This window comes from Bradyrhizobium sp. NP1, assembly GCF_030378205.1.
In the GTDB taxonomy this organism is placed as follows: domain Bacteria; phylum Pseudomonadota; class Alphaproteobacteria; order Rhizobiales; family Xanthobacteraceae; genus Bradyrhizobium.
The window spans coordinates 169,569-281,267 of record NZ_CP127385.1; the positions used below are offsets into that span (position 1 = coordinate 169,569).

Here is a 111,699-nt window from a genome sequence, read left to right on the forward strand (position 1 = left end):
GGCGCGGCTCTGTCGAAGGATCTCTCGATCCCGCAGGCGGAGCTGATCATCCGCAAGGGCTTTCACAAGGACGTCGACAGCTATTCGGCCTTCACCGAGGCCGACGGCAAGACCACGACGGGGCTCGCCGCCTATCTGAAGGCGCGCCAGGTGAAGCGGGTTTTCGTGGCCGGCCTCGCCACCGATTTCTGCGTCGCCTGGACCGCGCTCGATGCCCGCAAGGCGGACTTTGAAACCTATGTGGTGGAGGACGCCTGTCGCGGCATCGACACCCAGGGCTCGCTCGCCAAGGCCTGGACCGACATGGCCAAGGCCGGCGTCAAGCGCATCCAGTCGAGCGACCTCGCGGCCTGAAGGCGCGCCGCCGGCGAGCGCCGGATCAGTTTGCGGTATCGACCGCCGGCGCCGCTTTCGCGCCGCCCTTGGCGACGCCGACCATTGCCGGCCGGAGCACCCGGTCGCCGATCATGTAGCCGGCCTGCACGACGTGAACCACGGTGCCCGCGGGGACCGACGGATCGGGAACCTCGTACATGGCCTGCTGGAAGTTCGGGTCGAACTTTTCGCCCATGGGATCGAACTTCTTCACGCCGTGTTTCTCGAGCGCATTGAGCAGCGAGCGCTCGGTCAATTCGACGCCTTCGATCAGCGCCTTCAGCCCGGGATCGGCGGCCGCCTTGGCCTCGGCGGGAACCGCATCGAGCGCGCGCTGCAGATTGTCGGCGATATCGAGCACATCGCGCGCAAAACCGGTAATGCCGTAGGTCCGCGCATCGGCTACCTCGCGGCTGGTGCGCTTGCGCAGGTTCTCCATCTCCGCCAGCGTCCGCAGCATCCTGTCGCGCGCGTCGGCCGCTTCCTTGGCGAGCGCTTCGACCGACGCCGGCTCGGGATCGTCAGGCATCACATAGGGCTTGGAAACCCTGGGCTCGTTGGCCTGCGCCGGATTGTCCGGATCATTCTTCTGCAGGTCGGGATCGGTCATGACTGGCCCTTTTGAAAATCGCCTGGATCAAGCTCATCGTGAATGGATGTCGGCCGGGATATCGTGCTTTAGCCGAAGAAAATCAAGCGCCATGGGTCCCGATCCGGGGACCTCAGCCGCCGAGCAGCCGGCTGACGATGCGCGCAGCATAGTCCACGGTCGGGATCACCCTGGCATAATTGAGACGCGTGGGCCCGATCACGCCGAGCACGCCGACGATGCGGCCGGCGCCGTCGCTATAGGGCGCCACGATGGTGGAAGATCCCGACAGCGAGAACAGCTTGTTCTCCGACCCGATGAAGATCCGCACGCCATCGGCATGTTCGGCGCGCCCCAGAAGGTCGACCACGCCGCGCTTGGTCTCGAGATCGTCGAACAGCGATTTGATCCGCTCGAGATCGTCAAGTGCGTGCAGATCCTCCAGGAGGTTGGCGTGGCCGCGCACGATCAACTGGCGGTCCTCGCTCTCGCCGCCGGACCAGCCTGCAACGCCGGCCGCGATCACCTTTTGCGTCAGTTGGTCGAGCTCGGCGCGGTCCTGCGCCAGCGCGGTTTCAAGCTCCAGCCGCGCCTCTGCCAGCGTGCGTCCGCGAATCCGCGCATTGAGGAAATTGGTCGCTTCCGTCAGGGCCGAGGAGGGAACGCCGGGCGGCAGCGCCAGCACCCGGTTTTCGACCTGGCCGTCTTCGGCCACCAAGACCGCCAGCGCACGCGCAGGTTCCAGCCGCACGAACTCGATGTGCTTGAGCCTTGCATTCGATTTCGCGGTCAGCACCACGGCGGCGGCCCGGGTCAGGCCGGACAGCCGGGTCAGCGCCTCGTCGAGCGCCGCCTCCACCGATTGCGCCCGGCCGACGGAGGCCAATTGCCCCTCGATCGACTGCCGCTCGGCTTCGCTGAGATCGCCGAGCTGCATCAGGGCATCGACGAAGAAACGCAAGCCGAGCTCGGTCGGCAGCCGGCCGGCCGAGGTGTGCGGCGCATAGATCAGGCCGAGCTGCTCGAGGTCGGCCATCACGTTGCGCACCGAGGCCGGCGACAGCGGCACGGTGATCAGGCGTGAAATATTGCGCGAGCCGACCGGTTCGCCGGTCGCGAGGTAGCTTTCGACGATTTGACGAAAAATGTCGCGCGACCGCTCATTGAGCTGGGCGAGCCCAGCGCGCGGTGTGATCAGACCAATCGGATCGTGTTGGGCCACTGAACAACTTGCTCCCTCGCAAACACCCTCGGAGCGCGATGGGCAGGGACGATATCGCCGTCGCGCTTGGGCGCCTCGCCTCGGTTCCGGAAACCGACCCGCAGCGTCCGGATCAGGCTGTAATTTGTCGATCCTCCGGCCCGCTGACAAGCAGGCATCGGGCTTAACGGTCTTGCCGCTGGCCGTTCTCCCACCTACAAGCACCGCAGGCAAAGCGCCCTTTGCCGCACTTTCTGGAGGATTCCCATGCGGCCAAGCCGCCGTGCACCCGATGAACTGCGCGCCGTGTCGCTGGAGCGGGGCGTCGTCAAATATGCGGAGGGTTCCTGCCTCGTCAAATTCGGCGACACGCATGTGCTGGTCACCGCGACGCTGGAGGAACGCCTGCCGCCCTGGCTGAGGGGCCAGGGCCGGGGCTGGGTCACGGCCGAATACGGCATGCTGCCGCGCGCGACCCTGGAACGCACGCGCCGGGAGGCCACCGCCGGCAAGCAGGGCGGGCGCACCGTCGAGATCCAGCGCCTGATCGGCCGATCGCTGCGCGCCGCCATCGACCTCGAGGCCCTGGGCGAGCGCCAGATCACCATCGATTGCGACGTGCTGCAGGCCGACGGCGGCACCCGCACCGCCTCGATCACCGGCGGCTGGGTCGCACTCGCCGACTGCATCGGCTGGATGAAGGCGCGCAATATGATCAAGGCCGAGGTGCTGCGCGCCAATGTCGCAGCGATCTCCTGCGGCATCTACGACGGCACGCCCGTGCTCGACCTCGACTATGCCGAGGACTCGGACGCCGACACCGACGCCAATTTCGTGATGACCGGCGACGGCCGCATCATCGAGGTGCAGGGCACCGCGGAGAAGACCCCGTTCACGCAGGAGGAGTTCCTGGCGCTGATGGCGCTGGCCAAGAAGGGCGTGACGCGGCTGGTCGACCTGCAGAAGCTCGCGGTCGCATAATCTTTCCAACCATGCACCGCAAAATCACAGGCAGGCTCGTCATCGCGACCCACAATCCCGGCAAGCTCGCCGAGATGCAGGAGCTGCTGGCGCCGCACGGGGTCGAAGCGGTCTCCGCCGGCGAGGTCGGCCTGACCGAGCCGGAGGAGACCGGCGACAGTTTCCGCGCCAATGCAATGATCAAGGCGGTGGCGGCGGCGAACGCGGCGCGGCTTCCCGCCTTTGCCGACGATTCGGGGATCGTGGTCGAGGCGCTCGATGGCGCGCCCGGCATCTTCTCGGCGCGCTGGGCCGGGCCGGACAAGGATTTTGGCGCCGCCATGACACGGATCGAGCGGCTGCTGCAGGAGCGCGGCGCCTCCACGCCGGACAAGCGCAGGGCGCATTTCGTGTCCGCGCTGTGCGTCGCCTGGCCCGACGGGCACCTCGAAGAGGTCGAGGCCCGCGTCGACGGAACGCTGGTGTGGCCGCCGCGCGGAACGGCCGGATTCGGCTACGATCCGATGTTCATGCCGGACGGTTTTGCGCGTACCTTCGGCGAGATGACCAGCATCGAGAAACACGGCCTGCCGCCGCTGGGGCTCGGCCTCTCGCACCGTGCCCGCGCTTTCGTCAAGCTTGCGGAGATCTGCCTTGAGCCGCGCTGACCAGGAAGCCTTTGGCGTCTACGTGCATTGGCCGTTCTGCCTGTCGAAGTGTCCGTACTGCGATTTCAACAGCCATGTCCGCCATGCCGCGATCGACGAGGACCGCTTCGCGCGGGCTTTTGCCGCGGAGATCGAAACCATGGCCGCGCGCACGGGTGCGCGCACGGTGACCTCGATCTTCCTCGGCGGCGGCACTCCGTCTCTGATGCAACCGAAGACGGTCGGCGCGATCCTCGATGCGATCGGCAGGCATTGGCAGGTCGCAAGCGACGCCGAGGTGACGCTGGAGGCCAACCCGACCAGCGTCGAGGCGACGCGCTTTGCCGGCTATCGCGCGGCCGGCGTCAACCGTGTCTCGCTCGGCGTGCAGGCCCTCGACGATGCCTCGCTGAAGGAGCTGGGACGGCTGCACAGCGCGCGCGAGGCGCTGGACGCGGTTGCGATCGCGCGGAAAGCCTTCGATCGCTACTCGTTCGACCTGATCTATGCCCGGCCCGGCCAGACGCCGGCAATGTGGGCCAGTGAGCTGAAGCGCGCGATCGACGAGGCGGCCGAACATCTGTCGCTCTATCAGCTGACGATCGAGGAAGGCACGCCGTTCTTCGGCCTGCATGCCGCAGGCAAATTGCGAACGCCGGACGAGGCGGCCGCCCGCGCACTCTATGACGTGACGCAGGAGATTTGCGCGCAGCTTGGACTCCCCGCCTACGAGATCTCCAATCACGCCCGGCCAGGCGCCGAATGCCGACACAATTTGGTCTATTGGCGTGGTCAGGAATACGCCGGCATCGGCCCGGGCGCCCATGGCCGCCTGGATATCGACGGCGTCAGGCACGCGATCGCGACCGAGAAGCGCCCCGAGAGCTGGCTGATGCGCGTCGAAGCGAACGGCCATGGCGTGGTGGTCGATGACGACCTCAGCAGCGAGGAGCGTGCCGACGAGTTCCTGCTGATGGGGTTGCGCCTCGCCGAAGGCATCGACCCCCGGCGTTACGCGGCCTTGGCGGGACGCCGGCTTGATGCGGACCGGATCGCGTCGCTGCGCGAGCAGGGCGCGATCGCCGTCGATAGTGACGGCCGGCTGCGCGTGACGCAGGCCGGCTTCCCCGTGCTCGACGCGGTCGTGGCGGATCTCGCAGCCTAGAATTTCGAGCTATAGCGTTTTCGAGCGAAGTGGGTGCCGGTTCGCGTGAAGAAAACGCGTCAAAACAGGAACCTGGAACATCGGCTCTGATTGAATTCAGAACCGATGCTCTAAGCGCCAAAGCTTTTCGGCGAACCGGCGACCGCCGTGCCGCCGCCCGTTGCGACGCGCATCACGGCAAGTCCCCGTTCATTGGTGCCGTCGGAGCGGAAGCGGAACAGGCCGTCAATGCCGGCAAAGCCGGACGGATTGGTCAGCGTTTCCGACGCGAAGCGCTGCCCTCCTTGCGTCCGCGCCAGCGCCGCGACCAGCGCCACGGCATCATAGGCGAGCGTCGCGGTGCGCACCGGCTCGCCGCCATATTTGGTGCGGTAGCGGCTGGAGAACGCGCGGAAGCCGGAAGGGTCCGGCGCCGCGTAGAGGCCGCCTTGCAGCGCCGGGCTCGCATAGACCCGCGGATTGTCCCACAGCCCTGTGCCGAGCAACTGGATGTTGCGCAGGTTCGCACCGGCGGCGGTCAGCGCATCGGCGGTGGCGACAACCGAATCGCCGTCATCGGCAAGCAGCAGCGCGTCCGCCGAGCCGAGCGCGGAGGCCACCGTTCGCGCCGGGGCCGCGCGGTCGGCGCCATATTTCTCGAACGCGACGATGCGGCCGCCCTTGCGGCCGACCGCCTGCTTGAACGCGGCCTCGACCACGCCGCCATAGGCGTTGTCGGGCAACAGCGCCGCGAAGGATCGCTTTCCGATGCTGACAGAATATTCGACGATGCGGTTGACGTCGGACTCCGGCAGGAAGCTGAGGAGGTAGACGCCGCGGCCGGCGACGCTCGAATCGGTGGAGAAAGCGATCACCGAAACGCCGCGCGTCCGCGTCAGTTGCGCGGTCGCCGGAACCGACAGGGCGAACAGCGGCCCGAGGATGATCTCGGCGCCCTCGTCGAGCGCCTGCTGGGTGCCCTGCTGGGCGCCTTGCGGGCTGCCGCCATCGTCCTTGATCAGGAGCTGGATGTTGGGGTTCTGGAATTCGGCGAGCGCCATCTCGGCGGCATTCCGCATCGACTGCGCCGCGACACCCGCGTTGCCGGCGGCCGACAGCGGCAGCACCAGCCCGACCTTGACCTGGCCGTTGCCCGCGACAACGGGCTGCTGCGTCGGCCCGGCCGGCGCAGACGCCGACGAATCGAATGGGTTGGAAAACTGGCTGAGGCCCTGTTGCACCCCCGCGCAGGCCGAAAGCAGGGGTGCGCCGAGCAGCAAGCCAACCACCGCCCGCCGGGTCGTACCCGAGGGCTGTGACTCCGATACCGGAGTCGTGGGATCGTGCGGGGCTACCATCTCATCTCTTCTCTTGACCGACCGAAATCGGCCAGGACACCCTCCTTCACTGATAGGGAAGGCGGATTCAGGCATATTGTCGGCGAATAGTTAAGCAGACAAAAGGTTTATCATCTCCTCGCGCCGCTGTCGGTTGCCAAATCCGCTCCTTTGCCGCGTTGTCCCGTTGCATGCCACGAGGCCTGAGCGACCCCGCCGTAGCGCGAGCGCCATTGTCCCCCTAAGATTGGCATTATGCGCGCAAAAACCACCACCGTACATGGAACCGAGAGCGAGAGCGGAACCGCCAACAGGACATTTTCGGTCGCGGGTCACCTCCTGCGCGCGCCACGACCCGCGGCTGGTCTCTACCTCGTGGCGACCCCGATCGGCAATCTCGGCGACGTCACGCTGCGCGCGCTCGAGACGCTGGCGGGCGTCGACATGATCGCCTGCGAGGACACCCGTATCACCCGCCGCCTGACCGAGCGCTACGCGATCGCGGCGGAGCTCTCGCCCTATCATGAGCACAACGCCGAAGCCGCGCGGCCGAAGATTCTGGCGCGGCTCGCGCAAGGCGCAGCGATCGCGCTGGTCTCCGATGCCGGCACGCCGCTGATTTCCGATCCCGGCTTCAAGCTGGTGCGCGAGGCGAGCGCGGGCGGCCATGCCGTGATTGCGGTACCCGGTGCCTCTTCGGTGCTCGCCGCGCTTTCCGTCGCAGCGCTTCCGACCGACCGCTTCTTCTTCGAGGGTTTTCTGCCGCCGAAGGAAAGCGGACGCCGCGCCAGGCTCACCGAGCTCGCGCGCATCGAGGCGACGCTGGTGCTGTTCGAATCCGGCAGCCGCATCCAGGACACGCTTGCCGCACTCGCCGAGATCATGGGCGAACGGGACGCCGCGATCTGCCGCGAGCTGACCAAGCTGCATGAAGAGATCACGCGGGCGCCGCTCGCCGCGCTCGCGCGCCGTGCCGCCGAGCTGGAGACGCGCGGCGAATTCGTGGTCGTGATCGGTCCGCCGGCCGCGCATGCCCATGCCATGACGACGGACGCGCTCGACGCGCTCTTGCGCGACGAGCTCGCGCGCGGCAGCGTCAAGGACGCGGTCGCCCATGCGGTCGAATTGTCGGGACGTCCACGGCGCGAAATCTATGCCCGTGCCCTCGAGCTCGACCGCCAGATCAGGGGCAGCGATGACGAAGCCTGACGACGGCCCGGCGCAGCACAGTGCGGCCAGGCCCGCTTCGCCGGAGCGGCTGGCGGCGTTTCGCACCGGCCTGTCCGCGGAAGCCCGCGCCTGCGCCTATTTGATGGCCAAGGGCTACCGCATCCTGGCGCGACGCTTCCGCACCCCGCATGGCGAGATCGACATCGTCGCGAAACGGCGCGACCTGCTCGCCTTCGTCGAGGTCAAGGCCCGTGCGTCGCTGGATGACGCCGCCTTTGCGGTGACGCCGCGCCAGCAGATGCGCATCGTCAATGCCGCCCAGATCTGGCTCGCCGCACATCCCGACCATGCTAATTTCGAGCTGCGTTTCGACGCAATCCTGATTGCGCCGCGGCGCCTGCCGCGCCATGTGTTGGCGGCATTCGACGCCAGCAGTTGAGAGTTTCCTCCAGACCCCGGGCCGCCCATGAAATTGAATGTCGCCGTCCAGATGGACCCCATTGCCCGCATCAACGTCCGCGGCGATTCCACCTTCGCGCTGCTCCTCGAAGCGCAGAAACGCGGACACGGGCTGTCCTATTACACCCCCGACAAGCTCTCGCTGCGCGGCGATGAGCTGGCGGCGCCGGTGCAAGTGCTCACGGTGCGCGACGAGGCGGGCGATCACTTTACCCTCGGCGAGCCCCGGCGCGAGCCCCTGTCGAATTTCGACGTGATCCTGCTGCGGCAGGATCCGCCCTTCGACCTCGCCTACATCACCTCGACGCATTTCCTGGAGCGGCTCCACCCGAAGACGCTGGTCGTGAACAACCCGGTGAGCGTCCGCAACGCGCCGGAAAAACTGTTCGTGATGAATTTTCCGCAATTGATGCCGCCGACCTTGATCTCGCGCGACCTCGACGAGATCAATTCGTTCCGCGACCAGCACGGCGCCGTCGTCATGAAGCCGCTGCACGGCCATGGCGGCGCCGCGGTATTCCGCGTATTGCCGCAGGACATGAACTTCGGCTCGCTCTACGACATGTTCTCGGTGACCTTCAAGGAACCCTGGGTGATCCAGCGCTTCCTTCCCGAGGTCAAGGACGGCGACAAGCGCATCATCCTGGTCGACGGCGAGTTCGCGGGCGCCGTCAATCGCGTGCCGGCGGCGGACGATCTGCGCTCCAACATGGTGCGCGGCGGCGCCGCACAGGCGACAGAGCTGAGCGAGCGCGAGCGCGAGATCTGCACGACCATCGGGCCCGAGCTGAAGCGGCAGGGCCTGCTGTTCGTCGGCATCGACGTCATCGACGGCTACCTGACCGAAATCAACGTGACATCGCCGACCGGCATTCGCGCCATCGCCCGCCTCGGTGGGCCCGACATCGCGGCAAGAATCTGGGATTCGATCGAGGCGAAGCGGAAATCCGGCACTTGAGGCGGGCGCGCCGGGCTCGCATGACGATCGCGTCTTAGCTTTTTGTTCAGCATGATGCGCAAGGACGCGAATGCGCGCGCCCGCATGGCGGCTCGAGCGACGACCGGCATTGTTTTGCCGCTTCATGGCGCCGGCACCCTCACGTTGCACATCGCGCCGATGCGCAACTGTCGCCCTTGAACGATAACGTCTCGTTCACCATGCGGATGAATCCCTGAGCCGATCGTCCGATCTGTTCCCGGCCTCAAGCCGGCTTATACCTTTGGTGCTTAGTTCTGCTCTGGGTGGAACCTCAAGGTTCCGCCGCGTTCGCGTAAGAGCAGATAGTAAAGCGTATGGTCACCGCCAGCACTGTTGAACTGGTCACCCCTCGTGGCGCCGGCGGCGTCATCCTGCCGAACGGCTCCTTCGACGTTCCGGCCCGCTACCTCACCAAACCGAACCCACAAGAGGTCCCGATGCTGGCGATCGCGCGCCGGCATGGCCGGCCGCCGCTTCGCCGCACCGTCGATGCCGACGCGCCCGCCAACATTCGCAGACAGCCCCGCCCCGGCGTGAGCTCCCGTGCCAGCAGGCACGGCCTCACCGACCAGTCGACCGCACAGAAGTGACGATAGGAAACCCACATGAAATGCTGGGAAAACAACCCGACGCGGGCATCTCTGGTCCATGCGCTGCCGTTTGCGGCCATTTTCGCTTTGACGTTCTTGTCCATGCAGTTACCGGCCTCGGCGGCGGACGACGAGATTGCTGCGGCTCCGGTCGTTACTCCGAGCGTGTCCGCTAAGACGCGCTTTCTGCCGCTCGGCATCGGCAAATCCGTCGTCGTCGACATGCCGCGGGAGGTCAAGGACGTGCTCGTCGCGGACCCGAAGATCGCCAACGCCGTGATCCGGTCGCGCCAGCGCGCCTACATCATCGGTGCGGGCGTCGGCCAGACCAACGTCGTGTTCTTCGATGCCGACGGACAGCAGGTCGCCTCCTACGACATCGCGGTCAAGCGCGATCTCAACGGCGTTCGCGCGGCGCTGCAACAATCGCTGCCCGGAGTTCAGATCGAGGGCGTCGGCGACGCCGTGGTGCTGACCGGTTCGGTTTCGAGCCCGGTCGAGGCCCAGCAAGCCGGCGACGTCGCCGCGCGGCTGGTTGGCGGCGCCGAGAAGGTCGTCAACTCGATCGTCGTGCGCGGCCGCGACCAGGTGATGCTCAAGGTGCATGTGGCGGAAGTCCGCCGCGACATCATCAAGCAGCTCGGCGTCGATCTCGGCGCCAGCATGAACTACGGCACCGCGGTCGTGAACTTCAACAACACCAACCCGTTCACCGCGCTGGGCAGCCCGCTTGTGCCGAGTAACGGGCTTTCTGCTTCTTCCGTCCTCAAGGGACTGCCCACGGTCAACGCGACCATCCGCGCGATGGAGCAGGCGGGCGTGATCCGGACGCTGGCCGAGCCAAACCTCACGGCGATCTCGGGCGAGGCGGCGACCTTCATTGCCGGCGGCGAGTTTCCGATTCCGGCCGGCTATTCCTGCGATCCCACCACGCATGTCTGCACCACCCAGATCACCTACAAGAAATTCGGCATTTCGCTGAACTTCACGCCGGTCGTGCTGAGCGAGGGACGGATCAGCCTGCGGGTCATGACCGAGGTGTCCGAACTGTCGAACGACAACGCGATTACGGTAACGCAGGCATTTTCCGCCGGCTCGGGCAACTCGATCACGATTCCCGCGATCCGGACCCGCCGCGCCGAAACCACGCTGGAAATTCCCTCCGGCGGCTCGATGGCGATGGCCGGCCTGATCCAGCAGCAGACCAAGCAGGCCGTCAACGGCTTGCCGGGCCTCGATCAATTGCCTGTGCTGGGACAACTCTTCAGGAGCCAGGACTACGTCAACAACCAGACCGAGCTCATGGTCCTGGTGACGCCCTATGTCGTGCGCGCGGTTGCCCAGAAGGAGCTGTCGCGGCCTGACGACGGGTTTGCACCTGCAAACGACGCCCAATCGGCCCTGCTCGGCCGCATCAACCGGATTTACGGGCTTGCGACGAATATCGGACCGGTCGGCAGCTATCAGGGCCACTTCGGGTTCATCATTGACTGAGATCGCACGGCGTGAGGAACGCAGGCACAGGGGCATGACAATGACAAACGGACAGAAGGTCGGTCGCTCTCGAACACTGCGCGCCATCGGCATGCTCGCCGGCCTGTCAGCCGTGCTCGGCGGGTGCGTCTGGGGACCTCAAGCAAGCGTGACGGCGGCTGTTCCCGAAGACTACCGCCTGCGCCATCCGATCGCGATCACGGAAGGCAACCGTTCGATCGTCGTTTTCATCGGCCATGGCCGCACCGGCCTTACCGTCGCGCAGCGCTCCGACGTGATGGGCCTGGCGCGCACCTGGGTTCAGGAAGGGACCGGCGCTGTCGTGGCCGAGGTGCCGGTGGCAACGCCGAACGCAAGAGCCGCGGAGGCCACGCTGCAGGAAATTCGCGGCTTGCTGATCGCCGGCGGCGTGCCCTCGCGCGGCATCACGCTGCGTCGCTATCACCCCGACGACCCCCGGCTGCTTGCGGCGATCAGGCTGAGCTATACGCGGATCGAGGCGGTCGCGGGACCGTGCGGCCTGTGGCCGGAGGATCTCGGTCCCTCGATCAACGATCCCAGCTACGGCGACAACAAGCCGTACTACAATTTCGGCTGCGCGACCCAGCGCAACCTCGCCGCGATGATCGACAACCCATCGGATCTGGTGCAGCCGCGCGCGGAGACGCCGCCCTACACGGCGCGCCGGACCATCGCGTTCGATCACTATCGCAAGGGTGAGTCGACCACCACCAGCTATCCGGAAGCCGACAAGGCCAAACTCAGCGACGCTGCCAAATGACCCGCCCGCCCCGTCAGGATATCGAAGAATCATCGGCCGCCGCGCCGCCGGCGGCGAACGATCATATCGCCCCCGCGCCCCGCATCTCGGTGCAGGCCTTCTGCGAGACCGAGGAGAACGCGGCCGCCGTGCGATCGGCCGGCGAGGATCGCCGCCTGGCCAAGGCGCATCTCACGGTCAAGCTCGGCGGCATGGCCGCCGCCATCGAAACCTATGGCGACGCGCCCACACCGAACGTGATCGTGCTGGAGAGCCAGGGCAGCGGCGACATCCTCGCCAATCTCGACGACCTTGCGGGCGTGTGCGATCCGGGCACGCGCGTCATCGTCATCGGCAACGAAAACGACGATGTGCCTTACCGCGAACTGGTGCGGCGCGGTGTCAATGATTACGTGGTCGGACCGGTCGGGCCGCTCGACGTGGTGCGCTCGATCTGCAGCCTGTTCTCGGCATCGGAAGCGGTGACCGTCGGACGGGTCATCGCGGTGGTCGGCGCCAAGGGCGGCGTCGGCGCATCCACGGTCGCGCACAATGTCGCCTGGTCGATCGCGCGCAACCTCAAGCTCGATTCCGTCGTCGTCGACCTCGACCTCGCCTTCGGCACCGCGGGCCTCGACTACAATCAGGATCCGTTGCAGGGCATCGCCAACGCGGTGTTCCAGCCCGACCGGCCGGACAGCGCGTTCATCGATCGCCTGCTCGCGAAATGCACCGACCATCTCAGCCTGCTCGCGGCACCGGCGACGCTCGACCGCGTCTACGACTTCGGCCTCAACGCGTTCGACGCGATCTTCGACACCCTGCGCATGACGACGCCGTGCATCGTGCTCGACGTTCCCCACCAATGGTCGGGATGGACCAAGCGCGTGCTGGAAGGCGCGGACGATATTTTGATCGTCGCCGAGCCTGATCTCGCCAACCTGCGCAACACCAAGAACATCCTGAACATTCTGAAGGCGTCGCGGCCCAACGACCGGGTCCCGCTCTACTGCCTCAATCAGGTCGGCATGCCGAAGCGGCCGGAAATCGACACGCGCAGTTTCGCCAAGACGCTCGAAAGCCAGCCGGTTGCGGCGATCCCGTTCGACTGTCGCCTGTTCGGCACCGCCGCCAACAACGGGCAGATGATTCCGGAAATCGCGGCCAGTCACCGCGCCAGCAGGATGTTTCACGAGCTCGCCCAGCGGCTGACCGGCCTCGGCGAAACCAGGAAGAAGGCGCGCGGCTCGTTGTTCGCGCCGATCATCAACAGGTTGCGGACGCGATCAGCGCGCGGCTGACCGCCGGCTGCTGGTCAGGGATCAGTCGGAGCCCGCTGCGGCCGCAACCGACTTTTTCGCCGCCGGACCGCGCGCAGCCTCTTTTCGGGACAACAGCCGCTTCAGCTCGGCGACATTGGCGGTCGCCTCCTCGACCGGCAGATCAGCCTTCGCGATCTGCTCGGCCTCGGCGGCGCGGCCCTGCAACCCAACCGCCACCGCGAGATTCATCCGCACCCGCGGGTCCTTGTCCGTGTGGTTGTAGGCGCGACGCAACACCTCTTCGGCCTTCGCGAGATCCTTTGACAGGATGTAGGACAGGCCGAGATTGGACAGCACGGACGGCTCGTCCGGCACGATTCGCAGGGCGCTGGCATAGTATTGCCGCGCCTCCTCATAGCGGCCGAGCTGATCGAGCACAGCTCCCTGCACCGAGAGCAGCCGCCAGTCCGGATCTTCCGGCGAGTGGGCCTGGCCCAGCACGTCGAAGGCCTGCTGGAAATTTCCGTTGTCCGCCAGCGCCCGCCCGTAGCCGGCGCGAAGCGCCTTGTCGCCGGGATTGGCCAGCGTGGCCTGTTCGAGCACGGCGACAGCCTGTGACCGCTCGCCATTGGCCCGCAGCGCCTTGGCGTATTGCAGCGCGAGGTTCGGGTCGTTCGGATTGGCGCGGTAGCGCTCGCGATAGGCGTCGACTTCCCGCCGCGGATCGGCTGGGCGGCTCGCCGGAGCCGCATCACCCAGCGACCCCGTGACATCGGGCGGCGCCGTTGTCTGGCAACCGCAGAGGCAGAGCAGGAGGATCGCGGACGACAGCGGGGTTGCAACCAGTCGCGGGTAGCGACCTCGTCTGGGAAATTGCCGGAACATGTACTTCTTGGCCTGTGGGTCGCCGACTGGCCAATAAATGGTTGCAGCTTAACCCTAAGTTCCGGTTAACCGGGCCGCATTCCGCGCCTTGCGGACGCGGTGCGCATCAGGCGAAGCGTGCCGTGTCGCCCGGCCCATCGATATCGCTACGTCGGTGAATTCAGCGGTTTCTCTTCGCGCTAGGCGACGAATTCGGCGCCGAACTCGCAACCGATCCGCCAGACCAGGCGGCAGTGGCGCGGCAGGCCTTCCGAGAAGATGAGGGTAAACTCCGGCGGCACTTCGAGATGTTCGGCAACGACCTTCACGCCGCCGACCGAGATGTCAGTGATCACGCAATCGCGCGGCAACGACCCCGTCCCGAATTGAATCTTTGCAAGCCTTCTGCAAACAACACGCTCGCTTCTACGACGGTTCGCCAACATCTTCGATTTCACCCCGTACGATCCCGAAACATCCGGCATCAGTGTGGGAATACAGGAGAACCCTTGCGATAGGCCTAGCGGGACTCCCGCAATCTATCGTTTGTTTTCGCGCTCATTTTACCGGTTGGCTCAAGGCGTGAGAAACCGTGACATGACGATCATGCTCGAGAGCCGCAGCGAACGCGCCCCGAGCAAGGGCGGCCAGGAGTTTTTACCCTGCGCGCAGGCGCTCGTTGCACCCGGGAGCACAGCGATCGCCGAGTGATGCGGATGGTGCTTCAAAAGACGACAGGGCCGCCGCAAAGGCCGCCCCCTTTCCTGCCGTTGGCACAATTCGTGCGGCGATCAGTCTTCGTCGGCCGTCTTCAGCATTCGCGACGCAGCGTTCTGCTCGCCCGAAGCCGTACGCGGCACCGCCGGCAGCTCGCCGATCGCATCAAGCCCGATCAGGAAATCCATGCCGGCGCGCATCACATGTTCCGCCGCGAGCGAGGCGGCTGATCGCTCGTCGCCTTCGATGATGGCGCGCAGGATCGCGGCATGCTCGTTCCAGGAACGCGACTGCCGCGCCGGATCGGTCGGCGCGAACAGCATCGCGGTGCGGTCGCGCAGCCGCTGCAGCAGCTCGCCCAGCACGCGGTTCTGGCCGGCGGCTGCAAGCTCGCTGTGGAATTGCTGGTTGAGCTCGAACAGCTGATCGAAATGCCCGGCCGCCACCGCCGCGGTGCCCTTGTCGAGCACGGCCTGGATGCGGTGGATGATCCGCTGGTCGTGGCGCCGCGCCGCGAGCCTTGCATTCTGCCCTTCGAGCAGCGCGCGCACCTCGATGGTTTCGCGCGCTTCCTGTTCCGACATCACCGCAACGGACGCGCCGCGGCGCGCGGCAACCTCGATCAGGCCTTCGGAGGCGAGCGCGCGGATTGCCTCGCGCACCGGATTGCGCGAGACGCCGAGCTCGTCCGCAAGCCGTTCCTCGACCAGGCGCTCACCGGGCTTCAGCCGTCCCGACAGGATCGCCTGTCGCAACTCGTTGATGACCTGGCCGTGCAGCGACGAATGCTCCTCGCCGAGCCGGCGCTTGGATGATCCGGTGCCCAAAGCCATGATGCCTAACCTGTCCAGAAAACAGCGCGGGGTCTGTGTTTCACACTGCGCAAAGCCTGCAAATCCAGATGGCGATCCTTCCACAGTTTACAAGGATTCGCGGCGCTTGGCATTTGACTTGCCACTCGCTCGCCGCACAGCCGTCAGGTGCCGACCACCAGCGGTGCGCCGAGCTTGCGCAACGCCGCGATAACCGAGAGCGCCGTGATGCGGCCGGTCCGCGGGTTTTCCGAAGGAATGTTTTCGATGGTCATCGAAAAGCGCGCGGAATCCGCGTCCACCTCGATGTGATGGCAGTTCCGCGTCACCGCGGGGTCCGCCCAAACTTCGATGACGGTGCGGTCCGGTCCGATGCCGGCGAGCGACAACGCGGCGACCACGTTGACATTGGCCGGGAACGCGGCCGCAGCTTCGCGCGCGGAGCCCTTGAACACGCGTTTGGCGTCAGCGAGGCCGTCGACCGAGATCGCGTGCTCGACCAGATAGGGCGCGCCGGCAAGGCCCTGCGGCGGCTTGCGGGTCACGACCTGGACGCTGTGAATGGTGCCTTCGGCCGCGGCGACCACGGCGTCGAGCCCGATCAGCGCACCGGTCGGCAGGATCAACTGGCCGCCATGGACGCGCGCCAGCTCGACGAGCTCGGGCCGCGGCAACAGCGCGCTCGCGCTCAGCACCATGACTCGCTTGCCGGCTTTGAGCATCGGCGTGCAGATCTGGCCGAGGATCGCCGCCGGCGCACATTCCACGGCAAGGTCCGCGACCGAAGGCAGCGCGTCGAGCGGCACGACCGGACAGGCGATGCGCTCGCCTTCAAGCCACGCGCGCGCCTTGTCGCGGTCGCGCGCCGCAACGGCGGAAAGTGAAAGGCCGGGAAGGCCGTCGGCGAGCTTGCGGGCAACGGTACGGCCGATCGCGCCGAGACCGGCAATGGCGACACGAATGGACAACGATCAATGCTCCTGACAACGACGCAGGCAGTGGAGCATTTTTTCGTCGGCATGAACATCCACGCGTCGTGCAGGGTTGTCCCCACTTTGTTGCCCGGCGCTACTCGCCGCTCCGGCCTTCGGACACCGCCTCGCTGGAAGCGGCCGGTTCGGTGGGACGCGCGGCCTGCGCGCGGCGCTCGGCCAGCGGCACCCATGACACGCTGACATCGCCGGTCATGAAGGTCTGGCAGGCCATCCGGTAGCCCTGGCGAAACTCCTCCTCGGTGAGGTGCTTGCGCTCCTTCGGCTTGATCGCGTCGGTGTTCTCGAGGCCCTGCTCGATGCGGCAGCGGCAGGTGCCGCACAGCCCGCCGCCGCATTTGAAGGGGATGCCGCCCTGCTCGCGCAGCGAGACGCGCAACAGGTTGCTGTTCTCGGGTGCGCTGACCGTCTTGCCGCCGTTGGTGATGAAGGTGACCTGGATCATCGTGCGCCGAGCCGATCCGTCAGCCCGCGACCGCGGTCTTGCGCAGCGCGGTCTGCATGTGCCCGAATGTGGTGAGGTGCTCGAGCTCCTTGTAGGCGCGCTCGCTGGTCTCGAACTTTTCCAGGAATTTGCACGGCACGTCGTTGACGATCTCGGTCTCGTCCTCGACCACGCGGATCTTGGTGGAATCCTTGACGAGCTCGGCGATGACGAAATGCGCCTTCTTCTGTCCGTAGAACAGGTAGTCGTAGGCTTCGAGCGCGCGCAGCCCGTCGCCGATCTCGGTCCTGAACTGTCCGGGCTTGCTGGTCAGGATGACATACATGACGGACTCCTGTGGGATCGCTTCACCGTTCGGCCGGCGCGGCCTGCTGCGCGGCGGCTTGCGCAACATCGGGCTTGAGCGGCTCGAGCGGAACCTTGTCCTGCTCGAGCTCGATGTCATGACTGAGCCAGAGCTGGCAGATCAGGCGATAGCCTTGCTCGAGCCGCGGGCCCAGCCGCTGCTTTTCCTTCCAGTTGGGCTCCGGCAGATGCTCGGCGCCCTTGAGCACGCGGCACGCGCATTTGGCGCATTTCCCCATGCCGCAGCCGTAACGCAGGTTGGGATGGGGAAACTGGCGGATGCCGGCCTTCACGACGAGATTGGTATTTTCCGCAATCTCGCCCTGATAGGTGTTGCCGTCGCGATGCAGGGTGACGGTCGGCACTGATCAGGCCTGCAGCAGCTGGCGTTCGTCGGCAGGAACCTTCTGGCCCACGTTCTCGATCTCGCTCATCGGGATGTCCTTGGCGACATAGTCCCAATAAAGCGCGGTGGTGTAGAGCAGCCGCATCTGGGCGCCGACCTCGCAGATCTTCAGGCAGCGCTGCTGCAGGTCGACGGTGTTGGCGTGCTCCAGCACGATCTGGTAGCCGCGCTCGCCGTGGATCTCGTCGGAGACGATATGCAGGTCGAAGAACTCGACCTCCTCGTCGGTGAACTTGTATTTTTCGCGCAGCGTCGGCGTCTGCCGGCGATAGATCGACGGCACCTGCGATTCCAGTCCGACCACGAGGCCGGCGACCGCGACGATCGGGTCCTCGCGCATGGCAACCGCATAGCACCAGCTCTGCAGGCCGCGGGTGGTCGGCGTCATGTTGTCGGGGTCGATCACCCGCTCGCGTGTGGTGCCGCAGGCTTCGGCGAAACGGATCAGGAGATCGGTATGGCGGTCGCCGCCGATCTCTTCCTCGTACATGTTGGCGAGCAGGAAATCCTTGGCCTCGGTGAAGCGCTCGGGCATCCGCGCATAGATGCAGGCGAGGTAATCGGCGAACGGGCCGACATAATGGTAGTGATTCTCGGCCCAGCTCGCGAGATGCGCGCGGCTGAGCTTGCCGCTGGCCCAGGCGATGCTGAACGGCGCCTTGTTGGCGCTTTTGCCCTTGATGGCGTTTTCGAGCGCGGTGCGGAATTCCACGTGATTCATCAGCTCAGGCATCGGTTCGCTCCCTGTGGTGGCCACCCGCTCGTGCAGGCAGGAAATCTTCCATCAGCTATTGTATACTGCATACAATTGATGTAAGTCAATGACAGAAAATGAGACGCTCGACGGCCGCAAAGTTGCGGAACTAGCCACGATAGAAGCCCAAGCGAGCGCAAAACCAGATTCGATGCATTGTATACAATATCGGGTCAATCATCGTCAACCGGTCTCGGGGGGAGAGCCATGACAGGACAGATTTCGATCACCGCCGCCCATTGGGCCTATCTCGCCGGCGTCGCGGCCGTGGTGCTGACCATGATCCTGCGCGCCAATGTCGTGGTGCCCTCGATCGCCGCGACCTTCCTGGTCGCGCTTGCCTGGACCGCAAGCCCGGTGGCCGCGCTGTCCAGCATCTTCAATGCGAGCTTCGTGGCGGCCAAGGAGCTGTTCAACATCTTCCTGGTGATCGCGCTGATCACCGCGCTGCTGAATGCGCTGAAGACGCTGCGCTCCGACGTGCGCATGGTGCAGCCGTTCCGGCTGATCATGACCAACGGCCATTCGGCCTTCTTCATTCTCGCGGCCGTCACCTACGTGATCTCGCTCTTCTTCTGGCCGACGCCGGCGGTGCCGCTGGTTTCCGCGGTGCTGCTGCCGGCTGCGATCGCGGCGGGGCTGTCGCCGCTCGCCGGCGCCATGGCGATCGCGATCGCCGGCCAGGGCATGGCGCTGTCGTCGGATTATGTGATCGGGGTGGCGCCCGGCATCAGCGCCAAGGCGGCAGGGGCTGCGATCAGCGCGGCGGCGGTTGCCGATCGCGCGCTGGCGCTGTCGCTGATCACGGGCGGCGTCGCGCTGGTGCTCGCCTATTTCTCGATCCGCAAGTCGATCAAGCCCGGCAGCGAGGCGCTGCTCGACGCCTGGCAGCGGCAATCCGGCAATGGCGAGGCCGCGCGGCTGGAGACGGCCGGCAGTTTCGACAAGGCCGAGATCGCCCGCGGCACCAGCTATGACGAACCGCTCGCGATCGACGCCAGGCTGCGCCAGCATCTGCCGCTGAACGAAAAGCGCCGGGCGTTCAGGTCAAAGCTGTTTGCGATTCTCACGCCGCTCGGCTTTGCCGTGGTGATTGCGCTGATGGTGCTGCCGAAGCTCGGCGTGCGCGGCTTGCCGGAACTCAAGGGCGGCGATGCGGCCGCGCTGGTCGGCGGCATGGGCACGGCGCTGATGATCCTGGCCACGATCGCCGCCGAAGGCGCGCGCAAGAGCCTCGATGTCTGCGCCGACCACATCACCGACGGCTTCGTGTTCGCCTTCAAGGCCATGGGCTCGGTGCTGCCGATCGCCGGCTTCTTCTTCCTCGGCGCCGGCGGCGAGCTTGCTTCCGGCATTCTCAACGTGCCCGCCGCGCAGGCGCCGCCGCTCTTGTTCGACCTGATCCAGACCGCGCAGGCCTTCATTCCGCACAACCACTACCTGGTCGCCTTCGGCGTGCTGATCGTCGGCATGATCACCGGCATCGACGGCTCCGGCTTTGCCGGGCTGCCGCTGACCGGCTCGCTTTCGGGCGCGCTCGGCCCGACTGTCGGCCTCGATGTCACGACGCTCTGCGCGGTGGGTCAGATGGGATCGGTATGGACCGGCGGCGGCACCTTGATCGCCTGGTCATCCCTGATCGCGGTGGCCGGATTTGCCCGTGTCCCGGTGCTCGACACCGTGCGGGTCCTGTTGGGGCCGGTGCTGGCGGGCCTGTTCGTCGCCACCACCTGCGCCGTTCTGTTCTGGAGCTAGAAACAATGGCAGAGATGATGGCAACGCGTGCGGCGGCGATCGCCGCGGACAAGATCGAGGCATTCAGGAATTACATCGACGGAGAATGGGTCGACGGCGGAAGCGGCGAGTGGCTCGACAACGTCAATCCCGCCGATACGAGCGATATCGTCGGCCGCTTTCCCGCCTCGACTGCTGAGGACGCGGAGCGCGCCGTCCGCGCCGCCGCCGCAGCCTTTGCTGCCTGGCGCAAGACGCCGGTCACCGCGCGCGCGAAAATCCTCAACCAGGCGGCCGGCTATCTCGAAGCCAACGCCGAGCGCTTTGCCGCCGAGTTGACGCGCGAGCAGGGCAAGGCGCTCAACCTTGCCAAGGACGAGATCCTGCGCTCGGCGCAGACGCTGCGCTTCTATGCGGTCGAAGGCCAGTCCTTCACCGGCGAGATCTTCCCCCAGGACGACGCCAACATGACCGTCTACACCGAGCGCGAACCGCTCGGCGTGGTCTCGATCATCACGCCCTGGAATTTTCCGGTCTCGATCCCCGCGCGCAAGATCGCGCCGGCGCTGATCACCGGCAATACGGTGGTGTTCAAGCCGTCGTCGGATGCTCCGCTGTCGGGCTACCGCCTCACCGAGGCATTCGTGCAGGCCGGCATCCCGAAGGGCGTGCTCAACTTCATCAGCGGCCGCGCCGGCGATGTCGGCGCTGCGATCACCACACCGCCTGTGGTGCGGGCGATCTCGTTCACCGGCTCGACCGCGGCGGGCGAGCAGATCCATCGCTCGGTCGGCATCACCACCCGCACGCAGATGGAGCTTGGCGGCAAGAACCCGCTGATCGTCATGGACGACGCTGATCTCGACCAGGCAGTCGACCTCGCGGTGAAGGGCGGGCTGTCGCTGACGGGCCAGGCCTGCACCGGCACCAGCCGCGTGCTTGTCATGCGCGAGGTCAAGGCGGCGTTCACGGACAAGCTGATCGCCCGGGTCAAGGCGCTCAAGATCGGCAGCGGCATGGCTGCCGGCACCGACATCACCCCGCTGGCGACCGCGCGCCAGCTCGAAACCGTGCTGCGCTATATCGAGATCGGCAAGCGCGAGGCGCGCCTGCTCTATGGCGGCGAGCACCTGCGCGGGCCCGGCTATGACAGCGGGTACTATGTATCGCCGGCGATCTTCAGCGACGTGACGCAGGAGATGCGCATTGCGCGCGAGGAGATCTTCGGCCCGGTGCTCGCGCTGATCGAGGTGACGAGCTATGAGGATGCGATCCGGAAAGCCAACGACAGCGAGTATGGCCTGTCCGCGGCGATCGCCACCCGCAACCCGAAGCTGATGCACGCCTTTGCGCGCGACATCGAATCCGGCACGGTGAAGATCAACCGCACGACGACGGGCAACCTGATCAACGCGCCGTTCGGCGGCCTCAAGCGCTCCAGCACCTCGACCTTCCGGGAATCCGGCCGCGCCGGGCTCGAGTTCTACACCCAGATCAAGACGATCTATCGCGGCGTTTGACGCCGCCAACAAACGGAAACAACGACATGCGATCCTTTCTCAAGCTCGAACGCACCGAAGCTCGCCTGATGGCGGAGGCCGCCTTGCGCAAGGCCGCAGACATCAAGGTGCTGGAGACGGTGTGCATCACCGACGATGGCGGCTTCCCGCTTCTGCTCGAACGCATGGACGGCGCGCGGGTGACGGGTCCTCAGATCGCCTGGAACAAGGCGTTCACCGCGGCAGGACACAAGCGCTCGACCCATCTGTTCAACCAGGCGCCGAACGGCCCGGCGCTGCCGGGCAACGAGGCGTTCGGAATTCAATGGAGTTTTGAAGGAAAATTCGCAGTGTTCGTCGGCGGCTTTCCCATCGTGGTCGATGGCGAGGTGATCGGCGGCGTAGGCCTCAGCGGCGGCAATGGCGAGCAGGACACGGCCTGTGGACTTGCCGCGCTCGCCGCACTTCAGGAGCATCTCGGCACCAGCCATAAGGTGCTGGTTCAGGCCGACCTCAAGCTTTGAAGTTTCGCAAGTAAATCGAGAGGGTTAGATAGGCGAATCAGCGCCGGCGCCTGGCAGTCCGCCCGGCCTCCGCCCTCGATGTTCTCGCAATGTTCTTGTCCTCTTCCATGCTTTCCGCTACCGTGGATTGCGGAAGAAGGGGCAGCATGGTCCAGCGCGTTTCCACCGTCGCCTTTGAGGGGATCGAGGCCCGCGCGGTCGACGTGCAGGTGCAGGTGTCGCCTGGCCTGCCGGCGTTTCACGTCGTCGGGCTTGCCGACAAGGCGGTCTCGGAGGCGCGCGAGCGGGTGCGCTCGGCCCTGATCGCCTCGGGGCTGGCGCTGCCGGCGCGGCGAATCACCGTCAACCTCGCGCCCGCCGACCTGCCCAAGGAAGGCAGCCATTATGATCTGCCGATCGCGCTTGGCCTGATGGCGGCGATCGGCGCGATTCCTTCCGACGCGCTTTCCGGCTTCACCGTGCTCGGCGAGCTCGGGCTCGACGGCTCCATCGCAGCAGTCGCAGGCGTCTTGCCGGCGGCGATCGGCGCCAATGCGCGCGAGGAGGGCCTGATCTGCCCGGCGGCCTGCGGCAGCGAGGCGGCCTGGGCGAGCCCGGACATCGAGATCATTGCCGCCAGCTCGCTGATCCAGATCGCCAACCACTTCAAGGGCACGCAGGTGCTGTCGCGGCCGACGCCGCGGGTGCACGAGGCGGCCTCCGAGACGCTCGACCTGCGCGACATCAAGGGCCAGGAAAGCGCCAAGCGCGCGCTCGAGATCGCGGCTGCCGGCGGCCACCACCTGCTCATGATCGGCGCACCCGGCGCCGGCAAGTCGATGCTGGCGGCGCGGCTGCCCTCGATCCTGCCGCCGCTGTCGCCGTCGGAGCTCTTGGACGTCTCGATGATCGCCTCCGTGGCCGGCGAGATCGAAGGCGGAGCGCTGACCGCGCGGCGGCCGTTCCGCAGCCCGCATCATTCCGCGAGCATGGCCGCGCTGACCGGCGGCGGCATCCGCGCCAAGCCAGGCGAAATCTCGCTTGCCCATCACGGCGTGCTGTTCCTCGACGAGCTGCCGGAGTTCGATCCGCGTGTGCTGGATTCGCTGCGCCAGCCGCTGGAGAACGGCGAGGTCGCGGTCTCCCGCGCCAATCATCGCGTCACTTACCCTGCGCGCTTCATGCTGGTCGCGGCGATGAACCCGTGCCGCTGCGGCAACGCCTTCGAGCCGGGCTATTCCTGCAAGCGCGCACCGATCGAGCGCTGCACCTCCGACTACCAGATGCGGATCTCCGGCCCGCTGATGGACCGTATCGACCTGCGCATCGAGGTGCCGGCTGTCACCGCCGCCGACCTGATTCTGCCGCCGCCGGCGGAAGGATCAGCGGAGGTCGCCGCGCGCGTGGCCGCGGCACGCGATGTTCAGACGGCGCGCTTTGCGGCGGCCGGCCTGCCGCATGTCCGCACCAATGCAGAAGCGCCCGCGGCGCTGTTGGAACAGATCGCGCAGCCCGACGCGCAAGGCGCCAAGCTGCTGCGCGAGGCCGCCGAGACCATGCGGCTGTCGGCGCGCGGCTATCATCGCGTGCTGCGCGTGGCGCGCACCCTCGCCGACCTCGACGGCGCCGAGAAGGTCGGTCGCCTCCATCTTGCCGAAGCGCTGTCCTACCGCGCGCTCGCCGAGGACGCGCGGCGGGCGGCATAAGCACGCGCCGACGCAGGCGCCATCAACGAGGCGGTAACGAGTTTTCTTTACCCTCCGCAAACCATAAGCGCGGGCCTGTCGCCGGCGCCGGTTTTGCGAGTGGCGTATCATGTTGCGTTTCAAGGTCCTGGTCTCGGCGGTTCCCTTGCTTGCTGCAGCGATCCTGGCCCGGATTGAGTTTTTTCCAAGCCGGCAACCCTGCATCGCGGTCGGGCAGGATACGCTCCAGATCGCCACGGCTCCCTGGCACGCTGACCTGCGCGTCAGCTTCACCGATGATCCCGCGCTTGCCACCGTGCGGGTGGCGCTCGCCGACAGCGCGGACACCGCCGACTTCGCCGTGGTCGACGACATCGCCGACCCCAACGACAGCGCCTGCGAAGCCACGCCGGCGACCCAGTTCGTGGCCATGACCGCCGTCCCGTCCACCGCGGCACCGGTCATCTATCTTGCGTCGACGGGTCCGGCCGACTTCCGCATCTTCGTCCGCTCCAGCAGGTTCACCCCCCGCGAGGCGGCGGCGCTGATCGTCGGCGCCCGCGGCGAGCGGCTGCATCTCGCCCAAGCCTCGCTCTGAAGCAGCGGATTAACCGTTCATCAACCCTGTTCGCAGCGGTTGCGCGAAACAGGACAGGCTTCAAGCACTTCGCAAGATCGGCCGCGCATCGTCGTCGCGGCCAGCGAACCGCAAACAGAAAAACAATCCCGAGGTAATCAGCGATGAATCGCCTGTTCCGGGTCAAACGACGCTTGCGCCGCTTCGCACGACGCCATCCCTCGATCGCCTTCGCCGTCCGCTGCCTGGCCGTCTTCTCCGCCGTGTTCGGCAGCGCCGCCGGTTTCGTCATCGGCGCCCGCGACAGCCAGTCCGGCTACAACCCGCAGGCCTTTGCGTTTGGCGTGAGCTTCCTGTTTGCGATCGCCTGTGTCGCGATCGCCGTCATGAGCATGCGGCTGCGCTGGGTCGGCCGGCGCTTGCGAAAGCTCGCAGCTCACAACGAGGCGCTGGTCGACCGCAACTGGGAACTGAAGGAAGCCGAGGAGCGCGCGCGCAGCCTGTTCGAATCGCAGGGCGATCTGATCGTGCTGCGCGACGAAGCGGGCGACATCACCTTCGTCAACGACGCCTATTGCGAGCTCGCCGACCGACCGCGCAGCGCGCTGATCGGCACGCGCTTCACCTTCAAGCTGCTGGAGCAGGGCGACGCTGCGCTCGAGCCGAACGGCACCCGCGTCCACGACCAGCGAATCGAGACCGCGCTCGGGCCGCGCTGGATCGCCTGGCGCGAGGGCCTGGTGCGGTCCGACGCCGGCCAGCCGGCGGAGCTGCGATGCGTCGGGCGCGACGTCACCGACCGCACCGAGGCCGAGCACGCGCTGAGCGACGCGCGGGACCAGGCCGATGCCGCAAACCGCGCCAAGTCGCGCTTCCTCGCGATGACCAGCCACGAGATCCGCACCCCGCTCAACGGCATCATCGGCATGAGCTCGCTGCTGCTCGATACCGCGCTGACCGCCGAGCAGACCACCTATGCCAAGGCGGTGAAGACATCGGGCGAGGCGCTGCTGTCGCTGATCGAGGAGCTGCTCGACTATTCCAAGATCGAGGCCGGCAAGATCGACCTGGAGCACCGCCCGTTCGCGCTGGCCGGGCTGATCGAGGAGATCACCGAGCTGCTCGCGCCGCGCGCGCAGGCCCGCCAGATCGAGATCGCGTCCTATGTCGACGAGCGGCTGCCGGCGCAGGTGATCGGCGACGCGGCGCGGCTGCGCCAGGTGCTGCTCAACCTCGCGGGCAACGCCATCAAGTTCACGGCAACCGGCGGCGTGGCGCTGATCGTCGAGCCCGGCATCTGGCCGAACGAGATCAGCTTCCTGGTGCGCGACACCGGCATCGGCATCGCGCCCGAAGCGCAGGCGCGCATCTTCCGCGAGTTCGAGCAGGCGGACGAGCGGATCGGCCGCAACTATGGCGGCACCGGCCTTGGCTTGAGCATTTCCGAACGCATCGTCAAGCGGATGGGCGGCCGCATCACGCTTGAGAGCAAGCCGGGCGAAGGCTCGACCTTCGAGGTTGCGATTCCGCTTGCAGCTTCGGACGCGGGTGGCGATGCAAAACTCTTCGCCGCCCCCGATCTGGGCGGCCGGTCGATCATGCTGGTCGCGCCGCAGAGCATCGAGGCGTCGCTGGTCGCGCGGCGGCTGCAGCGCTGGGGAGGCCAGACCTGCGTGGTTTCCGATGCCGCCGTGGCGCTGGCGCTCTTGCCCGAGCGCGACTGGCACGCCGTGCTGATCGACCGCGCGCTGGGCGCGGCCGAAGTCGACGCACTCGGCGCCGCGGCCCGCGCCCACGCCGCCCAGCGCATCGTCATGCTGACGCCCGCGACGCGGCACGAGCTGCCAACGTCGGCCGCCTTCACCGGCTATCTGATCAAGCCGCTCCGAGCCGCCTCGCTCGCAGCACGGCTCGCGGCAACACCGGATGTTGCCGCACCCAGCCTCGCGAGCGAGCTGCCGCCCGAGCCGGCCGAGCCCAAACAGGCATCGGCGGCCGAGCTGAATCAGGGGTTGTCGGTGCTGGTCGCCGAGGACAACGAGATCAACGCGCTGTTGATGCGCTCGCTGCTCACCAAGCTCGGGCATCAGGCCGTGATCACGACCGACGGCGAGATGGCGCTGGAATCCTGGCTCGCGGCGAAATCCGCCGGCAGCCCCTACGACCTGATCCTGATGGACGTGCAGATGCCCAAGCTCGACGGCATCGAGACCGCCAAGCGTCTCCGCGCCGCGGAGGCCGGCCAGGCCGGCCGGCGCACGCCGATCCTGGCGCTGACGGCAAACACCCTGATCGAAGACCGCTATGCCTGTTTCGAGGCCGGCATGGACGGCTTCCTGATCAAGCCGCTCGATCGGGAGAAGCTCGTCGAAGCGCTCGCCGGCCTTGCCGCCGCGCGGCACCTTGCGGCCTGAGCCGATAGATCGTCGTTTCCGTCCTGGCGAGGAGCCCAACCCAGACGGCATCTCACGTTGAAATCGACGACCCCGCGAGACACTATCGCGCAGTGGGATCCAATCCTGGCGTGCGAGCCATTTCATTGGGAGAAGAGAGATGAGAGCGCTCTGCCTCGCTTGTGCGGCCGTCCTCCTTCTTGCCAGCGGCGTTCAGGCCGCCGGGGCCGATCCACGAGAACTCTTTTCGTCGCTGGAGCAAGGAGGGTACGTCCTTGTGTTTCGTCATGTCGCGACCGACGACAGCCAGAAGGATGTCTATCCCTTCAGATTCGACGACATGACGGCGCAGCGCCAGTTGAGCGACAAAGGTCGAGAGATGGCCCGCCAGATGGGAGCTGCGATCAAGAAACTCGAAATCCCCATCGGCGAGGTCTACACCAGCAGGCTCAATCGGGCGATCGAGACCGGCAAGCTGCTCTCGGGTCAGGATGTGAAACCCGTCGATGCCCTGACCGACAGCAGCGCCGCGAGCACCTCGGGGATGGCCAACCCTTCCGGGGCGAACGCAAAAGCCGGAGCCGCGCTGCGCCAGCTCGTCGATACGGCGCCCCGCCCCGGCACGAACACGCTGATCATCACTCACAAGACGAACATGGCCGATGCCTTCGGCAAGCAGGCGGGCGACGTGCAGGAGGGCGAAGCCTTCGTCTACAAATCCGCCGGGTCAGGACCTTCGACGTTTGCCGCACGCATCAAGGCGGAAGACTGGCCCACGCAAGCCGCCAATTGAAGGATAGCGGGCGGCTGTAGCCTACAGCCGGCGCAGCGCAACCGTCTCCACCACATGGTCGGCGCCCTTCTTCAGGATCAGCGTCGCACGCGGCCGCGTCGGCAGGATGTTGTCCTCGAGATTGGCGCGGTTGGTGCGCTCCCAGATCGCTATCGCGGTCGCGGTCGCTTCTTCATCTGACAGCAACGCATAGCGATGGAAATAGGAGCGCGGATCGTGGAAAGCCGTGTCCCGCAGCGCCAGGAAGCGTCTCACATACCACTCCCGCAATACCGGCTCTTCGGCATCGATGTAGACCGAGAAATCGAAGAAGTCCGATACCACCGGCACCGCCTTGCCGTCGCGCGGCAAGCGCCCGGTCTGCAGCACGTTGACGCCCTCGACCACGAGGATGTCCGGCTGGTTGATCTCGACCCACTGGTTCGGAACGATGTCGTAGGTCAGATGCGAATAGACCGGCGCGCGCACCGGACGGCGGCCGGACTTGATGTCGCTGAGGAAGGCGAGCAGGCGTTGGGTGTCGTAGCTTTCCGGAAAGCCCTTTTTCTGCATCAGTCCCTGCCGCTCCAGCACGGCATTGGGGGACAGGAAGCCGTCGGTGGTGATCAGCTCGACCTTCGGCCGCGGCGACCAGCGGGCCAGCAGGGCCTGCAGCACGCGCGCGGTGGTCGACTTGCCGACCGCGACCGAGCCTGCGACCCCGATGATGTAGGGCATCTTGCGGTCGCGAATCCCCAGGAACTGGCGCTGCGCATAATAGAGCCGTTGCATGGCGTCGACATAGATCGACAACAGCCGCGACAGCGGCAGATAGATGTCCTCGACCTCCTTCAAGTCGAGGCGATCATGCATCGAACGCAACCGATCGAACTCGCCGGGCTCCAGCGTCATCGGCGTGTCGTCGCGCAGCCGGGACCACTGCTCGCGCGAAAAGAGCCGGTAGGGATTATATTGCTGATCTGCGGCCTGGATATCCATGAGGCATTCCCCTAGGCCATCTCATCGTGGCGCATGATCATAGCTCCCTCGCCCGCGATCACACCTGGTCGCGCTTGCGCGACGCCTTCTCTTCCAGTCCGGACATGCCCGTGCGCTGCGCCAGCACCGCCTCGACCTCCTCGAGCCGGATGCCGCGCGCCTTCAACAGCACCAGCAGGTGAAACAGGAGATCGGCGGTCTCGGCGACAAGATGGTCGCGACTGTTCTCGACCGCGGCGATCACGGTTTCCACCGCCTCCTCGCCGAGCTTCTTTGCGCAATGCTCGGCGCCCTTGTCGAGCAACTTGCGGGTATACGACCCCTCTCCGCCCGACGCCGCGCGGGCGTCGATGATGGAAGCAAGATCATGGATCGTGAAACGCGACATTGACACTACTCGACAGGGCGGCGACACGGCCCACCGCACCGCCGATGTAGCATTTTTGTGACCCTGAGTCGTCAAGGATCGAGCCGCATCGGCAGACCGGCCCGCGCCATGTGGTCCTTGGCTTGTCGTATGGTAAATTCGCCGAAATGGAAGATCGAGGCGGCCAGCACGGCGGTGGCGTGGCCCTCCCGAATGCCGTCCACCAGGTGGTCCAGATTGCCGACCCCGCCGGAGGCGATGACGGGGACCCGGACGCTGTCCGCGACCGCCCGGGTCAGCGGCAGGTCGAAGCCCTGCCGGGTGCCGTCGCGGTCCATCGAGGTCAACAGGATTTCGCCGGCGCCAAGCGCGACCACCTCCTGGGCATATTCGATGGCGTCGATCCCGGTCGGCTTGCGGCCGCCATGGGTGAAGATCTCCCAGCGCTCCGAGCCGCCGGCACGGGTCACGCGCTTGGCGTCGATCGCGACCACGATGCACTGATCGCCGAATTTTTCGGCACCTTCCTTGACGAACTCGCGGCGGCTGACCGCCGCGGAGTTGATCGACACCTTGTCGGCGCCGGAGCGCAGCAGGGTGCGGATATCGTCGATGGTGCGCACGCCGCCGCCGACCGTGAGCGGCATGAAGCAGGCTTCCGCGGTGCGCCTGACGACGTCGAGCATGGTGCCGCGGTTCTCATGGGTCGCGGTGATGTCGAGGAAGCAGAGCTCGTCGGCGCCGGCGGCGTCATAGGCGATCGCGGCTTCCACGGGATCGCCGGCATCGCGCAGGTCGACGAAATTGACGCCCTTGACGACCCTGCCGTCCTTGACGTCGAGGCAGGGAATGACGCGCACCTTGAACATTCGATATCTCCTAGGCGCGGGCTTCGCGGATCAGCGCCAGTGCGGCCTTCGGATCGAGCCGGCCGTCATAGAGCGCACGGCCGGCGATCGCGCCGGCGAGCTTTTGCGCCCGCGGCGCCAGCAGCGCCTTGACGTCCTCGATCGAGGCGAGCCCGCCGGAGGCGATCACCGGAATGGAAATGCGCTCGGCAAGCGCAATGGTCGCGTCCAGATTGAGCCCCTTGAGCAGGCCGTCGCGCGCGATGTCGGTGAAAATGATGGCGGCGACACCGGCGTCCTCGAAACGCTGGGCGATCTCCAGCGCGGTGACCTGCGAGGTCTCGGCCCAGCCTTCGACCGCGACCTTGCCGTCGCGCGCGTCGAGGCCGACCGCGACGCGGCCCGGGAATTTCCTGGCCGCGTCCTTGACGAGCGCGGGATCGCGCACCGCCGCGGTGCCGATGATCACCCGCGCGACGCCCTTGGCGAGCCAGGCCTCGACGGTTGCGAGATCGCGGATGCCGCCGCCGAGCTGCAGCGGCATCGTGACCGCCTTGAGCATCGCCTCCACGGCGTTCGCGTTCATCGGCTTGCCGGCAAACGCGCCGTCGAGATCGACCACGTGCAGATATTCGAAACCCTGCGCGGCGAACGCGCTCGCCTGCGCGGCGGGATCGAGGTTGAACACGGTGGCGCGCGCCATGTCGCCCTGTTCAAGGCGGACGCACTGGCCGTTCTTCAGGTCGATCGCGGGAAAGAGGATCACGGCTTCCACTTCAGGAAGTTGGAGATCAGGGCGAGGCCGAAGCGCTGGCTCTTTTCCGGGTGAAACTGGGTGCCGATCGCGGTGTCCCTGGCGACGATCGCCGTCACCGGGCCGCCGTAGTCGGCGCGCGCCAGCACGTCCGCAGGGCTTGCGGCTTCCAGATGATAGGAGTGCACGAAATAGGCGTGGCGGCCCTTGGGCCCCAACGGCAGGCGTTCCAGCACCGGATGCTCGGCGAGCAGGTCGAGCGTATTCCAGCCCATATGCGGGATCTTCAGGCTTTCGTCGCGCGGGGTGATCTTCACGACGTCGCCGGGGACCCAGTTGAGCCCGTCGGTCGTGACATGCTCCTTGCCGCGGGTCGCCATCAGCTGCATGCCGACACAGATGCCGAAGAACGGCCTAGCCTTCACCCGCACGGCCTCGGTCAGCGCTTCGACCATGCCGTTGAGCGCATCGAGCCCCTTGCGGCAATCGGCGAAGGCGCCGACCCCCGGCAGAACGATACGGTCGGCACGATAGACCGCCTCGGGATCGCGGGTGACCACGATCTTCTGTGGCTCCTCCAGGCTGCGCGCGGCGCGCTCAAACGCCTTTGCCGCCGAGTGCAGATTGCCCGAGCCGTAATCGACGATGGCAACCGTCATCGCGTGCCCCCCGGTTCGGGGAACAGGCCGATGATCCCGCCTTGCGGCAGCGGCGGCGGCTTGGAGAACGGCTGGCCTGGAACTTGGCGGGTCGGTGGCGGCGCGCCGCGGTCGACCGACAACGGATCGTTGCCGGGGGGCCGCTGCTTGGTCCAGCGATCGAAGAACTTCCGCTCGGCCGCCTCCTCGTCGTCGGCCACGACGATATCGAGCTGTCGCCAGTTGCGCCGCGACAGGGTCCAGCGCTGCAGGCTCGCCGCCTCGAATCCCATCAGGAGAGCGACAACCAGTTCGGCCAGGAAGATCGCCGCCGTCCCGGCGCCGAGTTTGGCCAGCACGAGCTCAATCGCGATGACGGCGATGACCCAGCCGACCAGCGCAAGCCAGAGCCGGTTCCAGATCAGCCACAGCGGTCCGAGCAGCATGGCCCAGAAATGGAAACCGTCGCGGACGAACATGAACCGGTCCGTGGCGCGGAAATCGACGCCGTTCGCCCTCGGGGCATGTACGGTATACACCGGCATTATGTCTCTCCGAACAAGAGATCAGCCGCCGAGCTGACCCTTGGTAGACGGCACTTCGCCCGCGGCGCGCGGATCGACCGCGACCGCCGCGCGCAGCGCCCTTGCCAGACCCTTGAAGCAGGACTCGGCGATATGATGGCTGTTCTCGCCATATAGGGTCTCGACGTGCAAAGTCACCCCGGCATTCATCGCAAAGGCGTTGAACCATTCGCGCACCAGCTCGGTGTCGAACTGCCCGACCTTGTCGCGCGGGAAGTCGACCTTGAACACCAGCACCGGGCGGCCTGAAATATCGATCACGACCCGCGACAGCGTCTCGTCCATCGGCATGTGGACCGAGGCATAGCGGGTGATGCCTGCCATGGTGCCGAGCGCCTGCTTGACCGCCTGCCCAAGCGCAATGCCGACATCCTCCGTGGTGTGGTGGTGGTCGACATGCAGGTCGCCATTGGCCTTGACCGCGATATCGATGCGGGAATGCCGGGCGAGCAGGTCCAGCATGTGATCGAAGAAGCCGATCCCGGTCGCAACGCTGGCCGCGCCCGTCCCATCGAGGTTCACCGTGACCTCGATGTCGGTCTCCTTGGTCTTGCGCTTGATGGTGGCACTGCGCATGGAAATCGCCTTCTTTAATCGACCTTTGGCCGAAAACGCGGCCCTTTTAACAGGCCGGGGTTGCCTTCGCTACTGCGGGATGGCCGTTTGGGGGTCGAACTTCCAGCTATGGTGAGCGGATTTGGCGCGAACAAGCGAGATTGTAACCAGCCGTCCCAAGGCCTAAATCAGACCGCAACGAGGTATCCATGCAGCCTTCATCCAGCGACCCGTCGGTCTGGCACGGCACCACCATCCTGACCGTCCGCAAGGGCGGCAAGGTCGTGATCGGCGGCGACGGCCAGGTTTCGATCGGCCAGACCGTGATCAAGTCCAATGCCAAAAAGGTGCGCAAGCTCGGCAAGGGCGACGTGATCGGCGGTTTTGCCGGCGCCACCGCCGACGCCTTCACGCTGTTCGAGCGGCTGGAAAGCAAGCTCGAGCAGTATCCGGGCCAATTGACCCGTGCCGCGGTCGAGCTTGCCAAGGACTGGCGCACCGACCGCTACCTGCGCCGGCTGGAGGCGATGATGATCGTTGCCGACAAGGACGTCTCGCTGGTGCTGACCGGCACCGGCGATGTGCTGGAGCCGGAGGCCGGCGTGATGGCGATCGGTTCCGGCGGGAACTATGCGCTGGCGGCAGCCCGCGCGCTTGTTGACACCGACAAGGACGCGGAAACGATCGTCCGCCGTTCGCTCGACATCGCCGCCGACATCTGCGTCTACACCAACCGCAATGTGACCATCGAGACGCTCGGCGGCTGACCCGGATGCCGCCGGCCTATCGCGTCCGCCCGATGACACAGATCGACCTGCCTGCCATCCGCGACTGGCTCGCGACGCCTCACGTCAGGGAGTGGTGGGGCGATCCGGACGAGCAATATGTGCTCGTCAGCGGCGACCTCGAAGAGCCGGCGATGGACCAGTATATCGTCTCGCTCGGAAACGACGCCTTCGGCTACCTGCAATGCTATGCGCTGACCGCCTGGAATACGGGTTTCGGCGAACAGCCCGCAGGCACGCGGGGCATCGACCTCTTCATCGGCGATCCCTCGATGATCGGGCGTGGTCATGGCTCGGTGCTGATCCGCGCTTTTACCGATGCGCGCCTCGAGGACGGCGTGCCTCGGATCGTCACAGATCCCGATCCCGCCAACAAGCGCGCCATTCGTGCCTATGAGAAGGCTGGCTTCGTCGCCGACCGCACGGTCGATACGCCGGACGGCGTGGCGCTTCTGATGGTGCGCAATCCGTGAGCGGACAGCGCGAGAAGGAAGCGTTGGCGCCGCTCACCCCGGCGCATTGGGTCGTGATCGCGGCCGGCCTGCTCGTGCTGCAGGCCTCGATCCTGTTCGCGATGGGACGCCTGCCGATCTGCGCCTGCGGCTACGTGAAACTGTGGCACGGCGTGGTGCAGAGCTCGGAGAACTCCCAGCACATTACAGATTGGTACACCTTCTCCCATGTCATTCACGGTTTCCTGTTCTATGCGGCGACGTGGCTGCTGTTTCCGCGCCTCTCCTGGCCGGGCCGCCTGATCATCGCGATGCTGGTCGAAGGCGGCTGGGAGATCCTGGAGAATTCGAACTGGATCATCGAGCGCTATCGTAGTGCCACGATGTCGCTGGACTATTTCGGCGATTCCATCATCAACTCGGTTTCCGATACGCTGGCGATGATCGCGGGCTTCCTGCTGGCCAGGACGCTGCCGGTCGCCGTGACGGTGCTGCTCGCGATTGCCTTCGAAATTGTCGTCGGCCTCCATATTCGCGACAACCTGACGCTCAATGTGATCATGCTGATCCATCCATTCGAGGCAATCCGGCAATGGCAGACAGGACCGCCCATCATTTGAACGCAAAATGCGGCTTGCCTCGACAACCCCGAAATCCTAGCTAAAGCCAATGACCGACTTCTCCCCCCGCGAAATCGTTTCCGAGCTCGATCGCTTCATCGTCGGCCAGGCCGATGCCAAGCGCGCGGTCTCGATCGCGCTACGCAACCGCTGGCGGCGGCTGCAGCTGTCCGGCCCGCTGCGCGAGGAAGTGCTGCCCAAGAACATCCTGATGATCGGGCCGACCGGCGTCGGCAAGACCGAGATCGCGCGGCGGCTCGCCAAGCTCGCAGCCGCGCCGTTCCTGAAAGTCGAGGCCACCAAGTTCACCGAGGTCGGCTATGTCGGCCGCGACGTCGAGCAGATCATCCGCGACCTCGTCGAGGTCGCGATCGTGCAGGTGCGCGAGCGCAAGCGCAAGGATGTGCGGGCCCGCGCCCAGCTCGCCGCCGAGGAACGCGTCCTCGACGCGCTGGTCGGAGCGAACGCGAGCGCGGCGACCCGGGATTCCTTCCGCAAGAAGCTGCGCGCCGGCGAGCTCAACGACAAGGAAATCGAGATCGAGACCCAGACCTCCAGCGGCATGCCGATGTTCGAGATCCCGGGCATGCCGGGCGCGCAGATGGGCGCGATCTCGATCGGCGACATCTTCGGCAAGCTCGGCGGCCGCACCAAGACGCGGCGGCTGACGGTTGTGGGCTCGCACGAGATCCTCGTCAACGAGGAATCCGACAAGCTGCTCGACAACGACCAGCTCGTGCTGGAGGCGATCGGGGCGGTGGAGAACAACGGCATCGTGTTCCTGGACGAGATCGACAAGATCTGCGTGCGCGAGAATCGCCTGGGCGGCGACGTCTCCCGCGAAGGCGTGCAGCGCGACCTGCTGCCGCTGATCGAGGGCACCACGGTCACGACCAAGCACGGCACGGTCAAGACCGACCACATCCTGTTCATCGCGTCCGGCGCCTTCCACATCGCAAAGCCGTCCGACCTGCTGCCGGAACTGCAGGGCCGCCTGCCGATCCGCGTCGAATTGCAGGCGCTGACGCGCGACGACATGCGGCGCATCCTCACCGAGCCCGAGGCCTCGCTGATCAAGCAATATATCGCGCTGATGCAGACCGAAGGCGTCACCCTCGACATCACCGACGACGCCATCGACGCGCTGGCCGACGTCGCGGTCGCCGTCAATTCAAGCGTCGAGAATATCGGCGCGCGGCGGCTGCAGACCGTGATGGAGCGCGTGCTCGACGAGATCTCGTTCCTGGCGCCCGACCGCAACGGCGAGACCATCAGGGTCGACGCCGACTACGTGCAGAAGCATGTCGGCGATCTCGCCAGGAACGCCGACCTCAGCCGGTTCATCCTGTAACGCGCGACCGGCTGGCCCGCTCGCCTAACCGCGCGAGCGCCTGACCCGAACGTAAAGCGCGCCCTCGCCGCCATGGCCGATATGCGCTTCGTCGAAGCCGACCACGAGCGCACGGAATTCCGGCAGGCTCAGCCATTGCGGCACCTGGCGCCGCAGCACGCCGCGCTCGCCGTCGGCCGTGCCCTTGCCGGTGATGACGAGCACGAAGGTGAGGCCGTCATGATGCGCGCGCTGCAGGAAGGCGTGGAGCGCGCGATGCGCGCGCATCTGGGTCATGCCATGCAGGTCAAGCCGCGCGTCGATCTCGGCGCGGCCGCGCGACAGTCTCGCGCGCTCGCGGCGGCCGATTGGCGCGAGTGGCGGCGCCGCCGGCTTCGGCGGCAGCGGCGCCTTGGCCGAGGCAATCGGTCGCGGCGTGGCGAGCGCCTTGGCCGCAATCGGCGAGGTTTCTGATGCCGCGGCCGGCTTCACAACCCGCGGGCTCTTGCGCAACGGCTTGACCTGGCGGGCGACGCTGTCCCAGAGCGCGCGCTCGTCCTCGCTCAGCGTACGCCGATGGCGTGGCGAAGGCGTCTCGTCCGATGGCACGCGTTTCATCAGCCGCGCCGCTCGGAGCGGTGGCGTGGACGCGGCTCGTCGCGAGCCGGCGCAAGGCTCGGCCGCGGCTCGGGCAGCGGTACGGCGGCCGCGGTGGGCGGCGCGCTCTGCGCGGTAGTCGTCGCAGGCTGCGCCGGCGCGGACGCCTTCTGGTCCTTGGCCGGCTCCTTGACCGGCTCCTTGGCGGGATCAGTCTGCGGAAACAGTTTTGCGATTTTCGCCGAGGGCCGGGGATCCGGCACCGGCAGCTTGCGGCCGCGTTCGGCGGGATCAAGGCTCTTCGGCACCAGCATGACAAAGCGCATGGTGTGGCGCAGCCGGCCGGAAACCTTGCCCGCATCCGCGCCCGCGCCGAAGTACAGGTCGGCGCGCGCCGGCCCCGTGATCGCCGAGCCCGTATCCTGCGCGATCATCAATCTTTGAAATGGCGTCTTCGACCGCTCCGATTCGATCGGCAGATCACCGGCGATGAAGAACGGCGTGCCGTAGACATGCAGCGACTTGTCGACCGCGATCGAGCGGCCCGGCGTCAGCGGCACGCCCTGCGCGCCGACCGCCTCGTCCTTGTCGGCAAGCGGCACGATCCGGAAAAACACGTAGGCGCGGTTCTGCCGCCGCAGATCCTTGGCGCCATCGGGATTCTGCTCCATCCATGCCCTGATCCGCTGCATCGACATCTCCTCTTTCGGGATGATGCCGCGATCGATCAGCACGCGGCCGACCGCCGTATAGGGGTAGCCGTTATGCGCGTCATAGTTGATGCGCAGCGTTGTGCCGTCCTGCAGGTGAATGCGCGCCGAGCCCTGGATCTGCGCGAACAGAAGGTCGGTCGGGTCCTTGAGCCAGCAGATCTCGAGCCCGCGGCCGGCGATGGCGCCGTCCTCGATCTCGGCCCGGTCGTAATAGGGCACGAGCTTGCGGCGGCCGATCTTGCGATAGACCGGGCCCTTGTTGGGCAGATCGGGCGCGTCCTGGGCGTAGCCACGCACGAACAGGTTGGAAGGACGGCGATAGACCGGCACGTTGAAGACATCGCTCTGGGTCCGCGATCCCTCCAGAACCGGCTCGTAATAGCCGGTCACGAAGCCCGCATCTTCCCCAAGCCGCGAGATCTGCAGCGGCACGAAATGCGTTTCGAAGAACGCGCGCGCCCGCGCCGGCTCCGTGATCTCGCCGGCGCGCGCCGCCTGGCATGGCTCGCGCAGCGACGCGCCGAGCGCCTTTGGCGCGGAGGCCGATGCGGCAGGCTGCGCCACGATCGGCCTGCAGCTCACGCGAAACGCCTTGAAGGCGGCGACGTGATCGTCGCTGCTCCAGCCGGGAACGTCGGCCCAGGCCAGCGGAATGTACTGGCTGCCGGCGACCTCGAGCGGAAGGGCAAGGGATGGATAGGGCAGATGGCGCGGGGCCGGTGCGGGTTCGGCCTGGCGTGCGTGATGCAGACGCCGCGCACCATAGGCGACGAGCGGAACGAGCGACAGCACAACCGCGATCGTGCAAAATGCCGCGGCATATCGTCCGAGGCGAACCGAACCGATGCTAGTGGGCGCTACCCGTCCCAACCAGCTTCCAATTCGGGTCGCGCGAATTCGTGTCGCGAGCGAATGTCCAGACATCGGTGATATCGGCAACCTTGTCCGGATTGCCGTCGACAATGGTGCCGGCCTTGTCGCGGGTGACGGAAATCATCTGCGACACGAAACGAACGGTGAGCTGGACGGTGCGGTCGCGGGCTTCCGCGCCCACGAGCTCCGCCTTGTCGATCGAGACGAAGCGCGTCTCGGTCTTCTGCTCGTGCTTCTCGCGATCCTTGATCGCGGCGTCGAAGCTTTCATAGACCTCCGGCGACAGGAGATCGCGCAGCGCGCGGCGATCCCCGTTGGCAAAGGCGAGCACGATCATCTCGTAGGCGCTGCGCGCGCCTGAGAGGAAATGCCGCGGATCGAACGAGGAATCGAGCGTTGCGACGGCGTCGAGCCCCTGGGCCAGCGACGTGCCCGGCTCGGCGATGCTCTTCCACCGGTCGGTCGGCGGGGTGACCTCGGCGCTCGGCGCCAGCGGCGCCTGGTCGATCACCTTGCCCGGCATCGGCACGACATTGGCGTCCTGCGCGCCTTGCACCGCATTGCGGGCGGCGCGATCGAACGGCGGCCGCTCGCTGCCGGTGCGCTGCCCGAGGACGCTGCGCAGGCGCAGGAAAATGAACACGGCCAGCGCCAGGAAGATGATCGTATAGATGTCCACGTCGTTTCGCTTTCTGGTCTCTACCGGCAACGGGCTCGGCGTGAGAAGCGTTCCCCGCATTACAAGGGAACGGCAGAGATTACATCATCGATTCAAGTCCGCCCGATGTAGGCACGAAATCTTGCTCGGCCAATGGCGTTTATCGTCACGGGATTGTAGCGCGTTTTAGGCGTGAGGGGAAACCCGTTCCTGCCTGGAAATCGCGCATATTCAATCATTTAACCTTGTTGCATCGTGAGCATTCCGGCATTCCGGCCGCTGATAACCGTTAGGGCATTTAAGCGGCCAAGCGACGCGGGCTTAGCTTGTGGAGCAAGGCGGGCCTATGATAGCCACTCGCCCCGACGGCCGCATTTTGGCCTCCCGCGCGCCCTTCAAAACCGAAAACGGGCCTGATGCCCGCGCCCCAGGAGACATTCGATGACCAACGGCAACGGCACTTCTCCCGAGGCGGCCCCTCCTCCGCAGCTCAACGTGCTGGCGCAGTACACCAAGGACCTGTCGTTCGAGAACCCGAACGCCCCGGCCTCGCTTTCACCGCAGCCGCAGCCGCCCCAGATCAACATCCAGATCAATGTCGGCGCCAACAACATCGCCCAGAACGAATATGAAGTGACGCTCTCGGTCGAGGGCAAGGCCGAGAACGCCGGCAAGCTGATGTTTTCCTTCGAGCTGATCTACGCCGGCGTGTTCCGGATCGTGAACGTGCCGCAGGAAAACCTGCATCCGCTGATCATGATCGAATGTCCGCGGCTGTTGTTCCCGTTCGCCCGCGAGATCATCGCAACTGCGGTGCGCGACGGCGGTTTCCCGCCGCTGATGCTGGACCCGGTCGATTTCGTCGGCCTGTACCGCCAGAATATGGAACGGCAGGCGGCCGCGCAAGGTGTCGGCGTCAAGCCGAGCTGATTGCCCGGCGCGATTGCGGCCGAAAAAAGCCGGACACCCGTTTATCGAACGTCAGATCCGCTCCACCAGGAACTCGTTCCAGATCGGCTTGTCGCCGAGCGTGGCGATGAAGGCGCGGTGCGCCTCGCGCTCGGCGTCCGTGAGGCGAGGAACAAGAGGCGACGGCCGCTGCCGGCGCGGCATGTCGCCGGACATGCCGATGCGGATCTCGCGGGTCTCCGCTGCCAGGATGAGCTGCGACTGCCGCGCCCCGATCAGGTCGATATAGACTTCGGCCAGCAGCTCGGCGTCGAGCAAGGCGCCATGCTTGGTGCGGCGGGAATTGTCGATCGCATATCGCGAGCAGAGATCGTCGAGCCGGTTCGAGACGCCGGGATGCTTGCGCCGCGCCAACAAAAGGGTGTCGACCAGCCGGTCGCGGGTGATCGCCGGCCGCTTGATCCGATCGAGCTCGGCATTGATGAAGCTGATGTCGAACGAGGCGTTGTGGATCACCAGCGGCGCGTCGGCGATGAAGGCGAGAAAATCCTCGACGATCTCGGTAAACAGCGGCTGGCCGGCCAGGAATTCGGTCGACAGCCCGTGCACGGCGAAGGCTTCCGCCGGCATGTCCCGCTCGGGATTGATGTAGCGGTGAAACGTCTGCCCGGTCGGCATGCGGTTGAAGATCTCGATGCAGCCGACCTCGACCAGGCGATCGCCCCGCAGGGGATCGAGGCCGGTGGTTTCGGTATCGAGGACGATCTCGCGCATGGGTCTTTCGAAAGATACTAGTGTGGAGGTTCGGAAGTTCTCTTCATTTGTGCAGCGAGTTCGTCAAGAGAACTTCCGAACCACCAGAATTATAAGCTTGCCAGTGTCCCTTCAAATCCGAAGTTCGCAAGAGAGCCCGCCGCAAAATGATGCGAACCTCGGACTTGGGACACTACCGACGAATCAGTTCCGCCGCCGCGGCATCTTAGCAACCTCGCGCAGGATGTCGCGGATTTGCGCCCGCACGGGGTCGAGCCCGTGCGACGTATCCACGACGAAATCCGCGCGCTGGCGCTTCTCGGCATCTGGCATCTGCCGCGCCAGGATCGCGTCGAGTTTCGCATCCGTCATGTTGTCCCGCGACAGGATGCGCTGGCGCTGGTTTTCCGGCGATGTCGTCACCACCGCAACCGCATCGACCCGCTTCTCGCCGCCGGTCTCATAGAGCAGGGGAATATCGACCACGGCGACCGCCGCGCCGGAGCGCTCTGCTTCGTCGAGAAACTGCTGGTGATGCGCGCGCAGCATCGGATGCACGATCGCCTCCAGCCGCTTCATCGCCGCGGGATCATGCACGACCTTGGCCGACAGCAGCGCGCGGTCGACCTTTCCGTTGACGGTGGTTCCGGGAAAGGCGGCCTCGATCGCCGGCGCCGCCTCGCCTTCGTAGATTTTATGGACGGTGGCATCGGCGTCGTAGACGGGAACGCCCGCCTCCGCGAACAGTTTTGCGGTCGTGGACTTTCCCATCCCAATCGACCCGGTCAAACCAAGTATTCGCATTCCCTTCTCTCTGCTCATACCGCCAGCAACCCCTCGCTGCGCAGGAAGCCGAGCAGCGGCAGAAGCGGCAGGCCGAGGATCGTGAAATGATCGCCTTCGATCCTCTCGAACAGATGCACGCCAAGTCGCTCGAGCTGATAGGCGCTGACACTTGCCGTGACTGCTTCGCCCGCCGCATCCAGATAGGCCGCGATTTCGCCTTCGGTCAGCGATCGCATGGTCATGCGTGCCACCGCAACCGTTTCGAACAGGATCGCGGTATCGCGCGCCACCGCAACCGCGGAGTGAAGCTCATGAGTCCGGCCGGCTAGGTCGCGCAATTGCGCCGCGGCCTGTGCGCGGCCGCCTGGCTTGTTGAACAAGCGACTGCCCAGCGCAAGCGTCTGGTCGGCGCCGACGACATGACGTCCGGGTTTTTGCGCACTTACGGCGAGCGCCTTTTCGCGCGCCAGCCGCGACGCAACTTCGCCTGGACCTGACAAGCCTGCCGACTGCTCAATCGCACGCTCGTCGATATCGGCCGGCACGGGCTCGAAGCGGATGCCGGCATCGGCGAGCAGCGTCTGCCGTGCCCGGCTTTGCGATGCCAGGATCAGGGGCTCGGTCCCGCGCCAGATCGTCATCGGCTGGTACCCGGTTTCCGAAGTTCGCGAGTCACTGCGGCAATCTCTGTGGTGGACTTCAAATCGGCGGTGCCAGTCACTCTACCGATGCCGCTGCCGGTCGGTATAGAGCTTCAGGATGGCCGCCGCGGTTTCCTCGATCGAGCGGCGAGTGACGTCGAGCTGCGGCCAGTTGAATCGCGCGCTCAACCGCCGCGCATAGGCGACCTCGTCGGTCACGGCCTGCTTGTCGATATATTCATCGCTGCCGGAACTCGCGCCCATGCTCAACAGCCGGTTCTGCCGCACCTGGATCAATCGTTCCGGTGTCGCATGCAGGCTGACCACGAGCGGCTTGGTCAGGCTCTCGAGCTGCCGCGGCAGCTGAATACCCGGCACCAGCGGCACATTGGCGGTGCGGATGCCGCGGTTGGCGAGATAGATCGAGGTCGGCGTCTTGGAGGTGCGCGACACTCCAACCAGCACCACGTCGGCGTCTTCGAGGCCTTCGACATGCTGACCATCATCATGAATCATCGTGTAGTTCAGTGCGTCGATGCGCTTGAAATATTCGGCGTTGAGCACGTGCTGCGCGCCGACCCGGCCTGCGGTCGCGGCACCCAGATAGGCCTCGAACAACTGCATCACCGGCCCGATGATCGACAGGCTCGGGATGTTGATCTCCTTGCACTTCGATTCCAGTCGGACCACGAGATCCTTTTCCAGCAACGTGAACAGCACGATGCCCGGCGCCTCCTCGATCTCGTCGAGCACGCGGTCGAGCTGCTTCTGGCTGCGCACCAGCGGATAGACATGCTCGACCGGCGTCACATTGGCGTATTGCGCGGCCACCGCGCGCGCCACCGTGATCAGGGTTTCGCCGGTCGAATCAGAGACCAGATGAAGGTGAAAATAGTTGCCTGTCGTGGGCACGCTGAACCTGTATCCGCTGTGAATCCTTGTGGAGCTCGGTGATGAGAATCGACCGCATCCTCGCTGCTTTGGGACAACCCCGTCCGTTCTTCACACCGCCTCGGGAAAGGAAAACGCTGCGCGGCTTCGGAATGATAGTGGGGTTACCCCGACTTGTCTCTGTATAAGCTCTGGATGAAACGCGGCAAGCCGCTGATTGCAGGATGGTTCTCCGGCTCGTCGCCGGCGGGGATGGCGCCGTTGAAGGATGTGAACAAGCGACCGGCATCGATCGGGCTGTCTTGCGCGAGTGCAATCCACCGTCACTAAAGACTCAAACTTCAAGATTCTAAATTTAGTTAAGGAAGGCTTGCATTGGGGACAGGCCTCGGCACAAACGGATGGTGAGGTTGCGGCATCGATCGCGATGCGCCGCGCCGGCGAGGTACCCATGTACGAGTGGATCAAGGCGCTGCACATCATTGCCGTCATCTCCTGGATGGCGGGCATGCTCTATCTGCCGCGGCTGTTCGTCTATCACTGCGAGGCCGAGCCCGGCTCCCGACAATCCGAAACATTCAAGGTGATGGAGCGTCGCCTGCTCAAGGCGATCATCAATCCCGCGATGATCATGACCTGGCTTGCCGGGCTTTACCTCGTATGGGCCGGGCACTGGTATCTGTCCGGCTGGTTTCACGCCAAATTCCTGCTGGTGCTGGTACTATCCGGCGTTCACGGTTTTTTTTCTCGCTGCGTGAAGGACTTCGCCGCCGACCGGAATACCCGAAGCCAGAAATTCTACCGTATTATCAATGAGGTGCCGACACTGCTGATGATCTTCATCGTGGTCTTGGTGGTCATCAAGCCGTTCTGACAGGCAAACCCGCTCAAAGCTTCCGCACAGCGGCTGCTTGCGAAGCGAAAGGCGATTTTCTATATTGAGGCTATCCCCACCCCACGCAGGCGGATGTGGTCGCGTTCCGGTTCCTTCAAGCGAGCCGGCCGCCGCATCAGGTTTGAAGCCTCTCCGGCGCTTTCCTTGCTTAGACCTGCGGACTCCTCACCTTTTGTGTCCGCTTTTCCCTAAAGCCACCTCGCAAATCTCCCTACCAGTTACCCCACAGGACCACCCCAATGCGGGAAATTAAACTCCAAGACCTCAAGACCAAGACGCCGGCCGAGCTCGTGACGTTTGCGGAAGAAAATGGGGTCGAAAACGCCAGCACCATGCGCAAGCAGGAGCTGATGTTCGCCATTCTCAAGAACCTCGCCGCCGCCGAGACCGACATTGTCGGTGAGGGCGTTGTCGAGGTGCTGGCCGACGGTTTCGGCTTTCTCCGATCACCTGATGCCAATTACCTGCCGGGACCCGACGACATCTATGTCTCGCCCTCGCAGATTCGCCGCTTCGGGCTTCGCACCGGCGACACCATCGAAGGCCATATCCGCAGCCCGAAGGAGGGCGAGCGCTATTTCGCGCTGCTGAAGGTCAACACGCTGAACTTCGAGGATCCCGAGAAGTCCAAGCACAAGGTCAATTTCGACAATCTGACGCCGCTGTTTCCGGACGAGCGCTTCCGGCTCGAGATCGAAGACCCCACCCGGAAAGATCTTTCGGCACGCGTGATCGACATCGTGGCGCCGATCGGCAAGGGCCAGCGCGCGCTGATCGTCGCGCCGCCGCGCACCGGCAAGACGGTGCTGATGCAGAACATCGCGCATTCGATCACCGCCAATCATCCCGAGTGCTACCTGATCGTGCTTCTGATCGATGAGCGCCCCGAGGAAGTCACCGACATGCAGCGCTCGGTGAAGGGCGAGGTGATCTCGTCGACCTTCGACGAACCGGCGGTGCGCCACGTCCAGGTCGCCGAAATGGTGATCGAGAAAGCCAAGCGCCTGGTCGAGCATGGCCGCGACGTCGTGATCCTGCTCGATTCGATCACGCGGCTCGGCCGCGCCTACAACACGGTTGTGCCGTCATCCGGCAAGGTGCTGACCGGCGGTGTCGACGCCAATGCGTTGCAGCGACCGAAGCGCTTCTTCGGTGCGGCGCGCAACATCGAGGAGGGCGGCTCGCTCACCATCATCGCGACCGCGCTGGTCGATACCGGCAGCCGCATGGACGAAGTCATCTTCGAAGAGTTCAAGGGCACCGGCAACTCGGAGCTGATCCTCGACCGCAAGGTTTCGGACAAGCGCACCTTCCCGGCGATCGACATCTCGCGCTCCGGCACGCGCAAGGAAGAGCTGATCACCGATCCGCAGGTGCTGAAGAAGATGTATGTGCTGCGCCGGATCCTCAATCCGATGGGCACGATGGATGCGATCGACTTCCTGCTCGACAAGCTGCGCAACACCAAGAACAACTCGGAGTTCTTCGACTCGATGAACACCTGATTCGCTTGTCGCGAGCGATTTTGGCGGGGCGCCTCTCGATCGGGAGGCGCCCTTTTTCGTGGATCGAGGGTGGCTGCCTATGCTGCAAAAAAGATGCAGCAATCGATGCCCCGGCCTGGTGCCATCAGTCGTTCAAGACTTTGATTTGTTTATATATTTTGCGCGTTCGTTTAAACCGCGAATGATATCAGCCGCTGCCCTGTGATGTTGCAGCGCAATACGGGACGAAAGAGGCGATGCGGACGCTTCCTCAAATCGCATTGCATTGCCTTGAGGCCGCGGACAAATAGGCCATGCATCCACGCGACCAGACGATCTTTGCGCTGTCATCCGGCCGGCCGCCGAGTGCGATCGCCGTCGTTCGCATATCAGGGCGCGAGGCCGGTACGGTGCTCGCGAAGCTCATCGGCAAAATTCCGGCATCGCGCAGGGCGACGCGTGCCGTGTTGCGCGACGCCGATGGCGAACCGATCGATGATGCGATCATGCTGTGGTTTCCGGCACCCGCCAGCGCCACCGGCGAAGACGTCGCCGAGCTTCATGTCCATGGCAGCCGAGCGGTGCTCGCAGCGCTGTTCGAGCGGCTCGCGCGAATCGAAAATGTCCGCGCCGCCGAGCCCGGCGAATTCACCCGCCGCGCCTTCGAGAACGGCAAGCTCGATCTCACCGAGGCCGAAGGGCTGGACGATCTGATTCACGCCGACACCGACCGACAACGCCGCCAGGCGCTGCGTCAGTTGCAGGGACTGCTCGGTGACAGGGCGCGCGACTGGCGCGAGCGCATCATCGCAGCCCAGGCGTTGTTCGAGGCCGGCATCGATTTTTCCGACGAGGGCGACGTGCCTGCTGCGTTGATCGCGCCGGCCATGGCAAAGGTCAAAGCGCTGCTCGGTGAGATCGAAGAAGTGCTTGCGGCGCAGGGGCGGGGTGAACGGCTGCGCGACGGCCTCGTGATCGCAATCGCGGGTCCGCCGAATGTCGGCAAGTCGACGCTGATGAATCAACTGGCGCGGCGCGAGGTGGCGATCGTCTCGCCGCATGCCGGCACCACGCGCGACATCATCGAGGTGCAGCTCGACCTCGAAGGCTATCCGGTGATCGTGATCGACACCGCCGGCATCCGCGAGACCGATGACCCCGTGGAGCAGGAGGGCGTGCGGCGGGCGAGGGCACGCGCGGCGGAAGCCGACCTCGTGCTATGGCTGACCGACGCGACCCGGCGCGCGGACGCGGCGATCGCAGGACATGCGCCGGCCTGGATCGTGCGCAACAAGATCGACCTTGATCCGGAGGGGGCTCGCGAAGGCTTCGCGATTTCCGCGAGCCGAGGTGACGGGCTGTCCGAACTGATGGCGGCCCTGGTTCGCTTTGCCCACGATTTCTTCGGAGAGATTGAGAGCGGCGTGATCACCCGCCAGCGGCAGCGAGACTTGCTGCAGCAAACGGCCGACGCGCTTCGGCGCAGCCTCGGGGCGATCGACCAGGGCGAGGAGCTGGCGGCGGAGGAATTGCGGATCGCGGCCTACGCCCTGGGGAGGTTGCTCGGCCGGGTCGACGTCGAGGACATCCTGGACGTGATCTTCCGCGAGTTCTGCATTGGAAAGTAGCACTATCGCTTCGTTCAACCGATTGATGAGTGGTTAAGGGATATGGTTAACGCCGTGTTTCACGTGAAACATGGAACCGGTGTTTCACGTGAAACAGCCGCGCGGGTCACGAAATTCATCCGTTTCACGTGAAACGTCTTCCGGCCTTTGCCTCCGCGCGATAGAAGGGCGCCATGCGCGCCAGTTCGGATTCCTTTGACGTCATCGTTATCGGCGGCGGCCATGCCGGCTGTGAGGCCGCGGCGGCGGCTGCGCGCATGGGCGCCCGAACGGCGCTGGTCACCCACCGCTTTGCGACCATCGGCGCCATGTCCTGCAACCCCGCGATCGGCGGCTTGGGGAAGGGCCATCTGGTGCGGGAGGTCGACGCGCTCGACGGACTGATGGGCAGGGTCGCGGATGCCGCAGGCATCCAGTTTCGCCTGCTCAACCGACGCAAGGGTCCGGCGGTACGCGGTCCTCGGGCACAGGCCGATCGCAAGCTCTATGCCGCCGCCATGCAGGCCGCGCTCTCGGAGACCGCCAATCTCGCGATTGTCGAAGGCGAGGCGGATGACCTCATGCTTGTGGACGGGCGTGTTGCCGGCGTTCGGCTGGTCAAGGGCCGTGAACTGAGGGCGGGCGCGGTCGTCATTACCACCGGCACCTTTTTGCGGGGCCTGATCCATCTCGGCGAGAAGAACTGGCCGGCGGGACGGGTTGGCGAAGCGCCGTCGCTCGGACTTTCAAAATCCTTCGAGCGCGCCGGCTTTTCGCTCGGCCGGCTGAAGACAGGTACGCCGCCACGGCTCGACGGCACCACGATCGACTGGTCGGCGGTGGAGATGCAGCCGGGCGACGATCCGCCGGAGCCGTTTTCGGTGCTGACCGAGCGCATCACGACGCCACAGATTCAGTGCGGCATCACGCGGACCACGGAGCAAACGCACCACGTGATCCGGGCCAACGTGCATCGCTCGCCGATGTATTCCGGCCAGATCAAGAGCACCGGTCCGCGCTATTGCCCCTCGGTCGAGGACAAGATCGTCCGCTTCGGCGATCGCGACGGTCACCAGATCTTTCTGGAGCCGGAGGGGCTGGACGACACCACGGTCTATCCCAACGGGATCTCGACCTCGCTTCCGGAGGAGGTGCAGCTCGCGCTGCTGCCGACCATCCCGGGGCTGGAACGGGTAAAGATGGTCCGGCCGGGCTACGCGATCGAATACGACCACGTCGATCCGCGCGAGCTTGATCCGACCCTGCAGACCAGGCGCGTGCCGGGGCTTTTCCTGGCTGGCCAGATCAACGGCACGACCGGATACGAGGAGGCGGCGGCGCAGGGAATCGTTGCGGGTCTCAACGCGGCGCTGGCTGCGGGCGGCGGAGCGCCGATCGTGTTCGATCGCGCCGACGGCTATCTCGGAGTGATGATCGACGATCTCGTCACCCGCGGGATCACCGAGCCCTATCGGATGTTCACGTCGCGCGCCGAGTATCGGCTGACCTTGCGCGCCGACAATGCCGATCAGCGCCTGACGGAGAAGGGCATCGCGCTGGGCTGCGTCGGCACCGCCCGCAGCCGATATCACCGGACCAAGATGGCGGCCCTGGACGCGGCAAGGCAGCTGGCGAAGTCTCTCACCATCACACCGAACGAAGCCGCCAAGTTCGGGCTGGCGCTCAATCGCGATGGCCAGCGTCGCTCGGCCTTTGAACTACTGGCCTATCCCGAGGTGGGCTGGATCGACGCTGCCAGGATCTGGCCGGAGCTCGCGGCGATCGAACCGGGCATTGCCGGCCATCTCGAGATCGACGCCAAATATGATGTCTACCTCAAGCGCCAGTCTGCCGATGTCGATGCCTTCCGGCGCGACGAGGGCCTGCTTCTTTCGGACATCGACTACGCCGAGGTGCCTGGGCTCTCCAACGAGGCGCGCTCGAAGCTCCAGCAAGCGCGACCGCACACGGTGGGGCAGGCGGGCCGGATCGACGGAATCACGCCGGCTGCACTCGGCATTCTCGCCGCCTATCTCCGTCGCGAAGCCCGGCGCAAGTCAACGAAGGCGACCGCCTGAGGGCGTCGGCGTTTCACGTGAAACACACATCCTCAGGTCCAGCCGCATCCGACAAAGCTACCGCGCTGGCGCTCACCCCCGTTTCACGTGAAACAGAGGAGCGCCTCGATCGCTATGTTGCCCTGCTGCTGGAATGGCAGGCCAAGACCAACCTGGTCGCGCCCTCGACCCTGCCTCATCTCTGGACCCGGCATGTCGCCGACTCACTTCAGCTTCTCTCGCTCGCGCCGGATGCAAAGAGCTGGGTCGATCTCGGCAGCGGCGGCGGCTTTCCCGGCGTCGTGCTTGCCTGCGCCATGGCCGGGAAGCCGGGCGCGATGGTTCATCTGGTCGAGCGCAACGCCAAGAAGGCGGCCTTCCTGCGCGAAGCCGTCCGCATCACAGGCGCGCCTGCGACGGTGCACGCGGGCGACATCGCGGATATTGTGGATAGAATCAGTGGCCGGATCGATTGCGTCACCGCCCGCGCGCTGGCTCCGCTACATCAGCTTATCGGCTTTGCCGAGCCGCTGGTCGGAGAGGGCGCCAAGGCGTTGTTTCTCAAGGGTCAAGATGTAGAGGCTGAATTGACCGAGGCCACTAAATATTGGAAGATCGAACCAAAGCTTCATGCCAGCCGCAGTGGCGGACAAGGCTGGATCGTTGAGCTCGACCGGATCGAGCGACGCATTCCCTCCGCCAAGTAACAATGGCGATCGCCCATGACTGTAATTGACAAGGTTTATCAAGAGGATAGAGCGCCACAAGCCGCCGGCCATCCGCGCATCCTGGCGCTCGCCAACCAGAAGGGTGGCGTCGGCAAGACCACGACCGCGATCAACCTCGGGACGGCGCTGGCCGCGATCGGCGAGCGCGTGCTGATCGTCGATCTCGACCCGCAAGGCAACGCCTCGACCGGGCTCGGCATCGATCGCCGCAATCGCAACTGCTCCACCTATGACGTGCTGATCGGCGAAGCGGCCCTTCGCGAATCGGTGGTTGCGACCGCGGTGCCGCGGCTTCATATCGCACCCTCGACCATGGACCTGTCGGGACTGGAGCTCGAGCTCGGCACGACGCCGGGCCGCGCCTTCCGTCTGCGCGATGCGATCGCGGCGCTGAACACCAATGCGAGCCCCGACTCCGACTACACCTATGTGCTGATCGATTGTCCGCCCTCGCTCAATTTGCTCACGGTGAACGCGATGGCGGCGTCGGACGCGATCCTGGTGCCGCTGCAATGCGAGTTCTTCGCGCTCGAAGGTCTGTCGCAATTGTTGCAGACGGTGGAGCAGGTGCGCACCACGCTCAACCCGAACCTGTCGATCCACGGCATCGTGCTGACCATGTTCGACTCCCGCAACAATCTGTCGAACCAGGTGGTCGCCGACGTCCGTCAGTTCATGGGAGCCAAGGTCTACAACACCATGATCCCGCGCAATGTGCGGATCTCGGAGGCGCCGTCCTACGGCAAGCCGGTGCTGGTCTATGACCTCAAATGCGTCGGCAGCGAAGCCTATCTGAAGCTTGCGACGGAAGTGATCCAGCGCGAGCGCGAGCTGCGCACGCATTAGCCGACATGACGTCCTTCCGGACGAGCCGCGCAAGCGGATCGATCCGGAATCTCGAGATTCCGGGTTCGCGCTTTGCGCGTCCCGGAATGACTGAAGCAGATGGGAGTACTGCGAGTGAATCCGAGGGAGCTGGCGATGGCCGATGAAGCGCGTTCGCGTCTGGGTCGCGGTCTTGCAAGTCTGATCGGCGATGTCGGCGGCGAGGCGGCCCATGTCGAGCGGCCGCGCGCGCAACGCAAGGTTCCGATCGAATTCCTGAAAGCCAATCCGCGCAACCCGCGGCGCAGCTTTTCCGATACCGAGCTCGGCGAGCTCGCCGATTCGATCCGGCAGCACGGCGTGATCCAGCCGATCGTGGTGCGGCCGGTGAAGGGCGCGCAGGACCGCTACGAGATCATCGCCGGCGAGCGCCGCTGGCGCGCCGCGCAGGCCGCCGGCCTGCACGAGGTGCCGATCGTTCCGCTCGATGTCACCGAGAGCGTCGCGCTCGAGCTTGCGATCATCGAGAACGTGCAGCGCGAAGATCTCAACCCGATGGAGGAGGCGCAGGGCTATCACGCGCTCGCCGACGAGTTCAAACGCAGCCAGGAAGACATCGCCAAGATCGTCGGCAAGAGCCGCAGCCATGTCGCCAACATGATGCGGCTGACCAAATTGCCGGCGGAGGTGCAGGCCTATATCGCGTCGGGAAAATTGTCGGCCGGACACGCCCGCGCGCTGATCGGCGTGCCCGATCCGCTGGCCGCCGCCAAGCGCATCGTCGAGGAAGGCCTCAACGTGCGCCAGACCGAGGCGCTCGCCCATGAAGAAGGCGTACCGGAGCGCAAGGCCCAGAAGCCGCGCGGCGCGACAGCCGCCAAGACCAAGGATGCCGACACGATCGCGCTCGAGAAGCGGGTCAGCGACGCGCTCGGGCTTGCCGTCAGCGTCAACCACCGCGATCCCGGCGGCACGGTGCAGATCAGCTACCGCAACCTCGAGCAGCTTGACGAGGTGATGCGGCGGCTGGCGCGGAGCAGCTAGCGTCATCGGCCCTTGCGTTGCGGCACATCTTCAACCTCGCCGTCTCGCATTGACCGCGATCGAGAGCAGCGCGCGCTGCGCGATCGCGGCGGCAAGTGCCGGCTGCTTGCGCATGTCGAAAGCCGATGTCGCAAGCTGCTCGATCACGGTGGCGAGGCGCGGCGCGCTGAAATTGCGCAGCGCCGTTTCGACCGCGCCTTTCCTGGAAAAATGCAGCCGCGGGTAGCCGCCTTCGAGTAGGCTTGAGAGCGGCGTGCCGTCAGCAAGCGCCAGCGCCGATTTGTGCAGCCACGCCGCCTGGCGCTGCGCGGCCGAGATGATCACCCCGGGATAGGTGCCGGCGACCATCGCCTTGGCAAATTCGCTCTCGACCAGCTCCGGCTTGCCGGCGAAGGCGCCGTCGACGATCGGATCAAGCTTCAGCTCGGAGGCGTCGGCGACGACCGCCATGACATCGTCGAGCGTCACTTCGCCGCGGCCGTGCGCGAACAGCGTGAGCTTGCGCAGCTCGTTGCGCGAGGCCTGGCGGTCGCCGCCGAGCGAGGCCATCAGGGTCGCGCGGGCGTCCGGCGAAATGCGCAAGCTGGCGACCTTCAGTTCGTCGTCGATCAGCTTTGTCAGATCGCGCTCGGTGTCGGGATAGCAGGCGATCGCGACCGCGTTCTTGGCGCGCTCGCAGGCCTTGCGCAGCGGCGATTCAGGCCTGAGCTCGCCGGCCTCGATCACGATGCGGCAGTCCTTGACCGTCATCTCGGCCAGCGTGTCGACGCCGCCGGCGAAACTGCGCGAGCCGGCGCGCACGCGGATGGCGCGGCGTCCGCCGAACAGCGGCACGGTCATGGCCTCGTCGACCAGCCGTGACGGCTCGGCCGCGAGCTCGTCGCCATCGAGCTTCACCAGCGAGAACGGATCATTGGGATCGTCGACCGCATCGGCCAGCAGCGCGTCGGCGCGCTCGCGCACCAGGCCGGCGTCGGGTCCGTAGAGCAGGACGATCGGGCGGCCGGCGTCGGGCCGGGCGAGGAAGGCGTCGATCTCCTTGCCGCGCAGCGCGACCACCGTGTTACGTGCCGGCGGTGAAGAACGAAGCGAGGCGGGTGCCGATCTTGTCCGCGATCTCGTGCGAAGCGCGATCCTCGGCGTCGCGCAGGGCGCGGGCGCGGGCGAAGCGCTGGTAGGAGCCGGGCATGTCGTAGGACACGCGCGAGAACGTCGTGCCTGACATCACCGATTTGTCGGTCGCAAGCTCGACCAGATTGTACTGCAGGTCGATGCCGACGGTTTCGCTGGTCGGCAGGCCGGTGGCGAGATCGATCATCAGCGAGGTGCGGCTGGTGGTGAAGCGCATCACCAGCTTGTAGAGCGGCGGCGCGCCGGTCGCGGTGCCGTAGAGCTTGAAGGCGAGCGCATTGCGGATCTCGACCTGGATGCGCGCCTCACGCGACGCGTTGGGCTTGTCGACCGGCGGCAGGTCGACGGTCATCAGCTTGTCGCGCAGCGCCGGCGTCCCGTCGCTGTGCTCCGCATACATCGGCTGGAAGCAGCCCGCCGTCAGCGCCGCCAGGGCGGCCACGGCCAGAAGCCGGGCGGCGATGCGGAAGCTGGCGCCCGCTTTCCGAAGTTCGTCAATCATCGCGGCATCCCCTGGCACGAACTTCGGAAAGCGAAGGGCACCAGCAGATTTTTGATGCCAGTGCCGCTTTCGATTTGAAGTCCCCGATCACCGATTCGCGGAAGCCCCTGCCGGGACTTCAAATCGGCGGCACTAGCCAACGACATTCACGATCCTCATGGGAACAATGATCACCTTGCGGACAGCCTTGCCGCCCAGGGCGAGTTTTACCGCATCGAGCGCCAGAACGGCAGCCTCAATCTCCGGATTTTGGGCACCCCGTGGCACGGTAACATCACCCCGTTTCTTGCCGTTGACCTGAACGACCAGGGTTACGCTGTCTTCAACCAGCAAATCGCGTTCGATTTGCGGCCAACCGGCCTCCGAAACCAGGCCCGGCTGGCCAAGCAGAGCCCAGCACTCCTCGGCGAGGTGCGGCATCATCGGCGCGACCAGATGGGTGAGGATCAGCGCGGCCTCGCGGATCGCCCAGGCGAGGTCCGGCGACGGCTTGTCCCCCCGCGCCAGCACGTCGGCGAACGCGTTGGTGAATTCGCGGATATGGGCCAGACAGACGTTGAAATGCAGCCGCTCGATGCCGCCGGATACCTTGTCCAGCGCGCCATGGGCGGCCTTGCGCAGGGCGGTTGCTTCCGGGCCGAAGCTGGCCGGCCGGGCCGGCGGCGCCGCCGTGCCGATTTCGGCGGCCTCGTTGATCAGCCGCCACAGCCGCTGCACGAAGCGCGCGGCGCCCTGCACGCGCTCGTCGCTCCAGATCACGTCGCGGTCGGGCGGCGAGTCCGACAGCATGAACCAGCGCGCCACGTCGGCGCCGTAGGTCGCGATGATGTCGTCGGGGTCGACGGTATTCTTCTTCGACTTCGACATCTTCTCGATCGGCCCGATCGAGACTTCCTCGCCGGTCGTCAGGAGCGTCGCGCGGCGGGCATCGCCCACGGTCTCGACCTTGACCTCGGCCGGCGTCACATAGCTGCCGTCGGCCTTCTGATAGGTCTCGTGCACCACCATGCCCTGCGTGAACATGCCGGCGAACGGCTCTTCCATGCCGATGTGGCCGGTCGCCTTCATGGCGCGGACGAAGAAGCGGCTGTAGAGCAGATGCAGGATCGCATGCTCGACGCCGCCGATATACTGATCGACCGGCATCATGCGGTCGACGACATCAAGCGTGGTCGGCGCCTGCTCGTTCCAGGGATCGGTGAAGCGCGCAAAATACCAGGACGAGTCGACGAAGGTGTCCATGGTGTCGGTTTCGCGCAGCGCCTTGGCCCCACATTTCGGACAGGTGACGTGCTTCCAGGTCGGATGATGGTCGAGCGCGTTGCCCGGCTTGTCGAAGGTCGCGTCGTCAGGCAGCCGCACCGGCAGGTCCTTGTCGGGCACCGGCACCACATCGCATTTCGGGCAGTGGATGATAGGGATCGGGCAGCCCCAGTAGCGCTGGCGCGAGATGCCCCAGTCGCGCAGGCGGAAATTGACCTGGCGCTCGCCGACGGGTGCGTTGCCGCGGATTTCCTTCTCCAGCCGCTTCGCCACATCCTCCTTGGCCTGATCGATGGTCATGCCGTCGAGGAAGCGCGAATTGATCATGCGGCCGTCGCCGTCATAGGCGGTGTCGGTGATCACGAACGTCTTCGGGTCCACCCCCTCGGGGCAGACCACCGGCGTGTTGCCGAGCCCGTATTTGTTGACGAAGTCGAGGTCGCGCTGGTCGTGCGCCGGGCAGCCGAAAATCGCTCCGGTGCCGTACTCCATCAGCACGAAATTGGCGACATAGACCGGCAGCTTCCAGGTCGGATCGAACGGGTGGAGGGCGCGGATGCCGGTGTCAAAACCCTGCTTCTCCGCGGTGTCGATGATCTCCTGCGCGGTGCCGTGGCGCTTGGTCTCGGCGATGAACTCGGCAAGCTCAGGGTTCTTCGCGGCGGCGGCTACCGCCAGCGGATGATCGGCCGAAATCGCCATGAACTTGGCGCCGAACAGCGTGTCCGGTCGCGTGGTGAAGATCTTCAGCTCACTCTCGCCCGCGGGCGTCGTCGCCGGATCGAGCGCGAAGCGCACCAGAAGACCTTCGGAGCGGCCGATCCAGTTGCGCTGCATCAGCCGCACCTTGTCGGGCCAGCGGTCCAGCGTATCCAGGGCGTCGAGCAGCTCCTGCGAGTATTTGGTGATCTTGAACACCCACTGGTTCATCTCGCGCTGCTCGACGACGGCGCCGGAACGCCAGCCGCGGCCGTCGATCACCTGCTCGTTGGCGAGCACGGTCATGTCGACCGGGTCCCAGTTGATCTTGCGCTTCTCGCGCTCGGCCAGCCCGGCGCGCAGAAAATCCAGGAACAGCTTCTGCTGGTGTTTGTAGTAGGCGGGATCGCAGGTCGCGAATTCTCTGCTCCAGTCGAGCGAGAGCCCGATCGACCGCAGCTGCTTCTTCATCGCGGCGATGTTGTCGTAGGTCCAGGCCTTCGGCGCGACCTTGCGCTCGATCGCGGCGTTTTCCGCCGGCAGCCCGAAGGCGTCCCAGCCCATCGGGTGCAGCACGTTGAAACCCCTGGCGCGCATGTAGCGGGCCAGCACGTCGCCGAGCGTGTAGTTGCGGACATGGCCGATATGGATGCGCCCGGACGGATAGGGGAACATCTCGAGCACGTAATATTTCGGCCGCGGATCGTCGTTTTTCGAAACGAAGATCGCCTTTTTGTCCCAGGCGGCTTGCCAGCGCGGCTCGGCTTCTCGGGCGTTGTAGCGTTCAGAGGTCATGGAATCGCGTGGTTTTACAGGTTTTCCGGCCGCTTTTGGGAGGACGCGAGAAGTCCGCATGGCGGGCTTCAAATCGGCCGGACTAGGCCACAAAAGGCCATGCAGGGTCAATGGTTTGAAGGCTCGGAAGCAGGCCGCGGCCTCGCGATCTCGCGGCGCGAATAGTGCCCGAGTTGTTCGGAATTTCGTGTCCCTCGATAACAGAGGGCGCAGGGAAAGCCGGGCGCTTGACCGCACCCGCGGCCTCGCGTGCAAAGTAAAAAGCACACGAGTTAGTCACCACAGGTTTGGCCGCAACATCCGGCCTTCCCTGCGCGATGGTTTTAACGGCTTGCTTCGCGCTCTCCCCGGAGACCGGGCTTTCTTGCCTCCGTCGCCTGCAGGTCACCACCTGCAAACTTGGCATCAGCGTCGGGATGCCAGGACCACACGACTTCGCCGTCCGCGTTGGTATCGTTCGTCTTGCGATACCAATCGCGTCCATCGCCTCCCGCGCCCAACACTCGTGACGATCGCGAAGCGCCCCTCCAGAAAGAGCGCGGGACGCGCTGATGGAAGCCACTGATTTGCCCGACGCAACAAGCGGAATATTTTTCGCGGCAGGACTGGACGACCCAAATCAGCTTGAACCGACTGGCGAATTTCGATTTTGCGCGCGTGCGCTTGCACAGCGAGCGGAGCCGGTGCGTCGTCCCGGATTCCGACGAGTGCAGTCGTCAATGACCGACGCTTTTCGCTCGACAAGCGGACGTGACAGACGCCGGCAGGCATGTCCGCCATGGGCCAGAAGGAGACGTTGCCTGTGCGCCGATGTTCGCGACTATTGGACCAGCGGGCGGGCCCCAATCACCACGTTAGTCTCGCAGTCGAGGCGGCTGATTGCTCCCAAGGCGGGCGGTGGACGCAATGCCGGCAACCAATCGATCAACCCGGATCGCGAAGGCGGTCAAATTTAGCGATGGCGACGCGACCGGATAACCAATGAGGAGTTTCGAAATCTTCCCGATCGGATGACACCCAGTTGTGCATGGTGACAAGGCAACGAGCCGATCCAGTCGATCGTCCGCGACATCCTCGTTCCAGTGCAAAGAGATTACGCGCTTTACGTCGAAATCGCGAACTGGGACTTTCTTCACATTGGCCGCATCGAAAGTCGCGGGCATGAGCGCGACGCCCATGCCCGCCCCTACCAATACAAGAGCACGATCGCCCTGATCCGTCCTGTAGACTACCTGCGAGCGTGTTCTGCTCAGAAGCGCGGCGCTTACTCTTAGGGCCTGTAGGTACCGGGATCGGCGCCGCCAACCAACCCGCCCCGGTTGTTCGGGTTACCGCGGTAGTAGTTCGAACCGTAGTTGTAGTTGTTCCAACCGGAGTTGTTCCAACCGGAGTTGTTCCAGCCGTAGTTCGTAGCGGGCTGCACAGGTTGCATCCGGGCGTAACTACCGTGATACTTCTTATGATGCTTTGTGGCTGCAAGTGCGAACGTACTTGAGAGCGCGAACGCAGAAGCTAGTGCTATCGTCGCAAGTTTCATGGCCTTTCTCCCTTGGTTTGGTCGCCTTCTCGGACCACCCGCGCAGCGAACGCATCCGGGAGATTTCTTCGCCTAAAAATTCGCTTGCTCTTGACATAGATCAAACCGAGACCGCCCCCCTTCTTGTGGCCCGACTTCCGCAAGGGGTCAGACTTGGAAGTCGTCGACAGTCGAAACCAGGTCCGCTTTAACCCCCGCTGGACGTCCCGGCGGTGATCGCGTTGTTCGGCTCAGGGCCATGTGTGGACTATGTGCCATCATGGCGCTTGGCTACTCGGAGACGAAGCGACGTAGACGATATCTATCCCTTGATCTCCTGTGTGATCTCGTAAACCGATCGCGCAGCCTCGATCGGGATTGAAAGCAATTTGCAGCGCTTCCACCGACTTCCCAAACCACACTCTTTTTCATCTCATCGTAGGTTTCTCCCAGCGCCGCACAGAAACGGCCGGTCCTTGAGGCCGGCCGCCTCTCGTGTTGTTCTCAAAGCGCGGCCTGACGCGTGCGACTAGTCGCTGGCGCCGGCGTTCCTCATGTCCTTCACTCGTTGCATGACTTGTTCCAGGTTGTAGCTGGCAGGGTCCTGCAGCGGCGGGAATTTGATGAAGGTCTCGAGGTGCCTCAGCCACAACTGCTGTCCGATAGGCAGCATGTTCCAGTCATAGACATAGGCGGTCGACGGAGACGCAATCGCTCCGGCCATGCCGAACAGCGTCTTCTGCTGTTCGCCAACGGAGGTCTCGAAGGGATCGCGTTTGATGTTGACGACTTGGGTCCAGGAGTAGGGCCGCACACCGTTAATGAAGCCCGCCGGTGCGTCGGACACCATCGCGAAGTACATCTTCCAGTTCTTGTAGCGGACCGCAGACGGCTCCTTGCCGGAGTAATACAAGAAGTAGTCGCGGGGCGACTTGTCGGACTTGCCGCTCAGATAATCGGTCTGATTAACACCGTCGAGGGTGGTCTTGACCATATTGGGATAGCCGGCCTCGACCTGTTGCTTCAGTGCGTCGCCCTTGGGCCCGCCGCAGATCTCGACGAGAGTCGGGAGCCAGTCGAGGGCGGAAAACATTTCGTTCTTGATCGTGCCGGGCTTGATGACGCCAGGCCAGCGGATCACCAGCGGAGCGCGCATGCCGCCCTCCCAGGTGCTGAGCTTGCCGCCCTTGAACGGCGTGGTGCCACCGTCCGGGAAGGTGATGGTCTCGGCGCCGTTGTCGGTGGTGAAGACGACGATGGTGTTGTTGAGCTGGCCCATGTCTTCGAGCTTCTTCAGCACCACGCCGATGTTGTCATCCATCTGCTTCATGCCGGCTTCGTTGACGCCCCAGTCCTTGCCGCCGGGCTCGCCCACCATGGCCAGGTACTTGTCCGGCAGTACCGTGGTGATGTGCATGCGCGCCGGGTTGTACCAGACGAAGAAAGGCTTGTTGGTCTTCTTCGGGTCATTGCGATCGAGGTAGTCAACGACCTTCGCCGAGATTTCCTCGTCCACGGTCTTCGATCGCTCGAGGGTCAGCGGGCCCTCATCCTTGCACATCATATTCTTTGCGGTGCCGTCCGAGGACTTGCACGCCAGCATTGGCCGCGGCGGCGTCAGGCAGATCGTAGTCTTCGGATCCACAGCGCCGGGGACCTCGGCCACGCCCGGGATCGGTGTGTTCTGGCATGGCGGGGCAAGGGTCTGCAGGGTCGGGGTTTTGTTGATGTCCGGGAAGCTCACCCCTTGCATGGCGTCAAGGTGATAGAGATAGCCCCAGTACTCCTGGAAGCCTTGCGCGGTCGGCAGCGACTCGGTGTGGTCGCCGAGATGGTTCTTGCCAAATTCGCCGGTGGTGTAGCCGAGATCGAGCAGGAACTTGGCAAGCGTCGGCGTCCCCGTCCGCAGGTAGGATGGGCTGCCGGGAATTTCTGGCAAGACCATGCCGACGCGAACCGGCTGCATGCCGGTGATGAAGGCTGTACGCCCCGCCGTGCAGCTCTGTTCGGCGTAATAGTTCGTGAACATCGCGCCTTCATTGCCGATGCGATCGATGTTCGGCGTCTCTCCGACCATCAATCCGCGGTGGTAGATGCTTGGTTGCATCCAGCCGATGTCGTCACCCATGATGAAGAGGATGTTGGGCTTCTGCTGCTGTGCCACAGCGGGCATGCTCGTCAGCCCGGTCAACGATAACGACACAAGTGTCGTTGCTCCGAGGAATGTCGCGGCCCGCTTGTGCCAACCCGAGGTCTTCCTCGGCGGCACGCTTGTTGCAGCGCGCGGCTTGTTTTTGAGAATGCAATCAAACATGGTCACTCTCCGGGTTGCAGTGCATGTCAGGCTTGTTGCCTGACGCACCGGGAACCAACGTCCAATTCGCGAGAGTTCCGGCTCTTGATTCAAATCAAGCCGGACAACCATTGATTGCCGTTTGCGACCAGGTGTTCGTGCTTTCGTCAGTGATGCTGACGTTGATGGGCGGCTCGTTCATCCTGCTGTTTGCGATCTGACAATTGTCCGAGGGCGGACATGGCTATCACGCGCGCAAGGCTGGGTCCGGTGGGGAGCAAGATGCTGCCTCCGGCTTGGTAGCCAGCACCGTGTTGTACGGGTTGCCGAAGACAAATACCTTCGAAGTGCGCCAAATGATCCGTTCCAATTCCACGAATGTGCGCATCTTTAGCCGATACTTCCACAGCACCAAGTGTTGAATGAAGTTCCACGTGAGCCCCCAGGCCCAGAATGGCAGTCGCCGATAACGGATCGGGTTGAAGCCGAGTCGGCGCATCTTGTAGACGAGAAGATTGGCGCCGACAAAATTGTACCGCCAGTTGTCGAAGAAGGCGGTCACGCTCAGGTAATCCTCTTTACGCCGACAATGATCCAATGACCCCGGTGAGCGGATCAACAGGCTTCCTCCCGGCTTGAGCATCCGCCAGCAGCGCGCCAGCCAAGCGTCGAGGTTTTTGGTGTAACCGATCGATTCGAGCGCATAGATGGCGTCAAAGCTCTCGCTCGGAAGATCGAGGTTATCGAAGTCCGCGACGATCACCCGTCCACGCCCACCCAGTTTTGACAATTTCCGTCGGCAGATGTCCGCTTGTACGGACGAATTGGTCACGCACACAATTTCGATATCTCGCCGGCTAGCGAGGTAGTAGGCCGCCGCGCCAGATCCGCACCCGAGATCCAACAACCGCATCCCCTCCCTCGGCTTCAGAAGAACGTATTCGGCTTCGTAGGGGCGCGAAAATGCGACGCGGGGGAAAACGCACGTGCTGTAGTTCGCTTGCTCGTCGCGATACGTGCCGAACACGTCATCATATGTACGCTTCTCGTCATCGTGCTTGAGAAAGTCGCTCGCCTGCGGTGTCCACTCGATCAGTTGGCGCTGCTCGAATTGATTCAACTCGTGGCCGATCTTGCTCGCGTCTTTCGGTCGAGTCACCAGGAGAAAAAGCACGTAATGAAAAACGTTGTATGCTACGAACAACGCTATGACGATCGCCACGACCAACTGAAGTGCCAGAACGATATCCAAGGTTGCTCCTGTGACGTTGGGGCCAATACCGGAAATCAAGCTGGCACCCGCTGATTTGGAATTCCTCCGAAAGCATGGTCTTGCGTTTTCTAGTCGATGGGGATCATCACGGATCGCCTCATTTGCTCACCTGTAGCCGTTGAGTGATTTGTCGAGGATCGTGGATCAGTTGAGCAATCTACCCGTCTGACCGCAAACACTTTCAGATGCGCCTACGGGCTCATCTGCCTGCCTTGCGTAGCCATTGGCCGCTACGCCGGTGTTTTCGCTTTCAGACGCCGGCAGGCATGTCTGCCATGGGCCAATAGGCAAAACGCCAAAGATTCTGCTATCGGCCCGGCAACCAGCGGTCCCGCCTCTGGAACCTCCGGGGCCAGCGACTGTTGTAGCGGCGAGAGGGCCTCATGCATGGACATGGTCAGGCGCACTCACGGTTCGGATATCGTCCCAGCGGGCCGAGTTTCTCCGGTTAGCTCATACAACGAGTGGGACCCGCTGGAAGAAGTGATAGTCGGAAGGCTCGAGGCTGCGGTCATCCCGTCCGATCACCCGGTTGTCACCTGCAACATTCCCGGCATGGCTGCGCGGGCTCAGTCGCTGTTGGCAGGCTTCCGTTACCCACAAATCATGATCGAACCGGCGCAGCGCGAGCTTGATGGCTTTGTTGCACTGTTACAGTCACTGGACATCGTGGTAAGGCGGCCGGAAGCAGTCGACCACAGGAAACGCTTCAGTACGCCGGAATGGTCCTCGCGCGGCTTCTGCAATTCCTGCCCACGCGACAGCATGCTTGTGATCGGCGACGAGATCATCGAAACGCCGATGGTTTGGCCGTGCCGGTACTTCGAGACGCACTCCTACCGTCCCATCTTGAAGGACTATTTCCGACGTGGCGCGCGCTGGACGGCCGCGCCCAGGCCGCAACTGACGGACGAACTGTTCGATTCGAAGTTTCGCGTCCCCAGAAAAGGCGAGCCGGTCTCATACATCCTGACCGAATTTGAACCGGTTTTCGACGCTGCTGATTTCTTTCGCTGCGGGCGCGACCTGTTCGTAATCCGCAGCAACGTAACTAATGCGTCCGGTATTGAATGGCTGGGCCGTCACCTCGGCGACGGTTATCATATTCATGAGATCGAGAGCCGCTGTCCCAATCCGATGCACATCGATACCACAATCTTGCCGCTCGGACCCGGCAAGATTCTGATCAATCCCGAATACATAGACGTCGACCGTCTTCCGGCCGTCTTGAAAAAATGGGACGCCCTCGTAGCTCCGGAGCCCGACCCGATAACCGAGCCTATGCTCAGGATCACTTCGCTGTGCGGGAAATGGCTCAACATGAACGTGCTGATGGTAGACGAGAAGCGCGTCATCGTTGATCGGCATCATACCAGAACAATCCGCGCGTTTGAGGGTTGGGGATTCGAGCCCATTCCCTGCGATTTCCTGCACTACGCCGCATTTGGCGGAGCCTTCCATTGCGCCACCCTCGACGTCCGGCGGCGTGGCACGCTGGAAAGCTATTTTTGAGCGCCGACCTTCCCTCAGGTCTCCATCGCGCCCGCGCGGCCTAAGAGGTGATTTTCAGTCCGACGATGCCCAGGAGAATGAACCCAATACAGGCAAGCCTGAGCAACGTCGCGGGCTCGTTGAAAAGATAGATGCCGAGCGCTGCCGTGCCGACGGCGCCGATGCCCGTCCACACCGCATAGGCCGTACCGACCGGCAGCGACTTAAGAGCGAGTCCGAGGAATCCAATGCTGGCCGCCATGGCGAGGACTGTGCCGATTGTTGGTAAGAGGCGTGTGAAACCTTCCGTGTATTTGAGGCCGATTGCCCAGGCGATTTCGCACAGGCCGGCAACGATGAGGAAGAGCCAAGCCATGGGAATGTCCCTAAAATGCTTAAACCCCGTGAGCAATCTGTTTCTAACGTATGCTTCAAAATCAAGTTTGGAAAATTTGTAACAAGATCAGGCTTGGCGGCCGTCGAAGCTGCTGCAATGACGTTGGCGACAACAAACTGATCGCAGCAAAAACCACTCAATGGCCACTCGAACCGCCAACATAACCTCTCCGCCATAGAATCGAGAGTCAGCTGTAGGTCATTCACGACGGAGCCGGCCGGACTTGCCGGCCAGTCGATGTCGCTTCTGCGCCAAGAGCGACGGCGTCGAAGGCGCAGAACTGGATTTCTTCATTGTGTTCACGCTGCTTGCGGGAGTGCTTCGCGTTGAAGTCAAGAGGCTGGCCACGACCGAGGCGCTACCGATCAGACAATGACGCTGTCGCAATTCGTGCATTGCTGTCGCAATTCGTGCATTCCCGGTGCTTCATTCGACGACCAGCCCTTTTTGTGACCAGCGCCACCTCGAAAGCTTGTTGCGCAAACAGGCTTTCGATTACGGGAGTACGTTGGCGATGAAAAAAAATCGAGTTATCGAACGCGAGGATCGGGCATGTCTCGAACGCTTGAACGACTTCAACAGGCAACTGCATCTGTTGAGATCACTCAAGACCGCGACCAAAAAGCGGAGAGCGTTAAAGAGAGCTGCAAGAAGTTCTGTGCTGACGCAGTCGAGCGCGTCCACCTCGGTTGATGGCGCGCTGTTCGACAAGACCGAGAACACACGCAAACGAGCATCCGCTTCAGGTCATCAGCCCCTCAAACTCTGATCGACTAGAAGTTTCCTGCCTGACCGGCCGAAGCCCGGCAGGTGTCGGCCAAAGCGCGATGAGATCGGGTTGAATCGTCATCGCGCTTTGGCTTTTTGAGGGAAAACCGCTGCACATTTTTCCGGACCATGCTCTGGTCACCCAGTCGTAGCGCGACCGAGCCGCGTTTCACAAATCGACGACGATATCGCGAACCGGGCGCGCGCAGCATACGAGAAGGTTTCCGTCGGCGGGCATGTCCAGCGGCTCCGGTTCATAGACGACCGTCCCCGAAACCAGACCGCTCTCGCAATTATGGCAAACACCGGTCCGGCACGACCAGCGGACCGGAACGTCGCACGCCTCGGCGAGCTCCAAAATGCTCTGGCAGGACGGCTTCCAGTGTGCGGCGATCCCGCTGCGTGCGAACGATACCAGCGGGCCGGTGTCGGCGTCGTCCTGCGGCACATGCGCCGCTCGCCTGCTGCCGCCGACCACGCCCGGCGTTCTCGATTCGCTGCCGTTGAAAAGTTCGAGGTGAATGCGGGCCGGCGCGAAGCCCAGCGTGGCAAGCGCCGCTTTCATGTCCTCCATGAAGCGATCAGGCCCGCAAAGGTAGACATCCGCTTCCCGCGACACGTCGAGCGCGTCGAAGGCCGATCGCGACAGATGACCGGCGCTGTCGAAATCCTTGCCCATCGTGTCGTTGGCGCCCGGCCTGCTGTAACAGACATGGCTGCGGCCGTGCGCGAGCGACTGCATGAGTCCGCGGACCTCGGCGGCGAAGGGATGATGCCGCCCATCCCGCGCCGCGTGCAGCCACAAGATCTGTCGTGTCGAGCCGGCCGCCGCCAGCGCATGCAGCATTGCCAGAACAGGGGTCGCCCCGATTCCGGCGCTCAGCAGCACAACCGGTCGGTCCGAAGGTTGCAGAACGAAGCTTCCGCGCGGCGAGCTCACGTCGAGAGCGTCACCCGCGTGTACGCGCTCCTGAAGATAGTTTCCGGCTTCGCCGTTCGGCTCGATCTTGACGCTGATTCGATAGCATTCCGTGGAGAGCGGACCCGAGAGCGAGTAGCTGCGAAAAAGCGGCGTGCCGCCTGCACCCCGCGGAAGCCGCAGCACAACGTATTGCCCCGGCAGCGCCGACGGCAGCGGCTGACCATCAGCCCTGTGCATCGTCAGGGAGAGAACGTCCGCCGCTTCCCGATCGATCGCAGCAACCGTGAGCGTCCGAAATCCCGGCGCAACCGGATGCGCTGCTGCCGCAGGCGCGAGCCCTGCATTGCCACCACGGCCAGCGGTCGCCTGGCTCTGCAGCAAGGCCTCGAATGACGAACGCCAGCCCGGCGATAGTGCCTCGATCCGCAAGGCGCGTTGCAGCCGATCGCGCGGATGATCGGGCGAATAGAGCAGCGCATTGATCTCCGCGACGGTCATCCGCTCCTTTGCCTCTCCGATCTTAACGATTTCGTCGCCGGCGCCCACCTCGCCTTCCCGCAGGACGCGGAAATAGAACCCGGGCCGTCCGCGAGACGTCAGCAGCGCCGGCATCCGAGGCTCGTTGGTCCGAATTCCAACGCGATAGCAGGTCACGCGAGGCTGAGTGACCTCGAACAGCGCGCTGCCGATTTGATAGCGATCGCCAATGCAGACGGTATCGTCGGGCAGCCCCTGGATCGTGAAGTTCTCGCCGAACTGGCCCATGACGAAGGTTGTCTTGAGCTGCTCCTCCCAGTAGCGATGCGACTCGATCTGGTAGACGAACACAGCTCGCTGCTCGCCCCCGTGGCCAGCCAGGTCACCCTGACCGTCGCCGTCAAGATTCAACCGGCCGACCCGACAGCGCCCACGCACCGGATCCTTCCGGATGCCGGTGTGCACCGTGCGCCCCTTCCATTCCATGTCGCGCGGAAGTCCGACATTCACCGATAGCAGTCGAGCCATCCTGCTCCTCCGCCTTTTGCCGTGAGTGCTGTCAAGCCGTCGTTCGCTGCTTGCCGTCCAGTCTTGCGCCCGGGGCCCGAGGGTTGGCCCGTTAGCCATTGTTGGAAGTTGCGAGCGCGCCTTGGCCGGATGATGGCTTTCGGGTCAAAACTCGCATTATTTTGCGGATACCTGCTTTGGCCAGGACGCGAAAGGTCCTCGTCGACCTCGCTTCACGGCGATGAAGGCAGCCGCAGCTCGACGCGACATCGCGGCGCAGGCCAACGGCCGCCGGCATTGACGCGTTGTTCATGGACGACGTCTATCTGACGGCGCAGTCCTGACAAATGCCATCACGGGTGCGATGGCCACGGCCACGAGCGGCAACACTCCGATCGATTGGAAGCTTCCTGTTTGGCCGCTGAAGCCTCTAGCCTCCCCGGTCGCCGTAGGGGTTGTCATTACCTCCATCGGCGTCGACTGCCGTCCGCGCCGCCCGCCCAAGATGATCCTTGAGCTTCGCGAGCGCGTCGGGCGACCAGTGATGGACGTCGGTCACGGCTACCCAGGCATCGACATAATGCTCCGGCGCGTAGACATGGCCATAGCCCATCGGGGTGCCGGTCGCGACCGCCATATCGAGGGCGAGCTGGAGCATCGTAACGACGGGATACCACCGCAGGTCCGGTGAAACGTCCGGTCCACGCGGCGCGCTCATCCAGGGCGGGCGCCGGTAGGCATCCCGGTAATCGAACAGCACGATCGGGTCGCTCGCATATTGCAGGTAGACGACGCGCATCGGTCCCCATGGCGCATCGGCGGGCACGCTCGGTCCGCTCTGGTTCATGAACCGCACGAAGCGGCCGTCGCGAAATTCCGGCAGCCAGGCTGGAGAGCCCTCGTTGCGGTTCTCGGTGATGGAGCGCCAGATGCGGCTCTCGAACGGCGGCCCGCTCCACAGCGCTCCTGCGATCGGATCGCCGATCGTCTCGAACAGCTCCGCAGATTTCTCCGAGTTCATGGCTCCAAGACTGAGGCCGTGCAGATACAGTCTGGGGCGGCTGTCCCTCGGTAGGCTGGTCCAATAGCCATAGATCTCCGCGAACAGAGCGCGCGAGGCGGCCGCGCCATATTCAGGCTGAAACAGCAACGACAGCGGGCTGTTGAGATAGGAATACTGCACCGCGACACTGGCGACGTCGCCATCAAGGAGATATTCGACCGTACCCATTGCTGCGGGGTCGATCCAGCCGGTGCCGGTCGGCGTGATCACGATGAGGGTGGAGCGGTCAAAGCCGCCCTGGCGCTTGAGCTCCTCCAGCGCCAGCTTTGCGCGCTCGCGCGGCGTATCGGCACCACGCAGACCGACATACACCCGAACGGGCTCCCGCGCGGGCCGCCCGGTGAATGCGCTGATCTGCGCAGCAGCCGGCCCGGACGCCACATATTCGCGGCCGGCCCGACCAAGTTCGTCCCACCTCACCAGGGATGCTGTGCTTCCCGTCTTTCCAGCGGCGCTCGGCCGTGGCCGCTCAGGCTCAATCAACGCATCAAATTCGCGGAACGACGAATCGAGGGCACGAAATGCCGTGCGGATCAGCAGATTATTGGCGATCGACCAGAACAGCAGGGCCGCCACCAGCAGGCCGACGGCATTCGCGATCTTCCGTGGAATGAAGCGCCGGATGGACGCGGACAGGAAACGCGTCACGAGCTTGAACAGCCGCGCCAGGGCCAGCAGTGCGAAGAACGTGATGAGGGCGATCGCGCAGGTCTTGAGGGGACGAGCCGTTTCGACCGGCTCCATCTTCATGACGGTGCGGATCGAATTCTGCCATTCCGCCGCGCGCCACAGAAACATCACGACGACAAGCAGGCACGCGACTGCGAGCAATGCGTTGGTGATGGATCGCATTCGCGACGAGGGCTCGGGCAGCTCGAGATAGTGCCAAAGCCAGCGCCAGAGGACGCCAGCGGCGTAGCCGATGGCAAAGCAGGTCCCGGCCAGCATGCCTTGAGTGAGATAGCTTCGCGGCACGAGCGTCGGCGTGAGTGCGGCCGCAAAAAACAGTGCTCCGAGGACCAGTCCGACGCCGGACAGCGACTGCATCTGCCGGCCGATGATCCCAGTCCAGTATTTCACGACCGCCACTCTGCGACTTTCCCGAGCGAGACACTCGACTGACCAAAAGTGCCGGACCGCGGTGTCCCATCAAGAGGTGAACCGAAAACAGCGGCTCGGCTTTCAGGCATGAAGCTTAGAAAAGGCCACCATGTAGGTGGCCGTTTTCGTTATTTTTGAAGGTCGGCGGCGAAGAACTTGGCAGCCTCGGCTTTCGCTTCCTGATCCACTTTGGCGTCGTATCTGAGCGGCAGGTTGAACTTCTTGCCGAGCTCGGTGGCTTCGGGGTTCGTGAACGCGTGCACGGCGCCGGGATACTCGATGATCCGATAATCGGCCTTCGCGGCGTCGAAATCCTTCTTGAGCGCATCGTACTGCTCGCGCTTCACGAAGGGGTCGTCCGCGCCGTTCAGGATGAGGATTTTCGCTTTGACGGTTCCGGGCGCTGGCGCGGGTGTATTGAGACCAAGTGATGCGTGAAAGCCAGCAACAGCTCCGAGGTCAGCGCCGGCGCGCGCCATGTTCAGCACGACCGCGCCGCCGAAGCAGTAACCAACGGCGCCGATCCGCTGGGGATTGACCGAGGCTTGCCTGGCGAGCTGGTCTCGTGCCGCGTTGAAGCGCGACTCCATCACCGCCGGGTTCTTCATCACCGATCCCGAGAGCGCGCCGGCGTCCTTCGGGTTGTCGGCGGTCTTGGCCTCGCCATACATGTCGGCAATGAAGGCTACGTAGCCCTGCTGCGCGAACTTCCGTGCCTCGTCATGGATGTGCTTGGTGATGCCCCACCATTCATGCACCATCACGATGCCGGGTCGCTTGGCCTGGATCGCGTCGTCGTAGACGACGAAGCCCTTCATCGTGGTCGAGCCGTCCGTATAGGTGACCGGCTCTTCCCTGATCGCAGCGTTCGCGCTCGCGCTTGCGAGCATTGCGATGGCGCAAAGTGCTCCCACCATATTCGTTCGCATGCTGACCTCCTGCGGGTTTGGCACAACCTAGATTGGCACGTCGGCGATTCCTGCGCCAGACCGTGAGAGCGGCCAGTTCCACCGCAGGCGCGTTTGATGCTTGGGATGCCCGGTCGTTTGCTTCGCCGCGGAAATTGGACATCGCTCGTTCATGCACCCGCACCAGGCCAGCGTTGCCAACGGCACAGGGGAGGCGCACCCTGAGCGGCGACATCAGTCCTTCTCGAGCATCCAATGGTTGGATTCACGCGGCCGCCCTGCGATGCGGGGGTGATCCAGGCGAAAACCTGCTTCGACGCGACGCTGTCGCAACGACGCAAGCGGTTGACGCTGGTGGCAACCATCATCGGGTCGAGCATGGCGCTGCTCGACAGCTCGGTCGTCAACATCGCGCTGCCCGCAATGCAACAGGCGCTGCATGCCGATGCGGCGGCGACGCAGTGGATCGTCAACGCCTACATGCTGCCGCTCGGCGCCCTCGTGCTGATCGGCGGATCGGCCGCCGATCTCTACGGCCGGCGCCGGATCTTCGTCGTGGGCGTTACGGTCTTCACCATCGCCTCCATTGCTTGCGGGCTTTCGCCGAACCTTGCGGCGCTGACCGTCAGTCGCGCGGTTCAAGGTCTCGGCGCCGCGCTGCTGACGCCAGCGAGCCTGGCCATGCTGGGGGCGACCTTCGACGAGCGCGAACGGAGCCGGGCCATCGGGATCTGGGCAGGCGCAGGTGCGCTGATGCTGGCGGTCGGGCCGCCGCTGGGCGGCTGGCTGGTCGATCAGGTCTCATGGCGGGCGATCTTCCTGCTCAATGTCCCGCTCGCGATTGTAGCGGCTGCACTTGCGCTTGGCTTCGCCTGCGAGAGCAGCGATCCCCAGGCGAAGCAACTCGACTGGCGCGGCGCGGTCGCGGTTGCGATGGGCCTTGCGCTGATCACGTGGGGTCTCAGTGCGATCCCGGCGGCGGGATTTCGCGACAGGACGGTGCTGGCGACCCTCGGCGCGGGGGCTGCATCGCTTGCCTTGTTCGTCGCGATCGAAGCTTACCAGCACGAACGGGCGATGATGCCGCTATCGCTCTACCGCTCGCGGGATTTTTCCGCGACGAATGCGCTGACGCTCCTGCTCTACTTCGCGCTTGGCGGCGCGCTCTATTACCTGCCGTTCGGCCTGATCCGGCTCGGCGGCTATTCCGCGACACAGGCCGGTGCGGCGTTGCTGCCGTTTTCCCTGATCATGGGGTTCGGTGCAGCATTCGCGGGCGTTCTTGCCGACCGCCTGGGACCGCGGTTACTGCTCGGGATAGGGCCGATCATCGCGGCCTGCGGCCTGGCGATGCTCGCCTTTGTCGATCCCAGGCAGGCTTTTTGGGCCAGCGTGCTCCCATCGATTGTCCTGCTCGGCCTCGGCATGTCGATCACGGTGCCGCCGCTGACGTCGACAGTGATGTCCGCCGCCGGCAAGACCCACGCCGGCATTGCGTCCGGCGTCAACAACGCGGTGGCGCGAATAGCCGGCCTGTTCGCGGTCGCGGCACTCGGCGCCGTGCTGTTCGCAAGCTTCTCCTATCATCTGGCCGCACCGACGCCCGCGCAGGCCAGCGAAGCCCTGGATGCCGTGATGTCCGGACAGTCGGGCGTTCGGGAGCAGGCGGTCGACGCATTCGAGCGCGCGCTGCGCACGATCATGCTTGTGGCCGCCGGCTGCAGCGCGCTTGCCGGCGTCATTGGCGGGTTGTGGACCGCGCCGAACGACGCCATTCCGGCCCGCGAGAGCGGGCGTATCTAGCGCCCGGTCAGGAACGTCTTGAGCTAGCTCGCCATCGCGACGCCGCCGGGGGAATCGGTGATGCGCAGGAAGCCATGCTCGACGACGGCGTTGCGGCCGCAATGCTTGGCCGCATAGAGCGCGGCATCGGCGGCCTCGATGAGGTCGCCGGGCCGAAGCGCAGTGTTCGGCGTGAGGCAGGCAACGCCGATGCTGACCGTGACGTGCTGGTGGCTGGAGGTGCGATGGGGCATTGCAAGTCCATGCACCGCCTGGCGCAGCGTTTCACCGATCTCGACCGCGCGCGCCGCCGCCGTGTTCGGCAGCAGCAGGCAGAATTCCTCGCCGCCGTAGCGGCCGGCGAAGCCCATGGTTTCCGCGGCGAGGCTGGACAGGGTTTCGCCAAGCCGCGAGAGGCAGGCGTCGCCCTCGGGATGGCCGTAGGTGTCGTTGTAGAGCTTGAAATGATCGACATCGATCATCAGGAGCGACAGCGCGCTGTCATATTGCTGCGCCTTCATCCATTCGAAATCGAGCCGGTTCTGGAAGCCGCGCCGGTTGGCGAGCCCCGACACCATGTCGATCGAGGCCATCACGGTGAGGCGGTCGTTGGTCTCGACCAGCTCGCGCTCGCGCTGCATGAGTTGCGAGGCCATGGCGTTGAACGCGCGCGCCAGCGGCACGAACTCGGCCGGCAGGCGGCTGCGCGCGGCGCGCGCCGACCAGTCGCCCTGGCCGAAGCGCAGGGCGGTCGACGTCATGATCCCGATCGGCTGGATGATCAGCTTCTCCGCCGCGATCAGCGCGCCGAGCAGCACGAACAGGCAGACGAAGCCGAGCTGGGCATAGGCGGTGCGGATGTCGCGGTTGATCGCCGCCGTCACCTTGCTCTCGTCGATGCTGACGATCAGCCGCGATCCCGTGCCGGCGATGTGCGCAAAGCTCACGTCGCGTTTGGCGCCGTCGGGTCCGATGAAGGACAGCGAGCCTTCATCCTGCCCCGACTTGAAGGCCATGTCGGCGATCGACGACATCTGCGGCATGCTCTCGAGCGGACGGCCGACCAGGCTCGCCTCGTCCGCGGGCGTTGCGAGCACCGTTCCCTTGTTGTCGACCAGCACCGCCGTGATGCCGGGGCGGCCGCCCAGCTTGCTCATCATCTTCGACATCCAGGCAAGATCGATGGTGGCGACGATGATGGAATCGATCTGGTCGTTGATCGAGGCGACCGGATAGGCGGCGATGATCGCCGGCTTGCCGATCGATTTGGCGACCACGAAATCGCTGAAGACGAAATCGCGCGCCGACTGCGCCTCCTTGAAATAGGCGCGGTCGGAAAGATCGAGGCCGACCGACGTGTTGCGCGCCGAGCATTGCACCAGCCCGTCGTGCCCGACGATCAGCACGTTGCCGATCCACGGCAGCGTCAGCGGCAGGCTGGCGCGCAGGATGTCGCAGCTTCGGGTCATGCCGCCGGCGGAGGCGCGGATATAGGCGGTCGATTTCAGCACGGTTTCGACCGAGGAGATGATCTCGCGCTGGGCGTCGGCGGCGCGGTTGGCGAGGTTGAAGAATTCCGCCGATGCGGCCGCGATCTCCCTGGATCTCGCGTCTTCCAGCGAACGGGCGCGCTCGAGCATCAGCGGCGCCACCAGGATCAGGGCGAGCAGCGCCAGCCGCGCACGGATTCCGAGAAGCTGCTTGAGTTTCGTTCGCTTGCGATTGAAACTGATGCTGGCCATCGTGCTCCCCCTACCCCGCCGGCAAGGTAGGAGGAACGGTTCAAGAAGCCTTTCCCGAAACGGGTAAAATTAGACCTACCTCCGTAAATCTACGGCCAACGAAAACAACATGACACCAGAACATCGCTCCGACGTAACCATGCCTTTACCAAGCGGCCTCGCTGCCGTGGAGCAGGAGATCGCCCGCGCCTGCAGCGATTGCGGCCGCGATCGCGCTGAAGTGACGCTGATCGCGGTGTCCAAGACGTTCGGCCCCGACGCAATCACGCCCGTGATCGCCGCCGGACAGCGCGTTTTCGGTGAAAATCGCGTGCAGGAAGCCAAGGCGAAGTGGCCAGCGTTAATGGAAGCTTACCCCGGCATCGGCCTGCATCTGATCGGCCCCCTGCAATCCAACAAGGCGAAGGAGGCGGTCGCGCTGTTCGACGCCATCCATTCGGTCGACCGGGCCAGCATTTGCCAGGCGTTAGCCAAGGAAATCGAATCCCAGAAGAGACAGCCCGAGCTGTTCGTCCAGATCAACACCGGCGAGGAGCCGCAGAAGGCCGGCGTCGCGCCTCACGAAGCCGACGACTTCATCAGGCGCTGCCGCGAGACCTACGGGCTTTCGATTGCGGGGCTGATGTGCATCCCGCCGGTCGATGACGCGCCGGCGCCGCATTTCGCGCTCACCGCCAAGATCGCCGCGCGCAACGGACTGGCCAAACTGTCGATGGGCATGAGCGCCGATTTCGCGACCGCGATCCGGCTCGGCGCCACCCATGTGCGCGTGGGATCGGCGATCTTCGGGCATCGGGGGTAAGCAAGGGGAAGCGTCGTCCCCGCTTTCGCCAGGACGTCGGCGAAACGAGATGCCGGCTGCGCGAACCGCACCGATACCTTGCCGAGCACGCCGAAATCGGCCGCGACATGGTCGCCGGCCTCAATCGGCAGCGGCGGATGGCAGGTGCCTGTGGTCACCACCTCCCCTGCCCTCAAGGTGATGCCGAGCGCGCGCAGCTCGTTGGCGCACCAGGCAAGCGCGATCCTGGGATCGCCGAGCACGTTCCTGCCATGGCCGACGAAGCGCCGGCCGCGCATGGTGATCACGGGCCGCTCTTCCACGAGATCGATGGCGCGCCAGTTCACGCCTGCCGCCTCGCCGAGCACGAACAGATGGGCGCAGGCGTTGTCGGCGATGATCTGCGCCTCGCCGGCGCCGACGAAATTTGCAAAGCGCGAATCCGGAATTTCGATCGCCGGATGCAGCGTGCCGACGGCGTCGAGCACCTCCTGCACGCTATAGGCTGATTCGCGCGGCGGCAGATCCCTCGCCATGCGGAAAGCGAATTCGGGCTCGGCGACACGCATCTCGTTGCCGGCCATCGACGCGGTGCCGCCGTCGGCGATCAAGGTATGGCTGAGAATGCGCCCGGCCATGGGGCCCGCGACATTGATGTGCTTCTGGCCGGCTTCGCTGGTCGCGGCGATCTTCCAGCCGAATCGTCCGGCGCCCGGCTGGCGCTCGAGCTCGGCCTGGATGGCGTAGCCCTCGGCGCGGTCGCGCGGACGACAGGACGCATCGAGGTCACCGAGCTTCTTGCCCGCGGCCCAGGCCTCGCGCAGGATTTTTGATGCGGTCGCGATCTGCTGGCTCTCGATCATGCGCACCATGTCCTATCCGATGATGATCTTCGTCTTCGGCCCGAGCCGTCGCAACAGATGCAGCATCGATGATTTGGTCATCGACACGCAGCCGGCCGTGGGTCCGAAATTGTCGCGCGCCAGATGCAGGAAAACCGCGCTGCCGCGGCCGGCGATGCGCGGCCGGGTGTTGTGGTCGATCTCGACGATGAAATCGTAGAGATGGTCGCCGCGCATCAGGCGGTCGCCGCTGCGCGCGCGCGCGAGCCGCACCGGCCGGTTGTAGTGGCGGTCGTCGGGGTCTTCGCACCAGGCATCCTCGGGTGTGATTCGGCGGACGGAGAGGTGCGTGCGCGGCTGTGGATGGCGGTCGGCGCGCCACCACAGCCGACGTGGGTGGAACACGCCCCGCGGCGAGCCGCCATCGCCCTCCCGCTTGTTGGCGAGAATGCCTCCCCGGCCCAGCGCGACCGGAATGGCGTGTCCGTCCGCCACCAGCCAGCCCCGGCGCGGGTTGCCGGCAGCTGCGCGGACACGTACCGCGACAAGCGGTCGCTCATGTCCGGCTTTTTTATAAGTGCTTGAAAGGAAGGCTCTTTTCATGCGAATCCTGATTCGCCCGCGCTGCCGGGAGGCCGCCGCCTGTTCATTACAGGACATTCATCTCGATAACCGGGAATTCTGCGATAAACTGACGATCTGGCTTGTGAATCGGTAACAGAGCCCTACTTCAAACGACATAGACTACATCAGGCCACCCCTGACCAAGTCGACCCAAGTCCGACGACCCAAGTCCGGCTGAAGGCCTCGCCCGCAGCCGCTGCCCCCAAGAGGATTGTACCCATGGCCAATGCCCGCAAGATCCTGATCGTGGATGACGATACCGATCTGCGTGACACGTTGGTGGAGCAATTGTCGCTGCACGAGGAGTTCGAAGCCTCCGCGGTCGACACCGGCGCCAAGGGCGCCAGCGCGGCCAAGGCCAATTCCCCCGATCTGGTGCTGATGGATGTCGGGTTGCCGGATACCGACGGCCGCGAGGTGGTGCGCAGCCTGCGCAAGGGTGGATTCAAGGCCCCGATCATCATGCTGACTGGCCACGACACCGATTCCGACACCATCCTGGGACTCGAATCCGGCGCCAATGACTACGTGGCCAAGCCGTTCCGCTTCGCCGTGCTGCTGGCGCGTATTCGCGCCCAGCTCCGCCAGCACGAGGCGAGCGAAGACGCGGTGTTCTCGGTCGGCCCCTACAGCTTCCGGCCCGGCTCGAAGATGCTGACCGGCGCCAATGCCCGGAAGGTGCGCCTGACCGAGAAGGAAACCGCGATCCTTCGCTTCCTGTACCGCGCCGGCCAGATGCCGGTGTCGCGCGAGACGCTGCTGCAGGAAGTGTGGGGCTATAATTCCGGGGTCACCACGCACACGCTGGAAACCCATATCTACCGGCTGCGCCAGAAGATCGAGAAGGACGCCGCCAACCCCGAGATCCTGGTGACGGAAGCCGGTGGCTACAAGCTGGTGCCGTGATACGATTCGGGAATAGCGATTCGAAGTCTTTACTTTTGCTGTTCCCGACCACGGCTTTCAATGTCGATCGAAGATGATGTGGCTCTGCTCGAGCGCGTGCCGACCCTGCGCCTGCTGGGGATGGAGTCGCTGCGCATGCTTGCGATCGGCTCCGAGCAGCGCATCGTGACGCGCGGCGACCCGCTGTTCTCGGCGGGCGACGAGGCGGATGCGGGCTTTGTGGTGCAGCGCGGGGCCTTCCGGATCGACGACGGCCATGGCGCCGAGGTGATCGCGGGACCCGGCACCCTGATCGGCGAGCTCGCGCTGGTCGTGGCGATGAAGCGGCCATCGACCGCGACCGCGGTCGAACAATCCTCGGTGATCCGGATCGCGCGCAGCCTGTTCCAGCGCGTGCTGGAGAGCGATCCCGCTGCGGCGCGCCGCCTGCGTGATGCGTTTGCCAGCCGGACCAGCCAGATCGCCAGCGACATCCTGATGGCGGGCGCCAAGCTCAGCTCATGATCTTCGCCCCCTCGCCCCGTTCTTACGGGGAGAGGGTTGGGGTGAGGGGCTCTATCCGCGAAAACGGCAAACCATGGATTCGCGGAGGCGCCCCCTCACCCGCGGCGCATTTCGCTTCGCTGCATGCGTCGCGGCCTCTCCCCGCAGGCGGGGCGAGGCGAATCGAGCAAGCGTTGATAGTTTGCGCTACACCTCCAGCGTCACCGTCACCGGCACGTGGTCGGAAGGCCGGTCCCAGCCGCGCGCGTCGCGCAGGATCGAGAAATCGCTGACCGTGTCCTTGAGCGCGCGCGAGACCCAGATGTGGTCGAGCCGGCGGCCACGATCGCCGACGGTCCAGTCGGCGGCGCGATAGCTCCACCAGGTGTAGACCTTTTCGGCGAGCGGGATGCGTTCGCGCGCGACGTCGAACCACTCGCCTTGCGCCTGCGCCGCCAGCAGCTTCTCGCATTCGATCGGCGTGTGCGAGACGACTTTCAGAAGCTGCCTGTGCGACCAGACGTCGTTCTCGAAAGGCGCGACGTTGAGATCGCCGACCAGGATGTGGCGGTCCTCGCCGCGCGGATGCAGCGGTTCGCAGGCCTTCATCTCGTCGAGGAATTTCAGCTTGTGGTCGAATTTCGGATTGAGCGCGGGGTCGGGAACGTCGCCGCCCGCCGGTACGTAGAAATTGTGCAGCACCACGGGCTTTGCGAGCTGCGCCTTCTCGCCGAACGCGACCGAGATGTGGCGCGAATCGATCTTGTCGCAGAAGGTCCTGACGTCGGTGCGGTCGAACGGCAGCTTCGAGATGATGGCGACGCCGTGATAGCCCTTCTGCCCGTTCAGCGCGACGTGCTCATAGCCGAGCCGCTTGAAGCGCTTCAAGGGAAACGCATCGTCGATGCACTTGGTCTCCTGCAGGCACAGCACGTCCGGCCGCGTCGCCTTGATGAATTTGGCGACGAGGTCGATGCGCAGACGGACGGAATTGATATTCCAGGTGGTGAGGGAAAGACGCATTGAGGCTGCGTCTTAGCATGGATCGCGGCGTCCAGAAGCGGCTGTCCACAGGGACACCCATCGAGATGCGCCGATAGGTAGGGTGGGCAAAGCCAACGGGTCCGCGCGAAGCGCGGCCCGATGACAGGCTCCGCGTGCCCACCGTTTGATGCCCGGTTTTGGAGACATCGTGGGCACGGCGCTAAGGCGCCTTTGCCCACCCTACGATCGCCTGCCCGGTCGATCGGGAAAAAGCGTTAGCCCGGCGGCGTGCCGTAATTGGTGAAGTCGATCTTGAACAGGCCGGGATCGATCTTCTTGGTGGTGTCGAGATTGTAGACCGCGACGGTCGTGTCATAGCCCTGCGGGTCCGTCACCGTCCACTGCTTGAGCTGGCCATCCTTGACGCCGACCATCAGCATCAGCCGGCTGGTGCCGATCAGCGCCTGCTTCTCCTCGATGGTGACGCTGATATAGACGTCGTCGGCCGTGACGCTGACGACATTGGTGTCCTTCAGGAGATCGATGCGGTCGGACAGGAGGAAGCGCAGCGGGGTCTGCGACAGCGGATAGATGTCCTGCGTCGCGAGCTTGCGGTCGCGCACCGCGAGCGACGAGCCGTCGGCGACGATGTCGATCGGCGTCGGCGCATCATATTCGAACCGAACCTTGCCGGGCTTCTGGATGTAGAAGTCGCCCTTGGTCTTGCTGCCGTCGGGGCCGACCTGCACGAAATTCCCGGTCAGGCTTTGCAGCGAGGAGAGATAGGCGCTCACCCTGCCGGCCTGCGCCTTCTGGTTGGCGTCGAAGGTCGCGAAGATGCTGGCGGGAACGTTGCGATGGGGATCCGGGATCACCGGATTGGGCGGCGTCTGCGTGGCGCCTGTGGTCGCGGGCCCCTTCTGCCCGTCCTGCGCGCTCATCTGCACGTCGCGGCCCTTGGGCGCGGGCTTCGGCACCGGAACGGTCTGCGCCGAGGAATGCGCAAGCGCCGACGCGGTCAGCGCCGTGGCCAGCAGCGCGATCACGACCGGCCTGCCCCCCATGATCGCCAGACGTGCCGCGCGGGGCCTTGATTTCGAATTGCTGTTCAACGCGTGGTCCTGCTCTGTTTCGCGGCTATTTTATCGCGGTTTCGGGCGCGGGAGATATCGTTTTTCCGTGAAAAAAATCATGGCAGTTTGCTAGAAACCGCCTTCTTCTTCCTCAATCAGGATTTCGCGTTTGCCGGCGTGATTCGCCTGGCCGACGATTCCTTCCTGTTCCATGCGCTCCATCAGGGAGGCGGCGCGGTTGTAGCCGATCTGCAACCGGCGCTGGATGTAGCTCGTGGAGGCCTTGCGGTCGCGTTTGACGATGGCAACCGCCTGCGAGTAGAGGTCGCCGCCGCCGTCCGAGCCCATCGCGGTGGAATCGAACACCGCGCCGTCTTCCTCGCTCGGCTCTTCCGCGGTGACGGCTTCGAGATATTCCGGCTGGCCCTGCGTCTTGAGGTGACGCACCACCTTCTCGACTTCCTCGTCGGAGGCAAACGGCCCGTGCACGCGGCTGATGCGGCCGCCGCCCGCCATGTAGAGCATGTCGCCCTGGCCGAGCAGCTGCTCGGCGCCCATTTCGCCCAGGATGGTGCGGCTGTCGATCTTGGAGGTGACCTGGAAGGCGATGCGGGTCGGGAAGTTCGCCTTGATGGTGCCGGTGATGACGTCGACCGACGGCCGCTGCGTCGCCAGGATCACGTGCAGGCCGGCGGCGCGCGCCATCTGGGCGAGGCGCTGCACCGCGCCTTCGATGTCCTTGCCGGCGACCATCATCAGGTCCGCCATCTCGTCGACGATGATGACGATGTAGGGCAGCGGGTCGAGCGCGAGCTTCTCGTTCTCGTAGATCGCCTTGCCGGTCTCCTTGTCGAAGCCGGTGTGCACCGTGCGCGTGAGCTCCTCGCCCTTGCCCTTCGCTTCCAAGAGGCGCGCGTTGTAGCCGTCGATGTTGCGCACCCCCAACTTGGACATGTTCTTGTAGCGCTCTTCCATCTCGCGCACGGCCCATTTCAGCGCCACCACCGCCTTCTTCGGATCGGTCACGACCGGCGTCAGAAGATGCGGGATGCCGTCATAGACGGAGAGTTCGAGCATCTTGGGATCGACCATGATCAGGCGGCACTGATCGGGCCGCAGCCGATAGACCAGGCTCAGGATCATGGTGTTGATGGCGACCGACTTGCCGGAGCCGGTGGTGCCGGCGATCAGCATGTGCGGCGTGCGCGCGAGATCGATGATGACGGGGTCGCCGCCGATGGTCTTGCCGAGGCAGAGCGGCAGCTTGGCGACGGAATCGACGGCTTCCTTCGCGGTCAGAAGCTCGCGCAGATAGACCTTCTCGCGGTGGCCGTTCGGCAGCTCGATGCCGATGGCGTTGCGGCCGGGCACCACCGCCACGCGCGCCGACAGCGCGCTCATCGAGCGCGCGATGTCGTCGGAAAGCCCGATCACGCGCGACGACTTGATGCCGGGCGCGGGCTCGAGCTCGTACAGCGTGACGACGGGTCCCGGATTGGCCTTCACGATCTCGCCGCGGACGCCGAAATCCTGCAGCACGCCCTCGAGCGCGCGCGAATTGGCCTCGAGCTCGCTCTTGGAAAGCGGCTGGCGATCAGTGGCCTTCGGCGCCGCCAGCATCGAAACCGAGGGCAGCTCGAATTTTTCCGAGGATTTCCTCGAGGCGGCGCGCGGCGCGGCCTTCTTGCGCGCGCGGGGCGCCGGCTCCGCATCCTCCTCTTCTTCCTCCTCGTCCTCGATCTCCTCGTCGGCATCGGCCTCGGGCGCGATCGAGGGGGCGGGGCGTCCGCCGCCGAGACTGGGCTCCTGCCGTTCGAAGGAAATGCCCCGCGGCTGCGGACCGCTCGACACCAGCGAGCGATAGGCCGTGGCGAGCAGCCAGCCGAGCCGCGCCTTGGCGCTCATCAGCGCATGGAAGATCCAGCCGAGCGAGATCGAACCGCGATCGCCCTCCTCTTCGTCGAACGGCGCATCGCTGGCCTCGATCGGCGTCAGCTCTTCTTCCTTCTCGCGCGAGCCCATGCCGCTCGCGACCAGGAAGGTGGCGACGAGGCCGGCGAGCAGGATGGTGCCGAGCACGAAGCGATAGATGAAGCCGGGCGGTCCGAACACCACGGCCGGCGCGCGCACCAGCGCATCGCCGATCACCCCGCCAAGCCCGGTCGGCAGCGGCCAGGAGCCGCCATGCGGCCAGCAGCTGGCAAAGCCTGCCGCGATCACGGTGCAGAGAATCCACGAGCCGAGCCGCAGCGCCTCGCGGTCGAAATGGCGGTGGGTCAGCATGCGCCAGCCCCACACCGCTACGGGAAGGATCAGCATGATCGCGCCCAGCCCGAGGATCTGCATCAGGAGGTCGGCGCCGATCGCGCCGCCATAGCCGAGGATGTTGCGGATCGGCCGCGACGTCGCGTGGCTGAGCGACGGGTCCTGCACCGACCACGTCATCAGCGCCGCCGCGGCGATGCCGGACAGCGCGATCAGGCCGAGCCCCATCAATTCGCGCAGCCGCCGCACCACGGCGTCGCGGATCGAGGCCGGCAAATGGTTGACCATGGGAATGACACGTTCGATCGCCGGCATGCGCCCCTCGCCCCGCGATTATCTCAAGACCTCGACCAGCCGATGTAACGCCTCGGCGGTCGATTCGCTGTCGGAAACCAGCGCAAGCCGGATATAGCCCGCGCCGGGATTGAAGCCGTCGGCCTGCGGCCGCGCCAAATAGCTGCCGGGAATGACGCGCACCCCGGCGTCGCGATAGAGTTTGATCGCCGCCGCCTCGTCGCCGCCGTGGGCCGCGACGTCGAGCCAGACGCAGAAGCCGCCATCGGGCCTGACATAGCCGTAACGGTTGCCGAGGATCTGATCGGCGAGATCGAACTTGATCCGGTAGAGCCGGCGGTTCTCCTCGACATGCGCCTCGTCGCCATAGGCTGCGGCCGCGACCTGCTGCAGCGGCACCGGCACCTGCGGCGCGGCCACGTTGCGCAGCTCGTGAAACATCGTGAGGAATTTGGCGTCGCCGGCGGCGAAGCCGACGCGCATGCCCGGCAGGTTCGAGCGCTTCGAGAGCGACTGGAACACGACGACGTTGGCGAAATCAGGCCCGGCGCATTCCAGCGCGCTGCCCGGCGCCTTTCTCGTGTAGATCTCCGAGTAGCACTCGTCGCTCAGGATCACGAAGCCGAAGCGGTCGGCGAGCTGCTTCAGCTTGCGGAAATAATCCGGCGAAGCGACCGCACCTTGCGGATTGGCGGGGGAAGCGATGTAGATCGCGACCGTGCGTGCCAGCGTCGCCTCGTCGAGCGCGTCGAGATCGGGCAAAAATCCGTTTTGCGGCGTCGTCGGCAGATAGATCTGCTCACAGCCTGCCGCGCGGGCGCCGGCGCCATAGGCCGGGTAGAACGGGTTCGGCATCAGGATCGCGGGCGACCCGCGGCGGTTGCCGACATAGCGGGCGGCGGTCAGCGCCGCGAAGAACAGCCCCTCGCGGCTGCCGTTGAGGACCAGCACCTCGCTTTCGGGATCGACGGCGCGGGGCAGCGCGGAGCGGCGCGACAGCCAGGTCGCGGCCGCCTTGCGGAACGGCTCGATGCCGCGGGCCAGCGGATAGCGGCCGAAATCGGCGATGTATTGGGAAAGCACCGGCCCGACGAAGCCGGGCACCGGGTGCTGCGGTTCGCCCAATGATAATGTTATCAATGGCTTGGCCGGGGTGTAGGGCGCCAGCAGCTCGGCCGTTCGCGCGAATGGCGATCGCTCGCTTTGCTCGGGTCCGCCACGCACGGGCGCGCGGGATGAAGCGGTCATGGCCATCGGTGGAACGCCAACACTTTTCAAGGGTCGCGGCGCGCCTCTTCGGGCGCGCATGCGAACGGATCAAATCACCATAGATAGGGCGAGGTTAAGACGCGATTAACCATCGGCGCCAGCGGTGATTTTGCGGGTCCTGCCCTTGCCGAAGGGTGGGAATCGGTCCTGATCGCGTCCGCCAGACGGGACCCGGGATTCGGCGGGCTGTGCCTGACCTGGCAGGCCTGCCGTGCAAAAAGAAAGGGGCTCCAGCTTGCGCCGGAGCCCCTCAACGGCCAGGGCATTGCCGGGTATGTGCCCCAACCGTAGTTCTGGGCGCGACCTGCACGCGAGGTCGCGCCCTCGGGAGAACTCACATGTTGTAGGCGCGCTCCGTGTGCTCGGTGATGTCGAGGCCTTCACGCTCGGTCTCGACATTGGCGCGCAGGCCCACGATCACGTCGACGACCTTGTAAAGGATCGCAGATCCGACGCCCGACCACACCAGCGTGGTGCAGACGCCCCAGGTCTGTGAAATCATCTGCGCGGAGAAGTCGTAGTCGGCGATCTTGCCCACGGTGTAGTCCATGATGCCGGTGCCGCCGAGCGCCGGGTTGACCAGGATGCCGGTGCCGAGCGCGCCGACGATGCCGCCGACGCAGTGCACGCCGAACACGTCGAGCGCGTCGTCATAGCCGAGCGCGTTCTTCACGATCGTGCAGAAGAACAGGCAGACCAGGCCGACCACGAGGCCGAGCACGATTGCGCCCATCGGCCCCGAGTAGCCGGCCGCCGGCGTCACCGCGACGAGGCCCGCCACCGCACCCGACAGCGCGCCGAGCACCGACGGATGACCGCGGAAGATCCATTCCGCGAACATCCAGGCCAGCGCCGCGGCTGCGGTCGCGACGAACGAGTTGGTCATGGCGAGCGCGGCGCCGCCGGTGGCTTCCAGGTTGGAGCCGGCGTTGAAGCCGAACCAGCCGACCCAGAGCAGCGAGGCGCCGATCATGGTCATGGTCAGCGAGTGCGGGGCCATCAGCTCCTTGCCGTAGCCGGTGCGCTTGCCGATCAGGAGCGCGCCGACGAGGCCCGCGATGCCCGAGTTGATGTGCACCACGGTGCCGCCGGCGAAGTCGATCGCGCCCTTCTTGAAGATCCAGCCGGCATCGGCGTTGACTTCGTCGAGCTTGGCCTGCGCCGCGGTCTTCGCCGCGCCGTCAGCCGCAGCCGCCAGCGCCTTCACCGCATCCGAGATCGCGTCCGGACCGGCCCAGTACCAGACCATGTGCGCGATCGGGAAGTAGATCAGCGTGACCCAGAGCGGGATGAACAGCGCCACCGCCGAGAACTTCATGCGCTCGGCAAAGGAGCCGACGATGAGGCAGGGCGTGATCGCCGCGAACGTCATCTGGAAGCAGACATAGACGAGCTCGGAGATGTTGGCGTCGACCGAGAAGGTCGCTGCCTTGGAATCCGGCGTCACGCCCATCAGGAAGGCCTTCGAGAAGCCGCCGATGAAGTCGGAGCCGCCGGTGAAGGCGAGGCTGTAGCCGTAGAGGGCCCAAATCACGGTCACGACGCAGACCGTGTAGAAGATCTGCATCAGCACCGAGAGCATGTTCTTGGAGCGCACGAGGCCGCCATAGAACAGCGCAAGGCCGGGAATGGTCATCAACAGCACGAGCACGGTGGATGTCAGCATCCAGGCGTTGTCGCCCTTGTTGACTGTCGGCTCGGCATAGGCCGCGGTTGCGGCAAACAGGCCGACCGCAAGGGTCGCCAATCCCGCGAGGGGACGCTTGAACGTCATTTTGCTTTACTCCTGAGTGGTAGGGTTTTTTGCGCGAAATCAGAGGGCCGCGGCATCCGCCTCGCCAGTGCGGATGCGGACCGCATGGTCGAGGTTGATGACGAAGATCTTGCCGTCGCCGATCTGGCCGGTCTTGGCGGCTGCGGTGATGGCATCGATCGTCTTGTCCACCTGGTCGGCGGCGACTGCGACTTCGATCTTGATCTTGGGCAGGAAGCTCACCGCGTATTCAGCGCCGCGGTAGATTTCCGTATGGCCTTTTTGCCGGCCGTAGCCTTTGACTTCCGTCACGGTGAGACCATGAACGCCGATGGCGGTCAGGGCGTCACGGACTTCTTCCAGCTTGAATGGCTTGATGATCGCCATAACAATTTTCATGGGTACTGTCCCCCGCTTGGGCCCGGCGCGACGACCGGGCAAGTCGACTGATGTTCACCACGCGGAGAGAATTCACGACGCGGTCACAGCCGGGACCCTTAGAATCAAATGCCGTGCCAAGATCGGCGGCGCCGCCTAACGGACTAGGAATCCGGACCTTTTCGCGCCCGCACCCAAAAGGCGGCACCTGCGCCATTCGGTCGCGCCTAAACTCTAGTCAAGACTGCTCAATTCGGCGGCAAGACAGAGTCCCGACACAATTCTGCTCACGCGAATGGCAGAATGTCGGCCCTTCCAGGGGATTTGGACTTCAGGCGCCGGCGGCGTCAGATCGAACCACGACCGCGCGCTACTGCAGCGCTTCGCCATGCTGCGAGATGTCGAGGCCTTCCAGCTCCTGCTCCCGCGAAACCCGCAAGGGCACGAAGGTGCTGACCAGTTTCAGAAGCAGGAAGGTGATGCCGGCCGACCAGGCCAGCGTGACCGCGACGCCGTAAAGCTGCAGCAGCACTTGCTGCGGGTTGCCGTCGATCAGGCCGGCGACGCCGCCGATCGAAGCGGTGGCGAACACGCCCGTCAGCAGCGTGCCGGTCAGGCCGCCGACGCCGTGGACGCCGAACACGTCGAGCGAATCGTCGTAGTTGAAGCGCCTCTTCAGCGAGGTGCAGGCCCAGTAGCAGGCAAGCCCTGCGATGGCGCCGATCACGATGCCGGCCCACGGCGCGACGAAGCCGGAGGCCGGCGTGATGGTGCCGAGGCCCGCGACCGCGCCCGAGATCATGCCGAGCACGGAGGGCTTGCGCCGCTTCGACCATTCGAGCGCGCCCCAGGTCAAGGCGCCGGCGCAGGCCGCCAGATGGGTCGCGATGATCGCCATCACCGCGCGCGAATTCGCCGACAGCGCCGAGCCGCCGTTGAAGCCGAACCAGCCGACCCACAACAGCCCGGTGCCGACTACGGCCAGCGACAGGTCGAACGGCGACAGGTTGTCACTGCCATAGCCGTGACGGCGGCCCATCACCTGCGCCGCGACGAGGCCGCCGACGCCGGCGGACAGATGCACGACCAGCCCGCCGGCAAAATCCAGAACGCCGGCCGCGCCGAGGAAGCCGCCGCCCCACACCCAATGCGCCAGCGGCACATAGACGAAGATGAACCAGGCGACCGAGAACAGCAGATAGGCGGAAAACCGCATGCGGTCGGCCACCGAGCCCGCCACCAGCGCGACCGTGATGATCGCAAAGGTCATCTGATAGAGCATGAACAGCGCTTCCGGAATCGTCTTCGCGGCCGGATTGACGCTGTCCATCGCCATGCCGGCGAGGAAGGCGCGGTCGAGCGTGCCGAGAAAGGCGCCGTCGCCGACGAAGACCAGCGAATAGCCGAACGCCACCCAGAGGATGGAGATGATCATGACGGCGGCGAGCGACTGCGCCATGGTCGCAAGCACGTTCTTCTTGCGCACCATGCCGGAATAGAACAGCGCCAGCCCCGGTATAGTCATCATCAGCACCAGCGCGGTGGCGACGATCATCCAGGCGGTATCGGCGGTCGAGATCTCGGAAGCCGCCGCGAAGGCGCGCGTCGGTGTGGCGATGAGCGCGGCGCAGGCGAAAGGCGCAGCGAGCATCGCTGCACGAGTGGATGGTGCCCCCATGAAATTCCCCGGCTGTCTGCTTGGCTCGCGGCGTCGTTGCGGCGGTCGATGATGCGGTTTCTAGAGTGCGTCGCTGTCGGTCTCGCCGGTGCGGATGCGCAGCGCATGATCGATCGGCGTGACGAAGATCTTGCCGTCGCCGATCTGCCCGGTGCGCGCGTTGGCGGTGATGACCTCGACGGTCTTGTCGGCAAGGTCGGAAGAGACGGCGACCTCGATGCGCAGCTTGGGCAGGAAGTTCACGACATATTCGGCGCCGCGATAGATCTCGGTGTGGCCCTTCTGGCGGCCATAGCCCTTGACCTCGGTCACCGTCATGCCGTGCACGCCGATGCCGGTGAGGGCCTGGCGCACCTCGTCCAGCTTGAACGGTTTGATGATCGCGACGACGAGTTTCATGGTCAGGCCTTCGTTTCCTTGGGTCAAGCGCGATGGCTGGCGGGCCACAGCCGAGAGGTGCTGCGACAATCTGGCATCTTTCTAGGCAAATGGCACAAGAAACTTGCAGCTTTCACGGGAAAACCCCGCCTCCCTGTCGCCGGCATCTCTGTACAGCCGACACACTCGTCCGCCAGAATGTGTTCCGCTTCCATTCACGGCATTCGGCTGCCGCGGGATGGCAGCGCTGACAAGAACAACAAGGGGGTACGCCATGGCGGAACGATCCTGGTTTTATGCCCAGCAGGGCCAGCAGCAGGGGCCTTATCCGGAAGCCCAGTTTCGCGACCTGATTGCCCGCGGCGCCATCCGGCCGGACACGCTGGTGTGGGCCGAAGGCATGACCGGCTGGCAGAAGGCCGGCGACGTCCCCGGCCTCTTCTCAGGGACGTCGGGCCCTCCCTCGCTCGCGCAGGGTGGCGCCGTGATGAGCGCTGGCGGCTATGGCGGACCGCTGTCGATCGACTTCGGAATTTGGGAATTTGTCTGGCGCAGCATCGTGTTCGTGATCGGCTGTGCCTTCGTCATCCCGATCCCGTGGATGATCGTCTGGTATACGAGGTGGATCGTTCCCTGCGTGCAGGTGCCGGGACGGCCAAATCTCAGCTTCACCGGTACCGCGATGACGGTGGTCCCATGGTTTTTCGGGGCCATCGTGCTTGCGATCGTCGTTGGCCTGACCGGCAGCAAGTTGCTCAACAACCTGATCATCCTGGTTCAGATCGCGTTGTACTGGCTGTTCCTCAAATGGCTGATCGCGAACATCGCGTCGAACGGGCAGCCGCTCGGGCTCAGTTTCTCCGGCTCGATCTGGGGCTATCTTGGATGGACCCTGCTTGCGGCCATCTCCATCATCACCATCGTCGGCTGGGCGTGGGTCTATGCGGCCTGGACGCGGTGGTTCTGCAGCAACATCCAGGGCACGCGGCGCGAGATCATTTTCAGGGGCACCGGACTGGAATTTCTCTGGCGTGGAATCGTGGCGTTCATCGCCGCCTCCTTCATCATCCCGATTCCATGGGTGTATCGCTGGATGATGGGCTGGATGGCGTCGCAGACTGTTCTTGTCCAGCGAGGTTCGCAGCTGGACGCTTAGAGCATGATCCGGAAAAGTGTGCAGCGGTTTTCCGAAAAGATCATGCTCGATTAAATAAGCGTCATTTGCGCTCGCGCACCACGCCCTCCTGCGTGACGGAGGCGACCAGCGTGCCGTCGGGCTTGAAGATCAGGCCACGCGTCAGCCCGCGGCCCGATTGCGCGCTCGGCGAATCCTGCGCGTAGAGCAGCCATTCGTCGGCGCGGAACGGGCGGTGAAACCACATCGCATGGTCGAGGCTCGCCGGCATCATGCGCTTGTCGAACAGGGTGCGGCCGTAGCGCGCCATCACCGCGTCGAGCAGCGAGAAGTCGGAGGCATAGGCGAGCGCGCACATGTGCAGCGCCGGATCGTCCGGCAGCTTGGCCGCGGTGCGGATCCAGATATGGATGCGGCCGTTGTCGATCTTCTGGCCGAAATAGCGGCCGAGCTCGACCGGGCGCAGCTCGATCGGCCGGTCCGATTCATAATAGCGGCGGATGAATTCCGGCATCTCGCGGAACATCGGCTGCTTGGCCACTTCTTCGGCGGTGAGCTTTTCCGGCGGCGCCACGTCGGGCATCGTCTCCTGGTGATCGAACGAGCCCTGCTCGTCGGCATGGAACGACACCATGATGGAAAAGATCGCGTTGCCGTGCTGGATCGCGGTGACGCGGCGGGTCGAAAAGCTCTTGCCGTCGCGCAGGCGCTCGACCTGGTAGATGATCGGGATCTGCGGATCGCCCGGCAGGATGAAGTAGCAATGCAGCGAATGCGGCAGCCGGCCCTCGACGGTGCGGCAGGCGGCGACCATCGCCTGGCCGATCACCTGGCCGCCGAACACGCGCTGCCAGCTTGTTTTCGGGCTGTTGCCGCGGAACAGGTTCACCTCGAGCGGCTCGATGTCGAGGATGGCAAGCAGATCGATCAGGCTCCTGGACATCGAAAAGCGCTTTCCATTTTTCGTCATTCCGGGATGGTGCGTGAGCACCAGACCCGGAATCTCGAGATTCCGGGTACGATGCTGACGCATCGCCCCGGAATGACAGGGAGACCTTGTTTGGAGAACCTGTTTCGCCCAGCTATAGTTGAGTAGCAAGCGTATTGAGTAAGCAGGTTTTGATGACCGCACAGCGAAGCATTGTCATTGGTGGCGGCGCATTTGCCGGGCTCGCGCTCGCGGTGGCGCTGCGCCAGGGGCTGGGTCCCGAAATCCCCGTCATCGTCGCCGATCCGGCGCTGGCCGTGCGGCCGAGCCGCGATCCGCGCGCCACCGCCATCGTGGCGGCCTGCCGGCGCCTGTTCGAGACGCTCGGCGCATGGCCGGCGGTCGCCGACAAGGCGCAGCCGATCCTCGACATGGTGGTGACCGATTCCAAGCTCGCGGACGCGACCCGCCCGACGTTCCTGACCTTCACCGGCGACGTCGAGCCCGGCGAGCCCTTTGCGCACATGGTCGAGAACCGGCACTTGATCGATGCGCTGGTCGTGTGCGCGGAGAGCTCGCACATCGACCTGCGCGCGACCGCCGTGACGTCATACGCCACCGGCGGCGATGGCATCGAGGTGCGGCTGGCCGATGGCAGCATTGTGCCGGCGAGCCTTTTGATCGCCGCCGACGGCGCGCGCTCGCGGCTGCGCGAGCAGGCCGGCATCGTGACCCATGGCTGGGACTATGATCAGTCCGGCATCGTGGTCACGGTCGGGCATGAGCGCGACCACCATGGCCGCGCCGAAGAGCATTTCCTGCCGGCCGGCCCGTTCGCGATCCTGCCTTTGACCGGCAAGCGCTCCTCGCTGGTATGGACCGAGAAGCGGTCCGAGGCCGCGCGCATCACGGCCCTTTCGGACGGCGAATTTCATGACGAGCTGGAGCGCCGCTTCGGCCTGCATCTCGGCGAGATCAAGGCGCTCGACAAGCCGCGCGCCTTCCCGCTCTTCTATTTCGTCGCGCGCTCCTTCATCGCCGAGCGGCTGGCGCTGATCGGCGACGCCGCGCATGTGATCCATCCGATCGCCGGCCAGGGCCTCAATCTGGGGCTGAAGGATGTCGCAGCCCTTGCCGAAGTCGTGGTCGATGCCGCGCGGCTCGGCATCGACATCGGCCAGGCCGACGTGCTCGAGCGCTACCAGCGCTGGCGGCGCTTCGACACCATGGCGATGGGACTCGCCACCAACTCGCTGAACTTCCTGTTCTCCAACGAATCGACGCTGTTGCGCACCGTGCGCGACATCGGGCTCGGCGTGGTCGACCGGCTGCCGCCGCTGAAGAGCCTGTTCATCCGCCAGGCCGCGGGACTGTCAGGCGAAGTGCCGCGGCTGCTCAAGGGCGAAGCGCTGTGACCGGTCTGCGAGCAGAGATCAATCGAGGCCCGGTGCGGTGAGATAGTTCACCGTCACCATCGCCATCGCCCGCACGCCGGTGACCAGGGCTTTTTCGTCGACATAGAAGTTCGGGCTGTGATTGGGCGCCGCCTTGGCCGGGTCCTGGTCGCGCGGCACCACGCCGAGAACGAAGAACAGTCCGGGTGCTTCATTGAGGAAGAAGGAGAAGTCCTCGGCGGCGCCGGTCGGCGTGACGACGCCGGCGTCGTTGTCGGCCGCGCGGGCAAGTACCGGCGCCATCCGCGCCGTCATCCTGTCGTTGTTCACCAGCGGATCGTAAAGCTCGATGATCTCGACGTCGGCCTTGGCGTCGGCGCTGGCGGCGATGTTTTCCGCGACCTGATGAATGTCGCGATGCACGCCGCGGCGCACCTCGGCGTCATAGGTGCGGATCGTGCCGGTCATCTCGACGGTGTCGGGCACGATGTTGAAACGGCTGCCGCCGTTGATGGTCGTGATGCTGACCACGGTCGGCGCCTTCATCAGGTCGGTGCGACGGCTCACGACCGTCTGCAAGCCCAGCACGATCTGCGCCGACGTGGTGACCGGATCGACCGTGCGCCACGGATATCCGGCGTGGCCCTGCCGCCCGGTGACCTTGATGCGCAGCTCGTCGGCGCTGGCCATCGCGGCGCCGGCGCGGTAGCCGATGCGGCCGCTCGGCAGCGCGGAGGTGACGTGCAGGCCGAACACCGCATCCGGTTTCGGGTCCTGGAAGGCGCCTTCCTTGATCATCTGCTTGGCACCCCAGCTCTTGCCGGTCAGCGCCGGATAGAGGCTCGGACCTTCCTCGGCCGGCTGGAACAGGAATTTCACCGTTCCCGGCAGCTTGTCCTTCATGCCGGTCAGCACTTCGGCGGTCGCCATCAGGATCGCGGTGTGGGCATCGTGGCCGCAGGCATGCATGACGTCGACGTCGCGCCCGAGATACTTGCCCTTGGCCTTTGACGCGAACGGCAGTCCGTCGGGCTCCTTGACCGGCAGCGCGTCCATGTCGGCGCGCAGCGCGACGACCGGTCCGGGCTTGCCGCCGCGGAGCACGGCAACCACGCCGGTGCGCGCGACATTGGTCCGCACTTCGAGACCGAGCTTCTTCAGATGGTCGGCGACGAGCGCCGAGGTGCGGTTCTCCTGTTCGCCGAGCTCGGGATTTTCATGAATGTCGTGCCGCCAGGCGATCAGCTTGCTCTCGATCGCCGCCGCGCGCTGCCGGATCTCCTGCTCAAGGTCGGGCGCGGCCGCCTGCGCATGGACGGGCGTGGTCCACGGCGAGACGGCCAGAATGGCCAGCGACAGCATCAGCCACGGACGGCGAAGCATGCAATTCCTCCCTGGAATCCTGGTTCTTTAGCGATGTTTCGCATCGCTCCGTTGCGCGCCAGTTTGGCACCGGCGCGGCCGCCTGTCACGGATTCAAAGTGGCGCTGCAGCCTTGGCCCGCGCCCTAAGCGTGACGAGATCAGGCTGAATCGTCATCGCGCTTCAGGTTCTTGATTGAGCATGATCTCCGCGCAAACGCGTTCCGCGTTTGTCGGGCGGAAAACCGCTACACACTTTTCCGGATCATGCTCTAGTCTAGTCGATCTTGCGCGCCTCCTCCGGCAGCATGATCGGGATGCCGTCGCGGATCGGATAGGCGAGCTTGGCCGAACGCGAGATCAATTCCTGCTTCGCGGCGTCGAATTCAAGAGGCCCCTTGGTCAGCGGGCAGACCAGGATCTCCAGCAGTTTCGGATCGACGGTGTTTTCGGGGCGCTCGGGCACGTTGCTCATTGGCTGATCTCCGGCACGGGTTTTTCACTCCCTTAGCACAGCACAAGACGGCGCGTCGCCTGCCCGCTCATCGATGGCGACGCGCATCAGCTCGTCGAGCAGCGCCGGCAGCCGCTTCTCGGGCAGCGCCTCCTCCGACAGCGCAAAGCCGACAAAGGTCCAGTACAGGATCTGCGCCCGGGCGCGCGCGACATCCGGCGCGGGTCCGCGCGCGGCTAGCAACCGCTCGATATAGTCGACCCTGCGGCGATCGATTGCCTGCACGGCGACGCGGGCGGAAACGTCGGCCGCTGCCCAGCTTCGTACCGCCTTCTCCAGCGCCCGCCTGCCGGTGAAGGCGCGCTGCAGCAACAGAAGCAGCGGATCGGCCTCGGCGGAGGCGGCGTCGAGGCTCGCGATCACCTGCTCGGCCGCGACCTCGCGCCAATGCTCCAGGATCGCGGCGTGGAACGCGCCGATATCGGCAAAATGCCAGTAGAAGCTGCCGCGCGAAACGCCCATTGCCTTGGCGAGCGGCTCGGCCTTCAGCGCCGTGAAGCCGCTTTTCGCCAGCACCTTCAGGCCGAAATCGAGCCAGTCCTGCGCGGAAAGTTGATCGGTCGCCATGCCCGCACCATACACTGGTGTATTGACAGGAGCCAGCCCGGGGACGTATTACCATACATAACTGTATGGAGGTGCCCATGCGCGATGTCCTGTTGCAATGTGCCGGCGTTCTTGCCATCGCGGTGGCGCTGATCCACGGCGTGCTCACGGAAACAAAGGTGTTCCCGCGGGTGACGATCCAGCCGGAGCGCCTGCGCACGCTGTTTCGCCTGGTCTGGCAGATCCCGACGGTCGCCTGGATTGCCTGCGGCGTGCTTTTGGTCGCGACACCCTCGATGGAGTCGGACAAGGCCCGGCACTGGATGATCGTGGCGTTCGCGGTTCTGTTTGCCTTCAGCGCGCTCGGCAATGCCTGGGGCACGCGGGGCCGGCATTTCGGATGGATGCTGCTCGCGGCGGTCGCGGGACTGGCGGTCGCCGGCTATTGAAGGGGGATCGCGTCAGCTTTGAATCGCTGCACCAGGCTTTTGATTGAGCATGATCTCTTCGGAAAACCGGTACCCACTTTTCCGGATCATGCTCATTGCAGCGGCGGGTCGCCGCCGCTGGTGCGCTTCTTGGCGAGATCCATCTCGGTCACGGCGATCAGGATCTCGGCGCGGGTCTTCAGGTCAGGCGCTTCCAGCATGGCCTGCTTCTCGGCCGGACCGTAGGGCGACATCATCGCCAGCGCGTTGACCAGCGCCTCGTTCGGCGCGGCCTCGATGCCGGCCCAGTCGACCTTGAGGTTGTTGGCCTTCAGGAAATCCGTCAGCACCGCAAGCAGCGCCTCGCGGTCGACCGCCTCCTCGCCCTTGCGCGCGGTGAAGTCGTCGAGATAGGCGAAGAAATCGACCTTGCACTGCCGATAGGGCGTCAGCGCCGCGACTTCCTCAACGACGCGGAAGCGCGAGATACCGGTCAGCTCGAGGATGTAGCGGCCGTCACCGGATTCGGCGAGCTGGGTGATGCGCCCGGCGCAGCCGACGTGGAACAGCACCGGCTTCTGCTGCTTCGAATGGGTGACGTCGGGCTGGATCATGCCGATCAGCCGATGGCCGTCGCGGAAGGCGTCGTCGACCATTGCGAGATAGCGCGGCTCGAAAATGTTCAGCGGCATTTGGCCGCGCGGCAGCAACAGCGCGCCGGGCAGCGGAAACACCGGAATGATTTCGGGAAGCTCGCCGGGCCCGCGATATTCGGCATTGATCGGCATCCCAGTGCCCCGTTTCCGAAGTTCGTAAACCCGCGCAGCACCCCCTCATACGAACTTCGGAAACAAAGGGGCACTGGCAATCAGACTATCGCAGCGCCGCTTTCGATTTGAAGTTCCTTATCGAATTCGCGGCACGCATTGCAGGAACTTCAAATCGGCGGCGCTGATGCCCCGTTTCCGAAGTTCGTAAACCCGCGCAGCACCCCCTCATACGAACTTCGGAAACAAAGGGGCACTGGCAATCAGACTATCGCAGCGCCGCTTTCGATTTGAAGTTCCTTATCGAATTCGCGGCACGCATTGCAGGAACTTCAAATCGGCGGCGCTGGCGCCCCCGATTGCTGCAAGACCTATGAGAACAGGATGGTCGACAGCCGCTTTCGTCCCTCGACGGTGGCTTCATCCGCCCCGCCCCAGGCCTCGAAGAACTGCACGAGCTGCCTGCGGGCGGCGTCGTCATTCCATTTGCGATCGCGCTTGACGATCTCGAGCAGGTGGCCGGTTGCCTCTGCGCGCTTGCCCGACGCATTCAGCGCGGTCGCGAGATCAAATCGCGCCTGATGATCGAGCGGGTTCGCGGCAACCTTCCGCTCCAGCTCGGCCACCGGCCCGAGCGCGCTCGCCTGGTCGGCGAGGTCGATCGAAGCCTGCACCGCCTTGACGGCCGCGTCGTTGCGCTTGGATTCCGGCACCATGGCGAGCGCCTGCTTGGCCTGCTCGATCGCGCCGGTGGCGACGTAGCATTTGGCAAGGCCCGCCAGCGCCGCAATATTGGTGGAATCGACCGCAAGCGCCTCGGCATAGATCTGGGCGGCGGTCGCGGCGTCGCCAGCGGCGAGCGCGGCTTCCGCCTCTTTCACGATCTCCGCGATATCTGGCTCGCCCGCGGCCGGCACGCCCTTGGTCAGCTTCTCGATGAAGGCGTTGACCTGGCTCTCGGGCAGCGCGCCCATGAAGCCGTCGGCCGGCTGGCCGTTGACGAAGGCGATCACGGCGGGAATCGACTGGATGCCCATCTGGCCGGGAATCGCCGGATGCTCATCGATGTTCATCTTCACCAGCTTGACCCGGCCCTTGGCGGCGCGGACCGCCTTTTCCAGGATCGGGGTGAGCTGGCGGCATGGGCCGCACCACTGCGCCCAGAAATCGATCAGCACCGGCTGGCGCTTCGATTCCTCGATGACGTCCTTCATGAACGTCTGGGTGGTGGTGTCCTTGATCAAATCGGGCGCCGCCTGCGGCGCCGATCCGTCGCCCTGCTCAATGATGGTCACGGGGTCCTCGTCTGAAAAAATCTCGTCGATCCGGTCCCCCTTCTAGCACGGCTAGGTCAGGGGATTGAGTGGCTTCGGTGCGCCAGGCCCGATCCGCCATCCCGGCCTTAGATGGCGGCTTTGCGCCGGATTTCAATTGGTTCCGCGGTCGCCAGGGCGATCGGTTATCGGGTGGGCCTGCCCGCCTTTTCCGGCCATTGTCGGCCAATCGAAGCCTCAAGGACACCGCCTGGCATGACAAAGGCCTATTACAGCACCGTCTTCGAGCAGCCGGCCACGGTGGTCTGGGCTGCGATCCGCGACTTCAACAACTATTCGGTCTGGGTCAACGGCGAAGGCATCAGCGAGATCGAGGACGGCAAGTCCGGCGACACGGTCGGCGCGGTTCGCAACGTGTTCTACCGGGAGCGTCGCATCCGGCAGCGGCTGCTGGCGCTGTCGGACGTCGAGCGCTCCCAGACCTATGAATTCTGCGGCCCGCCCTCCCTGCCCGTTGAAGGCTTCATGGCGACGTTGCGGGTCACCCCGGTCGTCGACGGCGACCACGCCTTCGTCGAATGGTGGGCGAGCTTCGACTGTGAGCCGGCGCGGCTGACCTCGCTGCGCACGGTACTGGGCGGCGGGCCGGATGCGGCGCAAGTGGAACATTGGCGGCCCTCGGCGCATGGTTCCGGGCCGATTCGGCGGCTTTGGCCGTGATTTGAGGCCCTGGCCGGGCCGATATTGATCGTTGCGCAAACTGTTGCATTCACCGGCCGCTTTTGGCATAGGTCTGCCGTTGCCGGCACCGCCGTCAACGGATGCGGGTGTAGCTCAGTGGTAGAGCACGACCTTGCCAAGGTCGGGGTCGAGGGTTCGAGCCCCTTCGCCCGCTCCAATTTCCCGAAAGATTTCAGAGCGCCAAGGGAAAGAGCCGCGAAAGCGGCCCTTCTTTTTTTTTGGCGTGTCTTTTTTGGCGTGGTCAATGCCTGGCCAGCCTCGTGCCGGACGATATCGAAGACCGCAGAATGCTGAGACCTTGCGCGATCCTCGTGTCGGCCTTGCTGGCCTTGATGTCGCTTTCCCATGCTGCTTCCGGACCAGACATGAACGAGACCCGACTCCATATGGCCGCCGCCAGGGGCGACGTCGCAGAGATCAACCAACGCCTTGCCGCGGGCGCGAGGATCGATGCGCGCGACAGCGAGGGGCGCACCGCGCTCCTGGTCGCAACCCATGCGAACCAGGTCACCGCCGCCAAAGCGCTGATCGAGGCCGGCGCCGACGTCAATGCCAAGGACAATATCAATGACAGCCCCTACCTTTATGCCGGTGCGCGCGGCCATCTCGAAATCCTCAAGCTGACACTCGCGCATGGGGCCGACCTGAAGAGCACGAACCGCTATGGCGGCACCGCCCTCATTCCGGCCGCCGAGCGCGGCCATGTCGACACGGTGCGCACGCTGATCGCGGCGGGCGTCGACGTCGATCACGTCAACAAGCTCAACTGGACAGCGCTTCTGGAGGCGATCATCCTGAGCGACGGTGGCGAGCGACATCAAGAGATCGTGCAGGCGCTGATCGACGCGAAGGCCAATGTGAATCGTGCCGACGGCGAGGGCATGACGCCGCTCCAGCACGCCGTGAAACGCGGCTATTCCAGGATTGCGCAGATCCTGGTTGCGGCCGGCGCCCGCTGAAGCCAGCGCGAACGGATCTGGACCATACGCGGGGAACATCGCGCCTCTTCCCGACCGGCGCCACGATTGTGCGCGCATCGCGCGCTTCTCACAGCCTTCGGATGTGCTAACATTTTGGCGTCTGGCCCCGGGCAGACGAAATTTCGTCTCTCTAAGCGCTCAAAATAAAATAAGCAGCCGTCCCGGCTGCACAGGGAGTGACGCCGATGAAGTCGATTTTGCATCGATCCGTTCTTTTGCTCGCCGCCGCGGCGCTGATCGCGGGAACAAGCCTCACGCGCGCGCAGGCGCAGGACAACCGGCCGCTGAAGAAATACGAATCCGGCACCAAGGACTTCTGGACCCACCCGCCGGATGACTGGTTCCTCGGCGACGAGACCGACGCGCAGAAGGGACTGGCGCCGCCGTCAGGGCCGCCGACCGGCGCTTCCGAAGCCGAGCTCGCCGCGCTGATCAAGAAGATCAAGCTGCCTGACGGCTTCAAGATCGAGGTGTGGGCGCCCAACGTGCTCGCCGCGCGGCAGATGGCCTGGGGCGACAAGGGCACGCTGTTCGTCGGCTCGTTCGGCCTCGGCAACGTCTATGCGATCACCGACAAGGACGGCAAGAAGGAGGTCAAGACCATCCTCAAGGGCCTCAACATGCCGACCGGGCTCGCCTTCAGGGACGGCGCGCTCTACGTCATCGCGGTCGACAAGCTGATCCGCTACGACAATGCGGAGGCCAATCTCGACAATCTCGGCCAGGGCAAGGTGGTCTATGACGACATGCCTTCCTATGCCGCGCATGGCTGGAAATACATCGCCGTCGACAAGGACGGCTGGTTCTACATTCCGTTCGGACCGCCCTTCAACATCGGCATTCCCCCGACCAGCGTGTCGCAGATCCGCCGCGTCGATCCGAAGACCGGCAATGCCGAGGTCTGGGCGCTCGGCGTCCGCAACTCGGTGGGCGGCGACGTCGATCCGCGCAGCGGCAAATACTGGTTCACGGAAAATGCGCGGGACTGGATCAGCGACGACCTGCCCTCGGACAAGCTGAACGTGATCAACAAGATCGGCGAGCATTTCGGCTATCCCTATTGCCACCAGGGCGACATGCCGGATCCGAAATTCGCGATGGGTCATACCTGCGCGGAGTTTTCGCCGCCCGCACTCAACCTCGGCGCCCATGTCGCGCCGCTCGGCATGAAGTTCTATACCGGCGACCAGTTCCCCGCCGAATACAAGAACTCGATGCTGATCGCCGAGCACGGCTCCTGGAACCGGCATAAATACCAGGGCGGCCGCATCGTGCGCGTGACCGCCGATCCCGACGGCAAGAACGCCAAGCAGGAGGTGTTCGCGTCCGGCTGGATCGAAGGCGACCAGGGCTATCTTGGCCGTCCCGCCGACATCGTCCTCGCCAAGGATGGCTCGATCCTCGTCGCCGACGACTGGGCCGGTGCGATCTATCGCATCAGCTACGGCGGCAACGGCACCGCGGCCGCGAAGAAGTAGGCGCTTTTTTGAATTTGGAGGCTGCGGCTTGCGCAGGGCGCGCGGCCGCAGCCTCCATTGTTTCAACTGTCGGGCGCCTTCATCACGCGCGTCATGCCCGGACTTGATCCGGGCATCCATCATAAAAGCGCTTTTGTCGGGATGGATTGCCGGGTCAAGCCCGGCAATGACGGGGAGGAGTTCGGATGCGAGTTACGTTAGGCGGAGCTCTGCTTGCCGCAACGATTGCGTGCAGCTCGTTTGCGCACGCGGCCGATGTCGCCGCGGGCAAGCAAAAGGCCGAGGTCTGCGCCGGCTGTCACGGCGACAACGGGATCTCGCAGATGGAGAACATCCCTTCGCTCGCGGGCCAGCCCGACCAGTTCATCCAGTGGCAACTGGTGTATTTTCGCGCCGGCGCCCGCAAGAACGAGCAAATGCAGCCGATCGTCGAGCAGATCACCAACGAGGACATCCGCAACCTCGGGGCCTATTTCTCCTCGCTGACGCCGCCAAAGCCACCGGCCGACGACGATCCGGATCTCTCGAAGAAGGGCGCGCAGGCCGCAGTCGGGCGGCGCTGCGCCTCCTGCCATACCGACAATTTCGCCGGCACCAAGGCGGTCGCGCGGCTCGCCGGACAGCGCGAGGAATATCTCGTGAAAGCGCTGCACGACTACAAGGCCGGCCAGCGCGTCGGTGGCGGCCAGGCCGCGATGGCCGACGTCGCCTATCCCTTGAGCGACGAGGAGATCACCGCGCTGGCGCATTATCTCGCGCATCTGTGACTCTTCATCCCCCCTGGAAGGGATGGGTGATCACGCCCGCTGGTTCTCGTAGGCCTTCAGATGCGTGTAGGCGGTGCGCAGCTTCGGCACCGGAATCTTCGCCGCATCCGCGCGGGCGATGAGATCGCCGATCACATGGTCGGCTTCGACCGGCAGGCCCGCCTTGATGTCGCGGAACATCGAGGCGGTCAAAGGCGAGCCTTCCAGCGCGAGCTGGCCCTTGACGCGCTGGAAGAACGGTCCGCTCGGCTCGTGGCCTGCGGACTTGGCGATCGCGCTGCATTCATCCAGCATGCCGAGCAGGAAGTCCTTGCCGCCGGGCGCCGCGATGATGTGGCCGACCGCGGCGCGCATCAGGCTGGTCGAGGCGGCGAGCGTCGCCAGGAACACCCATTTCTCCCACATGTCCTGCATGACGTTCTGGCTTGCCGCCGCGCCGAATTGGCCCGACGCAAAGACGTCGGCGATGGCGCGCACGCGGTCGCTCAACCGGCCGTCGCGCTCGCCGAACCCGAGCGACTGCATCGGCGCGAGCTGCACCACCTCGCGCTTCTCGTTCAGCGTGACCGCGATCGCGCAGAGGCCGCCGAGCACGCGCTCGCGGCCGAACCGCTCGTCGAGGATGTTGAGATGCAGCATGCCGTTGAGCAGCGGAATGATCGCGGTCTTGTCGCCGACCGCCGGCGCAAAGGAGTTGATGGCATCGGCAAGGTCGAACGCCTTGCAGCTCAGCAGCACGACGTCGAACTTGTCCTTGATCGCATCGGCCTGAACCGTCGGCGGGTTCTTCAGCGTCACATCGCCATGGGGGCTTTTGATCACGAGGCCCGCGCTTGCCAGCTCCGAGGCGCGGCGCGGCCGCACCAGGAAGGTGACGTCCTTGCCCGCCTGCAGCAGCCTGCCGCCGAAATATCCGCCGATCGCACCGGCGCCGACCACGAGAACACGCATGCTTCATCTCCCGTTTCTTGTCGCCGCCGCGGCGAGCCGCGTCCGCCGCGCGGCGTTTCGATGATCCGTCAACCCATTGTGGCGCAGCCGGCGCGGCGCGTCCACGGGTCCGATGATGCCCATCATATAGGCGGCGAACGTCAAATCCGCTCGACTGGAGCATCGGTTCTGATGGAATCAGAATCGATGCTCTAGATTCTTGTTTTGACGCGTTTTCTTCACGCGAACCGGTACCCACTTCGCTCGAAAGCGCTCTAGATCAGGCGCCGGATCGTCTTCTTGTGCCACACCAGCCGGTAATAGGCCATCTGCAGCAGGAACATGGCGCCGAAGGTGATCGGATAGGCCGCCCATATGCCTTCCAGCCCGATCACGCGGCTGAGCAGGAAGGCGGAAGGCACCTCGATCACGGTGATCGCGAATATCGAGATCAGGAGCGGCATCCACACCGTTCCGCTGGCGCGCATCGCGCCGGAAAACACGTAGGCCATGCCGAACAGCACGGTGCTCCACAGCACGATATGCAAGAGGCCCTGCGCCAGCTCGAGCACGGCCGCGTCGGTGATGAAGAAGCTCATCAGGGTGCGCGAGAACAAGTAGCCCAGCGCGACCAGGCCGCCGGTGAGAACCAGGTTCAACTCGAGGCCGGTGCGCACGATGGTGCCGATGTCGCCGGATTTGCCGCGGCCGATTGCCTGGGCGCCGAAGATCGAGACCGTGATCGCGATCGACATCGCCGGGAATTGCGCATAGCTCATCACCTGGCCGACTGCGCCATAGGCCGCGGTGGCGCTGGAGCCGAAACCGTTGACGAGGCCGATCAGCACCAGCTCCGCGAGCGACATCACGACCATGCCCATCGCGGAGGGGATGCCGAGTCGCAGCACCGTCCGCAGCAGCGCGCCATCCGGCCGCATCGCGCGCAGAAATGCGGCATCGAAGGCGAGCGCATGGCAGCGGCGGCGCAGCTCGAACGAAAGCCACAGCACGGCAAAGCTGGCCGAGATCGCCGACGCCCAGGCCGCGCTGGCGACGCCGAGCTGCGGCAGGCCGAGCCAGCCGCGGATGAAAACCGGCGTCAGCGCCAGTCCGGTCGCGGTCGAGAGTATCAGGGCGTAGAGCGGGGTGACGGTGTCGCCGACGCCGCGCAGCATTCCCGTCAGCAGCACGTAGACGAAGCTCAGCGGCATTGCCACCATCATGATCCGGGCATAGCCGTCGGCGGCGTCGAGAATGTCCGGTGGCGTCGCGAGCATGATCAAGAGCTGGCGGCCGAACAGGCCGCCGCCAATGGCGATCGTCAGGCCCAGCAGCAATGCGACGGTGAACGTCGTGCCCGCCACCGCCTTGACGCGATCGAGCTTGCCGGCGCCCCAGGCCTGTCCGATCAATACCGTCGCGCCAGAGCCCAGCCCCATCACGAAGGCAATGAAGAAGAACAGCACCGGAAAGAAGACCGAGACGGCGGCGAGCGCGTCTACGCCGATCATCTGGCCGAGATAGACGTTGTTGATGGTGCCGAACAGCGATTGGAGCACGTTGCTCAGCATCATCGGGCCGAGAAAGGCCAGGAAGGGTTTCAGGCGATCCGAGAGCGCGGGCATGGTTGTTATTCCTGTTGTTGGCGCGGCGGATCGATGCCGCGCGGGTAGCGGTGTCTTGATGCAGAAATTTTTGTGGCGCGCCGGGGCGCGACCGCGCTATTCGGCGCGGTCGCTATAGGCGAGCTTGACGAGGTGGTCGCGAATGTCCGCCGGCCAGGCCGCGATCTGGCTGACGAAGCGGCGGCGGTTGTCGGCGAACAGCGCGCGCGCGGCCTCCTCGAAGCCGGGCAGATTGCCCGCGATCGCCGACATGAAGTGATAGGCGGCCTCGCGCGCGGCCCGCTCGCGATCGCGGTCGCCGTTCAGCCGTCGCGCCTCCTCGACCAGCTTGCGCAGCGCCACCGACGCTCCGCCCGGCTGCCCGTTCAGCCATTCCCAGTGCCGCGGCAGCAGCGTGACCTCGCGCGCGACGACGCCGAGCTTCGGCCGGCCGCGTCCGCGCGGCTCCTCCGATGCCGGTTCCTCCGCCGGGGGCGGCGCAGCCGGCTCGGCGAAGCGCGCCGAGAGCGCGCGTTCGTCGCCGCGCAGGTCGAGATCGACCGCGCGACCGGTCGCGTCGCTGAAGATGGCAATTGGCTCGGCGGCCTGCGGCCCCGCCTTTTGCACGGCAAGCGCCACCTCGGAGAGCGGGCCTGACGCCAGCCGGCTCAAGCCTTTGAAGGCAGTGAAGGTTTGCGACATGGGGCTACTCCTGATTCGGTCCATTTATTACCCGGGCAAAAATGCGCCGTCAATATCATCCGGGTAAAATATCCGCGACCATCGCATAGCTCGACATTCGCCGGCGCCGCTGGCACCAAGCCCCGCGATACGGGGAAGGGGAACGCCATGCTGACGGTGCATCATCTCAACAATTCGCGCTCGCAGCGCGTGCTGTGGCTGCTCGAAGAGCTCGGCGTGCCTTACGAGATCGTGCGTTACCAGCGGCGGCCCGACATGCGCGCGCCGCCCGAATTGCGCGCCATCCATCCGCTCGGCAAGTCGCCCGTCATCACCGACAACGGCAACACCATCGCGGAGTCGGGTGCGATCGTCGAATATCTGGTCACGACCTACGGCAATGGCCGGCTGATTCCGCCGCCGAACACGCCGGAACGGCTGCGCTACACCTATTGGCTGCACTACGCCGAGGGCTCGGCGATGCCGCCTTTGCTGCTGAAGCTCCTGTTCACGCTGATGCCGAAGCGGGCGCCGGCGCTGCTGCGGCCAGTGGTGCGCAAGATCTCCAACCAGGCGATCGCGACCCTGGTCAATCCGCAGCTCCGGCAGCACATGGCGTATTGGGAGGGCGAGCTCGGCAAGACCGAATGGTTCGCCGGCAACGACTTCACTGCTGCCGACATCCAGATGAGCTTTCCCGTGGAAGCGGCCGCCGCGCGCGGCGGCCTCGATCAGGGACATCCCAAGGCGATGGCGTTTCTCGACCGCATCCATGCCCGGCCCGCCTATCAGCGCGCGCTGGAAAAGGGCGGGCCCTACGAAGTGGGGCGGTGATCTTCAGACCCAGGCGTCGTGAACCTGGCTTGATCAAGCCACGGCGTCTGATCTTCACTCGTCACATCTAGTTCTGCGTCGCCGCGATCGCTTCCTTGACCAGTCGTGCGAGCCCACGCATGTCGCCGGTGGGATCGACGGAATCGCCGAGCCGCACCACCACCATGTGCTGCGAGGGAATGATGACGATGCGCTGGCCGAGATCGCCCGAGGCAAAGAACGCATCGTGCGGGATGCCGAGCCCGCAGCGGCGCAAGACCATGCTCGGTCCGGTTGGTCCAGAACCCTGCGCCATAGTCGGTGTCGAGCGTCGCGGCAGCGGAGAAATCCACCCAATCCTCGTGCAGGATGCGGTTGCCGCCGACTACGCCGTCATTGAGGTAAAGCAGGCCGAAGCGCGCCCAGTCGCGCGCGCTCGCGAACATATAGGTCGATGCCTGCAAGGTGCCGGCGCCGTCGAATTCCAGCGTGACATCGCGCATGCCGAGCGGATTGAACAATTCGCGCCAGGCGTAGGCGAGGCTTTGCTCGGGGCCGCCGGTCGCCTCGCGGATGATCCGCGCCAGCAACTGCGTGCTCGGGCTGGAATAGGCCCAGCGCGTGCCGGGTGGAGCAATCGGCCGCGCCTTCACGGCAAACGCGGCCATATCGTTGTGCAGCAGCAGCATCCGGCTCGATGCGTCGAAGCCGGAATTGGTCTCGTCGAGATCGAGGCCGGTTGTCATGCGCAACAGATGTTCGACCTCGATCTCACGCCGGGGATCGGACGCGCTGCGCCATTCCGCGATCGGCGCCGGGATCGAGGGACTGGTCAGGCCCTGCTGGGTCATGATGCCGATCAGGGCGCTGACCACCGACTTGGTCAGCGAAAAACCCATCAGCGGCGTGTGAGCGCCGATGCCGCTGGCGTAGCGCTCGGCGATGATGCGGCCGTCGCGCACGACGACGACAGCCTTGGTGCGGCGGAACGGCGGCGTCTCCGGTTCCGCGAAGGCGTGATCGAGCATCGCTTTCAGCGCGGGATCGGAGGGTTCGACCACCGCTTCGCCGGCGATCTCGGGCAGCAGCGGCGGCGCCTTCGCCGCCTTCACGGCCTGCAGATCGCTGCGCAGCACATACGGCTCGACGCCGTCGAACAGCATCACGCAGCCGAGCCCGTCATGGAAGGCGGCGCGGCTTTCAAACAGGCCGAGGATCGAGCTATCGACGATCCCAGCGTTGCGGTCGACATGGAAACGCAGGAGCGGCCGCAGGATGCGGACACCCTCCCGCTCCGTCGTCTCGGCAAACACGACCTGTGGATCGAAGCCGGAGACGAAGCTCTTGCTGCACACGACATGGGCGACGAAGCCGGTCGCGACCCGCAGCGCGCGGTCGGGCCGCAACAGGAGCGCCGCCGCCGCGGCAAGTGCAAGCGTCGCAGCGAGCGCGGCGACGATCCCTCTCCGCGGCATGGCCATGCGCCCGGCCCGTCATGGCCTCACGTGCTGGCGTGCAGCACCCGCCCGCGCGTTTCCGGCAGCGCATAGGCGGTGAGGAAGAACACGCTGTAGGCTGCGACCGCGAAGATCGCGATCGCATTCGCAAGCGAGGTCGAGGCCGAGAGCGCGCCGACCAGGAACGGGAACAGCGCGCCGATGCCGCGGCCGAAATTGTAGCAAAAACCCTGGCCGGAACCGCGCAACCGTGTCGGATAGAGCTCGGTGAGGAAGGCGCCGACGCCGGAGAAATAGCCCGAAGCGAAGAAGCCGAGCGGGAACCCGAGCAGCCACAACAGCTCGTTGGACAGCGGCAATTGCGTGTAGAGCAGCACCACCGCGATCGCTCCGAGCGAGAAGATCAGGAACAGGTTGCGCCGCCCGATACGGTCGGCAAGCCAGGCGCCGACCAGATAGCCGGCGAACGAGCCGATGATCAGCGTCGCGAGATAGCCCGTGGAGCCGACGATCGAAAGATGACGCTCCTTGGTGAGAAACTGAGGCACCCAGAAGGTGATCGCGTAATAGCCGCCCTGACAGCCGGTCGCCATCAGCGAGGCCAGGATGGTGGTCTTCAGGATCGGCCCCTCGAATATTTCCCACAGCGGGGGCTGGTCGCCGCTCGCGATCTGCTTGTTGCGGGTTTCCGCAGCGATCTCGGGCTCGGTGACGTAGCGGCGGAGATAAAACACCAAAAGCGCTGGCAGCGCGCCGATCACGAACATCCAGCGCCAGGCGGTCTCGGCGGGGAAGATCGAGAACAGGATCGCCTGCGCCAGCACCGCGATGCCCCAGCCGACCGCCCAGCCGGACTGCACCGAGCCGACCGCGCGGCCACGATATTGCGGCCGGATCGCCTCGCCCATCAGCACGGCGCCCGCCGCCCATTCGCCGCCAAAACCGAGGCCGAGCAGGGCGCGCGCGATCAGGAGCTGGTCGAAACTTTGCGCGAGCGCGCAGAGCAGCGAGAAGAAGGAGAACCACAGGATGGTGAACTGCAGCGTTTTCACGCGGCCGATGCGGTCGGCGAGGTAGCCGCCGAGCCAGCCGCCGACCGCGGAGGAGAGCAGCGTCGCCGTGCCGGCGAGCCCGGCGGTGCCGGCGTCGACCTTCCACAGCGCGATGATGGTGCCGATGACCAGCGGATAGATCTGGAAATCCATGCCGTCGAGCGCCCAGCCTGACGCGCAGGCCCAGAACGTGTGCCGCTCCGGCGGGTTCATGTCGCGGTAGAAGGCGAGGAGGCTGGTGTCCTCGATGGAGGCGACTTCGATCGCTTCCGTGCGCTCGGTCGTGGCCATGTGGCGGTCCCTCGGAAAAGTGCGCCAGCGGCCTCCTTGGCGAGGAGCCGCGATTCTTGCTTATGATGCGCTAAATTGGCGCGGATCGACGCGCCTGTCATCAGGCAATCAACCGCCGGACAGCGCCGTTGTTCAAGACTGCGCGGGAAAAATACCGATCAGGCCGCCTCGCCGAAAGGTCCCATGGCGCCAAGCCGAACGGTCAGCAATTCGACGGCGGTGACGGCAACATGCGGCCCTTGCCGCACGCCGGCCGGCGTCGTCCAGAAGGTGCCGGCCTCGCAGCGCCGTCCGCCGGTTTCGACCGTGCCTGACAGCACCAGCACGAACTCGTCGGCGGGATGGGTGTGAACCGGGATCACCGTGCCCTTTGCCAGCCTTGCGCGGTGAATGGAGCCCTCGGGCACCGGCTGCGCCAGCGGCAGAAGGTCGACGCCGGGGAGAAAGTCCACCTTGATCCAGGCATCTTCATCGGGCGAAACGAAGCTTTGCTGGCGGCTCATGGCAGGTCACTCCGGCGGGCAATCGTGAGGGGAATTTCTGCTAATAGCTCGCGGCCTCGGCGCCGCGGGTCCGCGGGTCCGGCGCACCGACCAGCTCGTCCCCGATCACCGCAATCGAGTTGGCCGACGTCTGGCCCATCGGCTCGACGATGGCGTGGCCCATCGCCTTCAGTTGCGCCAGCACCGGTTCAGGGAATCCGCGCTCGACCCGCACCTCGTCCGGCATCCACTGGTGATGCAGCCGGGGCGCCGACACCGCGGCCGCGACGTCCATCCGATAGTCGAGCACATCGACGATCACCTGCAGCACGGTCGAGATGATACGGCTGCCGCCGGGCGAACCCGTCACCAGCACCGGCTTGCCGTCCTTCAGCACGATGGTCGGCGACATCGAGGACAGCGGCCGCTTGCCCGGGCCCGGCAGATTGGCCTCGAAGCCGACGAGGCCGAAGGCGTTGGAGGCGCCGACCGCGGCGGTGAAATCGTCGAGCTCGTTGTTCAGCAGCACACCCGTGCCTTCGGCGACGAGGCCGACGCCGTAGGGGAAGTTCAGCGTATAGGTGTTGCTGACCGCGTTGCCGAAATCGTCGACAACGGAGAAATGCGTGGTGTTGCTGCCTTCGCGCAGCACCTTCGCGGTCACGACATCGGCGGCCGCGGTGGCACGATCGGGATTGATGGTGGCGCGCTGCCTCGCCGCATAGTCTTTCGCAAGCATCACGGGGACGGGCGCGTTGACGAAGGCGGGATCGCCGAGATAGCGCGCGCGATCGGCATAGGCGCGTTTCATCGCCTCGATCAGCAGGTGCAGCGAGGCTGCCGAGCCCTGCTTGATCTCGCCAAGCGGGAAGCCTTCGAGGATGTTGAGCGTCTCGAGAAGCACCGTGCCGCCGGAAGAGGGCAGCGGCATCGACACGATGTCAAAACCGCGATAGGTGCCGCGCACCGGCTTGCGGATCGTGGCTGAATAGGATTTCAAATCGTCCGACGTCATGATGCCGCCGGCGTCACGCACGGCCAGCGCCAGTCTGTCCGCAACCGGTCCCTCGTAGAAGCCGCGCGGGCCCTGGTCTGCGATCGCCGACAGCGTCGCCGCGAGCTCGGGCTGCACCAGCCTGTCGCCCTCGCGCAGCGAGGTGCCGTCGGCGCGCGCGAAGATCTTGGCCGAGGCCGGCCATTTCACAAGCCGCCGCTCGAAGGCGGCCGACAAGGTGTCGGCCATGTCGTCGGACAGCACAAAGCCGTCGCGCGCAAGCGCGATCGCGGGCTGGATGAGCTGGGCAAGGGTGAATTTGCCGGAACCATATTTCTCGAGCGCCAGCGCCAGTCCAGCGACCGTGCCGGGCACGCCGATGCTGAGCGCGGAATCGCGCGACTTGGCATTGTCGGGCTTGCCGTCGGCGCCGAGGAAGATCTCCGGCGTGGTCGCGGCGGGCGCGGTCTCGCGATAGTCGATCGCGATGTCCTCGCCGCGGTCCTTCAGGTGGATCACCATGAAGCCGCCGCCGCCGATATTGCCCGCGCGCGGATAGGTCACCGCCATCGCGAAGCCGGTGGCGACCGCGGCGTCGACTGCATTGCCGCCCTGCTTGAGAATGTCGGCGCCGACGCGCGCCGCGATCTTCTCCTGCGCGACCACCATGCCGTGGCGCGAGGTGACGGGCGGCTGCGACAGCGCGCTGATTCCGCCGCGCGCGTCCTGCGCGGCCACAGGGGTGATGCCCGCAAGCGCGAGCGCCAGAAATGCGATCAGGTTTCGCCGGGTGAGCATGGTGATCATCAAAATTCCGCCGCTGCCGTCAGCCAATCCAGTGCCGTCATCATGCTATAGAGGGCGGCATCGAAATGGCAAAACGCGTCGGCGTGATCGCGAACGGCATTTTTGCAAAGGACACTCCTGAATGACAGTGACTGCCCTGGATGCCGGCCCCGCGACGTCACGCGCGACCTATCCGTCGCGCACGGCGGTCGTGAGCTGGATCTTCTTCGACTGGGCGGCGCAGCCCTATTTCACGCTGATCACGACCTTCGTGTTCGCGCCCTATTTCGCCACCCATGTCGCGCCTGATCCCGCGACCGGGCAATCGCTGTGGGGTTTCGCCACCGCGGCCGCCGGCATGGCGATCGCGCTGCTCTCGCCAGTGCTGGGCGCGATCGCGGACGCCAACGGCCGCCGCAAGCCGTGGATCGCCGGTTTCGGCGCGCTGCTGGTCATCGGCGCGTCCGCAATGTGGATCGGCGCGCCCGGCGAGGTCGGCATGATCCCGCCGCTTTTGCTCGCCTTCTCGATCGCCACCGTCGGCGCGGAATTCGCCACCGTGTTCAACAACGCGATGATGCCGACGCTGGTGCCGCCCGAGCGGATCGGACGGCTGTCCGGCACCGGCTGGGCCACCGGCTATGTCGGGGGCATCCTCAGCCTCGTCCTCGTGCTCGGCTTTCTCGCCGCAAGCCCGGAGAGCGGCCTCACGCTGTTTGGCCTGAAGCCGCTGTTCGGGCTCGATCCGGCGACCCATCAGGGCGACCGCATCTCGGGGCCGCTCACCGGCCTCTGGTTCGTCGTCTTCGTGATGCCGATGTTTCTGTTCACGCCGGACTATCCGGCGAAGCGGCCGGTGCGCGAAGCCCTGCGCGAGGGACTATCCGACCTGAAGCAGACGCTCACCGAGCTGCCGCGGCGCAAATCGATGGCGGCATTCCTGCTCGCCAACATGATCTATACCGATGGTCTCGTCTCGCTGTTCGCCTTCGGCGGAATCTATGCCGCGGGCACGTTCGGCTGGGACACGATTCGGATCGGCACCTTCGGAATCATCCTCGCCATCGCCGGCACGTTTGGCGCCTGGCTCGGCGGCAAGCTCGACGACCGGCTCGGGCCAAAGCGCGTGATCGCGGGCGCGATGACGATTCTGCTCGCCTCGATCGTCGCGATCCTGCTCGTGAGCAAGGATTCGATCCTGTTCATCCCCGTCACGCCGCCGGTACCCGATGGGCCGCTGTTCGCGGCGCCGGCCGAAAAGGCTTATCTGGTGCTTGGCTGCCTGATCGGGGCCGCCGGCGGTCCGCTGCAGGCCGCCTCGCGCACGCTGTTGATCCACCTCGCGCCGAAGGATCGCATCGCGCAATATTTCGGGCTGTTCGCGCTGACCGGAAAGGTCACGTCCTTCATCGGCCCGCTCTTGATCGGCATCGTCACCGCGGCAACCGACAGCCAGAAGGCCGGCATGGCGACGCTGGTGCCGTTCTTCGTGGTGGGGTTGCTGCTGCTCGCGCGGGTGCGGGACTAGCCCGCGCCGTCATTCCCGGGCGCGCTAATGCCGGAAATGCCTGACGCCGGTGAACACCATGGCGATGCCGTGGTCGTCGGCCGCCTTGATCACCTCGTCGTCGCGCACCGAGCCGCCGGGCTGGATCACGGCGGTGGCGCCGGCCTCGATGCAGGCCAGCATGCCGTCGGCAAACGGGAAGAACGCGTCGGAGGCGACCACCGAGCCTTTGGTGAGCGGCTCTGCGAGCTTCAGCTCGGCGGCGGCGTCGAGCGCCTTGCGCGCGGCGATGCGCGCGGAATCGACCCGGCTCATTTGTCCGGCGCCGATGCCGACGGTCGCGAGATCCTTGGCATAGATGATGGTGTTGGACTTGACGTGCTTGGCGACACGGAAGGCGAATTTGAGGTCGCGCAGCTCGGCGTCTGTCGGCGCGCGTTTCGTGACGGTCTTCAGCGCCATGTCGTCGACCACGGCATTGTCGCGGCTCTGCACCAGCAATCCACCAGCCACCGTCTTGGCGGTCAAGCCGGCCGCGCGCGGGTCGGGCAGGCCGCCGGCGAGCAGGAGCCGCAGGTTCTTCTTCGCCGCGACGATCTTGATCGCTTCATCCGTCGCAGCAGGCGCAATGATCACCTCGGTGAAGATCTCGGTGATGGCGCGCGCGGCATCCGCATCGAGCGTCCGGTTGACGGCGACGATGCCGCCGAAGGCCGAGGTGGAATCGCAGGCCAGCGCCTTGCGATAGGCGGACACGAGGTCCGCGCCCTCCGCAACGCCGCAGGGATTGGCATGCTTGACGATGACGCAGGCGGCGGTGCGCCTGGCGTCGAACTCGCCGATGCATTCATAGGCCGCATCGGTGTCGTTGATGTTGTTGTAGGAGAGCTCCTTGCCCTGCACCTGCCGCGCGGTGGCAACCCCAGGGCGCTTGTCGGGCAGGCGGTAGAACGCCGCGGACTGATGCGGGTTCTCGCCATAGCGCAGCGACTGGATGAGGCGCCCGCCGAAAGCGCGGAAGTCGGGCGCTTCGGTCTTGTTCTGCGCGGCGAACCAGTTCGAGATCGCGGCATCATAGGCCGCGGTGCGCGCATAGGCCTTGGCGGCAAGCCGCCGGCGCAGTGAAAGCGTGGTCGCGCCCTTGTTCGCCGCAAGCTCGTCGAGCACGGCCTGATAATCGTCGGCCTCGACCACGACCGCGACATCGTCATGGTTCTTGGCCGCGGCGCGGATCATGGCGGGACCGCCGATGTCGATGTTCTCGATGCACTCCTCGAAGCCCGCGCCCTTGTCGACGGTCGCTTCGAACGGATAGAGGTTGACCACCAGCAGATCGATCGGCGCGATGTCGTGCGCCTTCATCGCATCAGCGTGGTCCTTGTTGTCGCGGATCGCGAGCAGGCCGCCATGCACCTTGGGATGCAGGGTCTTGACCCGGCCGTCCATCATCTCGGGAAAGCCGGTCAGCTCCGAGACGTCCTTCACCTTCAATCCTGCGGCGGCGATCGCTTTTGAAGTGCCGCCGGTCGAGACCAGCTCGACGCCGTGGCCGGCGAGCGCTTTTGCAAATTCGATCAGGCCGGTCTTGTCGGAAACGGACAACAGGGCGCGGGTCACGCGGCGGGGATGGTCGGTCATGGGCAAGGTCCTCTGTTCAGGAGATGCTTTTGCCCAGGCGCGCGGCAGATATTCTTGCGCTTCCCGATGGTGCTCCATCCAAAGTCGCCAGTCGCGCAAGCGCTGGCTGGTTAGCAGTTTTTGGCAGCGTCCACAATGGGATGACTCAGAGCGGCAGTTCCGGCTCGCGGCCGGCGTTGCGCCGCGTGCTGGCCGGGGTCGTGGTGGAGCGCACGAAGCTCCAGCGCACCGAGGGCGCATGGCGGGAATCCTGCCGGATCACGATCTGGGCGGTGCGGCGCGGTCCGTCATTGCCGGCCAGGAACACGCTGTCCTCCAGCTCGACCTTGTCGTCGAGCGCCTCGAAGGTCCAGACGTCGCGGTTCGGCAGCACCAGCATCACGCCATGGCCGTCCGACAGGCGGCTCGCCTTCACCGAAGGGTGCAGGTGAAAGCGCAGGGCGTAATCGGTCTCGCGCATGCGCGCGCCCGACACCGGCGCGATCGTGTCCTCGCCGTCGAGCCGCGAGCCGTCGGGCGCGATCATCAGCACGCGGCGATGAAACACGCCGAAGCGGGAGGCGTAGCCGTCATGCGAGGCCGAGAGCAGCATGCCGTTCTGCACCGCCTCGCGATAGCTTTCGACAGTGGTGGGGCCGCTGACGACAGGCGCGCCCTGCAACAGCCGTTTCATCGCGGTCAGCTCGACGAACTGGCACGAGGACGTCTCGTGATAGGTCATGGTGGAGTGCGCCACCGTGCTGCGCGCGAAAGTCCGCCAGTTGTCGCGGCCGGTGGTCGGCATGCCGCAATTGGTGACGATGCGGCTCGGACCCGAGGACAATTCGAACGACAGGCAGCCGGCATGGGCATCCTGGCTGACCGCCGGCGGCGGCGGCGGTCCGGTGTCGATGATCACGGTCATCGCGCCCGCCTCGAGGCGCTGGAAGCCGGTATGCGGCATGCTCGCCATCGGCGCGCCGCGCGCGTCGTCATAGGCGAGCAGCGTCGCGAGCAGGTCCGAAGGCGTCGCGCTCATGCCGTTGAACAACGCAAAGCTGCCGTCGCCGTGACGGAAGAAGCGCAGCATCGGCATCATGCGGTCGATCGCGTTCAACAGCGCCGGCGGCGGCGCGATATTGCGCGCGGCAAAGGTCTGCCGCAGCGGCAACAGGTCGATCAGGAGCTCGATGATCGCGCCGGGATTGCGCGAGATATGGCCGCCATCGGGCAGGATCTGGCGCTGCAATTCGTCGGAGAGCTTTCTCGTTGCGCTGCGGATGTGACGCGCCTGGTTGGCAAGGCAGAGCGAGACGTAGCACAGCGCGATCAGGACCTGCAGCCGCGGCACGCCGTCGGTGATGTCGACGGTGGCGTAGCGCAGGAAGCGCACTTCGCGGGCCAGCGCGCGCAGGTAGCGGCGATAGAATTTTCCGTCGCTGTCGCCGAGCACCAGCGGCGCCTGCGACAACAGCGAGATCACGCGGCGCGCCAGCACGTCCGGACGGCGCGCGATCGGCCGCCTGTTCGCCGGGTTGGAAATCCAGTCGTCGACCAGCGTGCGCGCATTGGCGCGGGTCAGCGCGGTGTCGGCGGCGCGCAGATGCCGCAGCCAGCCGAAGCCGAGCAGCGCGGCCTCCCAGTCCTCCGACGGCGGATCGAGATCGAAGATCGAGCGGCCATGGCAGGTGACGATCTTGCCGGCGAATACGAAACGGCCGGCATAGATCTCGGCGGCGCGGGTGGCGTCCGCGGTGCGCAGGTCGTGCGGCGCGATGATCAGCCGGTCGGTGCGGCCCGGCCACAGCCGCGACAACGCGACCGAGCCGCCGCTCGCGCGGGCCATCAGGTTCCGCGCAAAGCGGCCCATGATCAGCGTCGAGATTCGTCTGCGGTGAGCGACCGACACGCCTTGCCTTGATTAGGGGAGAGGATTCTTCGAATCCTTTTAATCCGGAAACGCCGCCCTGGCACCA

The 111,699-nt window shown here is 65.1% G+C and carries 106 protein-coding genes, 1 tRNA gene, 1 pseudogene and 1 riboswitch (1 of these 109 cut by a window edge); of the genes and pseudogenes, 47 read left to right on the forward strand and 61 right to left on the reverse strand.

All coding sequences use genetic code 11. The annotated features are described in order from the left end of the window. Positions 1-354 carry the end of a bifunctional nicotinamidase/pyrazinamidase gene (pncA, locus tag QOU61_RS00780; RefSeq protein ID WP_289656255.1) on the forward strand. It extends 360 nt beyond the left edge of the window, so the window shows 354 of its 714 coding nt (coding positions 361-714); its start codon lies off the left edge, out of view; it ends in the stop codon at positions 352-354. 25 nt (positions 355-379) lie between these two features. On the opposite strand, the gene grpE is transcribed toward pncA, so the two are convergent. Continuing rightward, positions 380-985, reverse strand: coding sequence for a nucleotide exchange factor GrpE (gene grpE, locus QOU61_RS00785; RefSeq protein ID WP_289656256.1), 606 nt, complete (start codon positions 983-985; stop codon positions 380-382). Between the two features lie 112 nt (positions 986-1,097). Further along, positions 1,098-2,186 carry a heat-inducible transcriptional repressor HrcA gene (hrcA, locus tag QOU61_RS00790; RefSeq protein WP_289656257.1) on the reverse strand — a complete coding sequence of 363 codons (1,089 nt, stop codon included), beginning with the start codon at positions 2,184-2,186 and terminating at the stop codon, positions 1,098-1,100. A 246-nt stretch (positions 2,187-2,432) separates the two neighbouring features. Here hrcA and rph point away from each other — a divergent pair, with 246 nt between their 5' ends. The 3 genes from rph to hemW are packed head-to-tail and all read left to right on the forward strand — an operon-like array spanning position 2,433 to position 4,937. Further along, positions 2,433-3,146: a ribonuclease PH gene (rph, locus tag QOU61_RS00795; protein WP_289656258.1), complete on the forward strand. Its 714-nt coding sequence runs from the start codon at positions 2,433-2,435 to the stop codon at positions 3,144-3,146. An 11-nt stretch (positions 3,147-3,157) separates the two neighbouring features. Then, complete coding sequence (gene rdgB, locus QOU61_RS00800; RefSeq protein ID WP_289656259.1) at positions 3,158-3,793, forward strand: RdgB/HAM1 family non-canonical purine NTP pyrophosphatase; 636 nt, start codon at positions 3,158-3,160, stop codon at positions 3,791-3,793. After that, entirely contained in the window at positions 3,780-4,937 is a 1,158-nt protein-coding gene (gene hemW / locus QOU61_RS00805; protein WP_289656260.1) for a radical SAM family heme chaperone HemW, read from the forward strand. Before rdgB ends, hemW begins: the two co-directional genes overlap by 14 nt. 110 nt (positions 4,938-5,047) lie before the next feature. On the opposite strand, the gene QOU61_RS00810 is transcribed toward hemW, so the two are convergent. Beyond that, complete coding sequence (locus tag QOU61_RS00810; RefSeq protein ID WP_289656261.1) at positions 5,048-6,274, reverse strand: penicillin-binding protein activator; 1,227 nt, start codon at positions 6,272-6,274, stop codon at positions 5,048-5,050. 234 nt (positions 6,275-6,508) lie between these two features. Here QOU61_RS00810 and rsmI point away from each other — a divergent pair, with 234 nt between their 5' ends. The 7 genes from rsmI to QOU61_RS00845 all read left to right on the forward strand — a co-directional run bounded on the left by rsmI (position 6,509) and on the right by QOU61_RS00845 (position 13,006). Then, the gene (rsmI, locus tag QOU61_RS00815) at positions 6,509-7,462 is read left to right on the forward strand and encodes a 16S rRNA (cytidine(1402)-2'-O)-methyltransferase (protein WP_289656262.1); all 954 of its coding nucleotides are present in this window, start codon (positions 6,509-6,511) and stop codon (positions 7,460-7,462) included. Then, positions 7,449-7,862, forward strand: a complete 414-nt coding sequence (locus QOU61_RS00820; protein WP_289656263.1) for a YraN family protein — start codon at positions 7,449-7,451, stop codon at positions 7,860-7,862. The genes rsmI and QOU61_RS00820 overlap by 14 nt, the downstream gene beginning before the upstream one ends. 27 nt (positions 7,863-7,889) lie before the next feature. Further along, positions 7,890-8,840, forward strand: coding sequence for a glutathione synthase (gshB, locus tag QOU61_RS00825; protein ID WP_289656264.1), 951 nt, complete (start codon positions 7,890-7,892; stop codon positions 8,838-8,840). A gap of 335 nt (positions 8,841-9,175) precedes the next feature. Further along, on the forward strand, positions 9,176-9,451 hold the full coding sequence (locus tag QOU61_RS00830; protein WP_289656265.1) for a hypothetical protein: 276 nt from the start codon (positions 9,176-9,178) through the stop codon (positions 9,449-9,451). A 15-nt stretch (positions 9,452-9,466) separates the two neighbouring features. After that, on the forward strand, positions 9,467-10,945 hold the full coding sequence (locus tag QOU61_RS00835) for a type II and III secretion system protein family protein (RefSeq protein WP_289656266.1): 1,479 nt from the start codon (positions 9,467-9,469) through the stop codon (positions 10,943-10,945). A gap of 40 nt (positions 10,946-10,985) precedes the next feature. Beyond that, on the forward strand, positions 10,986-11,726 hold the full coding sequence (locus tag QOU61_RS00840; protein ID WP_289656267.1) for a CpaD family pilus assembly protein: 741 nt from the start codon (positions 10,986-10,988) through the stop codon (positions 11,724-11,726). Continuing rightward, the gene (locus QOU61_RS00845; protein WP_289656268.1) at positions 11,723-13,006 is read left to right on the forward strand and encodes a CpaE/TadZ family protein; all 1,284 of its coding nucleotides are present in this window, start codon (positions 11,723-11,725) and stop codon (positions 13,004-13,006) included. Before QOU61_RS00840 ends, QOU61_RS00845 begins: the two co-directional genes overlap by 4 nt. A gap of 21 nt (positions 13,007-13,027) precedes the next feature. Here QOU61_RS00845 and QOU61_RS00850 read toward each other — a convergent pair whose 3' ends face one another. The 8 genes from QOU61_RS00850 to QOU61_RS00885 all read right to left on the reverse strand — a co-directional run bounded on the left by QOU61_RS00850 (position 13,028) and on the right by QOU61_RS00885 (position 18,281). Beyond that, on the reverse strand, positions 13,028-13,852 hold the full coding sequence (locus QOU61_RS00850; RefSeq protein ID WP_289656269.1) for a tetratricopeptide repeat protein: 825 nt from the start codon (positions 13,850-13,852) through the stop codon (positions 13,028-13,030). 179 nt (positions 13,853-14,031) lie between these two features. Then, positions 14,032-14,277, reverse strand: a complete 246-nt coding sequence (locus QOU61_RS00855) for a PilZ domain-containing protein (protein ID WP_289662141.1) — start codon at positions 14,275-14,277, stop codon at positions 14,032-14,034. A gap of 345 nt (positions 14,278-14,622) precedes the next feature. After that, positions 14,623-15,381 carry a GntR family transcriptional regulator gene (locus QOU61_RS00860; protein WP_289656270.1) on the reverse strand — a complete coding sequence of 253 codons (759 nt, stop codon included), beginning with the start codon at positions 15,379-15,381 and terminating at the stop codon, positions 14,623-14,625. Positions 15,382-15,524: 143 nt separating this feature from the next. Next, positions 15,525-16,328 carry an aspartate dehydrogenase gene (locus QOU61_RS00865; protein ID WP_289656271.1) on the reverse strand — a complete coding sequence of 268 codons (804 nt, stop codon included), beginning with the start codon at positions 16,326-16,328 and terminating at the stop codon, positions 15,525-15,527. A 100-nt stretch (positions 16,329-16,428) separates the two neighbouring features. Then, a complete protein-coding gene (locus QOU61_RS00870) occupies positions 16,429-16,797 on the reverse strand; it encodes a 2Fe-2S iron-sulfur cluster-binding protein (protein WP_289656272.1) in 369 nt (122 codons plus the stop codon). Positions 16,798-16,816: 19 nt separating this feature from the next. Continuing rightward, positions 16,817-17,122: a ferredoxin gene (locus QOU61_RS00875; RefSeq protein WP_289656273.1), complete on the reverse strand. Its 306-nt coding sequence runs from the start codon at positions 17,120-17,122 to the stop codon at positions 16,817-16,819. Positions 17,123-17,144: 22 nt separating this feature from the next. Beyond that, the gene (locus QOU61_RS00880) at positions 17,145-17,507 is read right to left on the reverse strand and encodes a 2Fe-2S iron-sulfur cluster-binding protein (RefSeq protein WP_289656274.1); all 363 of its coding nucleotides are present in this window, start codon (positions 17,505-17,507) and stop codon (positions 17,145-17,147) included. A 3-nt stretch (positions 17,508-17,510) separates the two neighbouring features. Then, positions 17,511-18,281: an iron-containing redox enzyme family protein gene (locus tag QOU61_RS00885; RefSeq protein WP_289656275.1), complete on the reverse strand. Its 771-nt coding sequence runs from the start codon at positions 18,279-18,281 to the stop codon at positions 17,511-17,513. Between the two features lie 228 nt (positions 18,282-18,509). Here QOU61_RS00885 and QOU61_RS00890 point away from each other — a divergent pair, with 228 nt between their 5' ends. The 7 genes from QOU61_RS00890 to QOU61_RS00920 all read left to right on the forward strand — a co-directional run bounded on the left by QOU61_RS00890 (position 18,510) and on the right by QOU61_RS00920 (position 27,486). Then, on the forward strand, positions 18,510-20,057 hold the full coding sequence (locus QOU61_RS00890) for a hypothetical protein (RefSeq protein WP_289656276.1): 1,548 nt from the start codon (positions 18,510-18,512) through the stop codon (positions 20,055-20,057). Between the two features lie 5 nt (positions 20,058-20,062). After that, complete coding sequence (locus tag QOU61_RS00895) at positions 20,063-21,556, forward strand: aldehyde dehydrogenase family protein (RefSeq protein WP_289656277.1); 1,494 nt, start codon at positions 20,063-20,065, stop codon at positions 21,554-21,556. A 26-nt stretch (positions 21,557-21,582) separates the two neighbouring features. Then, entirely contained in the window at positions 21,583-22,059 is a 477-nt protein-coding gene (locus tag QOU61_RS00900; RefSeq protein WP_289656278.1) for a GlcG/HbpS family heme-binding protein, read from the forward strand. Positions 22,060-22,205: 146 nt separating this feature from the next. After that, positions 22,206-23,744, forward strand: coding sequence for a YifB family Mg chelatase-like AAA ATPase (locus QOU61_RS00905; RefSeq protein WP_289656279.1), 1,539 nt, complete (start codon positions 22,206-22,208; stop codon positions 23,742-23,744). A 109-nt stretch (positions 23,745-23,853) separates the two neighbouring features. After that, positions 23,854-24,321: a hypothetical protein gene (locus QOU61_RS00910; protein WP_289656280.1), complete on the forward strand. Its 468-nt coding sequence runs from the start codon at positions 23,854-23,856 to the stop codon at positions 24,319-24,321. A gap of 143 nt (positions 24,322-24,464) precedes the next feature. Then, entirely contained in the window at positions 24,465-26,714 is a 2,250-nt protein-coding gene (locus QOU61_RS00915) for a PAS domain-containing hybrid sensor histidine kinase/response regulator (RefSeq protein ID WP_289656281.1), read from the forward strand. 139 nt (positions 26,715-26,853) lie between these two features. After that, a complete protein-coding gene (locus QOU61_RS00920) occupies positions 26,854-27,486 on the forward strand; it encodes a histidine phosphatase family protein (RefSeq protein WP_289656282.1) in 633 nt (210 codons plus the stop codon). 21 nt (positions 27,487-27,507) lie between these two features. Here the strand turns inward: QOU61_RS00920 and coaA are convergent, their stop codons facing one another. The 7 genes from coaA to hisB form a co-directional block, all read right to left on the reverse strand. Continuing rightward, positions 27,508-28,464, reverse strand: coding sequence for a type I pantothenate kinase (gene coaA, locus QOU61_RS00925; RefSeq protein ID WP_289656283.1), 957 nt, complete (start codon positions 28,462-28,464; stop codon positions 27,508-27,510). Positions 28,465-28,522: 58 nt separating this feature from the next. After that, positions 28,523-28,852 (reverse strand): phosphoribosyl-ATP diphosphatase, encoded by a 330-nt coding sequence (locus QOU61_RS00930; RefSeq protein ID WP_289656284.1) that lies wholly within the window; start codon positions 28,850-28,852, stop codon positions 28,523-28,525. Positions 28,853-28,923: 71 nt separating this feature from the next. Continuing rightward, positions 28,924-29,700, reverse strand: a complete 777-nt coding sequence (hisF, locus tag QOU61_RS00935) for an imidazole glycerol phosphate synthase subunit HisF (RefSeq protein WP_289656285.1) — start codon at positions 29,698-29,700, stop codon at positions 28,924-28,926. Between the two features lie 10 nt (positions 29,701-29,710). Beyond that, positions 29,711-30,445: a 1-(5-phosphoribosyl)-5-[(5-phosphoribosylamino)methylideneamino]imidazole-4-carboxamide isomerase gene (gene hisA / locus QOU61_RS00940; RefSeq protein ID WP_289656286.1), complete on the reverse strand. Its 735-nt coding sequence runs from the start codon at positions 30,443-30,445 to the stop codon at positions 29,711-29,713. Further along, a complete protein-coding gene (gene hisH, locus QOU61_RS00945) occupies positions 30,442-31,092 on the reverse strand; it encodes an imidazole glycerol phosphate synthase subunit HisH (protein WP_289656287.1) in 651 nt (216 codons plus the stop codon). The genes hisA and hisH overlap by 4 nt, the downstream gene beginning before the upstream one ends. Continuing rightward, positions 31,089-31,616, reverse strand: a complete 528-nt coding sequence (locus QOU61_RS00950) for a DUF2628 domain-containing protein (RefSeq protein ID WP_289656288.1) — start codon at positions 31,614-31,616, stop codon at positions 31,089-31,091. The genes hisH and QOU61_RS00950 overlap by 4 nt, the downstream gene beginning before the upstream one ends. 21 nt (positions 31,617-31,637) lie before the next feature. Beyond that, entirely contained in the window at positions 31,638-32,231 is a 594-nt protein-coding gene (gene hisB, locus QOU61_RS00955; protein WP_289656289.1) for an imidazoleglycerol-phosphate dehydratase HisB, read from the reverse strand. Positions 32,232-32,419: 188 nt separating this feature from the next. Between hisB and hslV the strand changes: the two genes are divergently transcribed. The 4 genes from hslV to hslU are packed head-to-tail and all read left to right on the forward strand — an operon-like array spanning position 32,420 to position 35,418. After that, positions 32,420-32,977, forward strand: coding sequence for an ATP-dependent protease subunit HslV (hslV, locus tag QOU61_RS00960; RefSeq protein WP_289656290.1), 558 nt, complete (start codon positions 32,420-32,422; stop codon positions 32,975-32,977). A gap of 5 nt (positions 32,978-32,982) precedes the next feature. Continuing rightward, positions 32,983-33,468 (forward strand): GNAT family N-acetyltransferase, encoded by a 486-nt coding sequence (locus QOU61_RS00965; RefSeq protein ID WP_289656291.1) that lies wholly within the window; start codon positions 32,983-32,985, stop codon positions 33,466-33,468. A gap of 23 nt (positions 33,469-33,491) precedes the next feature. Beyond that, positions 33,492-34,067, forward strand: a complete 576-nt coding sequence (locus QOU61_RS00970; protein WP_289662143.1) for a DUF2585 domain-containing protein — start codon at positions 33,492-33,494, stop codon at positions 34,065-34,067. A 49-nt stretch (positions 34,068-34,116) separates the two neighbouring features. Then, entirely contained in the window at positions 34,117-35,418 is a 1,302-nt protein-coding gene (hslU, locus tag QOU61_RS00975) for an ATP-dependent protease ATPase subunit HslU (RefSeq protein WP_289656292.1), read from the forward strand. 24 nt (positions 35,419-35,442) lie between these two features. Here the strand turns inward: hslU and QOU61_RS00980 are convergent, their stop codons facing one another. From QOU61_RS00980 to QOU61_RS00990, 3 genes are read right to left on the reverse strand one after another with little or no spacing between them, the layout of a single operon-like run. Next, entirely contained in the window at positions 35,443-36,015 is a 573-nt protein-coding gene (locus QOU61_RS00980) for a Smr/MutS family protein (protein ID WP_289656293.1), read from the reverse strand. Beyond that, positions 36,015-37,499: a murein transglycosylase A gene (mltA, locus tag QOU61_RS00985; RefSeq protein WP_289656294.1), complete on the reverse strand. Its 1,485-nt coding sequence runs from the start codon at positions 37,497-37,499 to the stop codon at positions 36,015-36,017. The genes QOU61_RS00980 and mltA overlap by 1 nt, the downstream gene beginning before the upstream one ends. Before the next feature lie 55 nt (positions 37,500-37,554). Continuing rightward, the gene (locus QOU61_RS00990) at positions 37,555-38,259 is read right to left on the reverse strand and encodes a Tim44/TimA family putative adaptor protein (protein ID WP_289656295.1); all 705 of its coding nucleotides are present in this window, start codon (positions 38,257-38,259) and stop codon (positions 37,555-37,557) included. Between the two features lie 420 nt (positions 38,260-38,679). Here QOU61_RS00990 and secB point away from each other — a divergent pair, with 420 nt between their 5' ends. Next, complete coding sequence (gene secB / locus QOU61_RS00995; protein WP_289656296.1) at positions 38,680-39,168, forward strand: protein-export chaperone SecB; 489 nt, start codon at positions 38,680-38,682, stop codon at positions 39,166-39,168. Positions 39,169-39,219: 51 nt separating this feature from the next. Here the strand turns inward: secB and dnaQ are convergent, their stop codons facing one another. The 4 genes from dnaQ to QOU61_RS01015 form a co-directional block, all read right to left on the reverse strand. Beyond that, a complete protein-coding gene (gene dnaQ, locus QOU61_RS01000) occupies positions 39,220-39,921 on the reverse strand; it encodes a DNA polymerase III subunit epsilon (RefSeq protein WP_289656297.1) in 702 nt (233 codons plus the stop codon). A gap of 183 nt (positions 39,922-40,104) precedes the next feature. Continuing rightward, the gene (gene coaE, locus QOU61_RS01005; protein ID WP_289656298.1) at positions 40,105-40,704 is read right to left on the reverse strand and encodes a dephospho-CoA kinase; all 600 of its coding nucleotides are present in this window, start codon (positions 40,702-40,704) and stop codon (positions 40,105-40,107) included. 14 nt (positions 40,705-40,718) lie between these two features. After that, entirely contained in the window at positions 40,719-41,327 is a 609-nt protein-coding gene (locus tag QOU61_RS01010) for a Maf family protein (protein WP_289656299.1), read from the reverse strand. An 81-nt stretch (positions 41,328-41,408) separates the two neighbouring features. Beyond that, complete coding sequence (locus QOU61_RS01015) at positions 41,409-42,239, reverse strand: pyruvate, water dikinase regulatory protein (protein WP_289656300.1); 831 nt, start codon at positions 42,237-42,239, stop codon at positions 41,409-41,411. 430 nt (positions 42,240-42,669) lie between these two features. Here QOU61_RS01015 and hemJ point away from each other — a divergent pair, with 430 nt between their 5' ends. From hemJ to QOU61_RS01050, 7 genes are all read left to right on the forward strand, one after another. After that, the gene (hemJ, locus tag QOU61_RS01020; RefSeq protein WP_289662145.1) at positions 42,670-43,092 is read left to right on the forward strand and encodes a protoporphyrinogen oxidase HemJ; all 423 of its coding nucleotides are present in this window, start codon (positions 42,670-42,672) and stop codon (positions 43,090-43,092) included. Positions 43,093-43,352: 260 nt separating this feature from the next. After that, a complete protein-coding gene (gene rho, locus QOU61_RS01025) occupies positions 43,353-44,618 on the forward strand; it encodes a transcription termination factor Rho (protein WP_289656301.1) in 1,266 nt (421 codons plus the stop codon). A gap of 293 nt (positions 44,619-44,911) precedes the next feature. Next, positions 44,912-46,225 carry a tRNA uridine-5-carboxymethylaminomethyl(34) synthesis GTPase MnmE gene (gene mnmE, locus QOU61_RS01030; RefSeq protein ID WP_289656302.1) on the forward strand — a complete coding sequence of 438 codons (1,314 nt, stop codon included), beginning with the start codon at positions 44,912-44,914 and terminating at the stop codon, positions 46,223-46,225. A 173-nt stretch (positions 46,226-46,398) separates the two neighbouring features. After that, positions 46,399-48,282, forward strand: a complete 1,884-nt coding sequence (gene mnmG, locus QOU61_RS01035; protein WP_289656303.1) for a tRNA uridine-5-carboxymethylaminomethyl(34) synthesis enzyme MnmG — start codon at positions 46,399-46,401, stop codon at positions 48,280-48,282. A gap of 17 nt (positions 48,283-48,299) precedes the next feature. Beyond that, the gene (gene rsmG, locus QOU61_RS01040) at positions 48,300-48,968 is read left to right on the forward strand and encodes a 16S rRNA (guanine(527)-N(7))-methyltransferase RsmG (protein ID WP_289656304.1); all 669 of its coding nucleotides are present in this window, start codon (positions 48,300-48,302) and stop codon (positions 48,966-48,968) included. A 15-nt stretch (positions 48,969-48,983) separates the two neighbouring features. Beyond that, positions 48,984-49,835, forward strand: a complete 852-nt coding sequence (locus QOU61_RS01045) for a ParA family protein (protein ID WP_289656305.1) — start codon at positions 48,984-48,986, stop codon at positions 49,833-49,835. A gap of 135 nt (positions 49,836-49,970) precedes the next feature. Beyond that, positions 49,971-50,858 carry a ParB/RepB/Spo0J family partition protein gene (locus QOU61_RS01050; RefSeq protein WP_289656306.1) on the forward strand — a complete coding sequence of 296 codons (888 nt, stop codon included), beginning with the start codon at positions 49,971-49,973 and terminating at the stop codon, positions 50,856-50,858. A gap of 30 nt (positions 50,859-50,888) precedes the next feature. Here the strand turns inward: QOU61_RS01050 and holA are convergent, their stop codons facing one another. The 5 genes from holA to QOU61_RS01075 all read right to left on the reverse strand — a co-directional run bounded on the left by holA (position 50,889) and on the right by QOU61_RS01075 (position 58,937). Next, the gene (gene holA, locus QOU61_RS01055) at positions 50,889-51,917 is read right to left on the reverse strand and encodes a DNA polymerase III subunit delta (protein ID WP_289656307.1); all 1,029 of its coding nucleotides are present in this window, start codon (positions 51,915-51,917) and stop codon (positions 50,889-50,891) included. A gap of 4 nt (positions 51,918-51,921) precedes the next feature. Beyond that, on the reverse strand, positions 51,922-52,491 hold the full coding sequence (gene lptE / locus QOU61_RS01060; RefSeq protein WP_289656308.1) for an LPS assembly lipoprotein LptE: 570 nt from the start codon (positions 52,489-52,491) through the stop codon (positions 51,922-51,924). A gap of 132 nt (positions 52,492-52,623) precedes the next feature. Then, a complete protein-coding gene (gene leuS, locus QOU61_RS01065) occupies positions 52,624-55,248 on the reverse strand; it encodes a leucine--tRNA ligase (RefSeq protein WP_289656309.1) in 2,625 nt (874 codons plus the stop codon). A gap of 1,270 nt (positions 55,249-56,518) precedes the next feature. Next, positions 56,519-56,785, reverse strand: coding sequence for a hypothetical protein (locus QOU61_RS01070; RefSeq protein ID WP_289656310.1), 267 nt, complete (start codon positions 56,783-56,785; stop codon positions 56,519-56,521). Between the two features lie 508 nt (positions 56,786-57,293). Further along, the gene (locus QOU61_RS01075) at positions 57,294-58,937 is read right to left on the reverse strand and encodes an arylsulfatase (RefSeq protein WP_289662148.1); all 1,644 of its coding nucleotides are present in this window, start codon (positions 58,935-58,937) and stop codon (positions 57,294-57,296) included. A 164-nt stretch (positions 58,938-59,101) separates the two neighbouring features. Between QOU61_RS01075 and QOU61_RS01080 the strand changes: the two genes are divergently transcribed. Continuing rightward, positions 59,102-59,278, forward strand: a complete 177-nt coding sequence (locus tag QOU61_RS01080; protein ID WP_289656311.1) for a hypothetical protein — start codon at positions 59,102-59,104, stop codon at positions 59,276-59,278. 26 nt (positions 59,279-59,304) lie between these two features. Here QOU61_RS01080 and QOU61_RS01085 read toward each other — a convergent pair whose 3' ends face one another. Next, positions 59,305-60,309: an SAM-dependent methyltransferase gene (locus tag QOU61_RS01085; RefSeq protein ID WP_289656312.1), complete on the reverse strand. Its 1,005-nt coding sequence runs from the start codon at positions 60,307-60,309 to the stop codon at positions 59,305-59,307. A 408-nt stretch (positions 60,310-60,717) separates the two neighbouring features. Here QOU61_RS01085 and QOU61_RS01090 point away from each other — a divergent pair, with 408 nt between their 5' ends. Continuing rightward, a complete protein-coding gene (locus QOU61_RS01090; protein ID WP_289656313.1) occupies positions 60,718-61,842 on the forward strand; it encodes an amidinotransferase in 1,125 nt (374 codons plus the stop codon). A gap of 40 nt (positions 61,843-61,882) precedes the next feature. On the opposite strand, the gene sugE is transcribed toward QOU61_RS01090, so the two are convergent. Further along, on the reverse strand, positions 61,883-62,197 hold the full coding sequence (gene sugE / locus QOU61_RS01095; RefSeq protein WP_289656314.1) for a quaternary ammonium compound efflux SMR transporter SugE: 315 nt from the start codon (positions 62,195-62,197) through the stop codon (positions 61,883-61,885). Between the two features lie 535 nt (positions 62,198-62,732). Here sugE and QOU61_RS01100 point away from each other — a divergent pair. Continuing rightward, on the forward strand, positions 62,733-62,987 hold the full coding sequence (locus QOU61_RS01100) for a hypothetical protein (RefSeq protein WP_289656315.1): 255 nt from the start codon (positions 62,733-62,735) through the stop codon (positions 62,985-62,987). A gap of 168 nt (positions 62,988-63,155) precedes the next feature. On the opposite strand, the gene QOU61_RS01105 is transcribed toward QOU61_RS01100, so the two are convergent. From QOU61_RS01105 to QOU61_RS01115, 3 genes are all read right to left on the reverse strand, one after another. After that, the gene (locus tag QOU61_RS01105; protein ID WP_289662151.1) at positions 63,156-64,913 is read right to left on the reverse strand and encodes an MOSC and FAD-binding oxidoreductase domain-containing protein; all 1,758 of its coding nucleotides are present in this window, start codon (positions 64,911-64,913) and stop codon (positions 63,156-63,158) included. A gap of 409 nt (positions 64,914-65,322) precedes the next feature. Next, the gene (locus QOU61_RS01110) at positions 65,323-67,002 is read right to left on the reverse strand and encodes an alpha/beta hydrolase (protein ID WP_289662154.1); all 1,680 of its coding nucleotides are present in this window, start codon (positions 67,000-67,002) and stop codon (positions 65,323-65,325) included. 182 nt (positions 67,003-67,184) lie between these two features. Then, positions 67,185-67,985 carry a dienelactone hydrolase family protein gene (locus tag QOU61_RS01115; RefSeq protein ID WP_289656316.1) on the reverse strand — a complete coding sequence of 267 codons (801 nt, stop codon included), beginning with the start codon at positions 67,983-67,985 and terminating at the stop codon, positions 67,185-67,187. A gap of 234 nt (positions 67,986-68,219) precedes the next feature. Between QOU61_RS01115 and QOU61_RS01120 the strand changes: the two genes are divergently transcribed. Continuing rightward, positions 68,220-69,767: an MFS transporter gene (locus QOU61_RS01120; protein ID WP_289656317.1), complete on the forward strand. Its 1,548-nt coding sequence runs from the start codon at positions 68,220-68,222 to the stop codon at positions 69,765-69,767. A 23-nt stretch (positions 69,768-69,790) separates the two neighbouring features. On the opposite strand, the gene QOU61_RS01125 is transcribed toward QOU61_RS01120, so the two are convergent. Further along, positions 69,791-71,488 (reverse strand): sensor domain-containing diguanylate cyclase, encoded by a 1,698-nt coding sequence (locus QOU61_RS01125; RefSeq protein ID WP_289656319.1) that lies wholly within the window; start codon positions 71,486-71,488, stop codon positions 69,791-69,793. A 109-nt stretch (positions 71,489-71,597) separates the two neighbouring features. Between QOU61_RS01125 and QOU61_RS01130 the strand changes: the two genes are divergently transcribed. Beyond that, on the forward strand, positions 71,598-72,290 hold the full coding sequence (locus tag QOU61_RS01130) for a YggS family pyridoxal phosphate-dependent enzyme (protein ID WP_289656320.1): 693 nt from the start codon (positions 71,598-71,600) through the stop codon (positions 72,288-72,290). 62 nt (positions 72,291-72,352) lie between these two features. Here QOU61_RS01130 and QOU61_RS01135 read toward each other — a convergent pair. Continuing rightward, positions 72,353-73,132 (reverse strand): annotated as a pseudogene (locus QOU61_RS01135) (2-keto-4-pentenoate hydratase); the annotation flags it as partial. A 12-nt stretch (positions 73,133-73,144) separates the two neighbouring features. Further along, positions 73,145-73,714: a L,D-transpeptidase family protein gene (locus QOU61_RS01140; protein WP_289656321.1), complete on the reverse strand. Its 570-nt coding sequence runs from the start codon at positions 73,712-73,714 to the stop codon at positions 73,145-73,147. Between the two features lie 240 nt (positions 73,715-73,954). On the opposite strand from QOU61_RS01140, the gene QOU61_RS01145 reads away from it, so the two are divergent. Further along, positions 73,955-74,641 carry a response regulator transcription factor gene (locus tag QOU61_RS01145; RefSeq protein ID WP_044539278.1) on the forward strand — a complete coding sequence of 229 codons (687 nt, stop codon included), beginning with the start codon at positions 73,955-73,957 and terminating at the stop codon, positions 74,639-74,641. 60 nt (positions 74,642-74,701) lie between these two features. After that, on the forward strand, positions 74,702-75,145 hold the full coding sequence (locus QOU61_RS01150) for a cyclic nucleotide-binding domain-containing protein (protein WP_289656322.1): 444 nt from the start codon (positions 74,702-74,704) through the stop codon (positions 75,143-75,145). A 186-nt stretch (positions 75,146-75,331) separates the two neighbouring features. On the opposite strand, the gene QOU61_RS01155 is transcribed toward QOU61_RS01150, so the two are convergent. From QOU61_RS01155 to QOU61_RS01190, 8 genes are all read right to left on the reverse strand, one after another. Further along, complete coding sequence (locus QOU61_RS01155) at positions 75,332-76,147, reverse strand: exodeoxyribonuclease III (RefSeq protein WP_289656323.1); 816 nt, start codon at positions 76,145-76,147, stop codon at positions 75,332-75,334. Between the two features lie 236 nt (positions 76,148-76,383). Beyond that, positions 76,384-77,172: an outer membrane lipoprotein carrier protein LolA gene (locus QOU61_RS01160; protein WP_289662156.1), complete on the reverse strand. Its 789-nt coding sequence runs from the start codon at positions 77,170-77,172 to the stop codon at positions 76,384-76,386. 138 nt (positions 77,173-77,310) lie between these two features. Continuing rightward, a complete protein-coding gene (locus QOU61_RS01165) occupies positions 77,311-79,761 on the reverse strand; it encodes a DNA translocase FtsK (RefSeq protein WP_289656324.1) in 2,451 nt (816 codons plus the stop codon). Positions 79,762-79,779: 18 nt separating this feature from the next. Next, positions 79,780-80,994: an aminotransferase class I/II-fold pyridoxal phosphate-dependent enzyme gene (locus QOU61_RS01170; RefSeq protein ID WP_289656325.1), complete on the reverse strand. Its 1,215-nt coding sequence runs from the start codon at positions 80,992-80,994 to the stop codon at positions 79,780-79,782. Positions 80,995-81,343: 349 nt separating this feature from the next. Next, entirely contained in the window at positions 81,344-82,783 is a 1,440-nt protein-coding gene (locus QOU61_RS01175; protein WP_289656326.1) for an ammonium transporter, read from the reverse strand. A gap of 39 nt (positions 82,784-82,822) precedes the next feature. Then, positions 82,823-83,161: a P-II family nitrogen regulator gene (locus tag QOU61_RS01180; RefSeq protein ID WP_289656327.1), complete on the reverse strand. Its 339-nt coding sequence runs from the start codon at positions 83,159-83,161 to the stop codon at positions 82,823-82,825. Positions 83,162-83,510: 349 nt separating this feature from the next. Beyond that, entirely contained in the window at positions 83,511-84,818 is a 1,308-nt protein-coding gene (locus QOU61_RS01185) for an ammonium transporter (RefSeq protein WP_289656328.1), read from the reverse strand. 60 nt (positions 84,819-84,878) lie between these two features. Further along, positions 84,879-85,217: a P-II family nitrogen regulator gene (locus QOU61_RS01190; RefSeq protein ID WP_289656329.1), complete on the reverse strand. Its 339-nt coding sequence runs from the start codon at positions 85,215-85,217 to the stop codon at positions 84,879-84,881. Positions 85,218-85,470: 253 nt separating this feature from the next. Between QOU61_RS01190 and QOU61_RS01195 the strand changes: the two genes are divergently transcribed. Next, a complete protein-coding gene (locus QOU61_RS01195) occupies positions 85,471-86,352 on the forward strand; it encodes a DUF4339 domain-containing protein (protein ID WP_289656330.1) in 882 nt (293 codons plus the stop codon). A 61-nt stretch (positions 86,353-86,413) separates the two neighbouring features. Here QOU61_RS01195 and tesB read toward each other — a convergent pair whose 3' ends face one another. Next, positions 86,414-87,274, reverse strand: a complete 861-nt coding sequence (tesB, locus tag QOU61_RS01200) for an acyl-CoA thioesterase II (protein WP_289656331.1) — start codon at positions 87,272-87,274, stop codon at positions 86,414-86,416. Between the two features lie 179 nt (positions 87,275-87,453). Between tesB and QOU61_RS01205 the strand changes: the two genes are divergently transcribed. Next, the gene (locus tag QOU61_RS01205) at positions 87,454-88,674 is read left to right on the forward strand and encodes a ubiquinone biosynthesis hydroxylase (RefSeq protein ID WP_289656332.1); all 1,221 of its coding nucleotides are present in this window, start codon (positions 87,454-87,456) and stop codon (positions 88,672-88,674) included. A gap of 18 nt (positions 88,675-88,692) precedes the next feature. On the opposite strand, the gene QOU61_RS01210 is transcribed toward QOU61_RS01205, so the two are convergent. The 3 genes from QOU61_RS01210 to QOU61_RS01220 all read right to left on the reverse strand — a co-directional run bounded on the left by QOU61_RS01210 (position 88,693) and on the right by QOU61_RS01220 (position 91,095). After that, positions 88,693-90,036 (reverse strand): amidohydrolase, encoded by a 1,344-nt coding sequence (locus QOU61_RS01210; protein WP_289656333.1) that lies wholly within the window; start codon positions 90,034-90,036, stop codon positions 88,693-88,695. 255 nt (positions 90,037-90,291) lie between these two features. After that, positions 90,292-90,489: a Trm112 family protein gene (locus tag QOU61_RS01215; RefSeq protein WP_289656334.1), complete on the reverse strand. Its 198-nt coding sequence runs from the start codon at positions 90,487-90,489 to the stop codon at positions 90,292-90,294. A 24-nt stretch (positions 90,490-90,513) separates the two neighbouring features. Next, the gene (locus QOU61_RS01220) at positions 90,514-91,095 is read right to left on the reverse strand and encodes a TetR/AcrR family transcriptional regulator (RefSeq protein WP_289656335.1); all 582 of its coding nucleotides are present in this window, start codon (positions 91,093-91,095) and stop codon (positions 90,514-90,516) included. A gap of 77 nt (positions 91,096-91,172) precedes the next feature. On the opposite strand from QOU61_RS01220, the gene QOU61_RS01225 reads away from it, so the two are divergent. After that, positions 91,173-91,523, forward strand: coding sequence for a hypothetical protein (locus tag QOU61_RS01225; protein WP_289656336.1), 351 nt, complete (start codon positions 91,173-91,175; stop codon positions 91,521-91,523). Between the two features lie 92 nt (positions 91,524-91,615). Here the strand turns inward: QOU61_RS01225 and QOU61_RS01230 are convergent, their stop codons facing one another. Continuing rightward, complete coding sequence (locus QOU61_RS01230; protein ID WP_289656337.1) at positions 91,616-92,290, reverse strand: LON peptidase substrate-binding domain-containing protein; 675 nt, start codon at positions 92,288-92,290, stop codon at positions 91,616-91,618. Positions 92,291-92,640: 350 nt separating this feature from the next. Beyond that, complete coding sequence (trxA, locus tag QOU61_RS01235) at positions 92,641-93,564, reverse strand: thioredoxin (protein WP_289656338.1); 924 nt, start codon at positions 93,562-93,564, stop codon at positions 92,641-92,643. A 234-nt stretch (positions 93,565-93,798) separates the two neighbouring features. On the opposite strand from trxA, the gene QOU61_RS01240 reads away from it, so the two are divergent. The 5 genes from QOU61_RS01240 to QOU61_RS01260 all read left to right on the forward strand — a co-directional run bounded on the left by QOU61_RS01240 (position 93,799) and on the right by QOU61_RS01260 (position 97,509). After that, positions 93,799-94,263, forward strand: a complete 465-nt coding sequence (locus tag QOU61_RS01240; RefSeq protein WP_289656339.1) for an SRPBCC family protein — start codon at positions 93,799-93,801, stop codon at positions 94,261-94,263. A gap of 103 nt (positions 94,264-94,366) precedes the next feature. Then, positions 94,367-94,441: transfer RNA gene (locus QOU61_RS01245), tRNA-Gly, on the forward strand. A gap of 130 nt (positions 94,442-94,571) precedes the next feature. After that, positions 94,572-95,243 (forward strand): ankyrin repeat domain-containing protein, encoded by a 672-nt coding sequence (locus QOU61_RS01250; RefSeq protein ID WP_289656340.1) that lies wholly within the window; start codon positions 94,572-94,574, stop codon positions 95,241-95,243. A gap of 206 nt (positions 95,244-95,449) precedes the next feature. Next, positions 95,450-96,742, forward strand: a complete 1,293-nt coding sequence (locus tag QOU61_RS01255) for a PQQ-dependent sugar dehydrogenase (protein WP_289656341.1) — start codon at positions 95,450-95,452, stop codon at positions 96,740-96,742. A gap of 185 nt (positions 96,743-96,927) precedes the next feature. Beyond that, on the forward strand, positions 96,928-97,509 hold the full coding sequence (locus tag QOU61_RS01260) for a c-type cytochrome (RefSeq protein ID WP_289656342.1): 582 nt from the start codon (positions 96,928-96,930) through the stop codon (positions 97,507-97,509). A 30-nt stretch (positions 97,510-97,539) separates the two neighbouring features. On the opposite strand, the gene panE is transcribed toward QOU61_RS01260, so the two are convergent. The 3 genes from panE to QOU61_RS01275 form a co-directional block, all read right to left on the reverse strand. Continuing rightward, positions 97,540-98,460: a 2-dehydropantoate 2-reductase gene (gene panE / locus QOU61_RS01265; RefSeq protein ID WP_289656343.1), complete on the reverse strand. Its 921-nt coding sequence runs from the start codon at positions 98,458-98,460 to the stop codon at positions 97,540-97,542. Between the two features lie 254 nt (positions 98,461-98,714). Then, positions 98,715-100,064, reverse strand: coding sequence for an MATE family efflux transporter (locus tag QOU61_RS01270; RefSeq protein WP_289656344.1), 1,350 nt, complete (start codon positions 100,062-100,064; stop codon positions 98,715-98,717). 96 nt (positions 100,065-100,160) lie between these two features. Continuing rightward, positions 100,161-100,745 carry a DUF2239 family protein gene (locus QOU61_RS01275; RefSeq protein WP_289656345.1) on the reverse strand — a complete coding sequence of 195 codons (585 nt, stop codon included), beginning with the start codon at positions 100,743-100,745 and terminating at the stop codon, positions 100,161-100,163. Positions 100,746-100,892: 147 nt separating this feature from the next. Here QOU61_RS01275 and QOU61_RS01280 point away from each other — a divergent pair, with 147 nt between their 5' ends. Further along, a complete protein-coding gene (locus QOU61_RS01280) occupies positions 100,893-101,558 on the forward strand; it encodes a glutathione S-transferase family protein (RefSeq protein ID WP_289656346.1) in 666 nt (221 codons plus the stop codon). Here QOU61_RS01280 and QOU61_RS01285 read toward each other — a convergent pair. From QOU61_RS01285 to ggt, 4 genes are all read right to left on the reverse strand, one after another. Further along, positions 101,540-103,012, reverse strand: a complete 1,473-nt coding sequence (locus QOU61_RS01285; protein ID WP_289656347.1) for a serine hydrolase domain-containing protein — start codon at positions 103,010-103,012, stop codon at positions 101,540-101,542. The genes QOU61_RS01280 and QOU61_RS01285 overlap by 19 nt on opposite strands. A 26-nt stretch (positions 103,013-103,038) precedes the next feature. After that, positions 103,039-104,337, reverse strand: a complete 1,299-nt coding sequence (locus QOU61_RS01290; protein WP_289656348.1) for an MFS transporter — start codon at positions 104,335-104,337, stop codon at positions 103,039-103,041. Between the two features lie 158 nt (positions 104,338-104,495). Beyond that, complete coding sequence (locus QOU61_RS01295; RefSeq protein ID WP_289656349.1) at positions 104,496-104,840, reverse strand: cupin domain-containing protein; 345 nt, start codon at positions 104,838-104,840, stop codon at positions 104,496-104,498. A 40-nt stretch (positions 104,841-104,880) separates the two neighbouring features. After that, positions 104,881-106,620 (reverse strand): gamma-glutamyltransferase, encoded by a 1,740-nt coding sequence (gene ggt, locus QOU61_RS01300; protein ID WP_289656350.1) that lies wholly within the window; start codon positions 106,618-106,620, stop codon positions 104,881-104,883. A 121-nt stretch (positions 106,621-106,741) separates the two neighbouring features. Here ggt and QOU61_RS01305 point away from each other — a divergent pair, with 121 nt between their 5' ends. Then, entirely contained in the window at positions 106,742-108,127 is a 1,386-nt protein-coding gene (locus tag QOU61_RS01305; protein WP_502876871.1) for an MFS transporter, read from the forward strand. 24 nt (positions 108,128-108,151) lie between these two features. On the opposite strand, the gene purH is transcribed toward QOU61_RS01305, so the two are convergent. Beyond that, positions 108,152-109,744, reverse strand: coding sequence for a bifunctional phosphoribosylaminoimidazolecarboxamide formyltransferase/IMP cyclohydrolase (gene purH, locus QOU61_RS01310; protein ID WP_289656351.1), 1,593 nt, complete (start codon positions 109,742-109,744; stop codon positions 108,152-108,154). 24 nt (positions 109,745-109,768) lie between these two features. Further along, a riboswitch (ZMP/ZTP riboswitch) is annotated at positions 109,769-109,849 on the reverse strand. Positions 109,850-109,889: 40 nt separating this feature from the next. Beyond that, positions 109,890-111,593, reverse strand: coding sequence for a heparinase II/III family protein (locus QOU61_RS01315; RefSeq protein WP_289662159.1), 1,704 nt, complete (start codon positions 111,591-111,593; stop codon positions 109,890-109,892). Positions 111,594-111,699 lie beyond the last annotated feature (106 nt).

Excerpts from the sequence above, each read along its gene's own strand:
- grpE (WP_289656256.1), bottom strand. The coding sequence starts at position 985 with ATGACCGATCCCGACCTGCAGAAGAATGATCCGGACAATCCGGCGCAG.
- rph (WP_289656258.1), top strand. The coding sequence starts at position 2,433 with ATGCGGCCAAGCCGCCGTGCACCCGATGAACTGCGCGCCGTGTCGCTG.
- rdgB (WP_289656259.1), top strand. The coding sequence starts at position 3,158 with ATGCACCGCAAAATCACAGGCAGGCTCGTCATCGCGACCCACAATCCC.
- QOU61_RS00810 (WP_289656261.1), bottom strand. The coding sequence starts at position 6,274 with ATGGTAGCCCCGCACGATCCCACGACTCCGGTATCGGAGTCACAGCCC.
- rsmI (WP_289656262.1), top strand. The coding sequence starts at position 6,509 with ATGCGCGCAAAAACCACCACCGTACATGGAACCGAGAGCGAGAGCGGA.
- QOU61_RS00820 (WP_289656263.1), top strand. The coding sequence starts at position 7,449 with ATGACGAAGCCTGACGACGGCCCGGCGCAGCACAGTGCGGCCAGGCCC.
- gshB (WP_289656264.1), top strand. The coding sequence starts at position 7,890 with ATGAAATTGAATGTCGCCGTCCAGATGGACCCCATTGCCCGCATCAAC.
- QOU61_RS00830 (WP_289656265.1), top strand. The coding sequence starts at position 9,176 with ATGGTCACCGCCAGCACTGTTGAACTGGTCACCCCTCGTGGCGCCGGC.
- QOU61_RS00835 (WP_289656266.1), top strand. The coding sequence starts at position 9,467 with ATGAAATGCTGGGAAAACAACCCGACGCGGGCATCTCTGGTCCATGCG.
- QOU61_RS00840 (WP_289656267.1), top strand. The coding sequence starts at position 10,986 with ATGACAAACGGACAGAAGGTCGGTCGCTCTCGAACACTGCGCGCCATC.
- QOU61_RS00845 (WP_289656268.1), top strand. The coding sequence starts at position 11,723 with ATGACCCGCCCGCCCCGTCAGGATATCGAAGAATCATCGGCCGCCGCG.
- QOU61_RS00850 (WP_289656269.1), bottom strand. The coding sequence starts at position 13,852 with ATGTTCCGGCAATTTCCCAGACGAGGTCGCTACCCGCGACTGGTTGCA.
- QOU61_RS00855 (WP_289662141.1), bottom strand. The coding sequence starts at position 14,277 with ATGTTGGCGAACCGTCGTAGAAGCGAGCGTGTTGTTTGCAGAAGGCTT.
- QOU61_RS00860 (WP_289656270.1), bottom strand. The coding sequence starts at position 15,381 with ATGGCTTTGGGCACCGGATCATCCAAGCGCCGGCTCGGCGAGGAGCAT.
- QOU61_RS00870 (WP_289656272.1), bottom strand. The coding sequence starts at position 16,797 with ATGATCCAGGTCACCTTCATCACCAACGGCGGCAAGACGGTCAGCGCA.
- QOU61_RS00875 (WP_289656273.1), bottom strand. The coding sequence starts at position 17,122 with ATGTATGTCATCCTGACCAGCAAGCCCGGACAGTTCAGGACCGAGATC.
- QOU61_RS00885 (WP_289656275.1), bottom strand. The coding sequence starts at position 18,281 with ATGCCTGAGCTGATGAATCACGTGGAATTCCGCACCGCGCTCGAAAAC.
- QOU61_RS00890 (WP_289656276.1), top strand. The coding sequence starts at position 18,510 with ATGACAGGACAGATTTCGATCACCGCCGCCCATTGGGCCTATCTCGCC.
- QOU61_RS00895 (WP_289656277.1), top strand. The coding sequence starts at position 20,063 with ATGGCAGAGATGATGGCAACGCGTGCGGCGGCGATCGCCGCGGACAAG.
- QOU61_RS00900 (WP_289656278.1), top strand. The coding sequence starts at position 21,583 with ATGCGATCCTTTCTCAAGCTCGAACGCACCGAAGCTCGCCTGATGGCG.
- QOU61_RS00905 (WP_289656279.1), top strand. The coding sequence starts at position 22,206 with ATGGTCCAGCGCGTTTCCACCGTCGCCTTTGAGGGGATCGAGGCCCGC.
- QOU61_RS00910 (WP_289656280.1), top strand. The coding sequence starts at position 23,854 with ATGTTGCGTTTCAAGGTCCTGGTCTCGGCGGTTCCCTTGCTTGCTGCA.
- QOU61_RS00915 (WP_289656281.1), top strand. The coding sequence starts at position 24,465 with ATGAATCGCCTGTTCCGGGTCAAACGACGCTTGCGCCGCTTCGCACGA.
- QOU61_RS00920 (WP_289656282.1), top strand. The coding sequence starts at position 26,854 with ATGAGAGCGCTCTGCCTCGCTTGTGCGGCCGTCCTCCTTCTTGCCAGC.
- coaA (WP_289656283.1), bottom strand. The coding sequence starts at position 28,464 with ATGGATATCCAGGCCGCAGATCAGCAATATAATCCCTACCGGCTCTTT.
- QOU61_RS00930 (WP_289656284.1), bottom strand. The coding sequence starts at position 28,852 with ATGTCGCGTTTCACGATCCATGATCTTGCTTCCATCATCGACGCCCGC.
- hisF (WP_289656285.1), bottom strand. The coding sequence starts at position 29,700 with ATGTTCAAGGTGCGCGTCATTCCCTGCCTCGACGTCAAGGACGGCAGG.
- hisH (WP_289656287.1), bottom strand. The coding sequence starts at position 31,092 with ATGACGGTTGCCATCGTCGATTACGGCTCGGGCAATCTGCACTCGGCG.
- QOU61_RS00950 (WP_289656288.1), bottom strand. The coding sequence starts at position 31,616 with ATGCCGGTGTATACCGTACATGCCCCGAGGGCGAACGGCGTCGATTTC.
- hisB (WP_289656289.1), bottom strand. The coding sequence starts at position 32,231 with ATGCGCAGTGCCACCATCAAGCGCAAGACCAAGGAGACCGACATCGAG.
- hslV (WP_289656290.1), top strand. The coding sequence starts at position 32,420 with ATGCAGCCTTCATCCAGCGACCCGTCGGTCTGGCACGGCACCACCATC.
- QOU61_RS00965 (WP_289656291.1), top strand. The coding sequence starts at position 32,983 with ATGCCGCCGGCCTATCGCGTCCGCCCGATGACACAGATCGACCTGCCT.
- hslU (WP_289656292.1), top strand. The coding sequence starts at position 34,117 with ATGACCGACTTCTCCCCCCGCGAAATCGTTTCCGAGCTCGATCGCTTC.
- QOU61_RS00980 (WP_289656293.1), bottom strand. The coding sequence starts at position 36,015 with ATGAAACGCGTGCCATCGGACGAGACGCCTTCGCCACGCCATCGGCGT.
- secB (WP_289656296.1), top strand. The coding sequence starts at position 38,680 with ATGACCAACGGCAACGGCACTTCTCCCGAGGCGGCCCCTCCTCCGCAG.
- dnaQ (WP_289656297.1), bottom strand. The coding sequence starts at position 39,921 with ATGCGCGAGATCGTCCTCGATACCGAAACCACCGGCCTCGATCCCCTG.
- coaE (WP_289656298.1), bottom strand. The coding sequence starts at position 40,704 with ATGCGAATACTTGGTTTGACCGGGTCGATTGGGATGGGAAAGTCCACG.
- QOU61_RS01010 (WP_289656299.1), bottom strand. The coding sequence starts at position 41,327 with ATGACGATCTGGCGCGGGACCGAGCCCCTGATCCTGGCATCGCAAAGC.
- hemJ (WP_289662145.1), top strand. The coding sequence starts at position 42,670 with ATGTACGAGTGGATCAAGGCGCTGCACATCATTGCCGTCATCTCCTGG.
- rho (WP_289656301.1), top strand. The coding sequence starts at position 43,353 with ATGCGGGAAATTAAACTCCAAGACCTCAAGACCAAGACGCCGGCCGAG.
- mnmE (WP_289656302.1), top strand. The coding sequence starts at position 44,912 with ATGCATCCACGCGACCAGACGATCTTTGCGCTGTCATCCGGCCGGCCG.
- mnmG (WP_289656303.1), top strand. The coding sequence starts at position 46,399 with ATGCGCGCCAGTTCGGATTCCTTTGACGTCATCGTTATCGGCGGCGGC.
- QOU61_RS01045 (WP_289656305.1), top strand. The coding sequence starts at position 48,984 with ATGACTGTAATTGACAAGGTTTATCAAGAGGATAGAGCGCCACAAGCC.
- QOU61_RS01050 (WP_289656306.1), top strand. The coding sequence starts at position 49,971 with ATGGCCGATGAAGCGCGTTCGCGTCTGGGTCGCGGTCTTGCAAGTCTG.
- lptE (WP_289656308.1), bottom strand. The coding sequence starts at position 52,491 with ATGATTGACGAACTTCGGAAAGCGGGCGCCAGCTTCCGCATCGCCGCC.
- leuS (WP_289656309.1), bottom strand. The coding sequence starts at position 55,248 with ATGACCTCTGAACGCTACAACGCCCGAGAAGCCGAGCCGCGCTGGCAA.
- QOU61_RS01070 (WP_289656310.1), bottom strand. The coding sequence starts at position 56,785 with ATGAAACTTGCGACGATAGCACTAGCTTCTGCGTTCGCGCTCTCAAGT.
- QOU61_RS01075 (WP_289662148.1), bottom strand. The coding sequence starts at position 58,937 with ATGCCCGCTGTGGCACAGCAGCAGAAGCCCAACATCCTCTTCATCATG.
- QOU61_RS01080 (WP_289656311.1), top strand. The coding sequence starts at position 59,102 with ATGTCAGGCTTGTTGCCTGACGCACCGGGAACCAACGTCCAATTCGCG.
- QOU61_RS01090 (WP_289656313.1), top strand. The coding sequence starts at position 60,718 with ATGGACATGGTCAGGCGCACTCACGGTTCGGATATCGTCCCAGCGGGC.
- sugE (WP_289656314.1), bottom strand. The coding sequence starts at position 62,197 with ATGGCTTGGCTCTTCCTCATCGTTGCCGGCCTGTGCGAAATCGCCTGG.
- QOU61_RS01100 (WP_289656315.1), top strand. The coding sequence starts at position 62,733 with ATGAAAAAAAATCGAGTTATCGAACGCGAGGATCGGGCATGTCTCGAA.
- QOU61_RS01105 (WP_289662151.1), bottom strand. The coding sequence starts at position 64,913 with ATGGCTCGACTGCTATCGGTGAATGTCGGACTTCCGCGCGACATGGAA.
- QOU61_RS01110 (WP_289662154.1), bottom strand. The coding sequence starts at position 67,002 with ATGCAGTCGCTGTCCGGCGTCGGACTGGTCCTCGGAGCACTGTTTTTT.
- QOU61_RS01115 (WP_289656316.1), bottom strand. The coding sequence starts at position 67,985 with ATGCGAACGAATATGGTGGGAGCACTTTGCGCCATCGCAATGCTCGCA.
- QOU61_RS01120 (WP_289656317.1), top strand. The coding sequence starts at position 68,220 with ATGGTTGGATTCACGCGGCCGCCCTGCGATGCGGGGGTGATCCAGGCG.
- QOU61_RS01125 (WP_289656319.1), bottom strand. The coding sequence starts at position 71,488 with ATGGCCAGCATCAGTTTCAATCGCAAGCGAACGAAACTCAAGCAGCTT.
- QOU61_RS01130 (WP_289656320.1), top strand. The coding sequence starts at position 71,598 with ATGACACCAGAACATCGCTCCGACGTAACCATGCCTTTACCAAGCGGC.
- QOU61_RS01140 (WP_289656321.1), bottom strand. The coding sequence starts at position 73,714 with ATGAAAAGAGCCTTCCTTTCAAGCACTTATAAAAAAGCCGGACATGAG.
- QOU61_RS01145 (WP_044539278.1), top strand. The coding sequence starts at position 73,955 with ATGGCCAATGCCCGCAAGATCCTGATCGTGGATGACGATACCGATCTG.
- QOU61_RS01150 (WP_289656322.1), top strand. The coding sequence starts at position 74,702 with ATGTCGATCGAAGATGATGTGGCTCTGCTCGAGCGCGTGCCGACCCTG.
- QOU61_RS01155 (WP_289656323.1), bottom strand. The coding sequence starts at position 76,147 with ATGCGTCTTTCCCTCACCACCTGGAATATCAATTCCGTCCGTCTGCGC.
- QOU61_RS01160 (WP_289662156.1), bottom strand. The coding sequence starts at position 77,172 with ATGGGGGGCAGGCCGGTCGTGATCGCGCTGCTGGCCACGGCGCTGACC.
- QOU61_RS01165 (WP_289656324.1), bottom strand. The coding sequence starts at position 79,761 with ATGCCGGCGATCGAACGTGTCATTCCCATGGTCAACCATTTGCCGGCC.
- QOU61_RS01170 (WP_289656325.1), bottom strand. The coding sequence starts at position 80,994 with ATGGCCATGACCGCTTCATCCCGCGCGCCCGTGCGTGGCGGACCCGAG.
- QOU61_RS01175 (WP_289656326.1), bottom strand. The coding sequence starts at position 82,783 with ATGACGTTCAAGCGTCCCCTCGCGGGATTGGCGACCCTTGCGGTCGGC.
- QOU61_RS01180 (WP_289656327.1), bottom strand. The coding sequence starts at position 83,161 with ATGAAAATTGTTATGGCGATCATCAAGCCATTCAAGCTGGAAGAAGTC.
- QOU61_RS01185 (WP_289656328.1), bottom strand. The coding sequence starts at position 84,818 with ATGGGGGCACCATCCACTCGTGCAGCGATGCTCGCTGCGCCTTTCGCC.
- QOU61_RS01190 (WP_289656329.1), bottom strand. The coding sequence starts at position 85,217 with ATGAAACTCGTCGTCGCGATCATCAAACCGTTCAAGCTGGACGAGGTG.
- QOU61_RS01195 (WP_289656330.1), top strand. The coding sequence starts at position 85,471 with ATGGCGGAACGATCCTGGTTTTATGCCCAGCAGGGCCAGCAGCAGGGG.
- tesB (WP_289656331.1), bottom strand. The coding sequence starts at position 87,274 with ATGTCCAGGAGCCTGATCGATCTGCTTGCCATCCTCGACATCGAGCCG.
- QOU61_RS01205 (WP_289656332.1), top strand. The coding sequence starts at position 87,454 with ATGACCGCACAGCGAAGCATTGTCATTGGTGGCGGCGCATTTGCCGGG.
- QOU61_RS01210 (WP_289656333.1), bottom strand. The coding sequence starts at position 90,036 with ATGCTTCGCCGTCCGTGGCTGATGCTGTCGCTGGCCATTCTGGCCGTC.
- QOU61_RS01215 (WP_289656334.1), bottom strand. The coding sequence starts at position 90,489 with ATGAGCAACGTGCCCGAGCGCCCCGAAAACACCGTCGATCCGAAACTG.
- QOU61_RS01220 (WP_289656335.1), bottom strand. The coding sequence starts at position 91,095 with ATGGCGACCGATCAACTTTCCGCGCAGGACTGGCTCGATTTCGGCCTG.
- QOU61_RS01225 (WP_289656336.1), top strand. The coding sequence starts at position 91,173 with ATGCGCGATGTCCTGTTGCAATGTGCCGGCGTTCTTGCCATCGCGGTG.
- QOU61_RS01230 (WP_289656337.1), bottom strand. The coding sequence starts at position 92,290 with ATGCCGATCAATGCCGAATATCGCGGGCCCGGCGAGCTTCCCGAAATC.
- QOU61_RS01240 (WP_289656339.1), top strand. The coding sequence starts at position 93,799 with ATGACAAAGGCCTATTACAGCACCGTCTTCGAGCAGCCGGCCACGGTG.
- QOU61_RS01250 (WP_289656340.1), top strand. The coding sequence starts at position 94,572 with ATGCTGAGACCTTGCGCGATCCTCGTGTCGGCCTTGCTGGCCTTGATG.
- QOU61_RS01255 (WP_289656341.1), top strand. The coding sequence starts at position 95,450 with ATGAAGTCGATTTTGCATCGATCCGTTCTTTTGCTCGCCGCCGCGGCG.
- QOU61_RS01260 (WP_289656342.1), top strand. The coding sequence starts at position 96,928 with ATGCGAGTTACGTTAGGCGGAGCTCTGCTTGCCGCAACGATTGCGTGC.
- panE (WP_289656343.1), bottom strand. The coding sequence starts at position 98,460 with ATGCGTGTTCTCGTGGTCGGCGCCGGTGCGATCGGCGGATATTTCGGC.
- QOU61_RS01270 (WP_289656344.1), bottom strand. The coding sequence starts at position 100,064 with ATGCCCGCGCTCTCGGATCGCCTGAAACCCTTCCTGGCCTTTCTCGGC.
- QOU61_RS01275 (WP_289656345.1), bottom strand. The coding sequence starts at position 100,745 with ATGTCGCAAACCTTCACTGCCTTCAAAGGCTTGAGCCGGCTGGCGTCA.
- QOU61_RS01280 (WP_289656346.1), top strand. The coding sequence starts at position 100,893 with ATGCTGACGGTGCATCATCTCAACAATTCGCGCTCGCAGCGCGTGCTG.
- QOU61_RS01285 (WP_289656347.1), bottom strand. The coding sequence starts at position 103,012 with ATGCCGCGGAGAGGGATCGTCGCCGCGCTCGCTGCGACGCTTGCACTT.
- QOU61_RS01290 (WP_289656348.1), bottom strand. The coding sequence starts at position 104,337 with ATGGCCACGACCGAGCGCACGGAAGCGATCGAAGTCGCCTCCATCGAG.
- QOU61_RS01295 (WP_289656349.1), bottom strand. The coding sequence starts at position 104,840 with ATGAGCCGCCAGCAAAGCTTCGTTTCGCCCGATGAAGATGCCTGGATC.
- ggt (WP_289656350.1), bottom strand. The coding sequence starts at position 106,620 with ATGATCACCATGCTCACCCGGCGAAACCTGATCGCATTTCTGGCGCTC.
- QOU61_RS01305 (WP_502876871.1), top strand. The coding sequence starts at position 106,742 with ATGACAGTGACTGCCCTGGATGCCGGCCCCGCGACGTCACGCGCGACC.
- purH (WP_289656351.1), bottom strand. The coding sequence starts at position 109,744 with ATGACCGACCATCCCCGCCGCGTGACCCGCGCCCTGTTGTCCGTTTCC.
- QOU61_RS01315 (WP_289662159.1), bottom strand. The coding sequence starts at position 111,593 with ATGGGCCGCTTTGCGCGGAACCTGATGGCCCGCGCGAGCGGCGGCTCG.